This window comes from Paenibacillus sp. VMFN-D1 (assembly GCF_003386155.1).
Lineage (GTDB): Bacteria > Bacillota > Bacilli > Paenibacillales > Paenibacillaceae > Paenibacillus_AQ > Paenibacillus_AQ favisporus.
The window spans coordinates 970,980-1,086,322 of the sequence record NZ_QRDU01000002.1 but is presented as its reverse complement, the minus strand read 5'-3'; the positions used below and the strand labels follow the sequence as shown (position 1 = coordinate 1,086,322).

The 115,343-nt window shown below is 51.9% G+C and carries 94 protein-coding genes and 1 pseudogene (2 of these 95 cut by a window edge); 22 read left to right on the top strand and 73 right to left on the bottom strand.

The annotated features are described in order from the left end of the window. A protein-coding gene (locus C7820_RS20475; RefSeq protein ID WP_116232552.1) for a cache domain-containing sensor histidine kinase crosses the window boundary here: on the top strand, nucleotides 1–84 show its 3' end. The gene continues 1,725 nt to the left of window position 1, outside the view; 84 of the gene's 1,809 nt are visible here — the last part of the coding sequence; its start codon lies off the left edge, out of view; the stop codon is at nucleotides 82–84. A gap of 30 nt (nucleotides 85–114) precedes the next feature. Further along, nucleotides 115–1,608 carry a response regulator gene (locus tag C7820_RS20470; RefSeq protein WP_089546231.1) on the top strand — a complete coding sequence of 498 codons (1,494 nt, stop codon included), beginning with the start codon at nucleotides 115–117 and terminating at the stop codon, nucleotides 1,606–1,608. Nucleotides 1,609–1,674: 66 nt separating this feature from the next. Here the strand turns inward: C7820_RS20470 and C7820_RS20465 are convergent, their stop codons facing one another. After that, nucleotides 1,675–2,508 carry an SDR family oxidoreductase gene (locus C7820_RS20465; RefSeq protein ID WP_116232551.1) on the bottom strand — a complete coding sequence of 278 codons (834 nt, stop codon included), beginning with the start codon at nucleotides 2,506–2,508 and terminating at the stop codon, nucleotides 1,675–1,677. A 232-nt stretch (nucleotides 2,509–2,740) separates the two neighbouring features. Between C7820_RS20465 and C7820_RS20460 the strand changes: the two genes are divergently transcribed. Then, nucleotides 2,741–3,526: a glucose-1-dehydrogenase gene (locus tag C7820_RS20460; RefSeq protein ID WP_089546227.1), complete on the top strand. Its 786-nt coding sequence runs from the start codon at nucleotides 2,741–2,743 to the stop codon at nucleotides 3,524–3,526. Between the two features lie 44 nt (nucleotides 3,527–3,570). After that, nucleotides 3,571–5,256, top strand: a complete 1,686-nt coding sequence (locus C7820_RS20455; RefSeq protein ID WP_089546226.1) for a glycoside hydrolase family 13 protein — start codon at nucleotides 3,571–3,573, stop codon at nucleotides 5,254–5,256. Nucleotides 5,257–5,359: 103 nt separating this feature from the next. Here the strand turns inward: C7820_RS20455 and C7820_RS20450 are convergent, their stop codons facing one another. Continuing rightward, a complete protein-coding gene (locus C7820_RS20450; protein ID WP_089550092.1) occupies nucleotides 5,360–6,238 on the bottom strand; it encodes a sigma-70 family RNA polymerase sigma factor in 879 nt (292 codons plus the stop codon). Nucleotides 6,239–6,450: 212 nt separating this feature from the next. Here C7820_RS20450 and C7820_RS20445 point away from each other — a divergent pair, with 212 nt between their 5' ends. After that, nucleotides 6,451–6,876, top strand: coding sequence for a VOC family protein (locus C7820_RS20445; protein WP_089546225.1), 426 nt, complete (start codon nucleotides 6,451–6,453; stop codon nucleotides 6,874–6,876). Nucleotides 6,877–7,035: 159 nt separating this feature from the next. On the opposite strand, the gene C7820_RS20440 is transcribed toward C7820_RS20445, so the two are convergent. Further along, a complete protein-coding gene (locus C7820_RS20440) occupies nucleotides 7,036–7,677 on the bottom strand; it encodes a CBO0543 family protein (RefSeq protein WP_116232550.1) in 642 nt (213 codons plus the stop codon). A gap of 115 nt (nucleotides 7,678–7,792) precedes the next feature. On the opposite strand from C7820_RS20440, the gene C7820_RS20435 reads away from it, so the two are divergent. Then, nucleotides 7,793–8,578, top strand: a complete 786-nt coding sequence (locus C7820_RS20435; RefSeq protein ID WP_116232549.1) for a hypothetical protein — start codon at nucleotides 7,793–7,795, stop codon at nucleotides 8,576–8,578. After that, a complete protein-coding gene (locus C7820_RS20430; RefSeq protein ID WP_258875314.1) occupies nucleotides 8,578–9,075 on the top strand; it encodes a YqgE/AlgH family protein in 498 nt (165 codons plus the stop codon). Before C7820_RS20435 ends, C7820_RS20430 begins: the two co-directional genes overlap by 1 nt. On the opposite strand, the gene C7820_RS20425 is transcribed toward C7820_RS20430, so the two are convergent. The 3 genes from C7820_RS20425 to C7820_RS20415 form a co-directional block, all read right to left on the bottom strand. Continuing rightward, complete coding sequence (locus C7820_RS20425) at nucleotides 9,070–9,999, bottom strand: phosphotransferase family protein (protein ID WP_116232548.1); 930 nt, start codon at nucleotides 9,997–9,999, stop codon at nucleotides 9,070–9,072. The two genes, C7820_RS20430 and C7820_RS20425, sit on opposite strands and share 6 nt — an antisense overlap. Before the next feature lie 156 nt (nucleotides 10,000–10,155). Next, nucleotides 10,156–11,220: a right-handed parallel beta-helix repeat-containing protein gene (locus tag C7820_RS20420; protein ID WP_258875313.1), complete on the bottom strand. Its 1,065-nt coding sequence runs from the start codon at nucleotides 11,218–11,220 to the stop codon at nucleotides 10,156–10,158. A gap of 165 nt (nucleotides 11,221–11,385) precedes the next feature. Beyond that, a complete protein-coding gene (locus C7820_RS20415; RefSeq protein ID WP_181909128.1) occupies nucleotides 11,386–12,258 on the bottom strand; it encodes an AraC family transcriptional regulator in 873 nt (290 codons plus the stop codon). A gap of 278 nt (nucleotides 12,259–12,536) precedes the next feature. Between C7820_RS20415 and C7820_RS20410 the strand changes: the two genes are divergently transcribed. After that, nucleotides 12,537–14,084 carry an MFS transporter gene (locus C7820_RS20410; protein WP_116232546.1) on the top strand — a complete coding sequence of 516 codons (1,548 nt, stop codon included), beginning with the start codon at nucleotides 12,537–12,539 and terminating at the stop codon, nucleotides 14,082–14,084. A gap of 75 nt (nucleotides 14,085–14,159) precedes the next feature. Here C7820_RS20410 and C7820_RS20405 read toward each other — a convergent pair whose 3' ends face one another. Together C7820_RS20405 and C7820_RS20400 are read right to left on the bottom strand one after the other, a co-directional pair. Next, the gene (locus C7820_RS20405; RefSeq protein ID WP_116232545.1) at nucleotides 14,160–14,957 is read right to left on the bottom strand and encodes a TetR/AcrR family transcriptional regulator; all 798 of its coding nucleotides are present in this window, start codon (nucleotides 14,955–14,957) and stop codon (nucleotides 14,160–14,162) included. Nucleotides 14,958–15,093: 136 nt separating this feature from the next. After that, entirely contained in the window at nucleotides 15,094–15,900 is an 807-nt protein-coding gene (locus C7820_RS20400) for an AraC family transcriptional regulator (protein ID WP_181909127.1), read from the bottom strand. A 252-nt stretch (nucleotides 15,901–16,152) separates the two neighbouring features. Between C7820_RS20400 and C7820_RS20395 the strand changes: the two genes are divergently transcribed. Beyond that, nucleotides 16,153–18,729 (top strand): Ig-like domain-containing protein, encoded by a 2,577-nt coding sequence (locus C7820_RS20395; RefSeq protein ID WP_147306287.1) that lies wholly within the window; start codon nucleotides 16,153–16,155, stop codon nucleotides 18,727–18,729. A gap of 116 nt (nucleotides 18,730–18,845) precedes the next feature. On the opposite strand, the gene C7820_RS20390 is transcribed toward C7820_RS20395, so the two are convergent. The 4 genes from C7820_RS20390 to C7820_RS20375 all read right to left on the bottom strand — a co-directional run bounded on the left by C7820_RS20390 (nucleotide 18,846) and on the right by C7820_RS20375 (nucleotide 22,485). Further along, complete coding sequence (locus C7820_RS20390; protein WP_116232542.1) at nucleotides 18,846–19,406, bottom strand: sugar O-acetyltransferase; 561 nt, start codon at nucleotides 19,404–19,406, stop codon at nucleotides 18,846–18,848. 1 nt (nucleotide 19,407) lies between these two features. Further along, nucleotides 19,408–20,640, bottom strand: coding sequence for an MFS transporter (locus C7820_RS20385; RefSeq protein ID WP_116232541.1), 1,233 nt, complete (start codon nucleotides 20,638–20,640; stop codon nucleotides 19,408–19,410). A gap of 11 nt (nucleotides 20,641–20,651) precedes the next feature. After that, entirely contained in the window at nucleotides 20,652–21,683 is a 1,032-nt protein-coding gene (locus C7820_RS20380) for an ROK family protein (RefSeq protein ID WP_116232540.1), read from the bottom strand. Nucleotides 21,684–21,885: 202 nt separating this feature from the next. Continuing rightward, entirely contained in the window at nucleotides 21,886–22,485 is a 600-nt protein-coding gene (locus tag C7820_RS20375; protein WP_116232539.1) for a TetR/AcrR family transcriptional regulator, read from the bottom strand. Nucleotides 22,486–22,580: 95 nt separating this feature from the next. Between C7820_RS20375 and C7820_RS20370 the strand changes: the two genes are divergently transcribed. After that, nucleotides 22,581–23,306 (top strand): SDR family oxidoreductase, encoded by a 726-nt coding sequence (locus tag C7820_RS20370; RefSeq protein WP_116232538.1) that lies wholly within the window; start codon nucleotides 22,581–22,583, stop codon nucleotides 23,304–23,306. A 216-nt stretch (nucleotides 23,307–23,522) separates the two neighbouring features. Here the strand turns inward: C7820_RS20370 and C7820_RS20365 are convergent, their stop codons facing one another. From C7820_RS20365 to C7820_RS20355, 3 genes are all read right to left on the bottom strand, one after another. Beyond that, entirely contained in the window at nucleotides 23,523–24,515 is a 993-nt protein-coding gene (locus tag C7820_RS20365) for a phosphotransferase enzyme family protein (RefSeq protein ID WP_116232537.1), read from the bottom strand. 70 nt (nucleotides 24,516–24,585) lie between these two features. Further along, nucleotides 24,586–25,212: a hypothetical protein gene (locus tag C7820_RS20360; RefSeq protein WP_116232536.1), complete on the bottom strand. Its 627-nt coding sequence runs from the start codon at nucleotides 25,210–25,212 to the stop codon at nucleotides 24,586–24,588. A gap of 147 nt (nucleotides 25,213–25,359) precedes the next feature. Further along, nucleotides 25,360–25,878, bottom strand: a complete 519-nt coding sequence (locus C7820_RS20355; RefSeq protein WP_116232535.1) for a DinB family protein — start codon at nucleotides 25,876–25,878, stop codon at nucleotides 25,360–25,362. A gap of 127 nt (nucleotides 25,879–26,005) precedes the next feature. Between C7820_RS20355 and C7820_RS20350 the strand changes: the two genes are divergently transcribed. Next, a complete protein-coding gene (locus C7820_RS20350; protein WP_116232534.1) occupies nucleotides 26,006–26,968 on the top strand; it encodes a helix-turn-helix transcriptional regulator in 963 nt (320 codons plus the stop codon). 65 nt (nucleotides 26,969–27,033) lie between these two features. Here the strand turns inward: C7820_RS20350 and C7820_RS20345 are convergent, their stop codons facing one another. The 4 genes and pseudogenes from C7820_RS20345 to C7820_RS20330 form a co-directional block, all read right to left on the bottom strand. Continuing rightward, nucleotides 27,034–28,029, bottom strand: a complete 996-nt coding sequence (locus C7820_RS20345) for an anti-sigma factor (protein ID WP_181909126.1) — start codon at nucleotides 28,027–28,029, stop codon at nucleotides 27,034–27,036. Beyond that, on the bottom strand, nucleotides 28,019–28,516 hold the full coding sequence (locus C7820_RS20340) for an RNA polymerase sigma factor (RefSeq protein WP_116232532.1): 498 nt from the start codon (nucleotides 28,514–28,516) through the stop codon (nucleotides 28,019–28,021). Before C7820_RS20340 ends, C7820_RS20345 begins: the two co-directional genes overlap by 11 nt. Before the next feature lie 159 nt (nucleotides 28,517–28,675). After that, the gene (locus C7820_RS20335) at nucleotides 28,676–29,218 is read right to left on the bottom strand and encodes a GNAT family N-acetyltransferase (RefSeq protein ID WP_116232531.1); all 543 of its coding nucleotides are present in this window, start codon (nucleotides 29,216–29,218) and stop codon (nucleotides 28,676–28,678) included. A gap of 145 nt (nucleotides 29,219–29,363) precedes the next feature. Continuing rightward, nucleotides 29,364–29,629 (bottom strand): annotated as a pseudogene (locus tag C7820_RS20330) (CD3324 family protein). Between the two features lie 360 nt (nucleotides 29,630–29,989). On the opposite strand from C7820_RS20330, the gene C7820_RS20325 reads away from it, so the two are divergent. Further along, nucleotides 29,990–30,958 (top strand): stalk domain-containing protein, encoded by a 969-nt coding sequence (locus tag C7820_RS20325; protein WP_116232530.1) that lies wholly within the window; start codon nucleotides 29,990–29,992, stop codon nucleotides 30,956–30,958. A gap of 184 nt (nucleotides 30,959–31,142) precedes the next feature. Here C7820_RS20325 and C7820_RS20320 read toward each other — a convergent pair whose 3' ends face one another. The 7 genes from C7820_RS20320 to C7820_RS20290 form a co-directional block, all read right to left on the bottom strand. Beyond that, nucleotides 31,143–31,856, bottom strand: coding sequence for a glycerophosphodiester phosphodiesterase family protein (locus tag C7820_RS20320; protein ID WP_116232529.1), 714 nt, complete (start codon nucleotides 31,854–31,856; stop codon nucleotides 31,143–31,145). Nucleotides 31,857–31,894: 38 nt separating this feature from the next. Continuing rightward, complete coding sequence (locus tag C7820_RS20315) at nucleotides 31,895–32,761, bottom strand: carbohydrate ABC transporter permease (RefSeq protein ID WP_116232528.1); 867 nt, start codon at nucleotides 32,759–32,761, stop codon at nucleotides 31,895–31,897. Beyond that, complete coding sequence (locus C7820_RS20310) at nucleotides 32,762–33,658, bottom strand: ABC transporter permease (protein ID WP_116232527.1); 897 nt, start codon at nucleotides 33,656–33,658, stop codon at nucleotides 32,762–32,764. 86 nt (nucleotides 33,659–33,744) lie between these two features. Beyond that, complete coding sequence (locus C7820_RS20305; RefSeq protein WP_116232526.1) at nucleotides 33,745–34,500, bottom strand: type 2 periplasmic-binding domain-containing protein; 756 nt, start codon at nucleotides 34,498–34,500, stop codon at nucleotides 33,745–33,747. A gap of 27 nt (nucleotides 34,501–34,527) precedes the next feature. Continuing rightward, nucleotides 34,528–35,274 carry an extracellular solute-binding protein gene (locus tag C7820_RS20300; protein WP_258875332.1) on the bottom strand — a complete coding sequence of 249 codons (747 nt, stop codon included), beginning with the start codon at nucleotides 35,272–35,274 and terminating at the stop codon, nucleotides 34,528–34,530. 119 nt (nucleotides 35,275–35,393) lie between these two features. Then, nucleotides 35,394–37,232 (bottom strand): cache domain-containing sensor histidine kinase, encoded by a 1,839-nt coding sequence (locus C7820_RS20295; protein WP_116232524.1) that lies wholly within the window; start codon nucleotides 37,230–37,232, stop codon nucleotides 35,394–35,396. Beyond that, entirely contained in the window at nucleotides 37,229–38,245 is a 1,017-nt protein-coding gene (locus tag C7820_RS20290; protein WP_116232523.1) for a response regulator transcription factor, read from the bottom strand. The genes C7820_RS20295 and C7820_RS20290 overlap by 4 nt, the downstream gene beginning before the upstream one ends. A 186-nt stretch (nucleotides 38,246–38,431) precedes the next feature. Here C7820_RS20290 and C7820_RS20285 point away from each other — a divergent pair, with 186 nt between their 5' ends. Continuing rightward, complete coding sequence (locus C7820_RS20285) at nucleotides 38,432–39,436, top strand: aminoglycoside phosphotransferase family protein (protein ID WP_116232522.1); 1,005 nt, start codon at nucleotides 38,432–38,434, stop codon at nucleotides 39,434–39,436. Between the two features lie 125 nt (nucleotides 39,437–39,561). Here the strand turns inward: C7820_RS20285 and C7820_RS20280 are convergent, their stop codons facing one another. From C7820_RS20280 to C7820_RS20260, 5 genes are all read right to left on the bottom strand, one after another. After that, the gene (locus tag C7820_RS20280) at nucleotides 39,562–40,158 is read right to left on the bottom strand and encodes a TetR/AcrR family transcriptional regulator (protein WP_089546190.1); all 597 of its coding nucleotides are present in this window, start codon (nucleotides 40,156–40,158) and stop codon (nucleotides 39,562–39,564) included. A gap of 68 nt (nucleotides 40,159–40,226) precedes the next feature. Then, nucleotides 40,227–41,702: an FAD-dependent oxidoreductase gene (locus C7820_RS20275; RefSeq protein WP_258875312.1), complete on the bottom strand. Its 1,476-nt coding sequence runs from the start codon at nucleotides 41,700–41,702 to the stop codon at nucleotides 40,227–40,229. A gap of 255 nt (nucleotides 41,703–41,957) precedes the next feature. Beyond that, nucleotides 41,958–42,482 carry a P-loop nucleotide/nucleoside kinase family protein gene (locus tag C7820_RS20270; protein WP_116232520.1) on the bottom strand — a complete coding sequence of 175 codons (525 nt, stop codon included), beginning with the start codon at nucleotides 42,480–42,482 and terminating at the stop codon, nucleotides 41,958–41,960. A gap of 66 nt (nucleotides 42,483–42,548) precedes the next feature. Then, on the bottom strand, nucleotides 42,549–42,905 hold the full coding sequence (locus C7820_RS20265) for a VOC family protein (RefSeq protein WP_116232519.1): 357 nt from the start codon (nucleotides 42,903–42,905) through the stop codon (nucleotides 42,549–42,551). A gap of 150 nt (nucleotides 42,906–43,055) precedes the next feature. Beyond that, entirely contained in the window at nucleotides 43,056–44,552 is a 1,497-nt protein-coding gene (locus tag C7820_RS20260; protein WP_116232518.1) for an alpha-L-fucosidase, read from the bottom strand. A gap of 130 nt (nucleotides 44,553–44,682) precedes the next feature. Here C7820_RS20260 and C7820_RS20255 point away from each other — a divergent pair, with 130 nt between their 5' ends. Beyond that, entirely contained in the window at nucleotides 44,683–45,525 is an 843-nt protein-coding gene (locus C7820_RS20255; RefSeq protein WP_179231880.1) for an AraC family transcriptional regulator, read from the top strand. A gap of 82 nt (nucleotides 45,526–45,607) precedes the next feature. Here C7820_RS20255 and C7820_RS20250 read toward each other — a convergent pair whose 3' ends face one another. The 3 genes from C7820_RS20250 to C7820_RS20240 all read right to left on the bottom strand — a co-directional run bounded on the left by C7820_RS20250 (nucleotide 45,608) and on the right by C7820_RS20240 (nucleotide 50,201). Continuing rightward, nucleotides 45,608–46,606, bottom strand: a complete 999-nt coding sequence (locus tag C7820_RS20250) for an endo-1,4-beta-xylanase (protein ID WP_076169180.1) — start codon at nucleotides 46,604–46,606, stop codon at nucleotides 45,608–45,610. A gap of 227 nt (nucleotides 46,607–46,833) precedes the next feature. Next, on the bottom strand, nucleotides 46,834–48,369 hold the full coding sequence (locus tag C7820_RS20245) for a glycoside hydrolase family 43 protein (RefSeq protein ID WP_116232516.1): 1,536 nt from the start codon (nucleotides 48,367–48,369) through the stop codon (nucleotides 46,834–46,836). Between the two features lie 17 nt (nucleotides 48,370–48,386). Next, a complete protein-coding gene (locus tag C7820_RS20240; RefSeq protein WP_116232515.1) occupies nucleotides 48,387–50,201 on the bottom strand; it encodes a family 43 glycosylhydrolase in 1,815 nt (604 codons plus the stop codon). 179 nt (nucleotides 50,202–50,380) lie between these two features. Between C7820_RS20240 and C7820_RS20235 the strand changes: the two genes are divergently transcribed. Further along, entirely contained in the window at nucleotides 50,381–51,157 is a 777-nt protein-coding gene (locus C7820_RS20235; protein WP_116232514.1) for a helix-turn-helix transcriptional regulator, read from the top strand. A gap of 142 nt (nucleotides 51,158–51,299) precedes the next feature. Here C7820_RS20235 and C7820_RS20230 read toward each other — a convergent pair whose 3' ends face one another. From C7820_RS20230 to C7820_RS20190, 9 genes are all read right to left on the bottom strand, one after another. Continuing rightward, entirely contained in the window at nucleotides 51,300–52,247 is a 948-nt protein-coding gene (locus C7820_RS20230) for a carbohydrate ABC transporter permease (RefSeq protein WP_076169184.1), read from the bottom strand. 17 nt (nucleotides 52,248–52,264) lie between these two features. Continuing rightward, on the bottom strand, nucleotides 52,265–53,173 hold the full coding sequence (locus tag C7820_RS20225) for a carbohydrate ABC transporter permease (protein ID WP_116232513.1): 909 nt from the start codon (nucleotides 53,171–53,173) through the stop codon (nucleotides 52,265–52,267). After that, nucleotides 53,170–55,722 carry a DUF5696 domain-containing protein gene (locus C7820_RS20220; RefSeq protein ID WP_116232512.1) on the bottom strand — a complete coding sequence of 851 codons (2,553 nt, stop codon included), beginning with the start codon at nucleotides 55,720–55,722 and terminating at the stop codon, nucleotides 53,170–53,172. Before C7820_RS20220 ends, C7820_RS20225 begins: the two co-directional genes overlap by 4 nt. Nucleotides 55,723–55,739: 17 nt before the next feature. Continuing rightward, the gene (locus tag C7820_RS20215) at nucleotides 55,740–56,375 is read right to left on the bottom strand and encodes a Yip1 family protein (RefSeq protein ID WP_397334194.1); all 636 of its coding nucleotides are present in this window, start codon (nucleotides 56,373–56,375) and stop codon (nucleotides 55,740–55,742) included. Continuing rightward, a complete protein-coding gene (locus C7820_RS20210) occupies nucleotides 56,356–57,822 on the bottom strand; it encodes a hypothetical protein (RefSeq protein WP_116232510.1) in 1,467 nt (488 codons plus the stop codon). The genes C7820_RS20215 and C7820_RS20210 overlap by 20 nt, the downstream gene beginning before the upstream one ends. 16 nt (nucleotides 57,823–57,838) lie before the next feature. Beyond that, a complete protein-coding gene (locus C7820_RS20205) occupies nucleotides 57,839–58,702 on the bottom strand; it encodes a carbohydrate ABC transporter permease (protein ID WP_116232695.1) in 864 nt (287 codons plus the stop codon). A 13-nt stretch (nucleotides 58,703–58,715) separates the two neighbouring features. Beyond that, nucleotides 58,716–59,675 (bottom strand): carbohydrate ABC transporter permease, encoded by a 960-nt coding sequence (locus tag C7820_RS20200; protein WP_116232509.1) that lies wholly within the window; start codon nucleotides 59,673–59,675, stop codon nucleotides 58,716–58,718. Nucleotides 59,676–59,687: 12 nt separating this feature from the next. Next, on the bottom strand, nucleotides 59,688–62,570 hold the full coding sequence (locus C7820_RS20195) for an extracellular solute-binding protein (RefSeq protein ID WP_116232508.1): 2,883 nt from the start codon (nucleotides 62,568–62,570) through the stop codon (nucleotides 59,688–59,690). A gap of 94 nt (nucleotides 62,571–62,664) precedes the next feature. Then, nucleotides 62,665–64,059: an ABC transporter substrate-binding protein gene (locus C7820_RS20190; RefSeq protein ID WP_116232507.1), complete on the bottom strand. Its 1,395-nt coding sequence runs from the start codon at nucleotides 64,057–64,059 to the stop codon at nucleotides 62,665–62,667. Nucleotides 64,060–64,335: 276 nt separating this feature from the next. On the opposite strand from C7820_RS20190, the gene C7820_RS20185 reads away from it, so the two are divergent. After that, nucleotides 64,336–65,106 carry a helix-turn-helix domain-containing protein gene (locus C7820_RS20185; RefSeq protein WP_116232506.1) on the top strand — a complete coding sequence of 257 codons (771 nt, stop codon included), beginning with the start codon at nucleotides 64,336–64,338 and terminating at the stop codon, nucleotides 65,104–65,106. A gap of 127 nt (nucleotides 65,107–65,233) precedes the next feature. Here C7820_RS20185 and C7820_RS20180 read toward each other — a convergent pair whose 3' ends face one another. The 10 genes from C7820_RS20180 to C7820_RS20135 all read right to left on the bottom strand — a co-directional run bounded on the left by C7820_RS20180 (nucleotide 65,234) and on the right by C7820_RS20135 (nucleotide 81,559). Further along, on the bottom strand, nucleotides 65,234–67,969 hold the full coding sequence (locus C7820_RS20180; RefSeq protein ID WP_116232505.1) for an endo-1,4-beta-xylanase: 2,736 nt from the start codon (nucleotides 67,967–67,969) through the stop codon (nucleotides 65,234–65,236). A 105-nt stretch (nucleotides 67,970–68,074) separates the two neighbouring features. Continuing rightward, a complete protein-coding gene (locus tag C7820_RS20175; protein WP_076169193.1) occupies nucleotides 68,075–68,968 on the bottom strand; it encodes an ABC transporter ATP-binding protein in 894 nt (297 codons plus the stop codon). A gap of 3 nt (nucleotides 68,969–68,971) precedes the next feature. Next, nucleotides 68,972–71,854: an ABC transporter permease gene (locus C7820_RS20170; RefSeq protein ID WP_258875311.1), complete on the bottom strand. Its 2,883-nt coding sequence runs from the start codon at nucleotides 71,852–71,854 to the stop codon at nucleotides 68,972–68,974. 43 nt (nucleotides 71,855–71,897) lie between these two features. After that, a complete protein-coding gene (locus C7820_RS20165) occupies nucleotides 71,898–72,965 on the bottom strand; it encodes an efflux RND transporter periplasmic adaptor subunit (RefSeq protein ID WP_116232504.1) in 1,068 nt (355 codons plus the stop codon). Next, nucleotides 72,919–73,650, bottom strand: coding sequence for an ABC transporter ATP-binding protein (locus tag C7820_RS20160; RefSeq protein WP_258875309.1), 732 nt, complete (start codon nucleotides 73,648–73,650; stop codon nucleotides 72,919–72,921). Before C7820_RS20160 ends, C7820_RS20165 begins: the two co-directional genes overlap by 47 nt. 225 nt (nucleotides 73,651–73,875) lie before the next feature. After that, nucleotides 73,876–75,309 carry a glycoside hydrolase family 43 protein gene (locus C7820_RS20155; protein WP_258875308.1) on the bottom strand — a complete coding sequence of 478 codons (1,434 nt, stop codon included), beginning with the start codon at nucleotides 75,307–75,309 and terminating at the stop codon, nucleotides 73,876–73,878. A 132-nt stretch (nucleotides 75,310–75,441) separates the two neighbouring features. Next, the gene (locus tag C7820_RS20150; RefSeq protein WP_116232501.1) at nucleotides 75,442–77,073 is read right to left on the bottom strand and encodes a response regulator transcription factor; all 1,632 of its coding nucleotides are present in this window, start codon (nucleotides 77,071–77,073) and stop codon (nucleotides 75,442–75,444) included. Then, nucleotides 77,051–78,814: a sensor histidine kinase gene (locus tag C7820_RS20145; RefSeq protein ID WP_258875307.1), complete on the bottom strand. Its 1,764-nt coding sequence runs from the start codon at nucleotides 78,812–78,814 to the stop codon at nucleotides 77,051–77,053. The genes C7820_RS20150 and C7820_RS20145 overlap by 23 nt, the downstream gene beginning before the upstream one ends. A gap of 18 nt (nucleotides 78,815–78,832) precedes the next feature. Beyond that, entirely contained in the window at nucleotides 78,833–80,464 is a 1,632-nt protein-coding gene (locus tag C7820_RS20140) for an extracellular solute-binding protein (protein WP_181909142.1), read from the bottom strand. 270 nt (nucleotides 80,465–80,734) lie between these two features. After that, nucleotides 80,735–81,559, bottom strand: a complete 825-nt coding sequence (locus C7820_RS20135) for a sugar phosphate isomerase/epimerase family protein (RefSeq protein ID WP_116232500.1) — start codon at nucleotides 81,557–81,559, stop codon at nucleotides 80,735–80,737. 93 nt (nucleotides 81,560–81,652) lie between these two features. On the opposite strand from C7820_RS20135, the gene C7820_RS20130 reads away from it, so the two are divergent. Then, nucleotides 81,653–82,471 carry a helix-turn-helix transcriptional regulator gene (locus tag C7820_RS20130; protein ID WP_251673799.1) on the top strand — a complete coding sequence of 273 codons (819 nt, stop codon included), beginning with the start codon at nucleotides 81,653–81,655 and terminating at the stop codon, nucleotides 82,469–82,471. Between the two features lie 65 nt (nucleotides 82,472–82,536). Here C7820_RS20130 and C7820_RS20125 read toward each other — a convergent pair whose 3' ends face one another. The 9 genes from C7820_RS20125 to C7820_RS20085 all read right to left on the bottom strand — a co-directional run bounded on the left by C7820_RS20125 (nucleotide 82,537) and on the right by C7820_RS20085 (nucleotide 95,148). Continuing rightward, nucleotides 82,537–83,910 carry an ABC transporter substrate-binding protein gene (locus C7820_RS20125; RefSeq protein ID WP_116232499.1) on the bottom strand — a complete coding sequence of 458 codons (1,374 nt, stop codon included), beginning with the start codon at nucleotides 83,908–83,910 and terminating at the stop codon, nucleotides 82,537–82,539. 303 nt (nucleotides 83,911–84,213) lie between these two features. Then, a complete protein-coding gene (locus tag C7820_RS20120) occupies nucleotides 84,214–84,984 on the bottom strand; it encodes an alpha/beta hydrolase (protein ID WP_105443979.1) in 771 nt (256 codons plus the stop codon). Nucleotides 84,985–85,049: 65 nt separating this feature from the next. Continuing rightward, entirely contained in the window at nucleotides 85,050–86,348 is a 1,299-nt protein-coding gene (locus C7820_RS20115; RefSeq protein ID WP_309545768.1) for an SGNH/GDSL hydrolase family protein, read from the bottom strand. A 122-nt stretch (nucleotides 86,349–86,470) separates the two neighbouring features. Further along, complete coding sequence (locus C7820_RS20110) at nucleotides 86,471–88,009, bottom strand: response regulator (RefSeq protein WP_181909125.1); 1,539 nt, start codon at nucleotides 88,007–88,009, stop codon at nucleotides 86,471–86,473. Then, nucleotides 88,002–89,822 carry a sensor histidine kinase gene (locus C7820_RS20105; RefSeq protein ID WP_116232496.1) on the bottom strand — a complete coding sequence of 607 codons (1,821 nt, stop codon included), beginning with the start codon at nucleotides 89,820–89,822 and terminating at the stop codon, nucleotides 88,002–88,004. The genes C7820_RS20110 and C7820_RS20105 overlap by 8 nt, the downstream gene beginning before the upstream one ends. A gap of 24 nt (nucleotides 89,823–89,846) precedes the next feature. Then, nucleotides 89,847–91,385 carry a response regulator transcription factor gene (locus C7820_RS20100; protein ID WP_116232495.1) on the bottom strand — a complete coding sequence of 513 codons (1,539 nt, stop codon included), beginning with the start codon at nucleotides 91,383–91,385 and terminating at the stop codon, nucleotides 89,847–89,849. 120 nt (nucleotides 91,386–91,505) lie between these two features. Continuing rightward, nucleotides 91,506–92,417: a carbohydrate ABC transporter permease gene (locus C7820_RS20095; protein ID WP_076169204.1), complete on the bottom strand. Its 912-nt coding sequence runs from the start codon at nucleotides 92,415–92,417 to the stop codon at nucleotides 91,506–91,508. A 14-nt stretch (nucleotides 92,418–92,431) separates the two neighbouring features. Then, nucleotides 92,432–93,412, bottom strand: a complete 981-nt coding sequence (locus C7820_RS20090) for an ABC transporter permease (RefSeq protein WP_116232494.1) — start codon at nucleotides 93,410–93,412, stop codon at nucleotides 92,432–92,434. A gap of 80 nt (nucleotides 93,413–93,492) precedes the next feature. After that, entirely contained in the window at nucleotides 93,493–95,148 is a 1,656-nt protein-coding gene (locus C7820_RS20085) for an ABC transporter substrate-binding protein (protein ID WP_116232493.1), read from the bottom strand. A 314-nt stretch (nucleotides 95,149–95,462) separates the two neighbouring features. On the opposite strand from C7820_RS20085, the gene C7820_RS20080 reads away from it, so the two are divergent. Beyond that, nucleotides 95,463–96,227 (top strand): helix-turn-helix transcriptional regulator, encoded by a 765-nt coding sequence (locus C7820_RS20080; RefSeq protein WP_116232492.1) that lies wholly within the window; start codon nucleotides 95,463–95,465, stop codon nucleotides 96,225–96,227. 18 nt (nucleotides 96,228–96,245) lie between these two features. Here C7820_RS20080 and C7820_RS20075 read toward each other — a convergent pair whose 3' ends face one another. The 9 genes from C7820_RS20075 to C7820_RS20035 all read right to left on the bottom strand — a co-directional run bounded on the left by C7820_RS20075 (nucleotide 96,246) and on the right by C7820_RS20035 (nucleotide 106,664). Then, entirely contained in the window at nucleotides 96,246–97,790 is a 1,545-nt protein-coding gene (locus tag C7820_RS20075; protein ID WP_116232491.1) for a carboxylesterase/lipase family protein, read from the bottom strand. 53 nt (nucleotides 97,791–97,843) lie between these two features. Then, nucleotides 97,844–99,610: a type 2 periplasmic-binding domain-containing protein gene (locus tag C7820_RS20070; protein WP_116232490.1), complete on the bottom strand. Its 1,767-nt coding sequence runs from the start codon at nucleotides 99,608–99,610 to the stop codon at nucleotides 97,844–97,846. 39 nt (nucleotides 99,611–99,649) lie between these two features. After that, a complete protein-coding gene (locus C7820_RS20065) occupies nucleotides 99,650–100,558 on the bottom strand; it encodes a carbohydrate ABC transporter permease (protein ID WP_105443991.1) in 909 nt (302 codons plus the stop codon). Beyond that, nucleotides 100,555–101,475 (bottom strand): ABC transporter permease subunit, encoded by a 921-nt coding sequence (locus C7820_RS20060; protein ID WP_116232489.1) that lies wholly within the window; start codon nucleotides 101,473–101,475, stop codon nucleotides 100,555–100,557. The genes C7820_RS20065 and C7820_RS20060 overlap by 4 nt, the downstream gene beginning before the upstream one ends. Before the next feature lie 393 nt (nucleotides 101,476–101,868). After that, nucleotides 101,869–103,149 carry a glycoside hydrolase family 27 protein gene (locus C7820_RS20055; protein ID WP_116232488.1) on the bottom strand — a complete coding sequence of 427 codons (1,281 nt, stop codon included), beginning with the start codon at nucleotides 103,147–103,149 and terminating at the stop codon, nucleotides 101,869–101,871. A gap of 129 nt (nucleotides 103,150–103,278) precedes the next feature. After that, on the bottom strand, nucleotides 103,279–104,193 hold the full coding sequence (locus C7820_RS20050) for an AraC family transcriptional regulator (protein WP_116232487.1): 915 nt from the start codon (nucleotides 104,191–104,193) through the stop codon (nucleotides 103,279–103,281). 147 nt (nucleotides 104,194–104,340) lie between these two features. Continuing rightward, complete coding sequence (gene rplD, locus C7820_RS20045; RefSeq protein WP_116232486.1) at nucleotides 104,341–104,964, bottom strand: 50S ribosomal protein L4; 624 nt, start codon at nucleotides 104,962–104,964, stop codon at nucleotides 104,341–104,343. 355 nt (nucleotides 104,965–105,319) lie between these two features. Continuing rightward, entirely contained in the window at nucleotides 105,320–105,583 is a 264-nt protein-coding gene (locus tag C7820_RS20040) for a CD3324 family protein (RefSeq protein WP_116232485.1), read from the bottom strand. Between the two features lie 49 nt (nucleotides 105,584–105,632). Continuing rightward, nucleotides 105,633–106,664, bottom strand: a complete 1,032-nt coding sequence (locus C7820_RS20035) for a Cfr family 23S rRNA (adenine(2503)-C(8))-methyltransferase (protein WP_116232484.1) — start codon at nucleotides 106,662–106,664, stop codon at nucleotides 105,633–105,635. 484 nt (nucleotides 106,665–107,148) lie between these two features. Here C7820_RS20035 and C7820_RS20030 point away from each other — a divergent pair, with 484 nt between their 5' ends. Both C7820_RS20030 and C7820_RS20025 read left to right on the top strand, forming a co-directional pair. Continuing rightward, complete coding sequence (locus C7820_RS20030) at nucleotides 107,149–107,568, top strand: DUF1259 domain-containing protein (RefSeq protein ID WP_076169217.1); 420 nt, start codon at nucleotides 107,149–107,151, stop codon at nucleotides 107,566–107,568. 53 nt (nucleotides 107,569–107,621) lie between these two features. Next, the gene (locus C7820_RS20025; protein WP_116232483.1) at nucleotides 107,622–108,041 is read left to right on the top strand and encodes a DUF1259 domain-containing protein; all 420 of its coding nucleotides are present in this window, start codon (nucleotides 107,622–107,624) and stop codon (nucleotides 108,039–108,041) included. Between the two features lie 111 nt (nucleotides 108,042–108,152). On the opposite strand, the gene C7820_RS20020 is transcribed toward C7820_RS20025, so the two are convergent. Together C7820_RS20020 and C7820_RS20015 are read right to left on the bottom strand one after the other, a co-directional pair. Then, on the bottom strand, nucleotides 108,153–109,766 hold the full coding sequence (locus C7820_RS20020) for a GMC family oxidoreductase (RefSeq protein ID WP_116232482.1): 1,614 nt from the start codon (nucleotides 109,764–109,766) through the stop codon (nucleotides 108,153–108,155). A gap of 474 nt (nucleotides 109,767–110,240) precedes the next feature. After that, on the bottom strand, nucleotides 110,241–112,856 hold the full coding sequence (locus tag C7820_RS20015; RefSeq protein ID WP_116232481.1) for an adenosylcobalamin-dependent ribonucleoside-diphosphate reductase: 2,616 nt from the start codon (nucleotides 112,854–112,856) through the stop codon (nucleotides 110,241–110,243). Nucleotides 112,857–113,309: 453 nt separating this feature from the next. On the opposite strand from C7820_RS20015, the gene C7820_RS20010 reads away from it, so the two are divergent. Next, entirely contained in the window at nucleotides 113,310–115,055 is a 1,746-nt protein-coding gene (locus tag C7820_RS20010; protein ID WP_397334192.1) for a DEAD/DEAH box helicase, read from the top strand. Continuing rightward, nucleotides 115,055–115,343, top strand: partial view of a YqhG family protein gene (locus C7820_RS20005; protein ID WP_116232479.1) — the start only. Its footprint extends 653 nt past the window's final position; the window shows 289 of its 942 coding nt (coding positions 1–289); its start codon is at nucleotides 115,055–115,057; the stop codon falls past the right edge of the window. Before C7820_RS20010 ends, C7820_RS20005 begins: the two co-directional genes overlap by 1 nt.

The window sequence follows — 115,343 nt, the reverse complement described above, 5'->3', positions numbered from 1 at the left end:
CTTGAAGTGGAGAGCGAGCCCGGGCACGGAACCCGGGTCATTGTGCGCATTAAGGAAGAACTCCCCGACGAAGACCAAGAGTAAACATCATTACAGCAAAGGCGGGAGAGAAATATGCTTCGAATTGTGATTGTGGACGATGAAGTTCTGATTCGCGAAGGCCTGTCGCGCATGATCGAAAAGGAAAGCGGCCTCTTCCGTGTGGTCGGGCAGTTTCCGGACGGCAAGGATGTACTGGACAGCCTTCCCGGCCTGGAGGTCGATGTGGTTATTACCGATATCCGGATGCCGGTTGTGGACGGTCTAGATCTGATCAAGCAGCTGAAGGCTGCCCGCCCGCACGTCCGTTCCATCCTGATGAGCGGTTTCACTGAATTTAACTATGCCAGGGAAGCGATCCGCGCTTCCGCGGTCGACTATCTGCTCAAGCCGATCAACAAAGAACAGCTGTTTGAGCTGTTGTACCAATTGGACGAGGAGCATCAGTCTTCGCTCGAGAAAGAAGCCTTGAGCCGCAAGCGGCTGCTTCATTCCTGCTTTCTGAGCGAGTCTCCCCTCCCCTATCTATCCGAGGATACCGGGCTGCCCCTGTCCTGTTATGCCACGTTCGTTCAGAAAGGCGGGTCGCTGGAAGCCGCAGCCGGGCGGATCCAGCAGCACCCGGAGCTCGTCTGTGACTGGATCTCGGTCCAGGAGCGAATGCTCGCCTGGGTCTTTTATTTTCCGGAAGCTCCGGGGCAAGAACAATTGGACCGGATCGCCCGTCTGCTGGGCGGCGCGGAGGAACCAAGCGAAGAGGAAACGGCGGTTCATATCGGATTCAGCCGCATCCACAACGGCACTGCCGAACTCAGAGCCTCCTATGAAGAAGCCATGCGAGCCTGCGACCTGGGCTTATACTCAGATTCGGCCCTATATTATGCCGCCGGTTATGCCGGGGAAGCTTTCGGAGACATCGTCGAAGCGGAGGATGCCGTCCGCGGCATGAACCTTGCCGAGCAGCTGCAGCTCCTCCATATTCCAGCCGTGCTGGAATGCGTCCGTCAGGGCTTTGAGCGGCTGAAAGAGCAGCGTGCAGGTACCGGGACGATCGTCCGTGTCTGCAGTCTGCTGGAGGATATGGCATGCCGGGAAGTGCAGGAGTACCGGGAGATCCGGGGCAAAGAAGCCCGCGCCCGGCTGGAGACGCAGCTGCGAGCCTGCATGAGCTTCTCCGGCATGGAAGAATGCTTTGTGGAGGTGTTCAGGTCGGCGCTGGAGAAAGTGTACGGACTGCGCAGCGAGATGGGCGGTAAAGCCGTAGAGATCGTCAAGCGCTGGATCGCCGAGCATTACAGCGAGCATGCCGAGCTGAACACCCTGGCGGCCATGGTGTATCTGACACCGAGCTACCTCAGCAAGCTGTTCAAACAGGAAACCGGTCTGACGCTGACCGAGTACATCACCGACGTACGACTGAAAAACGCCAAACGCCTTCTGCGAACCGAGACGAACATGAAGGTGCACCAAATCGGAGCGGAGGTAGGATATGCGGATCCCGCTTACTTTAATAAGCTGTTTAAGAAAGTGGTCGGCGTCACGCCAAATGAATATAAAAAGTGGAAATAGCCGCCAATAAACAAGCGCCCTGAATGATCAGGACGCTTGTTTGTTTTTAATATGTTCATACGGAAATCAGTTGAAGTCGGTTGAAAAAGCGAGATCTTTTTGCTGTTCCAATTCCGCCAGCCGCTCGGTAAGAGCTTTGTGAATCGTTGAATATGCGTCGCTGCCCAGAACGATTCTTTTAGGTGCCGGATTCCGGTCTACACTGTTAATCATCGCAGCAGCCATTTTGGCAGGGTCCCCTAGCGAGGGTGCCTTGGCTTCTTCGATAATCCGCCGCGCATGGATGGCCGGGGAGGCCTCATAAGCATCTATCTTTGGTGCCAGGGTAGAGCTTTGATACCGGAAGTTCGTCCTTGCACTGCCCGGCTCCACAATAGTGACGCCTATATTAAAAGGGGCAACTTCAGCCATGACGGATTCGGCAAACCCCTCAATTCCCCATTTGCTCGCATGATACAAAGAACTTCCCGGGAAAGCGGCCTGGCCGCCTACGGTCGACAGCTGGAGGATCCGCCCATAGCCTTGTTTCCGCAAGTGTGGAAGAGCCGCACGCACCACCTGGATGGATCCGATCAGGTTCGTTTCAAGCTGATGGCGTATCTGCTCATCTGTCAACTCCTCTGCTGCGCCGAAAAGGCCGTATCCCGCGTTGTTGACCACAACGTCAATGCTGCCTAGATCATGAAAAGCGTTGTCCACAACCCGGTGTATGGCGAGTGTATCGGTGACATCCAGCTTGGAAACCCATAATAGGTCGCCGTATTTTGCTTGCAAATCATTCACAGCCTCCATATTGCGGACCGTTCCCGCAACCCGTTCCCCGCGTTTCAAAAGCTGCTCCGTCATTTGACGTCCAAAGCCGCTGCTAATGCCGGTGATCAGCCAAGTACGATCATTCATTTCGAATCCTCTCCCACTCTCTTAGTATACGCCATTAGCTTTAATAACTAACTGGTTAGTTATAAATTACACCTATCGAACGATATTGTCAAATGGAAATGACTCATAGACTGATCCCGATACTATAATGCCGTTTCTTCGACGGAAGTTATGACCCCGCCCTGTTGAACCATGCCCGTTCCGGTTAAATACTATTGTAGTCATTTTGATGGGACGACAGGAGGGAATGATTATGTACAAAGATCTTGAAGGCAACACAGCCATTATTACCGGAGCTTCTTCCGGCATCGGACGGGCAATGGCGCTGAGGTTCGGTCGGGAAAAGATGAATGTGGTCATTAACTATCGCAGCGGGGAGCAGGAAGTGAATTCGATCATCCAGGAGATTGAACAAAGCGGCGGTCAAGCGATAGGCGTGTACGGCGATGTCACTCGTGAAGAGGATGTCAAAAAGCTGGTAGCCGCCGCGCATGAGCATTTCGGCTCGCTGGACGTCATGGTCAACAACGCGGGCATCGAAAACGAAGTTCCCTCGGAGGATTTGACGCTGGAGGACTGGCGCAAGGTGCTGGACGTGAATTTGACCGGGGCTTTCCTCGGCTGCCGCGAGGCGATCGATTACATGCTGGAACACGGGATCAAGGGACGGATCATCAACGTTTCGAGCGTGCACGAGATGATTCCGTGGCCCCATTTCGTGCATTATGCCGCGAGCAAGGGCGGGATCAAGATGATGACGGAGACGCTGGCGCTGGAATTTGCGCCGAAGGGAATCCGCGTCAACAGCCTCGGTCCCGGTGCGATCGATACGCCGATCAATGCCGCCAAGTTTTCCGATCCCGCCGCCAAAGCAAGCGTTGAGGCGCTGATCCCGCTCGGGTATATCGGCAAGCCGGAGGAAATCGCGGCTGCAGCCGCCTGGCTGGCCTCCTCCGAATCCAGTTATGTTACGGGCATTACCCTGTTTGCGGATGGCGGGATGACCAAATACCCCGCTTTTCAAGGGGGACACGGTTAATTCCCGTACAACCCATTTCATGCACGGACAGGAGGAATGCGCACATGAACGAAACCTGGTGGAAAGAAGCCGCCGTGTACGAGATTTATCCCGTCAGCTTCATGGATACCAATGGAGATGGCAAAGGCGACCTTCGCGGAATCATTTCCAAGCTGGATTATTTAAAGGACCTCGGGATCGATGTCATTTGGATCTGCCCGATTTACGAGTCTCCCGGCAAGGACAACGGATATGACATCAGCGACTACTACGCGATCAATCCTGAATTCGGCACGATGGAGGATTTCGATGATTTGCTGCAAGAAGCCCATGCCAGAGGAATGAAAATCATGATGGACCTCGTGCTGAACCATACCTCCGACCAGCATCCCTGGTTTAAGGAATCGAAATCGTCGACCGACAACCCCAAGCGAAGCTTTTATATTTGGCGCAAAGGGGTCAACGGCCTGTACCCGAACAACTGGGAGTCCTATTTCAGCGGCTCGGTGTGGGAGATGGATCCGGAGACGGACGAATACTATATGCATCTGTATTCTAAGCATCAGCCGGATTTGAACTGGAGAAACGAAGAAATGGTACATGAATTGTACCAAATGATCCGGTGGTGGCTGGAAAAAGGCGTGGACGGCTTCCGCTTTGATGCCATCGCCCACATCGTAAAGGCGAAAGGACTGCCGGATGCCGACAATCCCCAGCATCTCCCTGTCGTGAGGGCGTACCAGCTATTTTCCAACCTGGAAAAAGTCCATTTTATGCTCAAAAAGCTGAACGAGGAAGTGCTGATGGACTACGATATCATGACCGTCGGCGAAACCTCGGGACTCGGCCCGGAGCAGGCTTTGGAGTATGTGGGAGACCAGCGCCATGAGCTGAACATGGTGTTTCAGTTCGAACATATGACGCTGGACTCCGCCTCAAACGGCACCGGTAAGTGGGAATCCCGAGCGTGGACGCTGCTGGAGCTCAAAAAAGTGATGAGCCGTTGGCAGACTACACTGCATAACCAGGGCTGGAATGCGAACTACCTCGGCAATCATGATCAGCCCAGAGCCGTCTCAAGGTTCGGCAATGACAAGCAGTACCGCGTCCAATCAGCAAAAATGCTGGCGACCTTCATGCTCACCCTGGAAGGGACGCCATACATTTACCAAGGCGAAGAAATCGGGATGACCAATGCAGCCTTTGACCAAATCGGCGACTACCGGGACGTGGAAACCTTGAATTACTATGAGCAGTCCCATCTTCAAGGCAAGCCGATCGACCAGACGATGCAGGCCATCCAGGCGAAGAGCCGGGATAACGCCCGCACCCCGATGCAGTGGGACGACGGACCTCAAGCCGGCTTTACGACCGGCGAACCTTGGATCAAGGTTAACCCCAATTATACGGATGTAAACGTGGCTTCGGCGATAAAGGACCCGGATTCCATTTATCATTACTACAAGCGGATGCTCTCCCTGCGTAAGACCCATAAAGCGTTGATCTACGGAGAGTACAAGCTGCTGCTTCCATTGGATCCGGATCTCTATGTTTACACCCGTACGCTGGAGCAAGATACCATCCTGGTCATCCTTAACTTTTTTGATGATACGCCGATCATGGAATGGCCGAAAACGCTGCGGGGCATGTCGCGAGACCTGCTGATCAGCAATTACGATCTGCCGCCTGACGCGGAAGGAGACCGCATTGAGCTGCGCCCCTATGAAGCCAGAGTATACCGGTTGTCCTGACCGGGGTTTGGGAACAAAAAAAGGCACCCGCTGCAAGCCTTACGGCTGCAAACGGTGCCATTTCCTTGCTTCAATGATCTTTTCTCCGTGTTCTTTATACCCGTTAATCGTTCAACAAGGCCAGGTCAAGCTGGCGCAGGCGCGCCGGATCGGCAATCATTTCGATTTCGGTGATTTTATCATTCTTTACCGTAAATACGAGTACGAACAGGATTTGATCAAGCGGACCTATCACGGCGCCTACGGAACCGTTCACGAGCGCAGGCTGGGCGCCTTGGGCACGGCCGGCGAATTGCTTGGCCGCAGCTTGCGAACCATGAACAACCGGCGCGTTTGCGGCCGGCGGAAATGCCGGATCGTTTCGTGTCACCACATCCGGATCCAGGATAGAGAGAAGTTTCTCAAAATCTCCGGCGCGCGATGCAGCAAGGAATGCATCTACCAGCTCCTGTTTGCGCCTGAGCTCTTCTGCTCTCGAAGCCGATTCATCCCCCTTCACCCGTTGACGTGCACGGCTGGCAAGCTTTCTGGCTGCCGCCTCGTTTCTCCCCAGGATGGAAGCGATATCCGCGAAAGACATGCCGAAAATATCGTGCAGCACGAACGCGATTCGTTCGGCGGGACTTAATGTTCCCAAGACCACAAGCATGGCATTCCCCACAGCGTCGGCCATCAGCGCTTCATACTCCGGGTCGCTTCCGTCACGGAAGTGGGTAACCGGCTCTGGTGCACGATCTATCGTCAGATCTTCATGCCGTGATTTACGGGCTCGGAGCATATCCAAACAGACCCGCGAGACGATCGTCGTCATCCATCCCCCGATATTTTCCACGCTGCTCATATCCGAACGGCTAAGACGTATCCATGACTCCTGTACGGCGTCATCCGCCTCATTCTGTGATCCCAGTATTCGGTAAGCCACAAACTGAAGGTGATTCCGATGCGATTCGAATTGTTCTGCAAGCCCGTTGTGATTGTTCACGCGCCCCAACCTTTCCTTTTCCTTATTACTCATATGTCGTAAGAAATCTATCGGATGTGACCGAAATCGTAAAATAAATCGCAAAAAAATATATTAACTTTAACGGTCACGTTTACCTGCCAGCGAACGACATGGGTAGTGAAGGGAATCCCGCTGCCAAATAAAAGGTCCGTCGGTATCCCGGTAAAAAACATGTACAGGAGATGAGTGTTGTGAGCACGAGTTTAATCCCTTTTATTGAAATGAACGGTCAAGCAAATGAGGCCATCGATTTTTACGTCAAAGCGCTGGAAGCCAAGATTGTCTATGCACAGCGGCTGGGCGATTTACCGGAAAATCCGGAATCCCCGCTGCCGCCGGAGAAAAAAGACTGGATATCCTTTGCGGTCTTGGTCATCGGCGAATCGCAGCTCCAACTGTCCGACCTTGTTACCGGCAGCAGCTACCAGAAGGGCTCGCCAGTGACCATCGTTGTGCAAACCGATGACAAAGATCAGGCCGCACGATACTTTGACGCCTTGAAACAGGGCGGTCAAGTGAACACGCCGCTTGAAGCCAGCTTCTTCAGTCCCGCTTACGGCAATGTGACGGATCCATTCGGCATTACATTCCGGATTCTTGCCAAAGGACAGCAGTAATCCATGGGCACAGCTCTCCCTTTTCACCAAGGTTAACCAGTTTCAGGAAGAGCGTACCGTATAACAAATCATAAAATAACGCATCGAATCCGCCTTCGATGCGTTATTCAGTCTATCAATATTGTATCCTGGAACTAAAAGCGGGCTCAATGCCCTCTTTTAGTTCGCAGGTTTTTGTTGTGATCGGTTTGCCCTGGATAGCATGAACTCCAGCGACCACTTAACAAAACAGGCTTTAGCTATATATAGCGGGAACGAATAAATAGATTTCCAATGGTCCATGTCATAAATATCAATCCAGACAAAGAAAGGCTCTGCAATGAAGGCAGCTCCTAGGGCCAGTATGACGTTGGCAACAAAGAATGACTTCCAACTTCTGAAATACTGATAGATCAACATATGAATGACAGGCAATACGGAGTAATCAATCGGGCTTAAGCGAGGAATCAGCCTGAAGACTTGATGAGGGTAAGACCATAATCCGAGCTCACTTCCAATATCATCCAGAAGAACAATAACGATGGTTATTGCAAAACCGTAAAGTAAAATATCCTTCAGTCTTGATTTATCAACCACTTTCCACCAAATGATCCACGGCACAATCAAAAGCACCAACAAAAACCACCATTGAATCGAGAACAGGTCATGGCGATAATAATACAGTCTTCTCATTTCAGTAAGTTTACGATCTACATCTTTGATTTCTTCAAAGGAAGGATATCGGTCTGACAAAAGTAATGCAGCTCCTTTTTTTGCACCATTCATCGTCCATGGATTGACCTTAAACTTCCCCAAAGTCATCCCGCTAATTCCATGTCTTCTTTAAGCCAATCGCGTTATATCTCCCAAAGAAGAATAATCTTTCGCCAATTGACAAAAAATTCGATTACACTGTATTCCATTGGAGCGTTGAAAAGTGGATAACTTTAGAGCCAAATATAGAAATCGTTATTATCATGCCTTTGTCACGACGTTCGGCACCATCCAGCTTCACCAGCGTAATCCCCTGGTCGTAGCGTTATGGTCCGTAGCTTTTCCTGGATTCGGCCACATCTTATTACACAAATTCATTTCCGGCTTTGCATTGTTTTTTTGGGAATTTTATATCAACCAAAAGACTCAGCTGAATACGGCCATTGTTTATTCTTTTAACGGAGATATCGCCCACGCAAAGGCTGTATTAAATGAAAAGTACATATATCTCTATATCCCCGTTTATTTATTTGCCATATGGGACAGTTACCGGACCACAGTCGATATCAATAAGATTCACCTGCTGGCGAAAAGGGAAAATGCCAAATACCCGAATTTTTCGATGAGCCCCTTCGAGGTCAATTATCTGGACAAGAAAAAGCCATGGATTGCGTTAGTCTGGGCAATGACAATTCCAAGTCTTGGACAACTATATATTCATCGAATCTTAGCTGCTGTTCTGACGCTTGTTATGACTATGATGATTGTCATTCAGTCCAATATGATCGAAGCGCTGCATTACGTTTTGCTGGGAGACTTCCCGAAATCTAGAGAAGTGATTGGAGTTCAGTGGTTCCTTTACTTCCCCTCGGTCTATTTCTTTACCATGTATGATTCTTACACGAATGCCGTAGAGCTGACAAAACTGTTTGATTGGGAACAAGCCAATTATTTGAAAGAAAACTATCAGCCGCAAAATTTTGTACTGCATAAGGGAGAAAAAGTCTAATGGGAATCCAATTTTTCTCTACATTTCAGCATTCACACTACGTTGAGCTGGCTATAAGCAAGCTTAAGGAAAACGATGTCGTCCAGATTTACGCTGTACCCCTGGATAATCGTTCGATGGATATGAAGTTGGTTGATACGATGCATGGTACGGACGGAACCTCGTTAATCGATATCGGGCTTATCCTAGCCATGATGGGCGGGACCATTGGGGTATCCAGAGGATTTGTTCTCCATTGGGGTCCGGTCTATTGGGGGCTAATTGGAGCGGCTGTGGGATTTGCTATTGGCTTTGTTTACGATTTGATCAAAAACCTTGTGAAACGAAAAAAGATCCGAACGGTCAAGACCACAGCCGGTGAAGTGATATTGATCGTCCAATGCAGAGCGGAGCAAGCCCCGTTTGTTGAGCAGACGCTGTGGGGGAACAGGGCACTCGGAGTTGCCAAAACACAAATGCAAACCGTTCCATCCGAGCCCGTAACAACAGACTTATGATTTGTCCAAGCCCAGAAGGAAGTTGCGTGTATATTCGTAAGCGTCGGTCCATCCCATTTTGGCATAGAAGCGAAGTCCGTCCAGTCCTTTGAAGTAATAAGCGCCCTTTAATCTCTCATTGAAATCGGGGATGACGATACCCGCTTGCGCTTGATGGTTCTGATAAGCCTGTACGACGTTGTGCCCGTCCATGTGCCGGTCCAGAATGGCCAGATCCACAAGAAAGTCGCCGTAAGCGCAGTTGCAATCCAGAATTCCCGTAATCCGGCTGCCGTCAGATAAGATGTTCCACTGGTGAAAATCCCCATGTATAAAATAGCGGTGCGGTTCGTTAAAGTGTGAATAAGCCGTTAACCGGCTGTAAATTTCATCGAATACCTCTTTCTCCAAACAGGAGGTATGGAATAAGGCGTACCAATTCTCCCAGAAGCTGCCCGTTTGGTCTTCCGCATAGACGGATTCCCAATAATCCTTCCAGGTTGGGAACGCACCGTCACCGCCCGCCCCGATCCAGCCGTATCCACGGGCTCCACCCAGGTCAATATGGTTCAAGCGCGTCAAAATCCGAATAAGCTCCGGGAGCCGGCGGCGCTGCTCCTCAGCCGAAAAATCCGCCAGATTGCGGCCTTCTATCTTTTCCAAAATGGAATAATCCAAATTCCCTGTCTTTCCATGTCCGATGCACCGGGGGAAAGGTATGCCCTGGCTGGACAGCAGATCCGATACGAAGATTTCCGATTGGTACGCCCCCTCCAGGTCGCTGAACTTGATCACGTACCCTTGACCTTCATGGTTAAAGGAAAAAACGCGGCTTAAGTTCCCCCCTTGCAGCGGCGTGATTTCTACCGCTCCAACACCCAGATGCTCACTGATCATCTCCTCGACCAAAGTGATGTCCACGATTGGTTTTTCGTATTCGGTCATGCCGTCCGCCTCCCTTTCACTTCCATATCGTTCGATCGGTTACCCGCGATTCCGGATTGAACCCATTATATCCCGGATTGTCTCATAGAAAAATGGGGTCGGGCAATAAAAAACAATCCTCAAGCCAAGGGCCTGAGGATTCATCACCATGCTGCCTTACATCACCGGATCTCCGCCTTCACCAGGCCATGTCATCTCTACAAATCCTGAAGGCGAGGCCGTCGTCGCGGTATTAGAGCCTGATGCATACAGTCCGCCGGCAACGCCTGTCATCGTATAATCGGTATAGAGCTTATTGGACGAATAGTTCGTATAGATCATGGCGCCCGATAGGTTGGAAGCGGTCACGTTCTTAAGTTCCAGGTTGCTGCCGTAGGAGACGCCGTCCGAAGCCGTCGTTTTGCTCGTCCGGAACGCCTGACCCGTCGAAGCATTGTTTTTTACCGTCGTATTAATGATCTGTACCCCGTTTGCTCTCATAAAGATTCCATTGTTGCCCACGCTCGATTCAGGGACCGTGTTCTGGAAGTCGACCGTGCCGCCGACCACTTTGATATGGTGGGTGCCTTCCTTGAAATCAAATCCGTCATTGACCGTCCGGATGGCACTGCAGTTCAAAAATGTAATATACCCGCTTTGGTCGGGATCAGGGCTGGTCGTCCAGTTTTGATCGGCATCCCCCACATAGAAGCCTTCGCCAAATTTTCCGCCCGTTCCCGTGCTCTGCGCCGTGCTGCTCGAAATCAGCCAGTATTGGCTGTTCTTGCGTATTTTAAAGCCTTCTCCCTTCGTGTTCTTGACCGTCACGTTTGTGACGTAACCATGAGAGGCCTCGATGAGCAGTCCTTTATTGGATTGGGAGTTGGAATTGATCGTGATGTTCTCCAGCTTATAATAGTTATGTTTAATATGGAAAGCAGCGTTGCCCGCCGAGGCCGTAAAATTAAAGGTCGCCCCGCCTCCCGCACCCCGGATCGTGATGTAGCCGCCCGCTAAGCCGCTTACCGTTGTCGCAATGGTTCCATCGGACACGTTATAGGTCCCCGTCACCTCGATAATGTCACCGGGACTTGCGCTGGACAAATAGCTGCGCAAGGTGGCGACATCCCCGGCGGGAACGGATTTGGTCGCTGCATGCACCATCCCGTTGGGGTAACAGGCCAAGACGAGAATGAAACCACATAAAAACACCAAACTGCGTTTGAGCGATAATCTCAACATGATTCAACCTCCCATTCATCTTACGTTAATACTGCCTTTCGTCCGTTATCCTATTTGTAACCCATGAATTCCTACCCTGCATCCCACCTCCGTTAACTAAAACCTCTGTTGTTAAAGCGCTTTAATTATAATTCGGCCAACGTAACAAAAAGGGGCCAAAAAATATCACTTTTCCATACTCATTCGGTACCTGCGGGGTGTTAACCCATATTTGGCCTTAAACAGGGAGATGAAGTAAGACGGATATTTGAAACCTGCCCTTCTGCTGACGTCTTCGACGGTAAGTGAGGGATCGGCCAGGAGCATTTTGGCCTGCTCCAGCCGTTGTTCATTGGCATAAGCGGTAATGCTGACCCCCATTTGCTCTTTAAACGTCTTGGACAAATAATTCGGAGAGAAATGCAGTTCGGCTGCCAGGTCACTCAGCGTAAACGACTGGTTCAGATGCCTGTCGATCCACTTCACGATCCGGCCGATGATCTCCGCCTGGCTGGCGTGCCCAAGCATCTGAGTTTCATGCGTTGAATCCGGAATGTAGATCCGGCTGACGAAGTATTCGAAAAATTGAAATGAAAACAACGTCACTGCATCCATCCGGAGATGAGGCGGAACGATCGCCAGCGTGTGGCTTAATTGTCTGAACTGTTCTTCCAGATATGAGGCGTCCGGAGGTGCCAGATAAAAAACCTGGCTGGGCTGACGATGCTCCAGAAACAGCGCAAAATCGGAGGCAAGCTGCGGCAGCACGGTCATGAACCGTTCCACGACGGAGCCTTTAATCTTCAGTAAAGTCCGCGTATAAGACGGTGGAACCTGCACCTTGATTTCGTGCATTTGAAATGGCTTGACAAGGATCAAGGTAGACGGCTTCAGCGGATACAACTGATTGTTGATCACGTACCGCCCCACTCCCTCATGGACGAACAGAATTTCCAAGCCTTCATGTGCATGAAAATATTCAATGGGAGCCGTATGTACGCTTCGAAAATGAAACAGATACAAATTATCCTGCCACGGTATCGCGTTGTGAATTTTCATGTTGTGGCACCTCCATTGCTCATTGATCATCTTTCAGGGTTCACGTTCCTTATTTATGTGGTTCCATAACAAGTCATGCCGCTGTCATGAACGAATACCTGGCCATCGGGCTGTCTTTCTCAACCAAATCTTAACCTGCTCCATTTTCAACTGCCTGTTTCATTCAGTTCGCCCAAACCAGAGCATTAAGTTTTTGTGTTGATCATATACTGTTTATATAATATACTGTTTTCAAAAGTTACTGTTTATATAATAAACAATAAGGAGAGGAATTTTAAATGAGCATTTCACCCCCCGCAGCGGCCAAATTGGCCGGCCGCAAAGAATGGATCGCGCTTTGCATCCTTTGTCTCCCGCTGATGGTCGTCTCGATGGACGTGTCCGTCCTGTTCTTCGCGGCACCGGCCATTGCCGCGGATCTACTGCCGACCGCCACCCAGCAATTATGGATTTTCGACGTTTACGGCTTCATCCTCGCCGGGCTGCTGCTGACGATGGGCGCCGTCGGCGACCGGATTGGACGGCGGCGCCTGCTGATGATCGGTTCCGTCGGATTCGCCCTAAGCTCTTTGTTCGCAGCGTACGCCCAGTCGGCCGAAACGCTGATCCTGGCCCGCGGGATTCTGGGAATCGCCGGTTCGACCCTCATGCCGTCGACGCTGGCGCTCGTCCGCACGATGTTCCAGGACCCGGCACAGCGGACGAAGGCGATGGCCATCTGGAGCGCCGTCATGGCGGGCGGCGTCACCGTCGGGCCGATTATCGGCGGCCTGCTTCTCGACTCTTTCTCCTGGGGATCCGTGTTCCTCATCAATATCCCTGCCATGGTCCTGCTGCTCATCATCGCGCCGTTTTTGCTGCCGGAGTCCCGCAGCACGGCAAAAGTCAAAGTCGATGTATTCAGCTCAACTCTCGCGCTCGCCGCGATCCTTCCCGTGACTTACGGCGTGAAGACGCTGGCGGAAGACGGCTGGGCCATCCTTCCCGCTGCACTGCTTGCCGCAGGCTTGCTCATCGGCATTCTGTTCGTACGGCGCCAGTTGACCATCTCTAATCCGCTGCTCGATATCCGTGCGCTGATGGAGCGGCGGACCGGCGGTTCGATCCTCGTAAACTTTATCGCTACGTTTACGCTCATGGCCAGCTCGCTCATCAATACCCAGTTCCTCCAGTCGGTTCTTGGATACTCCCCGTTCGTCGCTTCCCTCTGGAGCGTGGCGCCTTCCGTTGTGGTCGGCGCAGCGGCACCGATTGCCGGTAAACTGTCGCAAATCTACGGAAGACCGCGCGTCATGGCCGGCGGCTTTCTCCTGTCGGCAGTCGGATTCGGCGTACTGACCCAGGTCCGCCTGGAAGGCTTCTCGCCGCTGACCGTGCTGCTCGTCGGCGCCGCCTTGGTCGCCGCGGGCATCGTATCCGTCATGACCCTCGTCACCGATTATGTCGTGGGCGTCGCTCCGGCCGACCGTGCGGGAGCCGTCGGCGGCCTCATTGAAACGTCCAACGAGCTCGGAGGCGCATTCGGCATCGCGCTCCTCGGCTGCGTCCTTGCGGCCATCTACCGCCATGCGGTCACCCCGTTCCTGCCCTCAGGACTCGCGCCGGATGCGGCCCAGGCAGCAGGGCAGACCATTGCTGGCGCATCGGCCGCCGCCCTGCATTTACCGGCGGATGCTGCGGCGCAGGTCATGAAGGCTTCCCGTGAAGCGTTTATCACCGCCATGCACGCCACCTGCCTGATCTCCGCCGTCATCCTGCTCCTGGCCACCGTAGTCACGCTCGGAATGCTTCGCGAACAGAAGAAGGCCGTCCACACCGCTGCGTAAGATCAGCGCAAGTGAAATGAATAAAGGCTGCTTCCAAGGAATTATCCCTGGAAGCAGCCTTTTTTAGCGGCAGCTTTATTTGTGTATGCTGCCGCTAATTTTCCGGTTCAAATACTGTTCAATCCCGTCCAGCATCCGCTCCAGCCCGAATTCCAAATCATCGCCTACCGTATTTTCGGCCTCGTTCTCGCCCGAATAAACCCCGGACATGACGATCGGGTACAGGTTCGGATATTGTTCAGGCTTCACCAGCGTCTGAAGCGCCACCGAATAATTGATTCCGCTGAACTCCTCCTCGCTCGAACCCGCCTGAACGGCCCGGTCGATGTCGCGCTGGAGCATCCCGCAATGACGGGCATAGCCGCTCAGCAGAAGAACGATCGACATTTTCTCGAAATCGTCCAGAGGCATGTCCCGCAGCGGCCGGAGCGCCCAATCGACGATCCGTAAATTGTTAGGCGTGATCGGAATGCCGAGGATCGGAATATCCCCATACCATGGGTGTTTCCGAAAAATAGCGACCGTTCCGAGTACATACTCGCGCATACTCTCCCGCCATTCATGCGGGGGACGCTCAGGAGTCAGCGGAATATCGCATGCCGCATCCTGCATGAGGATGAGCAGGTCGTCTTTGCTTGGAATATAACGATAAAGCGACATCGCCGTAAAACCGAGCGCCGACGCGATCCGGTTCATCGAAACGGCGGCGAGGCCGTCCTGGTCCGCGATTTCAATCGCCTTCGACACGATCTGGTCGATGCTCATTTCCCGCTTGGGCCCCCGCTGCGGAGGCTTCACCAGTCCCCAGCTCAGCGCTGCGCCAGCAGGAAGCATCTTCGCCGCTTCTTCCGGTGTCACTTCTTCATTACTCATCAGATCTACCCCCTAGTCGTCCTAAGCCATGATGCCCAAAAAAATGTATATGCCATAAACAGTATATCACATTTGACTGCATTTTAAAAAGTCACGGGAGTCATTCCCCCATACTTCTGTCCCCCGCCTTTTTCACTCACCGGGCCGATTCGTTCTTAGGCATCCCCTCCAGGAGGCTTCGGCGAAATTCGTTCGGAGTCATGCCGTATTCCTTTTTGAAGACGCGGTAAAACGAACGCAAGCTGTTGAAGCCGGAGTCAAACGCAATCTCGGTGACCGGATTGGCGGTGGACAGCAGCAGCATGTGGGCGTAGGCCGCCCGCTGGCCGTTGATATAATCGCGGAACGAGACGTGAAGCTGCTCGGAGAAAATTCGCGAAATGAGGAACTTGCTGATCCCGAGTTCTTTGGAAAGCGTGTCCAAGTTGATCGCCTCCAGAAAATGAAGGTCGATATAAGCAAGGATCTTTTGGAAGAGATCCATATCTTTTGTGTAATCCACCCTTTTCAGGGACAGCAGCGGCAGCACATGCCCTAATAATACCGAAATGTATGCCTTGAGCAACCGGCTGTCGCCAGGTTCGCGATACAGCTTGTACAAGCTGGTCAGGGTGCCTGATACGACCGGATGTTTGTGGACGATCGGGTGGTCCGGAACATAATGAAGCAAATCTCCTGTGTAATCCCCCGGAAATGAAGCGTCAAAGAAGATCAGCAGGATTTGGCTGTGGTCAATCGTTTGATAGCCGTGCGGCTGATTAGGGAAAATGATCGCCATGTCCCCTTCGGAGAGGACGTACTCTTGTTGATCGATGTGGACACGGATGCCGCCGGACAGGACCATAGCAATTTCGACGTTTTTATGCAGATGCAGAGGATAGGTATTGTTGGTGGAAATGAATAAATGAAACTGCGGGTCCCTGTGCTGGTATTTGATTTTCATTGCGATCCCCCGTTTCGGTCTGATGTGAACCCTGGCAGCCAAGCTTGGTTTGTTATGAAAAAGATAATATGGATGTCTGTATCTGCACAAGCACCGGGCGCAACTTCTGGCACAAAAAAATTCGTTTTTGGCAGGTAAAAGCAGCCTAAAAGATTTAAAGTAAGAGCAGTAAGCGGCTCCATGGAGCGGAGGACACAGCATTCCGCCGGGCTTCCTGCTCCATATGCCGTTAAAGGGAGGAAGTGTGATCGAATGACAAATCGAACAGTAAGGGGTGCATTTATGTTACACGGCAAGCGGATGAAACAGAAGAACAAAGGAATGAAAAGCATGGCTGTTGTGCTGAGTATTATGGTAGCGTTTCCATTTGTGGGAATGCCGCATTCCGGTTCGGTTTCGGCCCAGTCGGCGGATGAGCAGAAGTTTGCGGGCGCATCGATTCCCGCTTTTCCGGGGGCGGAAGGCGGCGGGGCTTATACGAGCGGCGGCCGCGGGGGCGACGTTTATATCGTCACCACCTTGGAAGATTACGGCGCCAACGAAAAGGCGGTCCCGGGATCGCTTCGCTACGGGATTATGTCCACGCCGAAGGAAGGCCGCACGATTGTTTTTAACGTATCCGGTACGATCGAGCTGGAAAGCTCCCTGCTGTTCAAAAACATTAAAAACCTGACCATCGCCGGGCAAACCGCGCCAGGCAACGGCATTACCCTCGAAGGTTGGGACACCAACATCAGCAACTCGGAGAACATCATCCTCCGGTATCTCTCCTTCCGGCCGGGGGCAACCAACGTGTTCAACGGCAGCGATTCGATGGATGCGCTCTGGGGCAGGGACAACAACTATTTTATTATTGACCACTGCTCCTTCAGCTGGAATACCGATGAAACGCTGTCGCTGTACAGGGGCGAAAATGGCACCGTCCAATGGTCCCTCATTTCGGAGAGCCTCACCCTGTCCGGGCATTCCAAAGGCAGACACGGCTACGGCGGCATCGCCGGCGGAGACAAAACGACGTTCCATCACAATCTGTATGCCAGCCACACTTCCCGGAATCCAAGGCTCGGCGGCGGGTATGCCGGCGCGGCGGATGCCGATCACGTGGCGGTCGTGCAGCTCTCCAACAATGTGATCTATAACTGGGGCTTTAACGGCACCTACGGCGGAGGGTTCACCTTTACGAATTATATGAACAATATCGAAATCGCCGGTCCAGGCACACGGGATAATGTAACCGGCCGGGTCATCGATGCGGGCGAATCCAAAAAGCTTGGCGGCTTCTACATCGCCGGGAACCGGATCAACGGCAAGCTGACGGGATGGCTCGACGGATCGTCCCCATTGGTGAAAAGCTCCGGTGACACCAGCGGAGACCAGCCGACGTCTTTTGCGTCCAAACCGTATCTCTCTGCGGACAGCACGGGAGTCAATCACGGGGTGACCAATCCGGCGTTTGACGATTACGTGCAGCACGGCGTGGAAAAAGCGAACGAGCCGCTGCTGAAGGCCATTTTGCAGAAGGCTGGAGCCACCTCCCCGCGCCGCGACGCCATCGACGCAAGAATCGTCGCGGAAGTGGAGCATGGCCTTGGAAGATACATCAACACCGAAAATGAGGTTGGCGGGTATGTCACCCCATTCGGCGTGATCGAGGAGCAGCGCGGCGCCGATTTTGATACGAATCGGAACGGAATCGACGACCAATGGGAGAAGAAAAACAACATCTGGGGCATTCAAGATGCCTATAAGACGGTAACCGGCACGGGCTACACCTGGCTTGAGCTGTACCTCAACAGTCTGGCCGACATGGACCATGCAGCCGAAAATCCGGATGCCACGCTTGCGGCGCCGGCGAACAATGCGCAGTTTGCTCTGGGAGAGGACATTGAGGTCAACGTCAAAGCCTCCTCCAAATTCGGCAATAAAATCAACAATGTGGCCGTATACAACGGATCGCAGTACCTTGGAGAAGCGGTGAAAAAAGGCGGCGCCTATGTGTACACCATCAAGGGACTTCAGGATGCTTCCTACAATATTTCGGCCAGAGTGACAGACACGGACGGAAATGCGACCCAAACGACCGCAGCCACGATCCATGTCAACGCGGCTCCGCGCTCGCTGGCTGATGCAGGCTGGGCATCGGCCGATATCGGCCGCCCGGATATTAAAGGAACCGGAAGTCTGACGGACGGCGTAATCACTGTTAAAGGCAACGGCAAGCTGGGAACGAGCGAAGGAAGCACCGAGCAATCGCCGGAAAACGATGCTGCGAAAGACGATTTTCATTTTGTATATAAGGAAATGACCGGAGACATGGAGCTCACCGCGAAGCTGGAAGCCATCGGAGCCGTTGACAATCATGCCTTTACCGGACTGATGATCCGTGATGATTTGCAGGATAACAGCGCCACTGCAGCCCTTGGATTATCCTGGGTGAAGCTGTCCAAAGAAACAAGCTGGTCGGCTTATCTGACGGGTAGAGATCAGCAGGGCTCAGGCTTTGATCCGTTGACCGAAACATTGGACAGCGCATCCAGCGCGCAGGAAGCCGGTATTCAGCTGGTTCCCGACATTCCGTTCAAAATCGGCGGCGTCGAGCAGGGCTACTGGCTTAAGTTCGGCCGGAATGGCGACACCTTCTACGCCTACGGATCGACGGACGGCAAGGAATGGAAGCCGATCGGTCAGAGAACCATCGCGATGAAGGATTCGGTCTATGTCGGTTTTGCCGTGGACAGCAACGATGTGGCCAATGCGATCGAGCAATTAAACTTTGCCAAATTCTCGAATGTGAAACTCGAGGATCACTTTGCTCCCATTAGCAACTAAGCTTAAATCTGCGGGATGTGTGCATGTGGGCGTCCCTCTGAGATAACCCTTTTTCCGGAATGTAAAAATCGCCCGGCGGCCGTTTCCGCTCGGGCGATTCCTTTTTTTATCACAACTTAGGCTTCGATCGTTTTAATGACTTTCGCCGGGTTGCCTCCCACGATCATGTTGTCCGGAACATCCTTGGTCACGACCGCTCCGGAAGCGATGACGACGTTGTTGCCGATCGTTACGCCCGGGTTGATGACCGCCCTCCCGCCGACCCATACATTGTCACCGATCGTTACGGGTTTGCCGTATTCCGGTCCCTTGATCCTTTCATACGGATCCACCGGGTGAGTCGCGGTATAGACGTGAACCCCGGGACCAAACAAGCAGTTGTCCCCGATCCTCACTTCGCACACATCCAGGATGGTACAGTCAAAGTTGGCGTAGAAGTGTTCACCGACGTGAATATTGTAGCCGTAGTCAAAGCGGATGTTAGGCTCCATCGCCAAGAAGTTCCCGGTTGAGCCCAGCAGCTCCTTCAGGATTTTCAGCCGCAATGCTTCATCCGTTTCGGTCGTCTGGTTGTACATGCGGGTCATTTGCCGGGCATATGCCCGCTCCCGCGTCAATTCAGGGTCGGCAGCGACGTACAATTCGCCGTCCAGCATCTTTTGTTTTTCTGTTTTCATCTCAGGAGTGAAGCCCCCTCTCATCTTGATGTAATGTTTGGTTCAGCTGCACGGGCTTGGCTGCTCTAGACAGAGAACCTGCGATCCCAATGCCGATCAGCACTGCGATCAGTGCGTGCAATAACCCGAAATGCTCTCCAAGGAACCCCAGCGCAGGCGGGCCCACCAGAAAAGCGATGTAGCCTGTGGTCGCCACGGCTCCGACTCTTGCGGCAGCGCCTTGAGGATCGTCCCCCGCCGCCGATAGACCGACCGGAAAACCAAGGGAAGCTCCAAGTCCCCACAGGACAACGCCTATGGAGGCCACAACGTCATTCGGACCCCAGATCACCAGCGATAACCCCAAAATGGCCGCCACGGCGCATCCGGATAACACCGGCACCCGGCCATAACGGTCCAGAACCCATCCGCCCATAAACCGTCCCAGCGTCATCGCCGCAACGAACAATCCGTAAATAAATGAACCTGTCAGCGAGCTCACCCCGTAGCCATCCACCATGGTGAGCGGCAGCCAGTCATTGGCGGAACCCTCGGCAAACGCCATGCCCAAAACGATGATTCCAATCAGCAAGGTGCGCCTCTCCGTCCACATCTTTAACTGCTGCTGAATCGCCGATCCTTTAGGTGCTCCAGCACCCGCCGGCTCCTTCCCTGACTCCTCAGGCAGGTAACGCCAGCTATAGAGCACAGCTGCCGCCATAATTAAGGCAAGGATCGTGAAATGGACCATCACCTGAAGATGGATGGCGACCGCGGCGGCGCCGAGTGCTGCGCCCACAAGCGTCCCCACACTGAAAAAGCCGTGAAACGCCGGTAAGAGCGTCCGGTTCAACGCCTTTTCCGCTGCTGAACCCTCCACATTGAGCGCAACCTCCGCCGTACCATAGCCGCCGCCGAAAATAATCAGGCCGATAATAACTACGGGTACCGAAGCCAGCGACGTACCGATTCCCGCAACGACAAAGCCAATCACAATCAGCAAAGAGCTGATGAGGATGACAAATCGTGCGCCTTTCCGGGCTACGATCGAACCTGACGTAAGCAGACCGAACAAAGAACCGGCGGCAATCGCAAATATAATCATGCCCATCCCGGCGGTGGAGACTTGAAGCGTGTCCCGAACGTCAGGCGTGCGGGAGACCCATGACGCAAAGGATAGACCCGGCAGGGCAAACAGCAGAAACAGAATATTCCGGACCGTTCCCGGATGCGGTTTACTTTTCACAGATGTCATTGGGCTGTCCCTCACCTCCGCTTCTCTACCAATTGCAGGGAATAAGCCAGGCTTTCCAACGTCATGGTCGTCAGCCCGTACATGTAGTCCTCATCCGGATGCTCCAGCAGCGCCAGCTGCGGCATATGCATCTCCGGGATATACTTCAGGCATTCCTGGCGGATCAGATGGATATCATCTGCCTGTACCAGACTTCCCGTCAGGGCGATCGTCTCCGGGTTCATGACCGCTATCAGGCTGGACACCGCATGCGCAGCCAGGGAATGGAAGGTCTCCCGGTCGTGCAGCTGCCGCAGCTGCTCCGCCTGCGAAATACCATACGGTAAAAAGGCGATCTCTCCGGCAAAGCGGGTATTCCCCCGATGAATATGTCCATCGACGATTAGCCCGGCACCCGGCAAGCTCCCTTCGAGAAACGTCGCAACCGCAATCGACTTCTCGCTGTCATATTCCTGCTTCCGGTAAAAGCCGTACACGGTCGAATTCATGTCGTTCTCCAGAATGACCTCGATCCCGTGCTTGTCGCGAATGATCGCCTCCAGCGGGGCATGAATCAGTTCAGGTATATCGCTGACATTGATCACGCCCTGATAAACCGCACCCGGGACACCGATCCCAACCGCCCGGATTGGCGGGTATTGGGAGATGAGCCCGTCGATCAGTTTCTCAATCGCTGCTACATCGATCCGGCCCGCTTCCTGCTGCCCCTCCTCTACCGCTTCACCGGCCAGGTTAGCAACCCTGTACGTGAGGGAGTGCACCTTCACGCCGGCCCGGATGATCACGCAGGCGATATAAGCATAGTTCACATTATATTGATACAGTCTAGCCGGACGGCCGCCGCTCGATTCCTCTCGATCCAGCTCGAGCAGTTCACCGGTCTCCAGCATTTCGTTCAGAATGCTGCCGCAGGTCGCCACGCTTAATCCGGTCATTTGTGCCACCATCGACTTGGTACCCTGCTTCATCGATTTGAGCGCTTGCCGCACGAGCTCCTGATTCATCTTTTTGACTCGCATCGTATTGTGCGTCACGGGATTCATGGCCGCCACCCTCCCCTTCCGGACTTATTAAAATACTTTTAATAAGTAATAACATAAATGATTTTGCTGTATCTGTCTACCCATTGATCCTGATCGGGTGCTAAAGCTGGATGACCTTTTACCAAGATACGGGACGCTGCAAGTAATTAACGCCATGCAAAAAAAGCCGACCGATTTTTAAAATCAGCCGGCAAATTTATTTTTAGTTCTTCGGACGCGGGGAATCGAATAAGTACGATACGAGGTTATCCACAAAAGGATCTTCCAGGGTCGAATGCCGGTTCAGAAGCCGATACCACATCGGTCCATAACACAAGTCCGCGATAAGCTCCAAGTCTGTATCCCTGGGCAATTCGCCACGCTGCTGTCCCCGCTCCAACAACCGAATCAAGGCTGCTCTGCGCGAAAAGATAAAGTTGTCACGAAAGGCTGCGGCAAATTCAGGGTTAAATTGGGCTTCCGCCATCAAACTGCATACGATTTCATCCTTTCCTTCTATCAGGGAACGGAAGGTCCGCTTTAAATATTCAAGCACATCGCTCTTGAGATGGCCTGAATCCGGCAGGCCGATCTCCGTGTCCGCGTGCAGTTTCAGCGCCTCCATTACGATAAAAGGAACGCCAGGCCACCAACGGTATAACGTAGGCTTTCCTACACCAGCCTCTTTTGCGATTTTTTCCATCGTTAAGCTCGGGTACCTGCCCGATTTGAGAAGGTCAAGAGTCGCCTTCATCACGGCTTCATACGCTTTTTGGCTTCTTGGCCGACCTACAGCTGTTGTTTTGTCTTGCTCAGTATCCATGATAGCTCCCTCAAAATAATTTATTTACAGAACGTTACGTAATATATTATAATTCAAACCAGAACTTCAATCAAGCACAGTGAGGAGTCGATCCAATGGAACAATCTTTAAAAGGTCAACGTGTCATTATTATGGGTGGAACATCGGGAATGGGGCTGGCATCAGCCCGGTTGTTGGTCGAATTGGGTGCTGACGTCATCGTCACGGGGCGGGATCAGGCCAAGTTGGAGACCGCTCTTCAACTTCTGGGGTCTGGCGCTAAAGGAGAGCAGCTTAATGCAGCTTCTTACGAAGATCTGAAATCTTTTTATGAACGTCAAGGAAGCTTTGATCACCTGGTCATTGCGGTCTCGGGGGCTAAAGGTGGCGGAAACTTCCGTGAACTCTCGCTCGATGAATTGCGCAGCGGCTTCGATGCCAAGTTTTGGCCGCAAGTGACGTCTGCCCAGCTCAGCCTGAATACGTTGAGCGGCAGCGGCTCGATCACCTTCCTCACTGCGATTTCGGCCCGTTCCCATGCGCCAGGCAATGCTGGACTCGCTGCGATTAACGCCGCCCTGGAGTCTATGGTTCCCATATTGGCACAAGAGCTGGCACCTGTACGCGTTAACGCCATATCTCCTGGCGTCGTAGATACGCCTTGGTGGAATTGGCTGCCGGAAGATCAAAAAAACGCTGCGCATGATTTTTACAAGGAGAAATCCCCGGTTAACAGAATAGGCCAGCCGGAGGATATCGCCAAAGCGGTCCGTTACTTAATTGATAACACGTTTGTGACCGGAACCGTGCTGGAGGTGGACGGCGGGCTGCGACTTCGGTAGCACCGACGCATCCGACAACGTCCTCATCATGGAATCATGCAGATCTTTTTAACGCTGAACAGGCTGCCGTTAATGAACGGCAGCCTGAGTCATTTCGAAGCAAAAATATGATTCGCAATGAGTGTATTTTTTGCATTCCAAGGGTGGAGTAGCCGCTCCATTTCAATATCTACTCCTTAAACTGCGATTGGGGCTTCATAAATGATTTTTGAACGTTTAAAAGAACTCATCAATCAACGACATTCCCTTCGTGATCCGCATCTGACTATCCTGCAAAAAGTCTCGGGTCCAATCGTCCGGTTCACGTAAATCCCAGCTCCGGTGCATACCGACGAATACAATGATTTCACGCATTCTAAGGAAGAGCGGCAGAAGGTCTTTCCAGCCATCAGGCATAGTACGCCCATCCGCGGTATAGCCACGCACGAAATGTTTGATAAAAAGTTCATACTGCGCCTTCCGTTCGGATTTCGAATCTTCACCAAAAACATACAGCAAGTAATATAGCTGAACGGCGATGTCTTCGACATACCAGCTGTACTGGCATTCGTCGAAGTCGAAAAGTGTGATTCCTCCAGCTTCATCCACCATAAAATTCCCGACATTCATATCCCCGTGAATCAAACCAAATTGATCTTCAGCAACAGGCAGGACAGCCAGCTGTGCTTTAAGCTCATCCAGGGCCAGAAGAATCGGTTGATGCTCTGAGAGCAGCACATTTTGGGCCTGCAAGAGGTATTCATTAGACTTCCAAGTATGTCTTCTGAGCGTTGGGTTATAACGCTTCGACAGTTCGTGAAGATGTCCGGTAATGCGTCCGCATTGTTCATAAAGCAAGGCATTTCCTAAGCACTCCGGGTACCCAATTTTACGACCAATCGCGTGCCTGAATGACGTCACATAGAAATCAATGGCATTTCCTTGCACCTGTTCGATGTCTTTCCCGTCAATTGAAGATACCGGTTCTGAAACAGAAAGTCCATTCGCTGAAAGATAACGAATCCATTCAATCTCAGCCGCAAGTCCTTTCCATGTGCGAAGCGTACTTGGGGTGAAACGGAGGATATATTTTGAATCACCCTTCATGTAAGAATAAACAAAGTTCTGAAAACCGCCGATGAAAGACAGTTCCTTTGGGCTGACGCCAAATCGGGCGGCACCTTCTGCGGCATGCTCGTTCAAAAACATTAATTTTATTTGGGGGTCCATGAATTCTCCTTGGTAATATAAAGGTTCATAAGATATTAGGAAACACGTTAGAACTTTGCCTTAAAGGTTATTACTCCTCAAACTGTAGGGTGAATACGAGTGCCCACTCCGTTTGGCTTAACGATTCCGTTGAAAGATCCGATGTACGGATCGTATTGGAGCTTGTGGCTTGCATGCCAAACACATACACGGCCTGATCGGCCGTAAACGAACGGGGCTCCGCATCCTGAATCAATCCTCGGGCCGCCAGCTTCTTCTCCCAAGGGATATGAAAAGTGGTTAGGTCTGTTCCCGAGCGATTAACAATGCCTACCTTAATGATTGCGGACTCGTCCTTCTCCCCAATAGATACCATATCCGTGGATATGATCACTTCTATTTCGTTATTCTTCTGCTCATCCGGACTGTAAAACACATCCCCTATCCAGCCTATAGAATCTTCTCTCTGACCGTCCTTCCAAATGTCTATGTCCAAATTAGCGATCGGCTTGCTTCCTTCATATTTCAGCTTAAATGCACCGGACATCGCCCCGAGGAACGGCTGAAACTTGGCTGCCTCCCCCTTGAACAAATCAACAGGCACCAGCTCTATTTTGGCAGGGCTTACTTCCCCTTCCGGTGCGGTTGTCTCTTTACTCTCTGCAGTACATCCCGTTAAGACGAATAAGATGATCAATATGAATGCATTTAAGCGCATGTTACCTCCCCAAAGATGTTCTCATAATCCCAAATTGTACCATAAATTGCGTTATAAATGAGGTTATCCGCGCGGTTAGCGAAAAAAAGCAGCCGATCGTTGGGATCCGCTGCTTTGATTTGCTTCATAGTTTTGGTGGGGCACACTTCATAACGTCCACGATTTTGACGCCGGTCCGTACAGATCATACATCGAAACCGGGATGCCAAGCTGCTTCATATAGGTAAACATTTGGCCGCGGTGGTGATAGATATGCGTCGTAATCTCGATCAACCATTTGATCTGAACAGAAGGCTGGTGCTTGGCAAAAAAAGGGGCGGTCGATTTGTTCAGCAGATCTGCCTCATCCAAGTTGTTCATGTAGTCTTTTAACGCTGAGACTCCGCGATGCATAACCTCTGACAGGGCAGCTGCGTCTTTTACATGCATAACGGACATGACCAGACTTCTAACCTGCTCCATGGGTTGTTCCTGCAAAATAGCCAGTTCTTGCTCGGGGACCTGAACAAGATGGCGGGCAAGCTCGATTAAGCTCCGCATGTTCTCGCGAGGACGATACTCCCAGTGTTCCTCCTCAATCATGGAGAGCAGCGAGACGATTGTCGTGAGCGCCAGCTCCATCTCTTCAAACAGCAAATCCTTGATGCGGGATACTTCCGGATTCATGTCTCTCATCCTTTCTTCGGGGCAAAGAATCATTACGAGCATGAATATAACACCTAAATAAGTCAGAACTTGGCTTATTTTATGTGATAATATGGATGAAAAATATGTGGCGAGGGATGAGCGTGTATTGATCAAATCACAGCGCCTGATTCAATTAATGATGGTGATTAACGCCAAAAGGTCGTTTACGGTCAGAGAGCTTGCCGACGAGTTTGGCTTGTCTCCGCGGACGATTACCAGAGATTTACAGGAACTGAGCGAAGTAGGGTTTCCGATTTATTCCGTGCAGGGGCGCGGCGGCGGTTACCGGCTGCTCCAAGAAAGGATGCTTCCGCCGATTGCCTTTTCAGAGAACGAAGCGGTCGCCGTATTTTTTGCCTGCCAATCCCTGCAGTACTTTGGTTCCGTTCCCTTTGACGAGAGTGCAGCTTCGGCGATTCACAAGTTTTATCACTACTTGCCTGCCGATGCGAAAGAGCAGATCGACCGGCTGCGAAATCGGGTCGTCATCTGGAATCCTCATCGGACGATGTCCGCCGACTCCCTTCAGACCCTGCTGCAAGCGATCATGAACGACAGCGTCGTGACCATTGCGTATAAATCCGGCGATGGCGTCACGCAAAGAGATATTCAGCCCATCGGTCTCTATGCGAGCGAAGGATACTGGTATTGTCCGGCCTATTGCTTCCTCCGCCAGACCTACCGACTTTTCCGCGCAGACCGAATCAGCTTTGCGAGTCTGAATGGCGGCTTTCCTGACCGGAAGGATCTGGGTGGCCGATCCGTATTCGATTGGATCACACCGGATTTGACCCGCTTTGAGCAGCAGTGCGATTTGATCGTCGATCTAACAGAGGAAGGCGTACGTTCGCTTGAAACCAACGTCTGGTTCAGTTCTCACATAGAAATTCATGAAGATGGAAGAGGTACTTTACGCATGCGGATCCCCGTTCAGAAAATCGAATTTTTTACGGATTTGATTTGGCCCTTAGGGGGAGAAGCAAAGATCGTGGAGCCTATTGAGGCTGTAGCTTATATCCGGCGAAAAATAGAAACGATCACAAAATGCTATTTTGATCCCATGAGTTAAAAAAGAAGGTAGCCGTTCGCACTGACCGGATACCTTCTTTTCCTGATGAAGTCGGGACACTTCACTCATCTGTCGACGGTTGCACCCATGACGGCTGCTTTTACGTAGGGTTGGCCCTGCAATGCTTTCAGGCTTTCAGCCGTTCCCGTTACGACAACGCCAAACAGGCGCACGTCGCTTGTTTCCGGTTGTTCCTTATCCTTGCGTAAATAATCATAAATCCGCTTAAATTCCTGCTTATATTTTCGATTGTGATGCACTCCATATTCCAGGGCGTCAAGAAAGTTCTTTTCTGAAATATCATCACTATCTGGATGAATTCCAAAACCGTATACGCTGCTCGCCCAGTCAGGAAACGGATCAACAACGGATCCATCAGGCATTTTAGCGGCCGTATAGGGCTTCATATCCGAGTAAGTATCTACCCAATACCACACGGGATGGACACCTGGCGGAAGCATCGCCTTGATCTGCTCTACCGAATAATTTTTATCAAAAGAAATGCCCATTTCAACCCGCTTCCGTCCATCCATGTCCTTCAGCTGCGGAAGCTCGTTAAGATAGTTCGCGTATTTTACGCTCGGAAGATAGAACAGCATCTCTCTTTCTCCGTTATAACGGTTATAGGGGCGTGAATAATGAAATCCTTTGGCCTTCATTTCTGGGTCCATAAGCGACAGGTCAGAATAGTCGCCGGGAGGCAAAGAGAAACTTCCCCAGGAACTGAACTCGTAGTTTTCTTCCCCCCAGATGACCGGGACTCCATCCACAAGCTTATATGTCCGGTACCCGAGTGTACCGTGAAGAAAGCCGTAGTTAATTTGGGAACTGATTATATACTGATTGGGACCACTGATCGCTTTAAGCATCTCAATGTCACGTATTGCATGTTCTGCGCTTCTGTACTGAAGCTGTAAATTCGCAAACCACCCGCCCGCAAGGATAAATAGCGTAATTCCCAACGATATGATTGCGTTCCTCAGCATCGTTCTGCGGCGTGCCTTCCTGACGAGAGCCGACAGCTTCGCCCCATCATCAAAGCTGGATTCGTTATCGTTCATCGTACAGTCCTCCATATTTTTTCTGAAATAGTTTGCGTGCCCGATATAGGTACGTCTTCACCTTCTCCTCACGAATGGCTATGAGTTCAGAGATTTCTTTATAGCTAAAACCCCGTTCGTATTTTAAAATAAGCAGCTGTTTATAGATCGGAGCCAGCTCTTCCATCACCTTTTCGATCTCTTCTCTCCGTTCCTTTCGCAGCAGGATTTCCTCTGGAATTTCACTGCCTTCCACAGTCGCCTCTTCCATCGAAATCTCGATTCGTTTGCGTTTTCGGAGCAAATCGTAATATCGATTGAGTGCGACCCGGTACAGCCACGCCGAAAACTTATCAGGCCCGATGGAATCAATATACAGGAGACCTTTATATACCGCGTCCTGGACGATATCCTCGGCGTCAGCCCTGCTTGCCCCCAGGCGAATCAGGTACCGCTGAATCTGTTTCATTTTATCCTGCATCAGCCGCAGCAGCTGCTCGTTATCCACTTTCAACCTCCCTCCAAGCAGTACAACGTTTGGGTAGGTGCATATGTATACAAGCGCGGCAAAAAAAGATTTTTCCTCTCGTAGAATCGGACCCATCGGTGAGTCGCAACAGCCATGAATTAAACAAAAAACAGCCGATCTTATCGATCAGCCGCCCGGCTACTTATTTGTAAAATTGAACACCTTTGCCGCACCGATCTCAGCCCGCAGTTCCTTGTCCTCTTCCGTGAACCTGTTGTTCGTATAACGCGCGAGGGTTTTTCTCCAAAAATGAATGGTCCTTGAATTCCTCTCTGTCGGGGTCGTGTAGATCAGCCATTTTCCCTGGAACCGGTTGAAGATTTGGGTTATGGCCTCCTCGGCAACGCCCTGACCCCGGAAAGGCTGCAGTATAAAATATTCGTTCACCAAAAGGTTGCTGTCATCCTCCACATAAGGAGGTGTGGCAATCAATGCGAATCCTGCGGGCACTTCGTCGACCCGAATCAAGAAAGGAAAAAGGCACTCCTCTTTTTCCCACCAAATATCAAACTCGGGCATTTGCTGCTGAAGCGTTTGAATAGCATCGCTGTCTTCAAAGACGCCATACCGATTGGGAAGCACGTTACGGATCCCTGCTAAATCGTGAAGATACAGGGGGTAAAGGTTATAGATGATTGATTGTGTATCACGCCTGCTTAATTCAACCGTTATTTCCGCCATGTTGGATCCTCCTCAAAGAGCCTTTTATCTTTTACCGAAAAGTATATCGGCTGGCGCTTTGAAACAATAGGCAGAGAATACACATAACCATTCAGGGTACAAAAAAAGGGCTCGCGCTGGTTGGGTCACACGCAAGCCCCTGGCATTATTTTTTCTGGTATACGATCTTTCGGATCGTTTCTACCGCGAGGCAATAGGACTGGGAGAGCTGCTCCACATCAATTCCTTTACGGAACGATTGCCTGATCTCTAGATTGCGTTTCCGCAGATAGTCCCGCTGTCCCGAAAGCTGGCCCCATTTTTGCGGCCATCCTCGCGAGAAGGAATATAGATCGTCCTGCCTTGGACGTATTTTTGAATTTCCTGAAGCAGCTGTTCAGGTAAAATGTCGCTCGCAGATACATATTTCATTGGCTTCGCCCTTTCATCCAAGTGAGTTGCAGATGGTAAGGTAGCAAAGCCTTCATGACAAACATCCTGCTAATGAATTGAAAATGATGCGGTTAATAGATAAGGCTCCATGCAAAACAACCGCCGCTGTTTGTCATATAGACTCTGCATGGAGCAAAGATGTAAACTTTGCATCGGGTAAGCTTTTGGATTCAGTAGGTCCTGAACCGGCATCATCGCGATATTCCTCTCTTTCGGTTATTCATCTGCCTAGTAGTTTCCACATGATATCTGTGGATTCCTTTGACTCTAGCAAAAAAATGAGACAAATCACTGCAATTCAGGTATATTCAAGGAAAAGATTCAAATGGAGGAAGAATTTTGAAGAAAATTGTCATGATATTGCTGGCTTGTGTGCTGGGGATTTCGGTAATCACGAATGAACAAAAGGCGGAGGCTAGTGGAGAGACAGAATCAGAGCTGCCTACCATCGAATTGAAAGATAAAGGAGTTATCCTATCAGGTCAAACCATGCTTCCCATTGGCCAGCTATTTAAAGAATTGGGCCTGCAACTGCAGTTTGATCCCAAACAGGGAAACATCGGCTATACCATCGGGGATATCAAGGTCACCGCTAAGCTGAATGTTAAGTCCGTGTCGATTAATGGAGCAAAAAAGCTGTATACTGTCCCACCTCAGCTCATCGAGGGCAAGCTGATGCTTCCCCTCCGGATGATAACGGACACGCTGAATGCAAAGACAACAGTAGATTACACCAGGCCTATAAATGAAAAAACAAAGCCGATCAGCTACGTTATGCTCACCACATCAGCCAAGAAAGTTATCATTTTTATTAATAACGCCTATGAAACCTATAAAAAATATATAGGCAAGACTGTTTGGATTCACAGCTACCGGGTGCAGATGAAACTAACGGAACTTGACGGAACGCCAACTAAATCGGTTCACAATTTGTCGCAAGTTAAGATCATCAAGGTAGAAAGCGATGAACTAATTACCGGCTGGGTGGACGTATACTTTACTTATCAACACAAAACATATAAAATCAAGAGCCTTCACACCGAGGATTTCCAAAAGGTAATTTCGACCGTTAACCCTTATAAAACCTTTGACTTTCCAAGTTCATCTTGGAAGCTCATCGAAAATAGCCAGGTTCGTGTAGGGATGACCGGCAAGATGCTCGAATTATCCTGGGACAAGCCGGACCGGATCCTTAATTCGGGGAATCATACCGTAACCTGGATCTACGACATCGCACCACCAAAATTGTTTATCTACGTAACGCTGAAAAACGGCGCTGTAACCTCCTATTCTTTGGAGGAGAAATAAGGTTCTCTTCAATCTCATATTAGAGTTCGGAAAAATACGATCCAGAAAAGGGAAGCGCAAGAATTAGCGCTTCCCTTTTCTTATACTAAACACTCATCAGCTATAACAACTATCTCCAAATGTCACCATTAGTCATAGCAGTAATACCCGTGGACAAAACGCTACGGAAACCAAGACTCCACTTTCAATCCCACAAAATCGTATCCGTCGTAATATAGGCCGCGCCCGCCTCCTCAAACGGCCGCGAGATCTCCCGCTCGTTTACGGTCCAGATCGACACGTCAACTCCGGCCTTGCTGCAGTTTCGCACGTCATCCGGCGTCGCCGAACGATAGTCGTAATCCAGAAAAGCAGGCTGCAGCCGGCCGATGAGCTCAAGGTCTGCTTCGCTTGGCGGCTTCGCCGATAGAAAGCCGAGCGGCACCGCCGGATCGATGGCACGCACCTTCAACAGATCGTTGGCATTGAAGCAGATGAAGCTCATTTGTCCCATCATGCCGGAGCCGCGGACCAGCTCAACGAGCCTTTCCAGATCGCGATCCTGGTGATATTCCTCGATCTCGACGAATGCATGCATGCCGTATTTGACGCATACGGACAATACTTCCTCCAGTGCCGGGATTTGCAGGCCGGAATAATCGCTGATCCCGTTTCCGGAGGTGATGCTCAGCCCGCGGATCTCGGCAAACGAGAAATCTTTCGTCCTCCCCGATCCGTTCGTCATCCGGTCGACGGTACGGTCATGATGGACAATCCAGCGGCCGTCCGTCGTGCAGTACGTATCGCATTCGATGCCCCAGAATCCCAATCGGCCCGCCAGTTCAAAAGCCGCGACGGTATTCTCAGGCGCCTGCATACTAAGCCCCCGATGGGCTACATACTTCGGTTGCTGATTCACCTGTCTTCACCCCATGATCCGAATTTTTGTTGCTGTCCTCATCCTTTAATCGAACCGAGCATAACCCCTTTGTTAAAGTATTTTTGCAAAAAGGGGAATATGATCAGCAGCGGCAGCGCCGTTAACATGATGGCTGCCATTTTGGCTGCAGGCGTATATTTATACAATACAGTGGACGCGTTGGATATGGTAGGGTCATCCTCAACGAGCATTTGCCTCAGAAAGACCTGCAGCGGCATAAGCTTCGCATCGTTTAAATATATAATAGCGGAAAAATACGTATTCCAGTTGCTCACCAGATAAAACAACGTAAAGGTCGCAATGACCGGCATAGACAACGGCACGATGATTGATAGAAACAGGCGCCACTCTCCGCTCCCGTCGATCCGGGCCGACTCCTCCAGCTCAAGCGGCATGGACTGAAAAAAGCTCCTCATCACAATGACGTTGAACGCGGCAATCGCCGAGCTAAGCCAGATCGCCCAGAAGCTGTCCAATAGATGGAGCGATCGAACGACCAAATAGGTTGGAATCATGCCTCCTGAGAACAGCATCGTGAAAAATACAATAAAATTCATTGTACTGCGCAGCTTTAACCATCGCTTGGACAGCCCGTAGGCCATAAGGGAGGTCAGCACGATATTCAGCGCCGTCCCTCCCAAGCTGATGATCACTGCATTGCGGAATGCTAGGGTAAAGCCCGGATGGGCCAGCAAATACAAATAACCGTCCAAGGTAAACTGCTTCGGAATGACGAAGAATCCCCGCGTTAAATACTCGTACTCCGTCGAGAACGAAACCGCAAGCACGTAGAACAATGGAAAAATCGCAATCGCGGCCGCCAGGAAAAGGATGAAATAAACAAGACACGTGAAGAACAGATCGGGCCCTTTTGCCTGCCGCATTTAAAATACCCCCTCCTGGCCGAATCTCTTGGCGAGCCGGTTCACACCCCATACCAGCACCAAACCGACCACGGATTTAAATAAACCGACGGCCGTCGAGTAGCTGTAATCGCCTTCGATCAGACCCTTTTTGTATATAAAAGTCTCAAACACCTCGGACACCTCTTGGTTCATCGGGTTCTGCAGCAGGAAAATATGCTCGAAGCCGAGGTCCATCATGTGCCCGAACCGTAAAATAAACATGACGACAATGACGCCCCGCAAGCCGGGTAGCGTAATATGCCACACCTGGCGCCATCGGTTCGCGCCGTCCATCTTAGCCGCTTCGTACAGCGTAGGGTCGATGCCCGACAGGGCGGCCAGGAAAATAATCGCTCCCCACCCGGCCCCCTGCCAAATGTTCTGTAACAGCCACACCCACCGGAAGTAGCGGGGATCCGTCATCAGTTCAATTGGGCCCAGCCCCCAGTCCTCCAATAGCTGATTGATGCCTCCGGAGCCGGTGGCGAAGAGCACGATCGTAATACCGACGATCACGACCCACGATATAAAGTTGGGTGCATACAGAATGGTTTGGACCGCCGCCTTCATTCGTCTGGCTCTCAATTCATTCAACAGCAGAGCGACGAGGATCGGGGCTGGGAAAAAGAACAGCACATCCAGCAAATTGAGCAGCAGCGTGTTTTTGAGAAGCAGCAGGAAGTCGCCTTCAGCAAATAATCTGCGGAAATAATGAAGACCTACCCATTCGCTCCCCATTATTCCCTTGAAGGGACTATACTTCATAAAGGCGATCGAGATCCCGAACATCGGGATATATTTAAAAATGATAAAATAGAGCAGACCCGGCAGGATCATGAGATAAATGGGAAATGCCCTCTTCCAGTACGCTTTCATGTCTTCAACCTCCAACTCGCTGTATAGCCAGCCTGGAAATAAAAGGCCCCAGGCGGCCGCAGCCGCCCGGGACCTTCAGGCGAACGTTATGGATTCGCCGTGTATGCGGCATTCACTTCCTCGATAATCTGGTCTCCGCCGCTGCTCTTCCATTCTTTGATCGCTTCATCGATGCTCTCCACCGGCTTTTTGCCTGCGATAATTTCAATGACGGTTTTGTGGAAGCTTTCGTCGAGTGCCGTTCCTTTCTCCAAGTACGTATTGGACGAGAACAGATAGGCGTCGGACGCGTTCTTATATGGATACTTGCCAGCGTTATCAATGGATTGCTCCATCTCTTTAGCCCATGTGGTATCGCTCCACTTGTAGGTGTTGAATGTATTGGAATTGTTCCGCAATACCCAGTTCCACAAGAGACTTTGCCGCCCCTCGCCTTCGGCCTTCAACTCATCGGTCATTTCATAGGCTCCGCTGCTGTTTTTCTTGTAATGGATATTTTCAATCCCGTTCTTCAAGATGTCTTCCCCTTCCGGCGATACCCACCAATCAAACAACTGCAGGATGCGATCCCGCTTCTCGGCATCCACGTCCTTGCTCAGGACGACTTTGATCGTTCCGCTCGTTGGCGTCGATGTTCCCCGCATCCCGTCCTTGCCCATCGGCGGCGCCAGCTCCACAAATTTGGCTCCAGGAGCAATCGTCTGCAGCTGCTGATTGGTTTGCTGGCTGAACTGGTAATGCATGTCGGCAAAGCCCACTTTGCCCTGCGCGTATTTCTCGTTAAAATTCGTGTTCGTAACAAAGTCTTTGTCGAGCACGCCTTCTTTATATGCACGGCTCATAAAGGTCAGGAACGCCTTCCATTCGTCCTATTGGACCTGCATCGGAATCAGCTTACCGTTCTCCTCCTTCCAGCCATTCGCGAGCCCAAATGGCGCGAACAGCTCCGGCATGCCCAGCAGGCTTGCATTGCCCAGCGCCGAGAATCCAAACGTATCGTTCTTCCCGTTGCCGTCCGGATCCTGAGTCGTGAAAGCTTTGGCCATATCATAAAATTGGTCGATGGTGAATGTATCAGGAGTTGGTACGGGAATTCCCAGCTTATCCAGCCAGTCCTTGCGGACGTAAATGGTATTCTGGGCTGTGGCATAGATCGGAATGCCGAAAATTTGGTCCTTCGGGTTCAGCAGCGCCCATTCTTCCGGTTTTGCGATGCTTTGCAAATGAGGATATTGGGCTAACTGAGGCTTTAAGTCCTGAAATACGCCCTCCTCCACCCATTTCAAATACTGGCTTGGACTATCGATCCGCATCACGTCGGGCAGTTTGCCGGATGCCGCAATCACGTTCAGCTTTTCGTAAAAATTCGCATTCGGCACCCATTGAATTTGAAGGTCCACATTGAATTTGTCATCGATGTACTTGATGATCGGATGATTGTTGTCCGGCCAGCCCCCTCCTTTCCATGACGCAATCATCATGTCAATTTTGATTTTTTTGGGCTTGTCCTTGTCTCCGTTCGTTCCAGATGCGGTCCCCGTATCCTCCGATCCCGCGGATGAACATCCAACGGCCGCTAAAAATACGAGACTCATAACCAGGATGATTGAGAGCATTCGTTTCACTTCAGGTGACCTCCATTACCCATTTGATTTTGTCCTCTTCCATTTCAATATATCTTGCTGACAGGGGTCACTTTTTCACAAAATGATGATCTTTTTATCCAAATTTCCGATCATGGATTTATCTTTTTTGGGAATTTCAGCGTGACGACGCTTCCTTTACCCGGTATTGACTGTACGTGGACGCCGTAAGCTGAACCGTATTTCAGCACCATTCGGGCATGAACGTTAATGATTCCAACCGATTCCTCCTGAGCGAACGGCTCTGACTGCTGCTCTACCAGCTTCATTCGATGCATGATCCGCTCCAGGTCTTCCTCGGGGAATCCATTTCCGTTATCGGTGACGTCAATGACGAGGTCGCCCGCTCTCTCATAGGCTTCCACCGTAATTTGGGCATGGCCGTTTTTGGGTTCCACCGCGTACTTCACGCTGTTCTCCACGATCGGCTGCAGCGACAGCTTGATCATGCGGCAGTTCATGCAGGACTCCGGCACCAATATGCTGCTGTGAAAATGATCAAAGCGAATATGAATGATATCCAGATAATTGTGCAGATTCTGCAGTTCATCCCGCAGCAGCACTTCCGATCCGGGCATTTTCGAGGTATACCGGTAAACGCCCGCCAGGCGGGTCGCCATTTTTTCAATGGTCGGCACCTTCTCGATAAAAGCGATGCTCTTGATAATTTCCAGCGTATTGTACAGCAAATGGGGATTGATCTGGTTCTGAAGCGCCTGAATATGCGCATCCCTTTGCCGCAGCTGCAGCTTCATCTCATTGATCTCTAGACGATGGACGGTGTGGATGAGCTCATTCAGCCTGGACGTCATCTGATTAAAGCTCCCGTTCAGCTGCTGTATTTCGTCCCTGCCGGGAACCACGATCGCACTGACCTTGGTATCGCCGGTCTCCACGCGCTGCATCAGATTCCGCAGGTGAAGAATGGGCTGGACCACTTGGCCGACCATCCTGGGGATAAAGAACAGCGATAACACAATGATGCCCGTCATCACCCACAACGTAGCTTTGCGGGCGAAGTCCAGGCCGCTGGCCATCTCGTGCATAGGCACGGAGGCGACCATATTCCAGCCGGTCACTTCCGAGCGATTGCCGGACATCAGAATTTTTTCCCCGTTTCGTTCGATGACGGCATCCTGCTTACCAAGAGGAAGGACGCCCAGAGCTGTGTCCTTCACGTGCCGGCCCGCCAAACTCACGTCCGGGTGATACACGATTTCGCCGCTCGAATCGACGATAAAAAAATACCCTGTTTTCCCAAGCCTCGTCTGCCCAAGAATATCCTGGACTTCCGTAATCGATAGAGCAATATTCAGATTGCCGATGAGCTTAAGCGAATTCGGATCAAATACAGGGACGATGAGCGTAATATAAGGGTATGCGGGCACAACCGCATCTTCATGGCGGTAATAGGAGGGAACGATTTTTAATTGATCGGACAAGGGGCCCACCATCCAAGGCGAGGATTCAATCATCGGATGGCTCAGGGAGTGATCTTTCGAATAAATCAGCCGGCCGTCCAGCGAACGGAGAACGATGCCCAGGACGTTGGAGTAATTGATCGCGATATATTTCGACATGATGCCTTCGACCAGCGCTTCCTGTTCCCGGTTGAAATTCTCGCCGCTAATGAGCCATTTCTGAAGAAGACCGCTCTCCGGATTGTCGCCAAGCAGCGAATTCGAGGGCAATGGACCAGCAATCGAAGCGTAGGTCGATTGGGCCATTTGCGTAAAATACCGGTCCAGCTGATGATTGATTCTTGCGGTTGAGTCCTGGGCAATCGTGTAGAAATCATCCTTGGCTGATTCCGTGTAGTAGTAGGATGTGAAGCCCGCCATCAGTGCAATGGACACAAAACTCACCGACAGCACCAGCCCGAGGATCTTCGTCTTGAACGAAAATCGGTAATGCCAATGGCTCCATTTCATGATCCCATCCTCTTTCTGTATTCGAGGGGCGCCACCCCGGCAAGTGCCTTGAACACCCGCGTAAAATAGGGCGTAGACGAGTAGCCGACGATTTCCGCAATTTCGGATACGGCGTATGAGGTCGTTCGGAGCAGCTTTTTGGCCTCATCAACGCGCAAACGGTTGACGTAGCTGACAAGCGAGCTGCCCGTATGCTTTTTGAACAGTGCGCTGAAATGGGAGACGCTGAAATTCGTCAGGTTCGCCATGTCCGTGAGCGATAAGTTCGTTTTATAATTGGCGTCGATATACCGGCACGACTCGGCAATGGCCGCGGGTATGCTCGTTTTCGGTGTTTCCGGGTATCCAAGGTACCACTTTTCCAGCAGTGTCATGTAATATTTCAGGGTGGACGCATCATCGCCTGACTGATATTTCGGAACGTCCGTGAAGTCCAGGCCGAATTCATTCATCAGGTTCTTCAGCTTGTGCTCCATCATATTCAGCAGCCCGACCCGGGCATTTCTGTTCAGCAGATGCAGCCTTAAGATGGACTCGATGAATTGGCGCTGCTTTTGCATCACGACATCGACCGCCAAGCCCTGGCTGTTATCCAGTAAAGACTGAAACTTGACGATATAATCGTTCAAGTCCTTTAGCGACTCCAGCTTCTCCTTCGATCGGTTTAATGCCTCGGTCAGCGTTTCAAACTCTACCGGCTTCAGCAAATAGTCCGATACGCCATACGTCATCGCCTTCTGGGCATATTGAAAATTGTCGTATCCGCTAATAATGACCGATACGAGCGGAATGCGATGCTCAGCTATTCTTTTGATCAGAGATAACCCGTCCAGTTCAGGCATCATAATATCGGTGATCACGAGCATGGGCCATAGTTCTTGAATCATGCTCCACGCTTCTTCCCCGTTGCTGCATTCTCCGACGACCTCGAATTCCTCCCCGGCCGTCTTCACCATCTGGACGATTCCTTTTAATACCCACGGTTCATTTTCGGCGATCAGAACGGTGTACATATTGCGCTAAACCTCCATTGTTGGCAATTATCCAGGATGCTTGGGATGTCCTTTCTGACATCTTTAAAAAAACCATTCGTGAACGAATGGTTTTTTCCTGCTACATGACGGCCGGGTAATTACATCCGTTCCATGATAAAATATCCGGTATATCCTAAAAAAAAGGTAAGGAGGCAGGAAGCTGCAATGGATGTAAGGCTAGCAGAACGACTCATCGAAAAATGGGCAGTGGCGAACGCCGGTACGATCGGTCTAGAACCTAATCATATCCAGGCTTCATACATCTATAATCCGGGAGGCTTCGGCAATTTGTCCCTCCGCTTGTCGGACGGCCGCACGCGGCTTCATGTTAAGCTGGCTCCGCCCGATCGGAGCGAACGGCTGCAGCAGTGGGCGGGCGTCAGCGATTATCTTGCCGAACACTACGCCGCACCCAAGCTGGTCCACAGGATTGAAAGCGAGATCGTAGACGGGTATCCGTACGGCCTTGTGTTCGAATATATCGAGGATGCGGTCCCGCTGGCGGAAGCGCCGAATTCGGAGGCTATTCTGACGGGCGTCATCGAGACCGCCTCCAGGCTGCATCGCGACGGCATTCTCCGCGGAATGCTGCCTGACGCGGAAGGCCGCACTTATGCGGATGCCTTTGAAGACGAGTACATATCCAGGTTTACGGAAGACTTGGAAGGAATCCGCGGATCCCGGGAGCTGCTGCGGGACTTCGTATCGGATGAGACCATTTTGTGGTTTGGAGAAGAGATCGAAAGGCTGAGGGAAACCGTCCGGCAGACCCCGGCATTTGGACTCCCTGCGCGCGATGTGGTTCATAACGATCTGAACGGAAACAACGTGCTGACTTGCGGCAAGGACAGCTTTCGGATCATCGACTGGGACGATCTTTCCGCCCAGGGAGATGCGGCGATGGACTATTCGGTTATGTTATGGCCGCTAAGGCATGGCCCATCATGGCCGGTTTGGAGGGAAAAGGTGTTGGCCACGGCAGGAGATACAGTTGCCCAGCGGCTTGAGCTGTATTTTCGGGCAAAACTGCTGGACGACGTCATTGACGTACTAGCCGATTACGTCGAGTCGGAGGAGGTCCCGGAACATCGGGAAGAGGCCCAGCGCAAGGCCAAAGCGGTCCATCTCCGCTCTTATCCGCAGTATCTCGCCCAGTATGGAGCCGGATAAGCAGGCAACGTTAGAGGCTGGAAACGGATTGCTGTTCTTGAATAAGGAGAACACATCATAAAACTCTTTCCACCCGCCTTGATAGACGGGTAGGAAAGAGTTTTTTCACGATGTACAAACTGCGTTTATTTCCGGGCAACGAGCCGCATCAGCATGTCGGCCTTCGGAATTTGATACACCTTGCTTCCATTCGAATTGATGACCATCACGCCGGATAGGACGGATAAATAACAAACGATGAGCTCACGCGGATCTCCTTCCGCCAATTCCCCTGCCTGCTGACCCTCTTCGAATAACGGAAGCAGCATATCTACATACGTATCCATAGAATATTGCTGTTGGAGCTGCTTGACTTGTTCAGGCACCCCGTCGGACGTGGCTGCCTGGTGAATCAGCATGAAGTATGGAGTGCCGTCTTCATTGAGGATTTCCGCCGTTAACGCCCTAATTCTCTCGAGCGGCGTTCCCGGCATGTCATAGACACTGCGCAGCGCCGCTTCCGATTCGGCCATCGCCTCCTGAACGAGTGACGTGAACAATTCGTCTTTGGATTTAAAATAATGGTACAGCAGCCCGTTGCTGATGCCTGCCGTCTCCGCGATCATGCTCATCTTTGCGCTGAGGATGCCTTTGCGGGCAAACACCTGAAGCGCTGCCGCCTTGATTTGTTCTTTTCGTTCATCGCGAATTTGGTGCAATTGCTCTTCGTTTAATGGTGCCAATGTCAAGTACCCCTTTACCGGAAGCTACCGTTTTTTCTACCAGTATATCAAATCCATCTTGGCTATCGCTATGGTCTGACCAGCTCGAACGCCGATTCCGGGAACTGCGGAAGCATTTCTTCGAGAATCGTTTCAACGGGTTGGCTGTTGTCCGCTGTAAGACTGGAGAGCAGTTCCCTACCTTCTTCCGAATCGGTTAACACTTGGACTGCTGTTTCAGGGTTGAAAATGTTTCGGGGGGAAACCGCTAACGTATTGACCGCCCAATAGAGTCCATAGAACTTCCAATCGGGTTTGCTGACCGCATATCTCAGGAACAGCTCCATATATTCCCGGCTGAAGGCGTTCCTCTTGCTCGAATCCGTCCCATGGTATTCGACTCCCTCCCACCGGAGATCGGCCGTACAGTTCAGCCAGAACGCCGGCTCGATGGCCTCCTTGATGCGGCAGAGTACGCCATGCTCCCAATCCGACCGCTGCTCGGGGCGCTGTTCCCGCAAACAAGCCTCCAGGATTTCGACAGAGATGGCAGCCACGGTCATGCCCTGGCCGAAGATCGGGTCATAGATGCAGTAAGCATCTCCCAGGACCAGCAAGCCTTGCGGCCACTGCGGCATCTGTTCGTATCGATGGCAGTACAATTCCGGAACGCGGAAAGGTCTGGGTGACGCCATCGGTTCGAAATCGCGGACGAGTTCTGCGATCTTCGGGCTCGGAAGCTGCTCCAAGGCGCTCTCGAATTCGGCGGCATCCGTCGGAGGGTAATTCCCGCCCGGACGGGCGAGCAGCACTTCAGCCGTATCATTCTCGATAAAAGAGAAGACACTCGTATACGTACCGCTCGCCGGCTGCCCTTGAATGTTGATGACATCCCATTCATCGATCAAATGAGTCAGGTGCGGCGGTACTTTATAGCGGCGGGTGCTGTATCCGAGCGAAACTTTCAACAGATCCGGCTGGGGAACCTCGTAGCCCAGGTCCGTAAGCCAGCCCGACAGCTTTGAAGATCGCCCGCTTGTATCAATAACCAGGTCGGCCATCAGAGCTTTCTCCTGGCCGGACTGCTCGCGGTCTCTGGCTTGCACCCCCATTACCTCGGATCCGTCATGACTCGTTAACAACCCCGTCACCTGGTGTTTCGTCAGAAATTTCACGTTGGAAATGGCTGCCGTCCGCTGCCGGATGACCCACTCCAGAATCGCTCTGCTGAATTTAAGATCATCCCGGTCGTACTTCATTTCCAGGGTGCCGTACTGGTTCATGAAATACGCGTTTTTGTTCAGTGAAGATGGGCAGCCGTTCGCGATCATATCCTGCTCATAACCAGGAAAGAGGCGTTCGATGACCGCTTTCCCCCGCGCCGTAAAGCGATGCGGATGGAATGCCTGAGGCGTTCCAGGCCGGACGTCCGGCCCTGTCGGATAGGCATCATTTTCGACGATCAGTACCTCTTTGAAATGTTCCGAGAGCACGCGTGCGGTCATGAGTCCCGCCATACCTCCACCGATGACGATGGCCTTGCTTGTGTTCCCCTTGGTAACCATAAAATGATTCCTCCCTAGTTTAGATTGACTCATTCAGTCGATAATATTCCAAAAAAAATATGAAGTTCCGTAATTTAGATTGACTCAGTCAGTCAATGTCATTATGCGGTGATTAACAGTTATTGTCAACCCCTTTTTTCATGCATCAGCATTTGCCTGTTCAGACATTTTCGGGCACAACAAAACGGCGGCCGGCGAAGACTTGAAGAATCGCAGTCTATCCCTGCGGCAGCCGTTGTTTAACCATGCATTCCGTTACATTCCAATATGAACGTGAAACCTGTCATGTTGGATCACTCCTGCGGCAGTATCGGCCGGATCCTTTTGATTCGTATCCACAAGATAATCCGCATTGACTGCTGCAGACTTCAGTTTATTTAGCAAAAACAGCGAACGGTCCAGTAAATGTATATCCCCTCTCTTATGGAGACGCTCCTTGATCGTTTCTTCGTCTGCGTGCAGTACCGCATATTTGAGCTGTACGTTTAAATCGGCGATCTGCCTGCAGAACCACTCGAATTCATCTTCGACGACAAAGTCGATCACGACATGAAAACCGCTTTGGATAAAGTTTCTGGTGACGGAAAGGATATTCATCCAGGCCAAGCTCAGACGCTCCTCCCATGTCGGGGCAGGCTCCGTCATCTGCATGTGGAGTAAATCGTCGCCCTCGATCAGCACACAGCGTTCCACGAGCCGAGCGAGCTCTTTCGACGTTGTCGATTTTCCGACCCCGAGCGGACCGGAGATCAGATAGATTTGCTTCGTATCACCGTCCATATGTAATCTTCCTCCTCTCTATACAAAAGCCATCAGCTGCGTCTAACCTTTCCAACTCGGCCGGGTTCAGACTTCTGTAATATGCCAGAGAACGCCGGCGGGATCCAACAGATGGATGGCCCGTCTGCCGTAAGGCTGGATTTCAGGAGGCTTGGCTTTCACGCCGTATTTTCCGATGACACCGGAGTGTTGAAGGTGGCTCCACCACGCATCCAAATCCTGAACGCATAGTTCCAGCATATAGTTTATCTGCAATTCAGCGTTCTGATAGTTCTGTAGATGGAATTCCGTTTCGTCCATCCGGAATATCGTCAGCTCATCGCTGGTGAAGATTTTTTCAAATCCCAAATCCTCATAGAACTGCACAGCAAGCGGGTAATCCTCACCGGACGGAACAAAAGGCCTCAGCTTAAGCGCTTTCATCGTCATCATCTCCTTAACAAGAGTTATTAAAAACGCCCCACGGCATCATTATAACAGCCGCAGGGCGTAATCCAATGAGTATTATATTTTTATACTGATTATATGCCTAACTCAGCCAGCGATGCCGGTCCAAATGGATCATCGAGCGTGTCACCCGAGCTCAATAGCCAGGCAGTGGGCATGATTTGTCGGCCTATGCTCCGGAAGGGAAACAACCAGAGCTCCGTAAGGCTGTTCGAACGGTACATCGCCCACACCCAGCAGCCGCACGGACTTTACTTTGTCAGCCGGGGTCAACGTACGAATGACGGCCAGACGATCCTCCGGCCAGCGCATTTGGAAGGCGTAGAGCATATTCCCCTTCTGCGTAAATCGGTAATCTGCCGATGTCCATTCCACTTTGTTTTCGGTGAAATGGTCAATGACCACCTGTGAAGGGCCTTCGCCTGACACGCGGAACGGGCGGGTGCCAAATATTCCTTCGCCGCAGACTCGAATCCACTCAGCCATCTCTCTGAGGATATGCGTGCACTCGTCGTCGATTGTACCATCCGGCTTCTGCGGAATATTCAAGAGAAGATTACCGTTTTTAGAAACGATATCGACCAGGATTTCGATGACATGCCCCGGCTTTTTATACACAGACCTCACATTATAGAACCAGTCCCCTACGCATGTGTCGGTCTGCCACGGCTCAGGTTTAATGTCAGGCTCTTGGCTCCGCTCGATATCCAGCACGCCTATCGTGTATATTTCCTTGCGCCGATCCTTCTGGTTATAGACCGCACGGTTCACGCCGCCGTGAATCGCAGCGCTCGTATTATACAGGTGTGCGACAGCGCGCAGTCCAGCCTCGTAGGCGGGATCATCCAGGGAGAGCTCCGGCTTTTCCCAGTAGCCTGGTGTGAACGGCAGCCCGCCGTCCGAGTACAGCAGATCCGGCTGATACTTATCAATGATTTCCTTCATCACGGAAAACCAATGACGATGCCACCATGGATTGGATGTATACCAAGGCGCAATCGAATCAGCCTGTATCCTGCCTTGATGGTGTTCCTTATTGGGCAGGTACAAATCCTCATTCGCCGGATCGTTCCCATCGTAAGGAATGCCGGCATATGGCCCCTCCTTATCGCTGCCTTTATTCCAATGGAACCAGCTGAATGTGGCGCCGAGATGCTCCGTTAGGCCAAAAGGCAGCCCACGCCGTGCGGCCGCATCCTTCCACAGAGCGACAATATCTTTTTTGGGTCCCATATTGACCGAGTTCCAGCGATGGATGCTAGAATCATAATTGAAGAAGTTATCATGGTGCATCGCCTGCGCCACGAAATATTTGGCCCCGGCTGCCGTGTATAGGTCCATTAAGGCATCCGGGTCAAACGCCTCCGCTTTCCACAGCTGCACAAGATCTTTATAGCCAAATTTCGATGGGTGACCGTAGTGACGGATATGGTATCGGTATTGTTCCGAACCTTCGATGTAGATGTTCCGTGCATACCAGTCTCCGTACATCGGTACGGACTGGGCGCCCCAGTGCGACCAGATCCCGAACTTGGCGTCCCGGAACCACTCCGGACATTCGAATTGGCGGAGGGACTCAAAGGTAGGTTGGTAGGGGCCTGCGGCGATTTCGTTCCAGTTCATCGGTATTGCCTCCTTTGCTCGAATCAGGAATTGATTTTATCCTAGCAATCCTCATGCCATGAATGAATACAGAATCCTAACCTTCTGTTGGATAAAATTATCTACTCTATTTAGAACGGGGAATATATATATGGGCAACCAATCACTAGCAAGGCTGTATATGGAAAATCTGGACGTACGGGTCACATCGATGGGTTATAACCAGGTATGGACGGATTGGCGGGAGCTCGACTACACGCCGGACTTTAACAAGTTTTATTTGATCTGTGACGGGGAGGGATGGCTGAAAATCGGCGATTCGGAATTCAGACCCAAACCCGGACAATGGTTTCTTATGCCTCATGGGGTTAAGCAGTCCTATTCTTACACTTCGGGCCCCAGATACACGAAATATTGGTGCCATTTTACGGCTCGGATTGGAGACCGCAATCTCTTTGACCTGATTCAAACCCCACTGTATGTGGACACAAAAAATGACAGCGAAGCGATCCGGCTGTTCCGCGAATTGCTCGACAGCGATGCTGCGGCTTCCATTAGCGGTCCGCTGCTTGTGAAATCAGCCATGCTAAGATTGGTTTCTTATTATATTGAGCATGCCGTTTCCTCCGAGGTCAGCCTCCATCGTTCGACGGAGCCCGAACCTCTCGAACAGGTGATTTCGTATATTCAGAGCAGCTACCGTCACAACCTGACTATTACGGATTTGGCCGAAAAGGCTCATTTGCATCCCAACTATTTCATCCGTGTATTTAAACGCCAGTTCGGGATTTCCCCGATCCAATACATCAAGAAAAGAAGGCTGGAGGAAGCAAAACTGCTGCTTGTGACGACGAACCTCCCTTTATCTGAAATCGGCGACCGGATCGGAATATCCGATATCTCCTACTTATCCAGAATTTTCAAGGAATCGACCGGCTTCTCGCCGACCGCATACCGGATGACCTTCAACTCCCATCAAACGGTATCGCCTTAATGAAAAGCTGGTGCAGCTGCCGTTAACACGAAAAAAAAATGGTGCTTGTACAAGCACCATTCCAATGAAAAACATGCCTTGCCTAAAGAGTCAAGCCCACGGTCTTCAGCACTTCCGAATAAGACGGTTTGGGCTGATGCTTCGCATCAAATAAGAACGGCCAATTCTTTCGGCCCCGCACAGGGAAATGGTCCAGCCAGGTATAATCATCGGCAGCGCCCCAAAAAGTGACGGAAGTGATATATTCGCTGTATTCCTGGAACAGCCGGAAAAATTGACCGTAACGTTCCGCTTGAAGAGCCAGCATCTCTTCTGTCGGAGCCGTGAGGTCGGTCCGCCGGTCATCGAACGCAAACATCGAAACGTCCAGCTCCGTAATATGCAGCTTCACGCCCAAACTGGCGTATTTCTCGATCGCCACGCGGATATTATCCAGCGACGGGTGATACAGGCTCCAGTGCGCCTGAAGCCCGATGCCATGGATCGGAACCCCCTGCTCGAGCAGCGATTTGACGAGCGTGTAGATTTTCTCGCTTTTCACCGGATCGGCCTCGTTGTAATCGTTGTAGAACAGCAGCGCCTCCGGATCGGCTTCATGGGCGTACTCAAACGCCTTGGCGATGAAATCCTCGCCGATAATATCGAGCCACTTCGAAGGCCGCAGCAGCTCGCTGCCGCTGTCGGATACCGCTTCGTTCACCACGTCCCAAGCATAGAGTTCTCCCCTGTAACGGGATACGACCGTGTTGATATGAGATTTCATGCGGGCCAGCAGCGTCACCCGATCCGTTTGGCTGCCGTCTTCATTTTCAAACACCCATGTCGGCGTCTGATTGTGCCACACCAGCGTATGGCCCCTTACTCCCATACCGTTGGCTTTAGCCAGGGCCACCATACGGTCTGCCGCCTCAAACGTATACCGGTCCTCCGTGGGATGCAATCTTTCGAATTTCATTTCATTTTCGGCAGTCACGCTGTTGAAATGCTCAATAAGCAAATCACGCTGCGAGTCCAACGTCACCGGATTGACGGCGGCCCCGATCAAAAACTGTTCTTTAAACGCTTCGCGCAACCTCATCATACCTATCCCCTCCTAGAGAAGTTCTAAACGCCAATGCTTTATGAAAGACACCTTCATCCCAAAGTGTAAGCCTCCTCATGATCACGCAACAACCTGCCGTTGACCGTGTCCTCACCCGGCAAAGTATGGTTGTCTTTGACCACACCTTGCGACTTTCAAACAGCCAGCGCAAACGAGGACATTCCCGGAGGAACATCCCCTTTGCATAAAGAGCGAACGAAGTCGGATTACTTCAGCACCTGGTATTGAAAATCGGAAAAACCCGCCGTCCCTCCGACCTCTCGGGTGGAAAACAAAAACAGACCGATGCGGCATCCCATAAAATGGTCCAGCTTGTATACCATCTTGTGCGTAATCCCGAGCTGCCTCCAGTCCGCGCCATCCCGGTAATAAAACATGCACTCATCCGCATTGTTCACGAAATTTCCAATCGTCTTGAGTGTGACGACGTTTCCGGAAACGGGAATTCTGGCGAGTTCGGTCCCGGGCTCTTCGTCGACCAGTTTGCCGAATATGGAGCGGTCTTTGGCCTCTCTGGCCAGCATCACCAGGTAGGATCGGCCGGCCTCCTTGGTCAGGGCAATCAAGCCGTACGTACCGATCAAAAAGCATAAGCCTGCATAATCGCCATCTTTCAGCCCGCTGCCGTCCAGCGTGACTGTCACCTCGCATGCCGGTCCCATGGCGCGCTGCGTCAGCGTATTGACCGCGAACGTCAAATTGGGGCTGATCTTGCCGGATGTGACCCGGTAGACTCCCGGTTTGTCCGTTACAGACCACAATGCATCGTCAGGCGTATGATTCCACTGCCAAACATCCTTCAGGCGTACTTTGCCGTCTTCGTCCGGCGTGTAATCAAAGTCGTCGCTTCCAACCAAAGGCTGGTAGGTATACCCAGGTCTTGTGCTTGGCAGCTCGATCATTGGGGGTGCTGCTTTGGCGAATACCGGAAAACCGTTCTCAAAGCGCAGCGGAACAAGCACCGGAATCCGGCCGACGGCGCCGTGGTCCTGAAACAGCACAGCCACCCATTTCCCGTCCGGCGTATCCACGATGCCGCCCTGCGCTACGCCTGAATAGAAATACCCCATATCGTCATTAAAGACCTCTCCGCCCGTAAATTCGCCCTCCAGGGAATCCGCTGCAAAGCAGGCCTGCGTTCGGCGCCCTGAAGCCTTCGAAATATGGATAAAGAAAGCATAATACCTGCCGTCGATCTTATAAAAGTGGGCACCCTCGTACCCGAGATGATACGGCTCCCGTTCTTTCACGATAACGCGGTTCAGCCCGCCGGGTTTGGGACCGGAAAGATCCTCCTTCAATTCGAGCAGGTGAATCTCGGCATTCCCGTAAATCAGATACGTCCGGCCATCATCGTCAAACAGCAGGGAGCAGTCGTGATAAAAACCCTCGATGTATTGCTTCGTCCATGGACCGGTTACGCTATCTGCCGTGTACAGGTAAGTCCGGCGGGTATCGTTCGCCACGAAGATGACGTAGAATTTACCCTTGTGGTAACGAAAAGATGGCGCCCACATGCCCTGGCCGTAAATATGTTGGCCGTCTTCGAGCCGCTGTGCGGGCGTATTGTCCAGTACGTCGTATACATGTGAAGCCACCTCCCACTGAATCAGGTCGTATGATCGCAGAATGACGCAGCCCGGCATCATGTGCATCGTCGTGCTCACCATATAGTAGGTATCCTCTACCCGGATCACGTCAAGGTCCGGATAATCGGCCCATATAATCGGATTTGGAAACATGTTCTCTCTGCCCCTTCCTAATCGCGTTGTACAATGATTTCGATCGACACCTCGGCCAAAGCCGGGTTCAAATCCCTTTCTTCCGTTAAATCAAGCACCGGATATCCGTCCATGCCGAAATGAACGCGGCGGATTCCGGAGCCTCTTGGCCCCTCTACTCCAGGTCGGGCATGATATACGTTCCAAGTGACGCCATCGTCATCGGTAATATAAGAATTATGGCCCGGACCGTATTCGCCCGGGACGCTTCTCGACGTCAGCAGCGGATAATTGCCCTTCGTCCAGCTGCCGGGATCCAGCAGGTCCGCATTCGCATCGGCGGTCAGCAGGCCTACACAATAAGTAGCGTCTACCGCCGCGCTCGAGAAGGTTAGAAAAATCCTGCCGCCCCGGATCAAAGCAAACGGCCCTTCATCGACAAAGGTATGGTTATTGGCCCAGCCAAAGTCCGGCTTGGTCAGCAGCACCGGGTCGCTCGCCAGCCTCCACGGCTCCTTCGGATCCAATTTCGCGATATAAACCCAGGCGCCAAGATCTGCAGGCAAGAACTGCCGCTCCGACCAAGCCGCGTAACAATCCCCGTTCACCTGGATGACGGTCATATCCAGTGAGATCACCTTGCCCGCCTCGCATAACTCGGTACCGTCTTTCCTGACGACGCGCCGGGGCATCGACCAATCGGCGGCACAAGTGGGGTCCCCGCCCTCGCGCAGCTTCATCACGTGGCACTCTTCATAGAAAAATTCGCCTGTCGTTGCCGCATGAAAAATGTACAGCCCGTCCTCGATAATATGGAACTCGGGCGCCCATAACAGCCCTTTAATGTGATCATAGGTTTGTGTATCCAAAATTAAAGACTCGCCGGCCTGAACCAGACCGGATATCGTCTCTGCTTCCCGGATATACAAGGTTCGGTTGCCGTCGGCGTCGTTGGTCGCAATGAAATAATACTTGCCTTTCCATTTCGCGATGCAGGGGTCCGCCCGGTTCGGCGCGATCGGAAACGCATAATGCTCCTGACGAACCCTTCCCTTAACCCGATAGGTTCCCGCCTGATCCCAGCGAACCGCTGCCGCATCCCAGTCCACGGCTTTGGGGGCCGTGGTGCCGTCACTGTATACCGCGGTCGCTTTGAGCGCTTTCAAATCCTCGGCCGATGCCGCCTTGATGCCATCCGGAACTTCAATGGCGACATTCTCGGGAACCGTAAGCCGGCATACGAGCCGTTGTGCCGTTACCCGCGGAACGCGGATCACATTACGGGGCTGGACGCCTTCAATGTCTGCCGATACGGCTTCGAGCGTAAACGCCTCCGCTTTTTCCGGAGTCCCGGCGCCAGCCAAACCATAAAGGTCCTGAATCTTATTTTGGTAGCTGCCGCCCTTCCCGTCGCTCCACCGGATGACGTATGCCTGGCTTGATTCATCGTACTCGCAAGCGACATCATGGGCGTAAACATCGCTTTTCAAATCGACAAGCCCGATTTCTTGATACTGCAGCAAATCGTCGGAAGTAAAGAACAGCACCGCCCCTCGGCTCTCTTCATCCTGCTGTCCATCCGCCTCCGTCCGTACGGCAACGACACCGAATTTTCCGTCGGCCATGCGGAAGAGGTACGGATTTTTCAGGCTTTTGGCCCGGAGCGTCCCGTTTTCATGATTCGTTGCCTTGGCGAACAGGACGCCTGAATTATGGTTCAAGGCTTGGAAGTCCCTGCCGTCCTCGCTATAGGCAAGATGCATGCTGTACGCCAGTCTAGGTGCATAGATGATGTCCTCCTGCGGAGTGCGGGTATAGCATAGTACTTTGATAAATTCGCTTTTCAATATCATGGCATGGTCCTCACCTTTATTGATCATTTCAAATACGGATTTGCTGACGGAGTAACGCCATTTCTGATTGTTCTATTGACTTTATATTGGGTTTACTATGAAATTATAAATTAGGACATCTTAGCAATGAATGATCTATGCTGACAGAAACTTGATCTATTCTAAGATTGGAGATCGTGATGACGACATCCATTTACTATGTCGGATATGATGCCGCCCATCCCGGAGACTTTATTTATGACATTCCGGATGGACATGATTTTTGGCTGCTGATTCTTACGCAAACGCCGGCTGAGTTCTGGGTTCAAGGAGAAATCCGGGAGTACCCGGCAAACTGTGCCGTTCTCTTTCCCCCTCGGCAAAAGATTATGTACCGCGCCTGCTCAGGCCAATTTGTGAATGACTGGGTCCGTTTCGAGACGGACGAATCCTACGTTCTGGAGACGACACTTCCGCAGGGCGTTCCGATTCCGGTCCCGGATCCCGGATACTGCCGCCAGCTGTTCCAGCTTCTGGCCACCGAAAATTTTTTCAGCTGCGATTACCGGGAGCTCTCGATCGACTACCTGTTTCGGATTTTGTTCAACAAGCTGCTCGAAGCTTTTCAATCCAAGGAAAATTCGCCGCATTACCAGAAACTGTTGAATCTGCGCAAGGCGATCCATAACTGTCCCGGTGCTGAATGGAGCGTCCCTTCCATGGCCGATGACATACACTTGAGCCCCGGGTACCTGCAAACGCTGTATAAGGCGACTTTCGGGATTTCCTGCATGGACGACGTTATCCAGTGCAGAATCCGCCTCGCCAAGGAAAGGCTGATCCACGGATCGCTTCGAATCGCTGATATCAGCGAGCTGTGCGGATACAAAAATGTCGAGCATTTCTCCAGACAATTCCGGCGTATCGTGGGCTGCACGCCTCGTGAGTACCGGCAGTCGGGTGATTTACGGCTTTGAGATTAAATCAAGCAGCTTTCTATCCGTTTCCAATAGAAACCTTCTCCTTATAGATAACTAAAATAGAGCAGCAGCATGCGGGACCGCATGCTGCTTTTTCGTGTAGTTTTATCGCGAAATAGAATTAATACTAAATCGGACCTTACCCGACAATGCCGGTCCGTTCGATGCTTTCCACAAAGTAACGCTGCACGAACAAATAAATAATGATCAGCGGCAGGATCGCCAGCAAGATGCCGGTATCCTGGACCATGCTCATATAGAAAGGATCCTTGTTGGTCGCCACCCCGCCCTCGAGCATGATGGAAAGGTTGTGCGGCAGCGACGCCAGTTGGGTGGACATCACTTTGCCCGACGTTAAATACGTTGTCGTAAAGAAGCTGTCATTCCACTGCCATACGAATGAAAACAACAGCACGGTAACGATGGCCGGAACGGCATTCGGGAGCATGATGCGCATAAAAGTTTTGCTTACGCCCGCCCCATCGATATAAGCCGCCTCCTCCACTTCTTTCGGGATCCCCCGGAAAAACTGCCTGAAAATAAAAATGTAGAGACCCGCCTTCAGCGAGTTAGCGGTGACCGAGGTTAGAAAGAAAGGCCAGTACGAGTCCAGCAGGTTCACCGACTTCCCGGTCAGCAGCGGGATCAGCCCCATGAGACTGAAATCCTTCAAATTCATGTAGATCGGTATCAGAATGGTCGTTGGCGGCACCAGAATGGTCAGGATGACACCTCCAAAGAGCAAATTACTGCCTTTGAATTTAAGCCGCGCGAAGGCGTAGCCTGCAAACGCGCAGGACACGGCCGTCAGGATCGTCGTCATGGCCGATAACGTAAACGTATTGAACAGCGTGTGCCAATAGTCCATGATCGAGATGGCTTTTTTGAAATTGTCCAGCGAATAATGCTCCGGGATAAAGACGACGATCGGCGAATACAGATCGCTCTTGTCCTTGATGGCCGTTGAAATCTTTTGAAGAATGGGGTACAGAATGACAAACGACAGTCCTGCCATCAGGACCAGCCGCACGACGGTCCATAGCCAGCGCTTCCAGCTTTCGAGCGACAACAAACGGGCGATGATCAACGCTGCTCACGCTCCTTCTACTCTTGATAGAAAATTCTTTTGGAAATGAAAAACGTAATGATTAGCAAAATAACCATGATCGCCAGGAAGTAAATCCAGGCCATCGCCGAGCTGAGACCGAAATTAAAATTCGTAAATCCCGTTTCCCTGATCAGCGTCGTCATTTCGCTCCGGGAGAACGAGTCGATCACCGTATAAATCACGTTGACCAGGATAAGCGGGCTGACCATGGGCAGCGTGATTTTCCAAAACGCTTCGTAACCGGTCGCTCCCTCGATCTTGGATGCCTCATACAGCTGGGGGGATACCGACTGGATCCCTGCCAGGAAGATCAGAATTTGCACGCCCGACTGGCTGACGATCTGGTAGATGCGATCCACGGCGCTGGTCAGGTACGTGACGATGTTATCGCTGACACCGGAATTGACCATGATCCGCGTCAGCTCGCTGGTCCCCAGGCCGCTCACGGCACCGCCGGCGTTCTGCTCATTGATAGCCTGAACGAGGCTGGACGTCTCCAAATTTGCAATGACTCCGGACGCCAGGATGACCGGAAGGAAAAAGATCGATCTGGCAATGGCTCTGCCGACAAACCTTTGGTTCAGCAGTACAGCCAAAAACAGGCTGAAAATCACAATGAGCGGTACGTTGATGACCATGTTTACGATCGAGGTCGTCAGCGTACGGTTAAAGCTCGTATTGACCGTAAGGGCTTCCACGTAATTGGAGATGCCGATAAAGCTGATGTTCATGCCGTTAGCATTGGCTTCGATGGAGCTGAAGCTGTACCTTAATGAGGAAATTAACGGTATCAGGAAAAAGAGAAGGAATCCGAGCAGCCACGGCAAAACGTAGATAAAGCCCCAAAGCGCCTTCTGTTCGGCGTACGTCCGCCGCTTCGCGCCGATTTTCATGATCGACTTCAAGATTGCACACCACCCGTCAAATAGCTCTCGGCTTTCACCGTTTGGCCGTCCACCGTCACATCCGTACGGTTATAGTTCACAATGACGTATATGCCGTTCCCGTACACCGTCTTGAACACGCCTTCGCCAAGCTTCTCATGGCCCGTAATCGGCTCGTTCCGGACGTTCTTCAGCACATCGTTCACCTCGCGGTACATTTCGGCGGCCTGGTCGATCCACTGCTTGTAATGGACGGCATACAAGTCGTTATAATCCGTATCCTTCACTTTGTCATTCGGTTCATGGATCCATTCGAAGTACACGCCCGCTCCGTATTCGAGGCATTTCAGGATATACTGCCGTTCATCCGTATAGGTTGACAGGTTAAACGGGCTTCCCGTGTAGTCGATGGACCCCCGAATGACCATTTGATAGAATGGGATCTCTTCGTCCTCGATCTTGAATCGGCTGCCGGACATCGGCGCGTTCGTAATATCCGTCAAGAAAGGAAGCGCATAAGCGTTGCCGCCGTCCGCCATGACCTTCAAATTTTGCTGCGAGATGCTGCCCAGCGCCTGAACCGAAAGGTTCTCGGACTGCGTGCGATCCAGTTGATTGTGCTTGCGGTAATCGCTGTTGAGCTGATCGGCGAGATCCCGGAGTGAAATGCCGCCCGTTTGATACCCTTTCAAGCCCTTCAGCACCGACTCGGTATAGGAAACGGTAAGGCGGGGGGATACAACATAAGACGGCGGCTTATCCCGGTCCCTCCGATTGAGCGCCTGATCCAGCGGATAGAGAGCGGCAGGAACGCCTCTCAGCGTTCTCGCAGCATTCGCGTTCTCGTTGAATCCCTTTCCCGTATTCGCGGTCAAAACGGCTACATCCGGAAAGAAAGAAACCCCTTGATCCTGCGTGAACGATAAGAAGCCCCGCAATCCATTGCTGCCGCCGACCGCCTTGTCGACCGAAATATGATCCGGAACCTCATGATCCAATCCGCCATTAAACCAGCCCGAATATTTCAATTTGATATTGGAGATGTCGCGGCTCTTCATCTGGTTGATGATATCCTCCGACTGTTCGAACGTCGTGAGAGGCTCGATCGTCCGGTAAGGAATGCCGGCGACATGCTTCTGTTTGGCGATGCCGCCGACCAGCTGCAGGTAGAACGGCGTATCTGTCGTACCTGCGGCCGTCTCCGGTTTGGGGAGACCGCCATGCTGCTCCAAATAACGCTGGTAGTAGCGGGCCAAGCCTTGGTAAGAGGCCTCCTCTTTGTTCAGGAACGCGTACCGGACCGTAAAGTCCGTTTTCATCGCCTGTTCCTGGAACCTGGGCAGCGTACGCTCCTGGCCGTTCGCTTGCAGCGTCACTTCTCCTTTGTTCATGACATTGAAGCTGGGATATACATAGTTATAGCTGTTCAGCTTTCCGCTGATATCGGCATGGATGGCCGCAGCCGCTGCACCTTCCTCGATGATGCCGAGGATCGCACCGCTTTCCCGGATGATGCCGAACACCGGCAGCCGAACCGCCTGCTCGGTTTTGGCATCCTCCGTCGTCTTCATCGTCAGGTCTTCCCCGTACACCGGCTGCTGGTAAGCGGGATACTGCTTTTTCCCGTTGTTGAAATGGATGAGCGCGCCGGAGCCGTCCGGCACGAAGATCGCCCCCTTCTCCTTGGAGCTGCCGGCGCCAAAAAAGCTGAGAAAGGAAATATTCCCGATCGGATATGCGCTCGGATATTGGATACCGGATGCAGGGATTTTGGCGACTAGGCTGCCGCCGTCCAGGGCATATTCGATCGATGCGAGGAATATCCGCGGTTCCGGCTTCTCCTGTGTAAAATGCAGCTCCTCCATGTCCTTCATCAGGTCCTCTTCGGTATATCCGGCATCGTCGAATGCCTTGAAGGCGCGATCGAGCTGCAGTCCATTTAAGGCGCTGTCGTTACGGACATACGCCTTTTTATCCGGATCTTCCTTATAGGCGATTTTCAGAGCCCGCTGCCCCGTTTTGTCCAGCTTGCCCAGCATCGCCTCGATCCGCTCGCTGCTGAGCATCATCGGCAAATCGGCCGCCGACTTCACGGCGGTTCCGAACTGGTATGTGACCCTTACCCCGCTTGGGATCGGTTCGAATTTGATCTGCTTATGCGAGACGCTGTCCGTGAACGTATTGATGGAATTCACCTGGCCGAAATTGTTGTAATAATCGATCTTGAGCTGGGAAGAAAGGTTGGCTTTGTTCACTCCCGAGGCGAGCGGGTCCTTGCCCTGCTCCGGCGGGTTGCTGTACCACGTCTCTCCGGTTTCCTTATTTAACACAGCGATAGCGCCCGTACTCTCATCCACGAACAGCCGCAGCCGTTCATTTTCGGCTACGCCTTTCATGCCGGCTGCGCGGGCGTCGGTGAAAGCCGCCTTCAAAGGCTGACCCTTGGTGAATTGGGCTGCAGCCGGTGCTTCATTGGCCCCAGAGCGGGCCACGTTCGAATCGGCACAGCCGGCCAGCGCGATCCCCGCGATCAGTACCGGGAGCCACAGGGCGATTCTGGCTTTGCGCATGGTTTCTCCTCCTTTCTTTAGTTTCTCAGCATGATTTCCTGATAAATGACGTGAACGAACGAAATCATCTGCTGAATCAGTCCGAAAAACAGCAGGCAGATAAAAGCCATAAATCCCATCGCCACGATCGTCAGCAGGATCGTCCCGATGGTCTTCGACGGCGAGTATTGATGTACGGTCATGTTGCCGACGAACAAAAGATACGCCGACCAGAGGAAGGCCGCGGTGCTGCAGAAGTTATAAAACGCCGTCTCCTGCAGCGATATGACATTGCTGAGCCAGATCCACGGGAAGTTGATGATCATCATCGGAACGAGGGCAAAGCACGTCGATGTAAAAATGTCAACGAACTTCCCTTCGCCGTCCATGAGCGTCGTCAGCGACCAGTTGGCCACGCACCAGAACAAGACCGGGACAACGATGTACACTACTTCCATCAGGCTGTTCATATCATCCGGATTGGTGATTTTGACCAGGAAGCCGCTGTACTGGTTGCTAAGGACGTTGGTGATGATCATCAAAAACAAAATGATCAAGGAAGCGATCAGCGTGTGCCGCTTGTTTCGTTCGTATTTCAGGTCCCAATAGGCGTTAAACGGATGCACGATGAGATAAAACGGGTATTTTACGAGCTCACGATTCAATCGTAACACCTCCTTGTCTCCTCATCCGCTTCCGGAGCTTTTTGAAGAGCAGGAGAGCTGCGGCAAGCACAATCAATCCGGTCATGACTGCCGGGAAGTATTCTCTCATCACCTCTTTGCGGTAAAGCAGGTACGCCTTTGAATAATTGGCTTGATCATAGCTTTCCTTGAAGTACTGCATCGCCCCTTTGTAGTCCCCTTTCCGAAGGAGGGCTTTGCCCACGCCGGAATAAGCAAATTCCAGGTTCGCATTCATATTGATCGCCTGTTGATAGAGATCAAACGCCTTTTCCTCATCGCCCCTGTAGTAGCTCCGGACCGCTTCGTTCAACATCCGGCCGTACGCTGTTGTCTGAAACACCGTTATCTCGCCGAATGCCTTATCCAGCACAAGAAAATCGTCCCCGACCCGTTCAATCGCCGCGGGAGTGTTGAATTGGCCCATTTGATTGCCCAAGCCGCCGAATATGTACATCAGATGTCCATCCCCGCTGTAAGTGAAGATTCTGCCCCGCTTGGAGTCGAGGACCGAATACATTTCGCTGTCGGTGACATCGATATCGATGAGCCGTGAAGGGCCGACATCTTTTGAATACCGGATATCCCCCACCAGGCTGAGATATCCCGTCCGCCGGAGAATATCGTTGCCCTGAGCGTTCAGTTTTTTGATCGGGTTATTCGAGTAGTCCCCGCTTGTTGCGTAAATGAAGCCTTCGTCATCCATATCCAGATTCGTGAATTCAGTAGGCGTGAACATCACCATTTGGCTCCGCTGCGCCTGCGTAGACATCCTTTTCCAGAACAGCTCCACCGGATCAACCGTCACCCGGTTGGCGCCGATGAACGAGGTGAACGCCCCATCCGGATTGAATTCCATAAAACCGTCAAATACGCCGGTCGACATGACGTAAATCCGCTGCGCCGTGTCAACAACCACCCGAACCGGCTGAAAATCGAAATTGGCCTGCAGCAAATCGGACTTCGGCGCTTCAAGCAATCCCGCCACCCTTAAGTTTGAATCCAGATGGACCACCCGTTTATTGCCCGTATCGGCGATAAAGAGCTCCTTCCGGTCGGTCACGAAGATCCCTTGCGGGTTATTGAACGTATCTTTTTTTCCCTTGTGGTCAAAGGAATCTACCACCTTAACCGGCTTAAAATGCTCGTTGAGGACGACGATGCGGTTGTTGCCGGAATCGAGCACGTAAATCTCTTTGTCGGCCGTTACGTGGATGTCACTTGGGTTTTTGAAGGGGCCTACGCCAAGCTGCGCACCGTTCAGCAAGGACGTGGCCTCATAGGCGGCAGGAGCCGGCGTCGTGTCATTCCAGAAGGAATAGTTGTAGGAGGCGCTGCCTTCGGCGTGAGCCGCATTTACGCCTATATTCGACCCCAGCAGGCAGCAGAGGGCAACCACCAGGAGGTACTTTTTCACTTTCGGTATGCTCATTCGCATCGTGCTAGTCTCCCCTCTATTCTTTCATTCCGGAAGTCGCCATCGTCTGAAGGACGTTGCTCTGCGAAATGATAAAGAGTGTAATCGGCACGACCATCAGAATCAGCGCGACGGCAGCTCCCACGCCGGCCCGGGCAATCCCGCCCGCGGTGATTTGGCCTAAGGCATAGTGAAGCGTCTTGAGGTTCTCACTGTAAATGAAATTGCCCCCGTCCGAGCCCCACAGCATCGGAAACTGCAAAATCATCAGCGTTAGCCAAGCAGGCTTCACGTTGGGCATGACGATCGTCCAATAAATCCGGTATTCGTTCGCCCCGTCGATTTTGGCCGCTTCCAGCAGGGCATCCGGAATCTGCTCCATGAACTGCTTCATCAGGAATAAGCCTAGCGGGAACGCAAGCGACGGGACGATAATCGATGCGTGCGTATTGATCCAGCCGAGCCACGACATCACCATATAGTTGGGAATCGCCGTAACATGCCCGGAAAACATCAAGGACATGACGACGATCGAGAACAGGATCCTGGACCCGGGAAAACGGTATTTTGCCAGCGGATAGGCCGCGGCAGAAGACAGAAGGATATGGCCGACGGTCCCTACAATCGTAATAAAGAACGTGTTCACGATATACCGGGACAGCGGAACCCAGGAATTTCCCATTAACGCCACCAGATCGTAAAAGTTGTCCATCGTCGGATTGTTCACGAAGAAGCGCGGCGGAAACAGGAACAGTTCGTTCAGCGGTTTAAAAGCATTATTAACGGCGTAGATCAGCGGCAGCGCCATGAATGCGCCGAATACGGCCAGGAACGCGAACAGCATAAAGCTGACGGTAAAAGAGCGGTTCAGCCTTCTCGGCATGCGAAAGGCGGCCATCATTCTCGTCACCAAATCACTCCCCTACCTTTCTGAGCAATCGCTGCGTCAATTTGTTGGCACCGAGCATCATGGCGAACAGCACCGTCGCAATCGCGGACGCATACCCCATTTCAAAGCGGATCGTTCCGTAATCCATCAAGTGCGTGACGATCGTATGCCCCGCGTAGTTGACGCTGGGAAAACCGGCGAGCGCCACCGAGATATCGGCCACCGCAAACGAGCTGGTGATCTGCATAACCGCGCCGAACATCAACTGCGGCCTCATGGACGGCAGCGTAATGAACCACAGTTCCTGCCAGCGGTTGCGGACGCCGTCGATCGCTCCGGCTTCAATCAGGGATTTGTCGATCGTCTGCAGGCCCGCAATAAAAGCCAGGAAGCTGGTACCCAGGCTGAGCCACAGCTGGACGATCATGATGATCGGCAAAATGTACTTCTCGTTCGTCAGCCATTGAATCGGTTCCAGCATAAAGCCGAATTTAATTAAAAAGCCGTTCAAATAGCCGTATCTGTCGCCTGAAAAAATAATGAGCCAAATAAAGAAAACGTTGCCGGAAATCGACGGCGCATAGAACACAAGCGTCATCAACGCGCGGACCTTCGGGGACAGCTCATTGATTATCCATGCAAACAGAAAGCAGGCAAGGTAGCTGATCGGTCCGCAAATGACCGCAAACAGCAGCGTATTTTTCAAAGCGATCATAAAGACGTCATCATTCAAAAACAATCTGGAGTAGTTCTGCCACCCGACAAACCGGGGGAATTCCAGCATATTGAAATAAAAGAAGCTGAGAACGATCGAGAAAACGACCGGAACCACCGTAAAGGCAAAAAAGATCAGCATGTACGGACTCATGAGGATGTAATAATGCTTGTTTTTCTTCAGCTCTCTCCAGACGTTGGCCAGCCGCGACTGCTTTTTCGGCTGCACGAGGCTCGATACGGCGGACGGGCTGGTTGTTTCGGCTTGCATCCGATTCCCCCCTTACTGTTCAGGTAAATTGAATTCCTTCCGCTTGACCGCAATTTCGTCATTGATGTACAAGAGGTAATCCGACAAAGCCTCACGGGGATTCTCGCTGGCGTTGACGACTTTGCGGAATGCGTTGTCCAGATGCCGGCCGGTAAAATAGCCGCCCGGAACCTGCGGGATTCCCCGGACCCATTTCCACTGATTCTCCAGATTGCGATAGTCTTTGACCGGCCAAGGCAGCTCCTCGAGCGCCTCGACGTTAGCTGTCGGATAACGGGCAGCTTCGCCCATCAGCCCTTCCATCTCGCGGCCGTATGCGATTTGGGTATCCTTATCCGTCCACCATTTCATGAACTCCCAAGCCGCCTCTTGATCCCGCGCGCCCTCGAGCATCATCACGCCGGTCGTGTGGCTCGCCACTTCATGATGGATCGTGCCGTTCCTCTCCGTGCCGGGCACCATGGTAAATTCCCAGAGCCCCTTGATCTCCGGCGCCAGGACGGTCAGCATGTTGTATGTCGTATAATCCGCGATGCCGATCGGCATTTCGCCGGTCCGGAACCGGTTCGGAAAGTCGGCCAGCAGCGGGAACTTGTAGCTCGTATAGAACTGCGTCCATTTCTTGAAGGCATCCATGGAGATTTCGGAATCCAGCGCGCTCTTTCTGCCGCCGTCCCGGTAGAATTCGCCGCCGTTCTGGTACAGCAGCATGGAGAACGTCGGGTTCGGCACCAGGCTCGCGTTGGCAGCCTCGATCGGCAGATAAAATTCCATGTTGTGTTTCTGCAGAACCGAAATCATGTTGTAAATATCCTGCCATGTTTGGGGCGGCTCCAGGTTAAGCTCCTTCAGGATATCCTTGCGGTAAAAGAGCATCGGGAACGACTGCTGCTCCGGCAGCGCATAGACGCCCCCGTCATATTCGTAAGGCACCAATCCGCTGTCGCGGAAGCGTGATGCGACTTCGTTATAATCGGCAAATTTCGACAAATCGGCAGCCGCCCCCCGCATGGCATAGTTCACGGGCACGTCTTCGCCGATCTGCATGGCCACGTCCGGCCCTTCCCCGGCGAGCGTCGCGGGCAGAAGGATGTTGGCGGGTACGAGCTTCAGATTGACCGAAATGTCCGATTTCGGGGTAAACGAATCATCGATCAGGTTTTTCAACACCTGGGCCTGATCCCGCCCCGTCGTAATCCAAACGGTCGTCGACCGCTTCTGCTTGCCGGTATTGCCGATGCTGTCGTAATCCTCGGTATAAGAAGCGGTGAGCGCCCCGGCTTCATGCTTCACCACTTGCAGAAACGACGCATCCGCTTTCGGCAGCTTGTGATCCGGTGAGGAAACGACCAAATAATCCAGCGTAAGCGGCTGTTCCCGGACGGTCAGAATCCACGTACCCAGGCCGCCGACGTTGGTCTTGAAGGCCTCCAAACGGTTCGCAACCGTATCCGGCCGCTTGGCCATCTCTTGAAGCTGCTTGACCATTGTGTGCAAAATGGCCACCTTGTCGCTCTGTTCGCCTGTCGCTTGTTCCAGGTAATCGGCCACGCTTTGGATCGTTTCGGCTTGTTTGCGGAATACCTCCGCCATTTCTGGGATCCGCTTCTCCAATTGGTAGTCCCGGTACGGATCGGGCGAATTGGACGTGATCATCAAAATTTTGCGGTACATTTCGTTCAGCTGCAGCACGCTCGACTCGATCGTCTGGATCAGCGGGGCCAGCTCGCCAAGGGAAACCGTCATGCGAATCCGGTGCTTGCCTTGGGTCAAGTGGAACAAATACGGCTCATCCTCTCCCAAGACGTACATGCTCCAGTCCCTGCTGAATTCAAAAGGGATCCGCTTCATCTCCTTGAACGGAACTTTTCCGTCAATCGTCAGGCTTCGCGTGGCGAAGACGCCGCGCAGCTGATCCTGCTTCTCTTTTAAAGCGATCTGGTACAAGCCGTCCTCCGGCGCTTCGAATTCCCACTCGATCCATTGTCCGGGCAGCTTCCAGTTCAGCCCTCCGATCGTGTTGATCCGAATTTTGGACACATCGTATGGAATAACCGTCGGGCTCGATCTGTCAGAAACCGGGTACAAGGTCGGAGAGGACTTATACACCGCATCCTCTGCCTGAATCAGGGTGTATTGGTCTTTGACCGGCTGCAGCCCTTCGGTTGAATAATCGCTCTTGATTTCTGCGTATGTCTTTAATGCTTCTTCCTGGTACAGCTCGATATAATCGATGGCCATAGGCTCACGCAATGCCGTCAAGGTCACGCTTTGATTGCCTTTGTCAAAATAGAACAAATAGGGTTCGTCATAATAACCGCTGCGGTCGGTGACGGATTCGACCTGCCAGATCGGCTTCTCTACCTGACTCGGACGCAGATCGTTCCCTCTGTCATCGCGACCGATCTTGTCGTCCCGGTTGCCCCAGACCCGGTCAAACGTAACCAGGTCGGCGCCCTTAAAGGGCAGCTGTTGATTGATCGTCAACCCGCGTTCGATCGCGGAACTTTTACCTTCTACCGGCAAATACCGGATTCGGATGTTGTACAGGCCCGCTTGTTCGATGGGCACGTTCCAGCTGATGGAACCCGACTCCGGCGTGAGGACGGCGGTTTCCCCTGACGGATGGACAACCTCGAATCCCGGCCCGTCGGTTTGGGTAAAGCTCTCGCCCTCGATCCGGATAACCTGATCCGGGCGCTTAGCAGCCGAATGGGCTTTCACATATGCATCGTAGCCGCCGTCATCGCCGCCCGATCCCGTAACAGCCGCAAAATCGGCCATGGCTTGAACGCTCCGCACTTCGGATGAACCGGAAGGGTAGAATGCCCAAATGGACACTAATATGGCAAGGACGAGCAGGACAGCGACGTAGCTCTTCTTTCGGTTGTTCACGCTTCTCCCTCCTGAGGCAAGAGACATGTCATGTCAATAACAGTCCCCGTTAGAAATAAATTTCTAATAGGGACTGCTGCTTCAACATGTGAAATTATTTCGATCCGTAGACCTCATCAATGGCTGCCTGGAACGGCGCTTTGTACTTTTCCACCACCGTAGACACCGAGGTTCCGCTGGTGATTTCTCCGAGGAAATCATAGAACTTCAGGTTAGGGAATGTGAAGTGGTCGAGAACAATCAAATTGGCGGCGACTTCCTTCGCATTGTTAATGTCGTTTTCGTCCGTGAACGAGGTTTCATAGGAAGCCTGGTCCGGATAGTCATACATCGAATCGATGTCGTTGATTTTCTCCCAAATATAGAGCAGCTTATCCGGATCCTTTACAGCCTTAGGAATGAACAAGGATTGATAGAGACCTTCGTAAGAGTGGTACGAGCTTGCACTAGGCCCTTTAGGGAATGGCACAAATCCGATATCCGCGTCAGGCATATCCTTCTTGAAACCGCTAAGTTCGTAGAGCGCTCCCGTGTACATCAACGTGTTGCCTTGGCGGAAAAATTGGCCCGGCTCCGTCCAGTCGCCGCCTTCCGTTGGTCTGGCCACTTTTTCGGTCGCAATCTTGGATATAAAATTAAGCGCTTCGGTCGTTTTCGGATCTTCCAGGTTTTGCTTGTTATCCTTCGTCAAGCTCGTTTCGTTGGAAGCCAACGCAAATTCGAGCGGCGCCGGGTTAGCGAGCCCCCAGGAATCAAGCTTGCCGTCATTGTTCGTATCCTTGTTGGCTTCTTTGGCCACTTGTAAAAACGTATCCCAATTCCAGCTGTCTTCATTGACATAATCTTGAAGTGACTTCAAGCCAAGCTTGCTCATGAGCGTCCGGTTGTAGAAAATACCCATGACATTGTTGCCCTGTCCTTCCGAGAATCCGTAACCCCTTCCGTTATATTGCATGTATTGATTGGTCACACTTTGGTTAAAGGCTACCGGATTTTTCGTATACTCATCGACGGGCCACAACAAGTCCTGTTTCACAAGTGCCGGAATCGTGTAGGTTTTGCCCAATCTGACGATGTCGCCAAGCGGTTCGCCGGCCAACAGGGAAGCCGTCACTTTTTGCTGGTATTCGCCGTAATCGATCGCGACGTATTCCATTTTGAAGTTATGCTTCTTCTCCAGCTCCTCCAGATTTTTTTTGCGCTGGATGTTATCCGGGTTATCCTCCGGAATCGTCATATCCCACCACGATACGACCTTGATCGTTCTTCCGCCCATGTCGAAATCCATGTCAGGCGTCTTGTACGTTTGCTCTGCATCCTTCTCTTCCGCACCTTTATTGTCGGTGTTGGTTGCTGCCGTCTCGGTATTCGTCTCCGTACTCGTCTCCGCCGTACCGGCGCTTGACCCGCTTTTGGAGCCGCCGCTGCTGCACGCCGAAAGCACAAGTAACAGTGTGCAGAGCAGCAGCATCATTTTTCCCATACGCATTCCTCTAATCCCCCCCGTTAAAGTGATTTGCATCCCAATTACATTCAAAGTGTAGCGCTTACATTGAAAGGGCAACAACCTGTGGTAAGTTAGATATTCTACCCGTCAAAATATAGATTGCTTGTAACCCCTTACATTACAAATGGCCAATAAGTAAACAACGGATAGCAATATAAAGAAAAGCACATTGTTTGGGTACCGGGTTCTTTTTCATAATGAGAGATAAGCAGCTTCACCGGAGCCAATGATTACGAAAAAGAAACAGGGGGGAATATCGTGTATAAGGTGCTGCTTGTTGATCCCGATCATCATGCGAAGGAATGGATAAAGCGTATGCTGGACAGACACCAAGCGGAATTTGAATTGGAGTGCCATGCCGCTGCAGCTGGCGAGGCGATGTCGATGCTATCCGCCCAGGATCATCAGCTGGTGCTGATCAGCATGAGAGCCTCGGAGGAAGAAGGACTTCAGCTCTGCGGCCGCATCCGGGAGAAAAGCCGTGTCCCGATCGTTCTGATCGGCGGGCGCAATGAGTTTCAGCTTGCCCGGAAGGCTTTGTATTATCAGGTGAACGACTACCTGCCCGACCCCGTATCGCCGGAGGAATTCGCGGCTAGCCTGATGACCGTGAAGCGGGAAATGGATGAAGCGCCGTATTCCGCACATCAACCGGTCCCATGGGCAGGAACCGTTCAGGAAACTGCCTCCGCCATCTCTTCGGCCGGTATCATCGACAAGGTGAAGGCGTATGTGGAAGAGGCCCTGCATCAGAACATCACGCTGAAGGAAATCTCCCATGTATTTCACTTCAACTATTCTTACCTCGGCCAGAAATTCAAAGTTGAAGAGAAGATGACCTTCAAGGAATATCTGCTTCAGCAGCGCATGGAGAAGGCAAAGTTCCTGCTGGAAAATACCGACATGAAGGTGTATGAAATCGCTAATGAAGTCGGTTATACCGAGATGGACTGGTTCTATAAGAAGTTCAAAACGTATACCGGTGTAAGCGCTAACAAATATAGAAAGACCCTGATCATAACGGCTTGATTTAAGCATACTTTGTCGTACATGGCGTACATTCGATGAAGCCTGACCACCTGATCCCTTAAACCAAAGGCCGCTTCCCGGTTGTTTATCCGGGAGCGGCCTTTATTCGTTCCCCCACTCGCTGGGGTTATTCCAATGTTAACAGTCCGATGTTAGACAGGTTTTGCCACGTTCTGTCCGACGTATCATTCCAGATCGCCACGCTGTCGCGAACCCCGTCGTCATTCCCATCATTATTGACCTGTACGTCAAACCCGATGAGGCTGCCTGTCTCAGGAGGTGTTCCGACCCAATCGACAGCGGCCTCAATAATGTAGCCGGTAGGGGTCCGCTTTGCGGCGGATGTCAAATTGGCGATGAGCGATCCGGGGCTAACCGACGGCTCGTTATCGAAGTTCACACGATACTGCCCGTCGTCGCTGTCATAAGAAGCGGCTCGTGCGTTGTTCTGATCGATGAAGATTTCGACCGAATCCTGCTCCCACGCATTGGCGCTCCGCTTGGTCACCAGAGAGTCGGTCACCTCGGCCAGCACGTACAGACGGTGATCGTCCCAGAGCGTCCGGACTTTGGCCGTTGAGCCCGAAGATCCGCTGACCCAGCGGTCGGTTACGATCTGCTCGGCCTTGTTCCAAATGTCATCGATGTCTCCGTCGATGACCGCCGTTCCTTTAACAGCCTTGGCGGTTCGCGGACCTTCCACCATCGTCAATACGCCAAACCCGGACGTATCCGTATCCTGCCTGTGATGAATATCGTTCCAGGACGCCAACTCTTCCGCTGAACCGGACCGGTCGCGAATGCGGACGTCAAAGCCGATTTCCTTTCCGGTTTGCGCACCGTCAACCGGGATCGAGGCTTCGATCCGGTATCCCTTCTCCGTTTTCACCACGTTATACTCGGCCGGTTTATGCGGATTCGCGCCGCTGCGCCGAAACGTATACTTTTTGTCGTCCGCTTCATAAGCATTCGTTTTGCCGTTATTGCCGTCAATGTACACTTCGACGGAATCATTGCCGTTGACTGTGGCATCATCGACATCGACCCATAGGTACAGATGTCCTGCGTCCCATAATGTCTTATATGTGGCTGCCGCTTTGCCGCCTGTCTGGATCGGTACCGCCTGCGCCACATTCCATACCGCTTCCGCCTGGCCGTCAATCTTCACGCTGGCCTCCAGGGCTTTCGTGCGCTTCGTTTCAACCGGAACCTTCGCCGGATCGACGAGCGCCCAGTATGCGTATTTGGCTTGCAGCCGTTCATCGAACAGCAGCGGCCAATTGTTGCGAACGACCGGGAACGTGCGCAGCCAGGTGTTCAGGTCATCCTTGCCCCAGAATATGACGGCGCTGAGCTGATCCGAATGCTTCCTGAAAACGTCGAAGATCTCCCTGTAGCGGTTGGCCTGCTTGATTTGCAGCTCGGTTGGGAACGTCTCATAGGCCTCCGTGTCATTCGTATAGATGCTCATGTCCATTTCGGTGATTTGCTGATCGATGTCAAGATCCCGGAACGCCTGTATCATATCATCTAATTCCTGCACCCGGGGATATTCGATCCCGATATGCGTCTGGTGGCCGACACCGTCAACCGGAATCCCCTTGGCCTTCAAACGCTTAATCAGATCATGCAGAAACTGCCGTTTCACGGGATCATTCGTGTTGTAGTCGTTAATGAACAGCTTGGCGTCCGGATCGGCCTCATGTGCATAAATGAACGCCTTTTCAATGAACTCCTCGCCTGCAATTTGATACCATAAGCTGTTGCGGAGGCCCCCCGGCTTCTGATCACCGGGCTCAATGACCTCGTTTACAACGTCCCAAGCGTAAATTTTTCCCTTGTACCGGCCAACGACGGTATCGATATGCTTTTTCATCCGCGCATATAGCAGCTCCTTGCTGGCGAGGTTGCCGTTGCTGTCGTAAAACACCCATTTCGGTGTTTGGGAATGCCAGATGAGCGTGTGGCCCCGCATGGCGATCCCGTTATCCACAGCAAAGCTTACGATTTTATCGGCTGCTGTAAAATTGAATTGACCCTCCGCGGGCTCGGTGGCGTCCCATTTCAGCTCGTTGCCGGCCGTCAGGCTGTTGAAATGCTTCCGGACCAGCTCCGCATCAGGGCTGTTCGGATTCTGGATTTCATTGACCAGCACAGCCGTCCCCAGCTTGAATTGGCCGGCAAACACGTCCTTCAGGCTCGGAATGTCCTTCTGAATCTCGATCGGAACCGGATCCGGAGCGCGCTCAATCACGACATCGTCCACGTAAAAATCAAGCGTCGGAACATCAAAGGATTCGATATAGACGGCCAGGCTTTCAATCGGGTGCTGCAAGGTATATTCTCCGCTGAGCTTGACCCATCCGCTGTCGCTCGCCTGGACCGATTTGACGAGTTCATAGGCATTGGCGCCGTCCGTCGTGCGTTGGACCACAATCGATACCGGCGAGCTTGCCGTTCCGGCAGGCAGCTTGATCCAAGCCGATAAATGGTACGTCTTTCCCGTTTCCATGATTGGCGTCACGTCGAGCTGCGGGCCGTTCCAGCCCTGGGTTCTACCGGTGACCTGCAACCCGTAAGATCCCGTATGGGCTGCATTCGGGGAAACCGTCAGGACTTCGCTGCCGCCCCGCCCGTACCAGCCTTGAAGCGTCCCGTCCTCAAAATCTTTTGAGATGCTTACCGGAACGCTTGATGCCGCATCGCTCGTTCCGGCTGTTCCCATGCGGCCTTCAGATAGCAGGCCGGCCGGCTCCTGCTCAGCACGGGCCAGACCCGGGCGTGTGCCGAGCGATAAAGGGGTCAGTACGAGAACAAGCGCGAGCATCAGCAGGATAGAACGTTTGATTCGATGCTTTTTCATGAATCCACCTCTCCTCATGTCATCTATTCCATTAAACCGCCGCTTAACGGCGTTCCATGGCCATGTTATGGATCACTTTATTCCATAAATAAAACCAGGTTAAGTTCAGACCGTCTGCCTTTCGTTTGCCGGGTACAGAACGATGCGCCCGTCTTCAAGTTCGACGCGCACCTTGTTGCTGTCCTTGAAGCTCCCCGTGTCGAGATACCCGGCAGGAATTTGCAGCCGGCCAGCCTTGTCGAGCACCGCATACTCGATATGGCTCTCGGCTTCCCGCCGGGCGGTGTCGGCGTCCATTTGCGTCAGCACATCGGAATAAGAGATCCTGCGGATCATCTCGGCCGACGTCTTGCCGTCGCGGATCTGAACAACCCGGTCGACCTTGCGTGCCAACTCCGGATCATGAGTCACGATCACAATCGTAATGCCGATCGACCGATTCAACGTCCGGAACAAATCGAGAACCTGATTCGATGTGCCCGTATCGAGCGATCCGGTTGGCTCATCGGCCAGCAGCAGCCGCGGTTCGTTCGCCAGCGCGATGGCGATAGCCACCCGCTGCTGCTCACCGCCGGACAATTCGCTGAGCTTGTTCTTCACCCTGTGGCTCAGGCCGACCGCTTCCAGGAGCTCGAGCGCACGGGCCCGGCGTCTTCGGCCCCGCAGGAGGATCGGCAGTTCGACATTTTCGATCGCGGTCAAATAGGGAATCAGGTTGCGCGCGTTATTTTGCCAGACGAACCCGACCGACTCCCGTTTATATTGCACCAGGTCGCGCTCGCTGAACGCGAGCAGGTCCTTGCCGTCTACGAACAGCTTGCCGGCCGAAGGTTTGTCGAGGCCGCCCAGCATGTTGAGCAGCGTCGATTTGCCGCTGCCGGAATTGCCGATGATCGCCATGAATTCACCGTTCTCCACCTGAAGGTCCAGGCCCTGAAGGGCGACGACTTCCAAATCCGCCGTTTTATAGATTTTGACGAGCCCTTCGCATTGAATCATGCTCTATTCCTCCCCGAGCTTCAGCGCCTGTGCGATGCGGATTCGTGTCAGCCGGTACCCCAGAATGAGCAGCCCGGCCGCCAGCGTGAATCCGATAATGCCGTACAGCTGCAAATAATCGCTAAGCTGATATGTAATCGTGAATGGAGGGACCTGTTCTTTGGACGCATACGACATTTCGAACAGGGGCACGAATTTCATGCTCGTGACGTTGCCGATGAACACGCCGATGAGGACCGCGGCCCCCGACGTGAGCAGCTGTTCGCTGACGAGCATGCCGATCATTTGTGGGAAAGAGATGCCCATGGCCCGCAGAACCCCGTATTGAAGCGTCCGGCCGGACAAGGTCAGCACCCAGAACAGCAGGAAACCGATGAAGCTGACCAGCATCGAAATGGAAAAACCGAGCGTCATTACGCCGTTCATCGCCAAACGGAACGGATCGTTCCTGGACTGGACCAGCTCCTGCGTCGCGTCCCGCAGGCTCGTCACCTGCAGCTTCTTCTCCTGCAGCTCCCTGTAGATTTGTTCGCTGTTCGTGCCGTCCGCCAGCTTCAGCCATACTTCATACGGCTCGACGGCCAGCCTGTTCTGAATCGTGCCCAGATGTCCGACAACGAGATGGGGCTGCTCGGGTTTTCCGCTTCCCTGATCGGACGGCAGCGGGCTCCAGCTGGGCCAATAATCGATGATGCCGTACACCGTGAACGTCGCCCCGTCCAGGCTGTCCCAGTAAACCCGGATCGGATCGCCGGGCTTCAGTTTGGCATCCTCCGCGAGCGACCGCGAAATGAGCACGGCCTCCGGATTCGGGGCGATCAGATTCAGGTAGCTGTTGATCGGATACTGCAGCAGCCCCTCCTTCATCCAAGCGGTACTGCCGAAATCCTTCGTGTCGATGCCAAAGAGAGCCGTTTTGCCGGACTTTTCATTACCGACGGCACTGAATCTGGCCTCCTGCTTCTTGAACACCTTTGCTGTCGCTTGCACGCCGTCCAGCTCCTCAAAGGGCTCGAAGGGCGGCTCCGTATACTGAACCCGTTTCTGCACCGTTGTCGTTGCCTGCTCAGACTGAGGCTGCCCTCCCGCCCCGGGGGATACAGGTGGAGGCGCATCGCTTTCCCACTTTGTCGTCAGCGCAATGTCCGTGCCGACGGCATACCGAACCTTGCTGTCCATGTTGTCGTTGATCGTCCTGGCCGCGTTTGCACTGAACAGGCCCGTCGCCACCGTCATGATCAGGAACACCTGAATGGTCAAATACTGCCCGGACGAGCGGCTGATCTGAACGAGCGTATGATACAGCGCAGGCGGCCATCCGTTTCGGCCCAGCCAATAAACGAGCCGGACGAACCAGGGGTATACCCGCAGCACCAGCAGGCCGCCTCCAAGCGCGAAAAGAGCCGGGGTCAGGAACAGGAGCGGATCGACCTGCAGGTCGGCAGATCCCAGCGCAAGCCTCCGCAGATCCTCCTGGCGCTGGTTGAAATTGTACAGCAGGTAAGCTGCCAGGCAGATAAGAACAAGATCCAAACCTGTCCTGTGCCAGATCGACAGCCGGGTGAGGCGCGCCGTCTGCTGCTTGTGGCTTACGATGCTGACCCGCGTTGCGAGGAAGGCCGGAATGAGGATCAGGATGATCGCTCCCGCCACAGCGGCTGCAGCCACTTGATAGGCGCTGCTCGTCATGCTGACCTTCAGCGCGGAGCGCTGCACGAACTCCAGAAACCCATTGGAGGCGCCAAGCAGTTTGGTAAACCATACGCCGAGAAACGGCCCGGCCGCCAGCGCGCTCAGCCCGAGCAGCAGGCTCTCCAGCAGGTAGGCAGCCATGATCTGCAGCCGGCTTGCTCCCCGGCTGCGGAGCACGGAAATTTCCGTTTTTTGCCGGTCAATGATCAGATTGGCGGTCATATATAAATAAAATGCCAGCATCAGCATGACAGGGGTATACAGCGAAAGCGTCACCGTATCGAGCTTCTCCTGTTTGCCCTGGTACGATGCGATGGTCGGGCTCGCCGGAATTTTGATTTCGGCTACCCCAAGCTTGCCTTTGAAATAACGCCGGACCTCCCGGTCCGCCTGGGTGAACGCATCGACCTTGCCCAGCGACAGCTGTTCGTAATTGAGCGCGAGCCGCCATTCCATGTTGGAGACCCTGGCTTTGCCGCCTTGCGTAAATTCTCGCTCGAACTGCTGGAAGGGGATCAGGAATCCGTCCTCGTTCTCCGTGGTCAGAAACGGCAAATACCGGTCCGCCTCCGGATTCGTCTCTACGATGCCGACCGGGATGACCCGAAAGCGGGTACTTCCGCCATCCTGCGGCTCTACGGTCAGTTCTTCACCAAGCTTCCGCTTGGTCGCCAGCTGAAACTTCTGCGTGACCAGCGCCTCGATGATCCCGTCCGAACGATCCGCAGGCATCCGCCCCTCGATCAGCCGGACCCGCTTCTCCAGATCAGACAGCGACATAAAGCTTCCTAACGTCTTTTGCGATTGCTTCTCTTGAGCCGAAGCATCGGCGCCGTATACCTTCATCTTCGGCGTGAACCGCTGCTGATAGAACGACAGAGCATCCAGCCCCATGCGCTCCGGAATCGTCTTCACGAATCGGTCGGCGCTTCCGATGGCTTCCTTCGTCTTTGCGTCCATGGATGATGCGGAGACCGTCGTACTTATTCGGAGAAAGCCCGGATACACGCCGTTCCCGGTCTGCACGGACTGCAGCTCCTTCAGTAATGTCCGCTGCAAAATGGCCTGCGAGTAGAGCGGCATGGAGCTGAACAGGGCCACGCATACGGTAAGGCCGATCCACAAATTCAGCTGCAGCCACTTGTTGTTGGCCATCTTGCGCAGGATCATCGTCCACAAAGCCAATACATACACCCCATCCCTAAATGCCCGGTCGGCCCGGGCCATAGCTCTTCGGTTAATTGTTCAGAATGACCTTCTGGCCTTCCTCAAGTCCTTTGACAATCTCGACTTCCGTCGGCGTCGTCAATCCGATCTCGATGTCAACCTCCTTGCGGCGTTCTCCTTCGGCGATTTGAACATAGGAACGCCCCATATAGGAGCGGATTGCCGAGCGGGGTACAATGATGGCGTTATCCCGCTTCTGAAGCTCGATCGTCAGCTCGGCGCTGTCGCCGACCTTGACGTCTCCCGGAGCGTTGTCCATGCTCATGAAGATCGTTACCCCGTTCTTCTCGGCCTTCGAACTGTCGGCGGCTGCCGGCAAATCCGAAGGGGCTTGAAGGACCTTTCCCTTATAGTCCTTGCCTTTATACTTGAGACTCACAGGCATGCCGGCTTTGACCGGGTTCAGATCCTTGCTGTCTGCTGCAACATAAGTCAGCTGCACTTTGGACGGGTCGGAGACCGTGACGATCGCTTGATAAGCGTTCACGTTGTCTCCCGCATTGAGCTTCTCGACAAACGTCACCGTTCCCGAGACGGGAGCGTACAAGCGTGATTGGCCAAGCTTGGCCTTCATCTCCTGCAGCGACATCCGCTCGCGCTCCAGGTCGATTTCCTTGAGCCGCAGGTCGACGGCGCCTGCGTCGGCATCGCGTGCCTGTTTGTACAGCAGCTGTGCGCGCTCTACATTCAGCTGCTGCAGACGCACCTGAAAATCGAGGTCGCCCGTCTCCAGCTCGGCCAGCAAATCGCCCGCCTTCACTTCCTGGCCCACCGTCACCGGAATCGATTTGAGCCTTCCGCCCATCTCCTTGAAGGACAGCGCTTCGGATTGGGCCGACACAAAATAAGCCGTCCCCTTCAGGAAGGTCTGAATCTTCCCGCGGCTGGCCTGCACGAGGTTAAACTGTTCTTTGGCCGGCTCGACCAAGGGCGGCTGCAGCGTTTCCGGTTCGACCGGAAGGAGCGAACAGCCCGAGAGCAGCATCAGCGCCGTCAGAAGCGCGGCTATTCGCCGCAGACGCCGGTCTATTTTAGATAAGGGGAGATTCGTTCGTTGTCTGCGATACAATATTTCCATCCTCCAATGCGATAACGTGATCGACAAGCTCCATCATCCCGGGGTCATGCGTCGTGAGAACGACCGTCATCCCCGATTCTTTTACCAGCTCGCGAAAAATGCGGACGACCTGCAGCCCCATCCGGCTGTCCAGTTCGGCGGTCGGCTCATCCGCAATCAACAGCTCAGGCTGGTGCACGATGGCACGGGCAATGGCTACGCGCTGCTGCTCGCCGCCCGACAGTTCGGACGGCCGATGCTTCATCCGCTCCCGCATGCCGACGCGGTCAAGCGCATGCTCCACCACCTCCCGGTTACCCTTCAGTCCCGCGATACGCAGCCCGAATTCAACATTTTCGTAAGCCGACATCAGCGGAATCAAGCCATACGACTGGAATACGAGGCCAATCTCCTTGCGCCGGATCTGGCTGCGTTCGGAGCCGGATAAACCGGTGATTTCCCTCCCTTTGAAATACACCTGTCCCTCCGTCGGATCGTCTAATGCGCTGAGAATGTTCAATAGCGTGGTCTTTCCGGAACCCGAGCGCCCTCTCAGAGCCACGATCGTTCCAGGCGGAATGTTCAGATGGATATTTTCCAAAGCGGTAACGGCGGTATTCCCCCTGCCAAAAATCCGTGTGATCCCGCTTGCCTGCAGAATCGGTCCGCCGCCCGTATCCTTCGTCTCCGTTTCCTTACCGTTCACTGTTACTCGCCCCTTTGTTCTGACCCGAATCGCCTTCACCAACCTCATTGTAGCGCTTCCATTCAGGGGGAAGTACCCGCCGTTTCCCGTTCGTTTACCTGAGAAAATGTAGATATGTGCAGGCTGCAAGCTCTGCGGCTGCATGTTTGCAAAAAAATGCCGCCCGATGAAACGGACGGCATTTCTTACAACGACCTTACCTCTCACATATTCATTACCGGCACATTATCGAAATTGCCAATAGTCGATCTGGAACAGCTCGATATCCGGCTTCCCTTTGAAGATCAGGAACAAATCATGCACGCCCTCCGCACCGCTGACAGGCGTCGCCATTTCGCTCCACAATCCGCCGGTCGAAGACACTTGAAGCGTACCGATCGATTTGCCTTCAGGACTGTCCAGGCGGAGCTCGATGACTCCCCCATCATTCGCGCACGATACAGACGCTGAAAACGCTGAGGCCCCGGCGCCGAAATCAACGCCGGACACGGCGGTCCAGTCCCCATGATGAATGTCTGTTAAAACCATGAGGTCTTCGGCCTGTTCCAGTCCATCCGTCTGAAGCTTACGTACATTCACGCCTGCGCACCAAGCGATCGTCTCCGCTCCAATGCGGTCATATGGATTCAGCGGCTTGATCTGCTTAACGCCGGCCATGTCCGCTTCAATGGATTGAATCGCACCATCTTCGTCCAAGATCACCCGGTTAAGGTGGGTCGACCGATACCCCTTCACCACGCCCATGGCCTTCGACAAGGTCTGGGCGTGATAAGCGATATACCAATCACCATGAAACTGGAACATGGCATGGTGGTTGTTGCCGCTGACACCGAAAAAATGGCCGGGATTTTTAAGGATCGATCCCTGGTACCTCCACGGCCCCATGGGGCCGTTGCTGGTCATATAAGCAATCTCCCCTGCCGGAGGACTTCCCTCCGGCCGAACGCCATTGTAGAAGTTGGAGCAATACGTATAGTAATATTGGCCGCCTTCCTTATGAATGCCGGCATCCTCGAACATGAACGGAGCCGGGATCGGCTCGGCTTCGCCGATCACGCTGATCATATCGTCACCCAGCCGCATCATCCGAGCGGTCCCGGGATTCTCATCCTGGCCTTCCGGCACGCCCCCGCCAAAGTAAATATAGCCTTTGCCGTCATCGTCCACCAGCACGGCCGGATCGAAGAGCCATACGACGCCTTGAACGCCAGGCGTGTCCCTTGCGATAAGCGGCCTGCCGATCGGATCGATCCATGGGCCGGTCGGACTGTCGCTCGTCAGCACACCGATGCCGCTGGCGTTGTTGGCAAAGTACAGGAAGAAGCGGTCTTTGCCGTCTATTCTTTTGTGAGCCGCCGCAGGGGCCCAGGATTGCGTCGCCCATTTGGCTGCTCCATCCGGACCTGCCACTTGAATGGCGCCATGGTCCGTCCAGTTCGCCAGATCATCCGATGAAATTACCGATATGCGGTTGATGGTGCTATAGCTGTTGTCCTTGACCGCTCCTTGCTCGTCATACTCTAATACATCATCTGTATTGTAGAGGTATACGCGCCCGTCGAACACCAGTACATAAGGGTCTGCTCCAAATTTATGGGCGACAAGCGGATTTCCGTTTCGCGGCAGCTTGCCGATCGGTGCATGAACGAGTTCATTCATTTTTGTGTCAACTCCCGTATTCAGCATTTTTTGGTATAACCAAACTCTCTTAAAAAGAGTAAGGCTTGCGTTCAGCGGGAACAACCTGTCTGATCCGTCCGGATCACCCGCCAAACTCTAGTTTCCAGAGGTTCAATTCAAAGAAAGTGTATCCCGGTATTCCTGCGGCGTGAGCCCCGCTGCTTTTTTGAAAAAACGGGTGAACGAATGGGCCGCCTCGTAACCGACGGATAATCCCACCTCGCGCACTTTCAAATCGTTGTCCCGCAGCATTTCCTTGGCTTTCTTCACCCGGCACTTGTCGATAAAATCGGATAAGTTGATTCCTTTCTCCTGCTTGAAGAACCGCGACAAATACGAGGGATTGAAATAATGGATTTCCGCCAGGCGCACCAGGGACAAATCCTCACTCAAGTGCTCTTCGATGTACTGGCAGATCCGGTCGACAATCAGCGAGGCCCTGTCCCTCTCTTGCGTTTGTTTGCTTAGGAAAATGGATTCCGCGACGCGTTTCAAATAACCGAAGGCCTCCTCCATTGAGGGATGATCGTTCAGCCGCATCAATTTTCCGGTATCGCCGATATGCCCGTGCATTCCCATACGGCCTATGCAGGAATGCAGCATCAGCGCAATCGTATAATACGTCTCGATCGTTAACTGAACCTTACAGCTCATCTTCAGTGCACTGGCCGTTACCTCCTTAAGCGCTTGGATAAATTCATCGTGTCTCCCCGACTCCAGAAAAGCCCTCAGCACCTCCGCTGTCTGACTGTCCGCAAAGCTCGCTTTGCAGTCCAATCCATCGAGCGGCTCGAAGCCGTCGCGTACAATGATGGCTCCCCCGCTGCCGCTCCTTAACTGCTGCAGCTCCCGCAGCCTTTCGTATTGGCGCGTCAAGCTTTCCCACCTGCATGCTTCGCTGCTCAGCGCCAATCCGATGCTCAATCCAAGAGAACCGATGCAGGATTCCTGAACCAGCTCCAAGGTCCCCTCCACGAACCGGATGAAATGGCTGTCGGTCCCGCCCTCGGCCGGTTCAGACGGCTGCAGAAACCAAAAGGCGTCGCCATGCTTGTCGGTGATCCCCATACTCCGGGCACGGCCCGAAAAGTAGTTATCCCATATCCTTCTGACGGACGACAGGATTTCGCATCTTTCCGTATACGTCCTGCCCTCCGGATACGAGATGCGGCCAAGGACGAGCACGACGGGCTGGGCGGGATCGAGGCCGATGCCAAGCTTGCTGAACTCGCGAGCCAATATGTCTGTATCCTCGCTCAATACACGGCTGTTCTGAAGAAGGTGCCTCATATAATCGCCCTGCGCCATGAATTGGAACGCCAGCAGCTGCTCGCGGGACTGTTCCAGCAGCAGACTGTCGTGATGCGCGCGTTCTATATCGTCCAAGACATCCTGCACGGTGTCGGTCACCTTGGCGTACCCTTCCGTCTTCAGCACATAACGGGCATTTGTCATTTGGATCGCGCGGTACGCATATTCGAATTCACTGTGGCCGGTCAAGAACACGACTCTGCATCTGGGCCAGTACTTCCGGATTTCCTCGGATAATTCCAGCCCGCTCATGCCGGGCATGGCTATATCGGTCAAGACGATGTCGATTCTCGTGCGCGACATCCAATCCAGCGCTTCCTTGGCGGAATAGGCTTTGCACACATCGAGCCGCTCCGGTTGATAGCGGTTGAACACTTCATACAGTCCGTCCGTAATGATATCTTCATCGTCAACGATTAGCAGTCTGTACATCCCCGTTCTCCTCCCTGATCTTGATACGAATGGCGGCCTGAAGCCCGCCCAGGCTGCTTCTGGACAAGAACAGTCCGCTGCCCTCGCCGTAAGTAAGCAGGATCCGCCGATGGATGTTGATTATCCCGGTCATTTCGTGGGATTCGGCAGGACCTGTTACCCGATGCTGGAGGGCTTCGAGCCCGGCATCGTCGATGCTGTTCCCGTTATCCTCCACCTTGATGACGCATTCGGAGCCGGTTCGCTCAAACGTAACGCGGAGAAACCCTTCATTCGGCATGCTCTCCAGACTGTGCTCATAGGCGTTCTCGATCAACGGTTGGACGATCAACCTCGGCACCTTGATGCGCTGCATGTCCACTGGCAATTCGTCGAACTGGACACGAATGCGCCGGGAGAAGCGGAGCTGCTGGATTTCCGTGTACATTCTCGCATGCTTGATTTCTTCCGACAGCGTGGCATGGTCCTCGCCGTTGCGGGCGATGAACCGGTAATACTCGCCGAGCATGATCGTAAACAGCTCGATCCGGTCCGTATCGCCCGTCTTGGCCAGCGAGTTCAGGATAAAGAAGCTGTTATACAGAAAATGCGGTTTGATTTGCGACTGCAGCTGCTTCAGTTCCGCCTTCTGCATCATGAGTTTTTGTTTGAAATCTTGATCGATCAAGGTCTGCAGCTTGACGAGCATCTGATTAAACCGGTCATACAAATAGCCGAACTCATCCTTCTGCTCATGTTGGATCGGAATATCAAGGGTCCCGCCTTCCATCCTGCGAAAGCTTTGGACGAGCGAGAGCAGCGGACGATGAACGTAACGGTACGTGGAATAGGCATATACGATAATGGCAAAAACCGAAGTTACCGCAAACACCCATGCCCACAGGTTGAATTTGATCAGCGGTCTCTTGACCGTTCCCTCCGGTAAGTACGAAACGAGCGAGAGGGCCAGCTTGTCAGAATTGGCGATATTGAAATGGTACTCCCTTCTCCCGATATCGAGCAGCATCGTACTGTCGTCCACACCCTTGGACGCCTTTATAAAATCCTCCAGCAGTTCTGGCGGCGTGCCGGTGCTGGACAATGTGAATCCAGCTTCCCTCGCGATCAGAATCGAGCCGCTTCCGGGATACACGCCGAGCGGTTTCAATGAGTCCTTCAGCTTGTCGTTATCCAATTCGATTTGAACGAGATACAGCGGATCCTTCACATTGTTCCCGCCAAACTTCGAGGCGGTAAGCTGAAGCGAATCCCCCTGCCGCATCAGCCGGGCGCCGCTTCGTTCTCCGATGGAGCGTATTTCATCATATCTTTGCTGGTCCAGCGTACGGACGGCATTGCTGGCCGAAATCGTTTTACCGATCGAATGAATATGGACATAAATATCTTTGATGTACGGGCTGCTGTTTTTTATGGAAGTCAGACGGTGGAGCAAGTAATTTACGCTGGACCTTTTCTCGGCGCTGTCCATCATCCCCCAGGTGACGGCAATTTTATGGAGCTCGCTTTCCTGCAAAATGTCGAACTGCTGAATTTCAAGCCATTCGATTTCCCGGTTCAGCCCCTCGAGATAGGACGATAGCTGTGCCAGTGAATTTCTTGATATTTCTTCGCTTGCGTTGGTATAGCTCCAATTGTACAGGTATACGCCGAGCAGAATAATCGGGAGGATCACCACCAGATACATCAGAACGAGCCTGGCCAGGATGGTATGACGCAATGAATTCACAGGAATCCTAATCAAAACAACGCCTCCGATGCACTAATCTTTCTGTTTGTTCGAGTACCATTCATTGACTTCGGCTGTCATTTTATCACCGCCCAGACGATGCCATTCCTCGACGAAACGGTCAAATTCATCGATGGGATGCCCGAGGATAATGTTGGTGAACGTATCCATCGTCAGAGAGTCGAGAATCGATTGTTTTTCGATCATCGTATCGGTTGGCGCACCTACAAAGCTCTCATACAATAACTGGTTGTTCCTTTTATACCGGTCAAGGATGGAAAACGCTCCCGACGGGCCATAGGTTCGTTCCCAGCCCCAGCCGGACGGATTGCCACGGGTCAGATAAGCCTCGATGTTCTTTTGAATCGACCTTGCCTCATCCTTAAGCACATTAGGGTTTCCGGTTCGGCGTGCCTCTTCAATTTGGTAGTAGGCGTCCAGATTCTTCAGTGCAGGATACGGAGTAACCGGAGAAAGCTGCCAAGCCGGATATGGGGTGCTGTAATAGATTTCGTACTCGGCCGTCGCTCCCCAGTTCTTTTCCAGATGCAAATTGAACAGCTTTACGATGGCCTCGGGATGCTGGACTCCCTTACGGACGGCAAGAAATTGATGGGTAGCGAAGCGGAGCGGCACTTTCGCCGGTTTCCCTGTGGCCGAAACAATGGGAAAAGCCTGCCATCTGGCTTCCGGATCCTGCTCATGATTGCCCTGTACGACAAACGATCCCCACTGTTCGCCGTACATCATCCCGTATTTACCTGCGATAAGCTCTGCTTTGGCCTTGATGCCGTCTTTAAACATAAATTCCTCGTCAATTTCTCCGTTCCGATACATGTCCTGAAGGACTTTCAGCGCAGTCTTGACTTCAGGTTGAACGGCTCCGTATACGAGCTTGCCGGATGGATCGCGAATCCATATATTAGGGAAGGCGTCGTAACCGGCCATAAATGCCGACAAGCCCATCACGGGATCCCACAAATATTGGGTCACCGGGAGCCCCAAAGTATCATTTTTTCCGTTTCGGTCGGGGTCATTTTCTGTAAACGCTTTCGAAATGTTCAGGACGTCATTCATCGTTTGTGGCGGCTGTAATCCGAGACGGTCCAGCCAATCCGTCCGGATCCAAATATACTGTGCTCCCTCGATCGATGAGCTTGTCTCGGGAATTCCCATCAATTTACCGTCTACCGTGGCCGCTTCAAACGGCCCGGTCCCCTCCTGGCCCAAAATTTCCTTCGTGAACGGCGCCGCATATTTCTCATAGGCTTCGGTCAAATCCTGAATCAGGCCTGCATTGCTCAGCTGACGCAGCTGATCTGCATCGACTCTCACGACATCAGGCAGGTTTCCCGAGGCAAGCGCAACGCCCAGCTTCTGGTTATAGAGGGTGCCTTTGGCTGTCCAATCATACTTGATCCGGATGCCCAGAACTTGCTCATACAGCCGGGTCCACCGGTTATCTTCCAGCGTTTCTCCCGGAAACGTTTTGATCAGGTTGTCCAAATCATCGCTCGTCTCCCGCACGAAAGTGAGCTCAATCGGGGGATCATACTTCTCCAGGCCGGGTTCCGAGTAGATGTACTGACCATCGGTCTTCCCTGTTACCTCCTCACCGTCAGACACCCCGACCCGGTCGCACGACGCCAGCATGGACAAGGGCATCGTGACCGTCAGGACTAGACCAACTACACTCCATTTGGGAATACGCAATGCGCCAACCCCATTTCGATTAGATTCATTAAAGCGTATCAAGACTATTATCTTGATGGCGTACGCACACACACAACCCGCATCTTTTTACTTGCTCACCTGTTTTTTACTTTTTTAATGTAAGCGCAAACATTTTCTCTATTTATTTTAAATCAGTTTTTATGATCCCTCCTATTCATAAACTAAAGAAATACCCCCAATAAATGCAGGACTTTGCGTCACTCAATTCCACTTCATTTCCTGCTCGGCCAGCAGTTTCTTAATGGCTTTCGCGGCTACTACGAAAAGTTCAGGTTGGCTGAGCCCCGCAAGCTTTCCGGTTGCTTGCAGGTGCGGTTCCAAAGACATAAATCCGGAATATCCCGTCTGTTTCAATTGCTGGAGAAGCAGACGCAGCTGCCCGTCCCCCTCGCCGGCAGGAACCACTGAACCATTGTCCATCCGTGCGTCCTTCACATGAATATAAGAAATGTAGCCGGCGAGCAGCGGGTATGCCTCAGACATGGGGTGTACCCTGCATTGCACGAAATTTGCGGGATCAAAAGCCGCTCTCATGCCGGGCGACGAGACGGCCTCCAAAATGTCCTTGCAGCGTTCTCCGGTATCGCCGTAAATGTGGCTTTCATTCTCATGCAGCAGTACGATTCCGGCATCATTCGCCAGCTGAACGAGCCGCTTCATTCGACGGAATACTTCCTCTCGAAATCTTTCATGTTCTCCCTCCGGAATATAAAAGGAAAAGATGCGGACAAACTTGGCTTCAAAAAACGCTGCCAATCGTATGGCGTGCTCAGCCTTCGTAAAATGCGGATCAAAGTCATCGGTGATCTTGATTTTTCCCAGTGGAGAGCCGATCGCGGAGACGCCGAATCCCCGCCGGATCAGCCGTTCTTTAATCTTCACCGTTTCCTCTTCGGTTAAATTCAATACATTTTTCCCCCAGACTCCCCGCAGCTCCAGATAACGAATATTTTCCGATTCGAGGACATCCAGCTGTTCTTCCAAATCCGATGAAATCTCATCTGCGAATCCCGTTAATGTTATCATAATAAATCCCCCTTCATTTGCTGAACTGAAATACTTCATCATGGTTGAGTCATACAATCTCGATTTTCTCTTGAAATTTCTGGAGCGAAATCTATGATTAGCTTAAAGGAGGCGGTGTACTTGGAAATTGAGCATCATCCTCATCTTGTTCCGAATATCTTTCTGTTCATCGACCGTAGATGCTTTCCCGAGTGGACGATCCAAAAAGCGAAAATCGGCTTCCACGATCTAACGTTTGTGGTTGAAGGCATGGCGAATTACTATATTAATGGAGAGAAATTCACAGTAGAAGCAGGTGACATGATCTACGTCCCCGGGGGAAGCATCAGGGAAGCCCATACGTTCAAGGAGTCCCTCATGCATTCGTATCCGTTCAACTTTTTTTGGGCCGAACCGTATAATCATATCCATCTCCCGTTTAAAGGCGTCACCAAGAAAGTGATCACCAAGGAGATTCTGGGGTATATTCGTGAATTCAACCATGTTTGGATGAGCAAGCAGCCGTTTTACCACATCCAGGCACGCGCTTTGTTCGAGCTTATCCTCCACCGCCTGCTCACCAACTATTACCGGAAAGCGCCCATGCCGATCGATCCGCGGATCAAGAAATTAACCGAATACATTTCAGAGCATTACTCGGAAAATCTCTCGATCGCCGAATTAGCGGAATGGCTGCATCTGAGCCCCGTCTATTTGGGAAGGTTATTTAAGCAGAATACCGGTACGACACTCAAGGAGTACATCAAACGCATTCGCATCAACAATGCCGAAATGATGCTGTCATCCGGTGACTTTACCGTGAAGAACGCGGCGGAAATGTGCGGGATTGACGATATTTACTATTTCAGCAAGCTGTTCAAGGAGATGAAGGGCTATCCTCCATCTGCTGCAAGGAAGCAAGCAGGGCAGTAGCACCTCCTTGAATAAGGAGTCCCCACTTCGGATATTTTTCTTCGTGGGGACGGTACATATCACCGCTACTTTTTCCAAACCTCATCAATCGAAGCCTGGAACGGCTCTTTGTATTTTCCAATGACCGTGGAAACGGAATTTCCGTCAATAATGTCTCCGACCAGCTCGTAGTAAGGCATGGAAGGATACCCGTCTTTGCCGTCGACGACATTGATGCTTTCCCCTGCCATTTTTGCATTGTTGATGTCGTCTTCGTTCTTGAATAACGTTTCGAGCGAAGCTTGTTTCGGGTAGTCGTAGATGGACTCGATATCGTTGATTTTTTCATAAATGTAAACCAATTGCTCGGGATGTTCGACCGCCTTCGGGATCGTCAAGTAATTCGGAATCGTAAGATGGGAGTGGTACTCTGTAGCGCTGGGCCCTTTAGGGAAGGGCAGGAAGCCTATATCCAAATCAGGCATATCCTTTTTGAATCCATCCATTTCATAATCGCTCCCGGCATACATCAGTGTGTTCCCTTGACGGAAAAATTGGCCGGGTTCGGTCCAATCACCGCCTTCGGTCGGTCTGGCGATGTTTTCCGTTGCGAGCTGGGATATGAAGTTTAAGGTTTCTTTCGTTTTCGGGTCCTCCAGATTTTGCTTATCTCCCGACACGATATTTGCGTCGTTGGCCGCCAGAGCCTGAACTAAAATGGAAGCGGAAGCGAGCCCCCAGGTGTCCAGCTTACCGTCATTATTCGTATCTTTGTTCGCCTCTTTGGCTGCTTGGATGAAGGTCTCCCAATTCCAGTTGTCTTCGTTGACGTATTCCTGCAGCGGCTTGACGCCCAGCTTCTCCATCAAGGTTCGATTATAGAAAATACCTGATGAAGCACCATTGATGCCTGCCCTGAACCCGTAGCCCCTGCCCTCAAACTGCGAATAATCGTTCGTGTACTGCTGAATAAATACGTTCTGATTTTTTGTGAATTCGTCAACCGGGGAGAATAAATCCTGCTTCACGAGCGTTGGAATCATCCAAGGTCTGGCCATGCGGATGATGTCGCCGAGCGGCTCTCCCGCGAGCAGCGATGACGTCACTTTATTCACGTACTCGCCATAGTCGATCGTGACGTATTCCATTTTAAAGTTATGCTTCTTCATGAGTTCGTCCAGGTTCTGCTTCTTTTTAATATTGTCCGGATTATCTTCCTTGATCGATTCGTCGTACCAAGATACCCATTTGATCGTCCGGCCACCCATGTCGAAATTCATTTCCGAAGTACCGCTTTCTTCTTTTTCGTCCGGCTTCGCGGGTGTATTCGTGCTTTCTTCAGCGGCATTTCCGCCGCTTGAATCCGTGTTGGATACGCCTCCTCCGGAACCGCTGCTGCAAGAGGCCATCAGGATCAGAATCAAACACCAAACCAGCACCATTGACTTACGCTTCCTCATAAAATACCCCCCTTTGGATTTCGCTGTCTCCATAGGACAGCGCTTTCAAAACATGAGCTTGCACGCGTATGCCTCCATGATGACCGAAAGAATCGGTTCCGATGCCGGTGGTTCCTGATGAACTGCAAGCACACGGATCATGTTAAATGGATTTCCGGCAAACCACCATAGATAATCTAAATGGCATTTGTAAGTTTTAAACATCATTTCGGAAACGGAATATGCGCTGAAATTTTAAATTCTATAATCTTCAAAAAAAAGAAACCTATCCGTAAAGGAAAGGTTTCTTCCTGATCCATGATGCTAAACTCGAAACAGCAGCTGCGAGAAATGGTACAGATCGTTTTTCCAAACCGGCCAATCGTGACCGCCGCTTTCCTCGTACCAGACATGAGGAACGCCGTGCTCTGACAAATACGAGTGCGTCCGGTCACTGATATGCTTCAGGTCATCCTGGTCTCCGCAGGATAGCCAGAGCAGTCTAAGCAGATTGGCTGCCTCTTCAGGATTCGGTACGAGCAGCTCGGGGACCTTGGTATTCGGGGCCGGAGAAAAAGCTCCTACCCAGGCAAAGCGGTCGAGATGATTCAATCCGATATTCAGCGCCTGCCCTCCGCCCATGGACAAGCCGGCGATACTATAATTCTCTCTGCCTGTGAATACCGGGTATTTCGATTCAATAAAAGGAATCAGATCGTGAAGCAAATCGAACTCGAAGGTCTCGAAGGCCTTCACCTTGTCGGGATCGAATATGTCTCCTTCCGCCCTGTCGTTCGGCATCGCACGGCCATTAGGGAGTACGACGATCATGGGCTCGAGCTTGCCGTCGGCGTAAAGATTATCGAGCACGACCTGTATATTGCCGTGATTCTTCCATTCGGCTTCATCCCCGCCTATTCCGTGCAGGAGAAAGAGCACATTATACTTGTGTTGTTCTGAGTACCCGGGTGGGGTGTATATGAACGTTTTGCGGTCACAGCCGACAGTTTCTGAATCATATTCCACAAGTTCGATTTGTCCGCGGCTGATATGTTCCCTATATTGGTCAAAGCCCGTTGGCGCTGTTTCTATCAATTTCGTTTCCTCCCCTGTTATGGACTCACATGATTAAATAGAACTGTACCAAGTACAAACAAGCTTTACAGCACGTAACCAAACCCAAGAATAGTAAACCGTTTATGTTCGCTGTCCGCCGCCATACGGATCTCGACGGTATGCTGCCCTGATTCCGGCTCATCGTACAAAATAACCGCGCTGCAGTGCGTCCAGTTCACTTCATGCGGATCAGCGGTCAGCTTGTGCTTTCCGTCCACCCAAATCTCCGCGGATCCGAAATCGCTGCTTCCCGAGTCTTTAAATACGAGAATGAGACGCTTGCTCCTGATGGTCATTGTAAAATGGCCCTCTCCCGATCCGGCTGTATGCATCCAGTTATGAGGAAACTGGGGCGTGCCATAATCGTGATCGTCCATTTCCGCGAGCTGCAGATCGGTATCGGTCTCCTGAAAACCACCGGTATCGATCTGAGCGATACGGTCACCGTTCTGGCGATCCAGCAGCCGGGTCTGGACGTAATCGTTGCCGATCAACGGCGGTTTATCGGTCAGGACATCCTCCTCGTCAGGAGCAGACTGGTCCGTGACTTCGAACAGCCAGTCCAGGCAATCCGCCATGATCTGATGGCCGCTATTCGTCGGATGATAGATATCGTAGAAAAACTGCCTTTTGGAGATCACGCCTCCTTGGTCCCTGGCCAAACTGAACTGCTCGACGACGGCATCCTTTATGCTGACCATGGGAAGGTCGTAGTGCCACCCGACCGGAGCCAGCCGATCCTGAAGATTCCAGTCGTTCAGGAACACGCTGAACAGCAAGATCACCGCAGGCCGGCTATCGCCGCCAAGCGCCTTGAGCACCAAGCTTTCGTAGCAATTGCCCCGCGTCTCGTCGCCGGCGTCATTGACGGCAAACTCCACGACCACGATATCCGGATTCTCCGTACCGTCCCGGAGCACATCCCGATCATAACGTACGATCCCCAGCTCTGACGGCGTCCCGCCTACTCCCGCTTTGATCAGACGGATCGGACTGCCTTCGGAGGAGGCGAACCGCTTCCTAAAAAGATCGTACGACCTATAGGCGTAACAATTTGCAGGAAGCGGGATAGCTCCAGCTCCATGGGTGATGGAGCCGCCGATGTAGGCGATGGTGACCGGCTCCCCTCTCTTCGCTTTTTCGATGGCCGCTTTCAATCTCTTGTTGTTGCCTCGATTCAAAAGAGATTTGGCGATCATGTCACGGTAGGACTGCCCTTCAAAGTCAACCGGAGGATCGATCATGCCTTCGGCAGCTTGATCATCTTCACGCCGGTTCTCCGGGTCCCGCGGGGCCGCAGGGCCGCGAGCTTCGTCCGTGGATGCAGCTGGATGGTCTGTCATGGGAAATCCCCTTTTCATTGTGATTAGGAATTTGCGTTTCGATTTATCAAATTTCATTATCCCTGCAGCGGACGGATAAACTCAATCCGCATCTCTTTACATACCCACCCGATGTTTACTGCTTACGGGGCAGAAATACCTAACCGATCTCCCGGTTGATGCCGCTTTCTGTAAGCTACAGGTTTGAGAGCCGTCCGCTTCTCGAATTCTCTTAAAAAATGGTGATAGTGGACATAACCGAGATCCTCTGCGATCACCCGCACCGTTTCTTCGGTGTCACACAATCTTCTTTTGGCTTCGGCAATCCGCAGATCGTGGATGTATTCCAGAATGCCGACACCGTTCTTTTTGATAAACGCCTGCCCCAAATATACCGGATTGATAAAAAATCGTTCCGCGATCTTCTTGATCGTCAGATTCTGATGGAAATTCTCTTGCAAATAACGCTCGATTTGCACCAAGGGATGCTCGGAATTCATTTCTTTGTAGTGCTTGACGGTACCCATGCATAATTCTAAAAACGTGTGCAGCGACTGCTTTAACGCAGCAACGGAACCCGGCTTCGTTTTTAAAAAATGGAACACATCCCGCCATAAATCCGTGGTCCCGCCGAATTCCCTGAGCAGCTCGATACTTTTCATGACGATCTGAATGCTTGCCATGTACGCCACTTCAGGGGCAGTCTTGTTATCCTTAAATGTGTCGAACAACTGATGGAGCATATCGCAAACTTTCTGCTCCTGTGATCTCTCGACAGCGATGAGCAATTCATCCAGGACAAGGGACGGAGGAAGAACGTAACTCATTTCATGCGAGGAATCGGGGTCACCGTCAATCACCCCTCCCTCCTCCGAACGAAAGAAGTGCTGAAGGGAAGCCTTGGCTGCCCTCATATAAGACTCAGGCAAGTCATGAAGGGTTTGAACCGGAGGACCAACGGACACGGAGCAGTCAAGGCCATGCTTCAGCAGTTCTTCATGCACGCGCCGCGCAAGCTCTAATGGTTCACGGGCACTATCTACGATAAGACCGGCTTGATTGCAGTACATATCTACATATAACGCATGCCCGGACTGGGACAGCGACCGGCAAATTTCCGTTCCCTCGCATGTCAGCCCTTCAATGTGGATATACCGCCAGCCGGTGGCTTGCTGATTCATCTGATCCATTAAATGCGCAATATCCCCGTCAATTTCGGTCAGTTCTCCGCGGAGCATTCGGGAAAGGGCGATGGCCAAAACTTGTTTGGAGGTGGCCTTTTCTTGCTCCCTGGTGCGTGATTTGGCGTCAAGTTCACTAACAATCGTCGCAATCATCGCATCCCACTCAGGCTCAATGACCGGTTTAAGCATATAAAATCTCACCCCGTACCGAAGAGCCGTGCGGGCATATTCAAAGTCGCTGTACCCGCTGAGAACGACAAAGATCGGATCATAATGTTCTACGGAACGGACTCGGCGTATCAATTCCAATCCGTCGATCCCCGGCATGCGAATATCGGTGACCACCAAATCCGGCAGCGTGTCCATAATCAGAGACAGGGCATCTTCGCCGTCGTCGCATGCTCCGCAGATTTGAAAACCAAGCCCTTCCCAATCGCTCAACATCTTCAGCCCCTCGAGGGCAATCGCTTCGTCATCCACAAGAAGCACGCTATACATGAATTTCACCTCCCGCTTGTGCATGAACCTGGTTCAACGGGATTTGGATTACGATCGCCGTACGTACATAGGGATCGCTTTCAATGACAAGCTTGGCCTGACCGTCGTAGTACACTTTCAGACGCTTGTACACGTTGCGCAGTCCGATATTTTTTCCGGTGTCATCGTCCGAATGAAGATTGCGGTTGATCCAATCCAGCTTGTCCTTGTTCATGCCGATCCCGTTGTCTTCAACGGTAATGATAAGGTCCTCATAGGACCGACGGATCCCGATCCGGATCAACCGCGCTCCTTTGACCGATTGGAGTCCATGCTTGCAGGAGTTTTCTACGAGCGCTTGGATGCTCATTTTAGGGATCCGGTACTTCATCAGGCCGGGATCAACGTCCAGCTCATAGGCAAACCGGTCCTGGAACCGGAACTTTTCGATCTGGAGGTACATTTCAATGAACATGACCTCCTCTTCAATCGTCACCAGGTCATCTTTCCAGCTTAACAATCTGCGCAGGATCTGGGCCAGATTGCGAATAATATCGGTCACCTGCTCGTACTTGTATTTTTTGCAGATGACCAGCACCGCATTTAATGTATTAAATAAGAAGTGGGGGTCCACCTGGCTTTGCAAATAGTTCAATTCCGCCCTGACCCGTTCCAGCTCCAGATCCTTCTTCTGGATCTCCAGCTTGTAGACGTCGTTAATCAAATTGCGGATTTTTTCGGTCATCATGTTAAAGCTCCGCAGGAGCCCGCCGATTTCGTCTTTTCCTTCGTACATATGAATCGTTTCGAAACGTTCGTAGTTCACAAGTTTCATATGCTTGTACAGCTGCTTTACTCTTAGATTGTAGGAACGCAGAATGACTACAAACAAGATGGCCGGGATCAGCGTGGTGATCAGAGCCAAAATCAGAATAAAACGAAGGATATGACGGAGCTCGCCGCTGATATCTTTCCTTTCGGGCGTTCCGACCAGATTCCAGCCCTGTGTATAATTTGCCGGTCCTAATGGCCTGATAATATCCTTTATCGCTCCATCTCCGGAAGCTCCGCTCTCAACAGAGAGGCTCAACAGTTGACTGTCATCCGCCGCATCATGCGGCTGATCGGATGCCAAAACGATTCTGTTTTTGTCATCGATCAGCTTTAATGTCATATAATCCCGTTCCTTGGCGAACAATTCCTTCAGACTGTCCAATCTCAAATCGATCCGCAAATACTTTGTATGCTTTAATAGTCCGGGGTAATTGTCCATTTTCCGAATGATGCTGATGTATACCTTCTTTTGATTCGGGTACATCGGGTTCGTATCCAAATACGAAGTGAGCAGCACTTTTTCTTTGCTCCCGGCGATTTTTTGATACCACTCGCTGTTCTTATCGCTGTCCTGCAAGACAAAATAGCTGTTGCCGCTTTGAATGGTTGGATTCGTCGTATACACGCCAAGCCATAAAATATAGGAATGCAGGTTACTGTACTGGCGCAGCCGATCTCTTAATACATTGTCGTAATTTTCATAGTACTCATCATAATCCGCATAGTTATAATCCAGCATTTCATTCAACGTCCGGTCCGCAGCTACCGTGTTGCCGATGGCAACGCATTCATTAACCATTTGCATAAAATCGTAGCCCGCCCGCTCTACCGAAATTTGCAGATTTTCCTGTTCACGGGTTTCGGCATTTTTGCTGGTTTGCAAATAGAACAGCGTATTGATGCTGATGATCGGAATAAGCACACCGAGCAGGATGATTAAAAACTTGTATCTTAAAGGGATATCGTCCATGAGAGCTGAGGTCTTCCACTTCACGTTCATGCACCTGTCTCCTGCATCATATTTTCAGCCCTTCTTATAAACCGAAGGGGATATGCCGTTGATGGCTTTAAATTTGGCCGTAAACTGATCGGTATCGGCATAACCGACACGAGCCGCAATCTCGCAGATGTTCAAGTCGGTTCGCCTAAGAAGCTTCATAGCTTCTTCAATCCGCACGGCATGATAATATTCGTTAAAGGAAATGCCGAGTTTCTTCTTGAAGCGCTGTCCCAGATAGGCCGCATTGACATGCAGAACCTCGGCGATATCCTGCAGCTTCAGTTTCTCGGGATAATGATCACGAATGAATTCTACCGCTTTCGATATGTTCTGATCGGTCTGAACCCCATCATCTTCAGCAAACCACTCGGCCGCTTCGCAAAGCTCGGCCAGGGTTTGTTTTTCAAGGTCGCTTTGCATCGTCAACGCCGGTGAGCCGGTAAACCATTTCCTCTCCCAGTCCGCTGTGCTGCCTCCCCTTCCGCCGATTTCATGGAGGAGTTCAACCTTGATATTGGCTGCATAAGCGCTGATCCACGGTTTTGAAGCGTGGTCTCCCGAAATGACGGCGAAAAACTCGCGCACACGACCGGGCAGCTCATCCACCCTGCCTTCCACAACCGCCTTTGTGAGCGATTTCATAAACGCAGAGGGAAGAAGGAGCTGCTGTTCCAGATTCTCCTCCTCATAATAATAAACCTCTTGATGACGGTTATCGAGACGGGAAACCCCAGCGGCAACGGCTTCTTGGAAAACGGTGTTGAGGGAATACGGTCCTCTATGCTCATCGCTCACCGAGAAGGTGACATTCTCCTCATAATCGTTTCTAATGCATCGGATGAACCGGGTAACCAGAAGGGGAGTCAATTCCGGTCCGTCGGGGCCGGATATCAATACGTAGCCGTGCTTGTCCTGCCCGATCACGAAAGGAAGCACGGTAATATGCTCTATTTGCTGTTCGGCCAGACGGCTCAGCCGATCCAGCAGCTGACAGCCGCGAACATTTCCGTGCTCCAAAGCAGCTCCATACACGAGCATGCAGCGGATCCGCGAATCATCGCCGATGGGGAGCTGCCTAACCGCCTGCTCCAGCTCTTGCGGAGCGTATTCTCTTGTAAGAAGCTGCGAGAGCAGTTCTGTTTGGACATAGGCAGTCTCAGCTCTGCGGTACGCATCCGATTTCCGCTCGGACCGGATCTCCGAAGCTATGTTTTTCACGGCCGATTCCAACTCGCCCTCATCCAGGGGCTTGGTCAGGTAGTTGCAAACGCCATATTGAATGGCTGTCTTGGCATATTGAAAATCAGCATATCCGCTTATAATAATAAATTTCGGTTGGAGAGCCCCGCCCTGCACCTGCTTAATCAGCTCTAATCCATCAATGACGGGCATACGAACATCTGTAATGACCAAATCGGGATTGAGACTTTGGATTAGCTGCAAGGCGTCATCCCCATCCATAGCCGTACCACAAATCTCAAAGCCTAGCTCGGTCCAGTCGACCAAAAAACACAGACCTTCCAGCATTAAGGGTTCGTCGTCGGCAAGTAAGACTTTAAGCATTTGGCATCACCGCTCCACCGATTGAATTTGCTTCATCATACACCCATGGAATAGGAGAAACCGTTCCGGCAGGCTGCCGGAACGGTACTGTTCTCGTCTGAAACGATCACACGAAATTTTCTATTCTTTGACACTTCCCAAGTTCAAGCCTACCACAAAGTACCTTTGCAAAAAAGGATAAACGAATAATATCGGCATCGCGGTCACGATCGTAATTGCAGCCTGAATGGACGCCGGCGTTACCATGGCCTGGGTTTGGTTGGTATTTGCCCCTGCCATCATGGACGGATCATTATTTGTGCTCATGGTCGACCCAAGCAGCTTCATCATTTCATACTGGAGCGAACTGAGGTTCTGTTCGGAAGAAGCGTACAGGAACGTGTCGAACCAGGAATTCCAGGAGCCTACGGCGATGAACAAGGCAATGGTCGCAAGGACGGGCGTACACAGCGGAAATACGATCCGCCAGAAAATCCGGAAATCACCGGCTCCGTCAATTTTGGCGGATTCAACCAGGCTTCCCGGGAGCGACCTGATGTACGTTCGGATCACGATCAGGTTAAATGCGCTGACCAAACCCGGCAGAATATAAACCCAGAAGCTGTTCCGCAAACCCAGGTCTTTGATCAAAAAATAGTTGGGAATCAAGCCTGCGTTGAAGTACATCGTCAATATAAACAGCATGCTTATTTTTTTGCGGAAAATATAGTGAGGCTGGGCCAATGTATAAGCCAGCATGGTCGTCAGAAATACGCCGAGCACGGTCGAAATGACGGTACGGGACACAGAAATGAACGCGGCGTGATAGATCGTGCCCGATACGAATACCGCTTTATAATTTTGCAAGGTCCAGGTGTGCGGCCAAACGTACACGCCCCCCTTCAGCGAATCGCTTCCGTCATTAAATGAAATCGCCATCGTATGAAGAAAAGGGTACAGCGTGACAATGACGACAATCAGCATAAACAGCGTATTCAGCGTATGGAAAACGACGGGTTCCAGGCGAAACTGACTCTTGACTTCTGTTTTCATTTCCCCGTCCTCCTCTATACCAATCGTTCTTCGCCAAAACGCTTTGCGATGGAATTCGCAATGAATACGAGTATGACGCTCACGATCGTTTTAAATATGCCTGCAGCCGTGGCAAGGGAATAATTCCCCATCGATATCCCGTACTTCAGCACGAAAATATCAATCGTTTGCGACCAGTCCACGACGAGGCCGTTTCCCAGCAAATACTGAACCTCAAAACCTGCATCCAGGATATGCCCGATATTCATAATGAGCAGGATGATAAAGGTGGACTTGATCCCAGGGAGCGTTACATATCTCATTTTATGAAACCTGCCTGCACCGTCGATGGAAGCGGCTTCGTAAAGGGACGGATCGATCGAGGTAATGGCAGCCAAATAGATGATCGTATTCCAGCCAACCTCTTTCCAAACGTTCGACAGCCCGACGATTCCCCAAAAATAGTGTCCTTTACTCAGCCACATTACGGGCTGATCAATCAGATGCAGCTTCATGAGTACGGTGTTGACGATGCCGTCATCCACAGATAAGGAAGTGGCAACTATGCCTGCCGCGATGACCCATGACAGAAAATGCGGCAGATAGGATATGGTTTGTACCGTCCTTTTAAAGAACCGCACCTTGATTTCGTTCAGCAGCAGTGCCAAGGCAATCGCCGTTACAAAACCCAAAACCAGGTTGATGAAACTCATGGCAATCGTATTTCGCAGCACCCCAAGGAAGGCATCGTCCTGAAACAGAAAACGGAACTGCTGCAGTCCAACCCAATCCTGTTTCCAGAAGGACAAAGCCGGACGATAGTTTTGAAAAGCCATCAGCCATCCCCAGACGGGGACATATGAAAATATGATTAAGTAAATGGCAATTGGAACCGACATGAATATCAGCTGCTTTTGGGCTTTCAGGGTTTTCCAGCTCAGGCTGACGCCAATTTCCGGGTCCACTCTCTTCTTCTTCTTGCTCTTGACCTCCCCGGTCAGCACGATTTCAGACATCTCGTTGTTCCCCTCCCTTATGACATTTCCAATACGGGGCGGGGAATAAATTCCCCGCCCCGTTTGGATTTCTACAGCTCTTACTTGCTGCTCCAGTTCTTAATCCGCCATTGAATTTGTTCATTCATGCGGTCTTCGTAAGCCTTAATATCCAGCTTGTGGATCTGATTCACATAATCCTGCCATACACTATCAAATTCCGAAGGGGAAGCCATAATCGCTTTCGGCAAATATTTTACCGACAGGTCGTTTAATTTGGTGCTGGCCAGTTGAGCGGCCGAGCCGTCCTCCAGAATGATGGTATAAGCCGGGAAATATACCGGGTTCGGGCCGGGCTCCTTGAAAAATTCCGCCCAGGTTTTATGATTGTATGCTTTCAAGATCTCTTGATCATAAGGCTTCAAGCTATCGTAAAATTCCTGCGGCTGGGTTCCGGGATCCGTCGCGTTGCCATCACTGTAAGATCCCTGCATTTTAGGCATGTATCCAAAGAACGAATCTGCCTTGTTCGCTAATTTCCAGGTATTGTTGTCCGCATTTTTCCGCTGCTCCGGAGTCCGGTAGAACGTGCCGTCCTCTTTTACCTCGTAATCTTCTCCCTTGATTCCCCATTGCAGCGTCTTCTGCCAATCCTCTGTCATCAATGCATCCATAAACTTGATAATCCGGACCGGATCTTTGGCTTTTACGGAAATACCGAACCCGCGATTGAGATTCAGCCCCCCGCGATCACGATAGTATTCCTTTGCACCGGGATACATGAGCGGAAAGCCGACGTAAGTGCTTCCAATTTTCCCTTGGGAAATCAGAGAGTTCTCCGCATCCTGAAAGTTCCAATGCTGATCGAACATGCCGATCACTCGTCCGCTGGCGATTTTGGCCAGGTACTGGTCATAGTTCTGCACGAAAGCTTCTTTATCCAGCAAGCCCTGCGCGTTCACTTCATTCAGCTTCTTATAGTAGGTTTTCGCGATATCCTTGTCCGCAAAAATTTGCGCCTTGTTGTTGTCCACGATCACGCCGCCGTCATTAGGATGACCGGATAAATGCTCCGGCGCGTTCTGGAGCGGAAATACCCTCCAGTCAAAGTTCAAGGTTTCAAATCCGATCATATCCGGATGTTTGGCCTTATATTTCGCGATAATATCAAAGTACTCTTCCAGCGTTTTCGGCGTAGGATAGCCCATTTCTTTTAAAACATCCTTTTGCAAATAGAACCCCGGTCCCTGATAGGTCGTATCGTGAACCGAACCGGTGTACACGCCGTAGCTTGGGAGTACATAAATATGTCCGTCCTTCGGATCCTTCATTTGATTCCATACTTCCGCATAATGCTTCTTCAAATTGGGCGCATACTTCTCAATTAAATCTTCCAGCGGAATATAAGCTCCCGCATTGATCAGTTTGTCGTTGCCCGAGATGAGATCCGGGTAGTCGCCGCCTGCGATCATAACGCCCAGCTTCTGTTGCAGATCCCCGACCAAAAATTCCATATTCAGACTGACGCCGGTTTTTTCTTTAATCAATTTATAAATTTTGTTGTCGGCCGTAGGCTGCTGGCCCGGGGCGTCCATAAACACAGACAGGGTAATGGGTTTCGTATCGTCCCCGCTTGATTCAGCCGCCGATCCCCCGCCGCTCGTTTTTCCTGATCCGCTGCAGCCGGATAGCAGCAGTGCCGTAGAAATCATGCCGATACACAAAACGATGAGTGAACGTTTTACCTTTTTGCGCATTTCTTTGTGCCCTCCCCTTTTTCATCTATTGTTACACATTCTCACCCGGTGATAACTAAATTATATCTTGCTAGAAATCGCTTACAATTCACAAACTCAAGATGTTCCCCCTAAAAATATAGTCGCCCAAGGCTTGACACAAACAAGCGCCCCGCGGCGAATTGACGGCAGCCGCGAGGCGCTTGCATACGGTGGATCATCTCATGATCCGTTCACTGAATATATTGACTGATACAAAGGTAGAACTCATAGGGTTTCGTTCATATTTTCCTTGTTATAGTATAGTAGAAACATCATTCCAAGGAGGGATAAGGATGGCCCATATTCATTTTGTTGAGTATAACACGACGCACCCAAGCAACTTTGTGATCGATGTTCCCGTGGGTCATCACTGGCTTCTTGTCATCACCAAGACTCCCGCGCAATTCTGGGTCAATGGTGCGCTGAAGGAATATCCTACACACAGCGTTATCCTCTACCGCCCGCAGCAGAAAGTATATTATCGGGCCTGCGCCGATCAATTCATCAATGACTGGATCCGCTTTGAATCCAATGAACCCTATATTACGGAATCGCCGCTGCCGCTCGGAGTCCCCTTTTCCCTGGATGATCCGGATTACTGCCGCAAGCTGTTTGAACTGTTGACCATCGAACACAACTTTCATCGGGATTACAAGGCTTCGTCCATCGACTGTTTGCTGCGGACGCTGTTCAACAAGCTGCTGGAATCTTATTTTCATGAACCGATTACGCCTCAGTATTATAAGTTGTTGAAGCTTCGAACCGCGATACAGAACGATCCGGGCGATTACTGGACGATTGCGAAAATGGCCGAATATCTCGGAATCAGTCCAGGCTACCTGCAGAGCATCTACAAAAAAACCTTTAAGGTCACCTGCATGGAAGACGTCATCAACAGCCGAATCCGGTTGGCCAAAGAATATTTAATTCACAGCACCCAAAGCATTGCTGAAGTCGCCTCCCGATGCGGGTATCAAAATGTGGAGCACTTCTGCAGACAGTTCAAACAGTTGACAGGCTATTCGCCAAGAAAATTCCAGGCGCATAAACAAGCTTGATTTCCATATCACATCATACTAAACCTCTGGTTGCAAGACGGGTCTGTTCTTCTTGAAATATTGGTGCACCAGAAATTTCATGATCTCGCTCGGCTGCTCCTGGGAAAATTCGGCCTGATCAGCAAAGAGCATTCCATACGGCGCTTCCGGGGTATAAGGCTCCCATCGCGGCAGTTCCTCTCCCGTTGCATCGAGCCCGTTCGGATCACCGTTACGGATGAAGTTCGCCCAGTAATTGCACATCTGGCGGGCCAAATCGTAATGCTTGCCGACAAACGGCCGCCAGCATTTAGCCAGCGTTTCGAAGAAAAACCAGAGATCTACCGAGTGGAAGGTGCCCGGATCATCCCAGCCGGGGATCTCGGCATCAAAATTGTAATAGTACAATGGGGTACCGGAGCCGGTCTCGGCATTGGCCTGTGCGGCGATGCGGATCGCATATTCGATGCTGCTCACCGAGGCCTTCTGCCGGCTCTCCTCCACGTTGGCCGATGGTGCGCCACACAGCTTCAGGAACGCCTCTGCGTCGTCTCCGAACATGTCTTCGGCCAGCTGCTTGAATTCTTCAGGTGTATGGACATCCGGAACGCTGAAAAATTCGGAGGACGTGTGGCCAAACATGACCGGCACGTTCCAGCGCTTGTTCTCAAGGAACAATTCAAACGGGCTGCCTACGCTGAACACCTGATCGGCGACGGTGCCCCAGAATCCCTTGTATTGCACAGCCTTGTCGCGGAGAGTGACGGCATCCAGCTGCCGGGCTTCCGCAAGTGAAGATACGCCAAGGTATTCAAAAAATTTTACGCCATCCTGTTCGGCCTCAGCCAATTGATTTCGAAGCGGGGGCACGCGAGTCCCCGGATACAGCTTCGTATAGATTCCGCTTTGAATGATCGCTTTCTGAAAAAGCCCCTCATTCTGAGGCGAAGTCAGCTGGGTCATCACGCTGCCGCCGCCGGCGGACTGACCGCCGATCGTGATGTTGTCCGGGTCGCCGCCGAAAGCCGCGATATTACGCTTGACCCATCTGGTGGCCGCCTGCTGATCGAGATTGCCGAAGTTAGCCGGTGCTTCGGGCGCTTCCGCCGTAATTTCCGGATGGCATAAAAAACCGAACACATTGAGGCGATAATTGATCGTGACGACCACGATCCCTCTTCTGGCAATGCGTTCACCATCGAACTCCATTTCAGCCGTATGGCCGACCTGAAGACCTCCGCCAAAATACCATACATAGACCGGCAGCTTCTCATCGGTACGTTTGGCCGGTGTCCATACGTTCAGGTAGAGACAGTCCTCGTCCATGGCGATGTCCGGTTCCACGGCCCATTCCCGGGTATAGATATTGTTTTCGTCGATCTCCTGCCTTACCTGCATCGAGATCGGCGCGAATTCGTACGCCTTAAGCACGCCATCCCAGTCCTGGGCGGGCTGTGGGGCACGCCACCGGTTGTCGCCTACGGGCGGAGCGGCAAATGGGATTCCTTTAAAACTGGTGATTCGGGGGTCGGCTGCCGGCAGTCCCTGCACCAACCCGTTTTCAACTTGTACGATTCGAAGCATGTGTAACGTCTCCCTTCATTGTTGGAATTCACCGGCCTTCACAGCGGCTGCTCTCATTTGCCGGCCGAAGCCTCGGCACGCATTTGAACGATTTTTTGCGCTTTTGCCGTATCCGCAGCAAGTACGTCATTCCAGCCGAGACCGGCCACATCCGTTTTCATCTTTGCCCACAGCTGGTCAAACTCCGCCTGATCCTTCGCAAACACCATCTTCCAGGATGCATTTTTTACATAGTCCGAAATCTGGCTGCGTTTATTTTTAATATCCGACGAGTCGACGCCGAAGCTTGTATTGATATTCGGTACGATGTCGATCATCTTATTTTTCTGATAGTAGTCTGTTGCGTTCTTGGCGTTGTAGGTGTTCTGCCAGTCCGTGGTCAGGGCGGTCTTGTTCGCTTCTATAGTAGAACTCCAGTAATTGTTGTTATAGAATTCGCCGGTGTCCGGGTCCTTGACAAAATCGCTCATGATCATGCTGTTGATCTTGCTCTGTCCGTCCTGGTATCCGCCGCCTCCATATTGATCCGGTACGGGGGTGTTCTTCTGGAAAGCGGTTTGCCCTGTTTCGGTCAGCTTGAACTTGCCGTCATCCGTCTTTTCATAATTGAACCCTTCAAAGCCGTTCGTGTAGTAGCGCAAGCCCTCGGGAGAAACCGACCAATCCAGGAATTCCATGATCCTTTCGGGATTTTTGGCCTTTGAACCGATGGCAAAAACCCTGCCGTTGCCGTAATAGGCATCACTGGTCTGAATGATCCGGGAATCCGCGATCGGGACTGAAACATAGCCGTCGCCGTTTTTGCCCCTTTCAATGGAATTGTAGAACCCTCTTTGCCAGGAATACCATAAGAGGAGCACCTGTTTGTTGGTCAGTTTTTCGGAGACCTTGTTCCAATCCTGCGACGCGGAATCCGGATCGATCAGCCCCATCTGATTGGCCGTGAAATAAAATTGCAAAATCTTTTTGTACATACTGTTATCATCAATGAGCGGAACGATATCGCCTTTCGCATTTAGCTGTAAGGTTGAAGTTCCGTCAGGCTGCTCATAGCCGTACCAGTTGCTCAGCCAGCGTACATTCTCCATCCCTCCGCCATCCCAATCCTTCCACAGGGTGATCGGGACGATCGGTTTTCCGTCCGGAGTCTTGGGATACTTCTCCTGCATTTTTTTCAGTACATTCAGGAGGTCGGTCAAATTGTTCAGCTTGGGTGCCCCTACCCCCTTGTAGTAATCCCAAGGCAAAATAGGGCTTGAATAAGGTTGGTCTTCCGAGAAAGTCGTTGGCGAAGTATCGGCTGTAAACGTCGGTAGCGCATAAATTTTACCGTCCGGATTCACTTTGTCGAAAGCCTCGTTAAAGGGTTTGAAGTGATTATCCACATACTGGGACAAGTACTTGGTGTTCTTGACTCTATCCGTCAAGTCCATAATCAGACCTGCCGGAATGAGCTCTTCCAGCTGACTGTTATCGATGATCAGGAGATCCCCCAAATTTCCCGCTGCCGACCTCGTCTTGTATAACTGGTCGCCGGCAACCTGCGGGGCAAGAATGTTCAGCGTCAGATTAAACTTGTCTTTAAGCAGCTTGCCATACCATCCGGTCTGCTCGCCCTGGTAATTCGCCGCGTTATCGAACACCGTAATCGTCAGCGGCTTGCTGTGATCGATGGCTGTGTTATTCTCGGAAGTCTTTGCATCGGTACCCGACTCCTCATTGGATGCGCCTCCACAGCCGGCCAGCCCGACCGAGGCGATGAAGAGGCAAGCGAACAATAGCATGACCGATTTTTTTGCTGCTTTCCTGCTTTTACTCATTGGCCATCCTCCTAAATCCATTTTAATATCAAGTGAAAATCAACCTTTGACCGCCCCGATCATAATTCCCTTGACGAAAAACCTCTGGAAGATCGGGTAGATGAGCAATATGGGGGCAACGACAATAATGGTAACGGTCATGCGAATGGAAGTCGTGGTTTGCTCTGTGGCTAGACTGGCTATGGCCGTCGAACCGGCATTTTGCAGATTAACCATGGTCGATAATGAGCTCGCCTGATTGATATAGTTATAGAGAATAAATTGCAGCGTGTATAATTTGCTATCCGTAACGAGCAGCAGCGTATCCTGAAAAGAGTTCCACTGATCCACTGCAGTGAATATCGCGACCGTCGCCAATATGGGCTTGCTTATCGGCAATATGATCCTGAAGAAGATCATCATCGTTCCCGCTCCGTCGATGCTTGCCGCCTGCTGCAATTCCTTCGGCGTCGATTCCACGAAGGTCTTGACCAGAATGATGAAGAACGGGGCTACGATCGTCGGCAGAATGTATGCCAAAAAATTGTTGGTCAAATGCAGAGAGCGCATGGTGAGATACCACGGAATAATGCCGGCGTTAAAGAACATGGTGATCACGGTGAACCGGTACCAGAATCTTCTCCCCCACATATCCTCTTGGGAGAACATGAATCCCAAAAAGGCGGAGGCCCCTACCGTCAGCAGAGTTCCGATCACGGTTCTGCCCAGGGAGATCAAAGCCGCATTCCCCAGTCCCGGTATTTTAAAAACGTCCAAATAATTCTGGAAATGGATGTTCCGCGGATAAAAGACGACGTCCCCCCGGGCACTGATATCGTTTGCGCTTATCGTATTAATGATGATGGAGTAAAACGGATAGACGCACACGCAAGCAAACAGGGAAAAAAGGACATAGATCAATACAGTGATCATTTTGTCGGTCGGGCTTACCTGAACTGCTTTTCTCATACGATACTCTCTCCTCTTAACAATTTGGAGAATCCGTTTACCGAAAAGAGAAGGACAACACTAATCAAACTCTTCAGCATGCTGATCGCGACTGATACGGAGTAGCTGCCGCCCCCCATCGCCAGGTTATAAACATACAGGTCCAGAACTTGTATATTTTCTTTGTTGAATGCATTTTGGAATACGAAATATTGCTCCAAGCCATTATTCAGAAAGCCGGCGATCTGCAGCATCAGCAGAACAAAATACGTCGGGAGCATGCTCGGCAGGATGACGTTCCAAATCACCTGCATTCTCGTTGCCCCGTCGACATGGGCCGCCTCATAAAGGGAATCATCAATTCCCGTAATCGCCGCTATGTACAAGATCGCGGACCAGCCTAACGTTTTCCAGATCGTCCACAACCACATGGTGATCCAGACATGATCGGAGTTCTGAAGGAATAAAATCGGGGAATCGATCAGTCCCAGCTGCTTCAACAGACCGTTGACGATGCCTTCGCTGGAAAACATGGAAAACGCCAAAGAATATACCAGTACCCAGCTGATAAAATTCGGCAGGGTCGTTACCGTCTGCACAAACTTCCGAAACCGCACGGCCTTCATTTCGTTCAGGAATATGGCAAAAATCATGGGGAGCCAGGAGAACAGCAGCCCCAATCCGCTCATCCCGAACGTGTTCTTGATGACCTGGAGCAGCTGGTCGATCTTGACCTGGTTTTCGATCAAGGAACGAAACCACTGTAAGCCGACAAACGGAGATTTGGACAAAGGAATCGGCGGCGAGTAGTCGAAGAATGCATAGACCCATCCGTATAGCGGATAGTAGGCAAAGACAGCAAGCAAAAGCATGAACGGAAGTATGTAGAGGAATTTCCTGAAAGATATGCCTTTCGTGCTGTACTCTCGTATGCGCATCGTGTCACCTTCCCTAAAAATTCGTAGATTTGACGGGGGACTACAATATCCACTCCCAGCCAATTATTCGAAAACGCTTTCAATAATAAGCAAGAAACGCTCTGACCCCATCCATTTCTCCGATCACAAAGGCCTCATCTGTTTTTTCGGAACACCTCCATACATCTCTCGAGATATCATTGTATTTCTATATGACTTGCACTAAATTTAAAAAAATTGTAAATGACTCCCCTGATTTAAACAATGATCTATACCAACATCTAATTGATATATCATCACATCGGGCAGCCAGGCCGCACAGAGCTTTATAATTTCAATCATCTTAACAAAAAGGAAGCCTATCTATAAAAAGATAGACTTCCTCTCATCATGTCTGCATCAACAAAAGGGTTGTTATTCCGCTATAAGCCGGAACAAAGCGGCTCCATGCGGCGGAACGGCAGAAACCAATGCGCCGCCCAGTTCCCTGCGTTCCTCTCCGGTCCACAGATTTCGCGCATCCGCCGAGCCGGAAATGCCCAGCTCAGCCAGCGATACGGAAACTTCGGCAGCCTCCTCGCCGGTATTGAACAGCGCGGCGTAACGCTCGCCCTGAGGACCCTCAGCAGCCCATATCACTCGGCCTTCGCTCCGGCTCACCTGGCGGGCGCCGAAGCTGTGCTGATGCATGTCCAGGACGTCCCGGTTCGTCAGCAGCGATAACGTCCACTCGTCGTTGTCACGCATCTCCCCGCCGAACATGAGGGGCGAGCGGAAAATCGTCCACAGCGTCATCATCGTCAGCTGCTCATCACGCGTAAAGTTCGTCATCCGGTCGGGATGGCTGCACCGGACACCGATGCGGCCCAGCGGGAGCATGTCGCAATCCGGCCAGCAGCCGGGCTTCGGCCGTCCCTGCCAGGTCTCGCAGCGGTCGAACATATCAAGCAGCAGCGGCCAGCGGTCCCAGAAATCGTCGGTCATCCGCCACATGTTGGCATGTGCTTCAAGGAAATCGGCATGCTTCACAGGTGCGGGCCCGGGCGAAAGGCTCAGCACCATCGGCCGGCCGGCATGGTCGATCGCCTTGCGGATCAGCTCAATTTCCGCCAAATGCGGCCCTCCGTGCAGCCAAGAATCCGCAATGTCATCCACCTTGACGTAATCGACGCCCCATTCGGCGTACAGCTCAAACAAGGAATTATAGTATTCCTGAGCCCCTTTTTTGCCCGCGTCGACGCCGTACATGTCCGTGTTCCACCCGCAGAACGAGCAGGTATGAGCGATATCCCGGGCCGTAACGTTCATGCCCTTGATCGGCGTATTATCATGTACGGCCTGCCGTGGAATGCCGCGCATGATATGGATGCCGAATTTTAGTCCAAGGCTATGTACGTAATCCGCCAGCGGCTTGAAGCCCTGGCCTCCCTCCGCAGACGGAAAGCGGTTCACTGCTGGAATGAGGCGTGAGTAACCGTCGGTTTCCAGCCGGACGAAGGGCCTGTATAGGTCTGAGACCGCTCCCGGCTCGTACCACTGAATATCGACGACAACGTATTCCCAGCCGTAATCCTTTAAATGACGCGCCATATATTCGGCATTGCCCCGAACTTCCGCTTCCGTAACGGTTGCGCCGTAACAATCCCAACTGTTCCATCCCATAGGGGGTGTTGGTGCAAACGAATGATGCTGCATGACGTTCCTCCCGAATTGATTTCGTATAATAAAATTGCTTTTACGCCTCCTATATTACGTCCGGGAAGAACAACGTTTCCATAGTAATCTTTCTTCTATTACAGCAAAATATTGCGGTTTAATAGCCGGCTAATCAGAAAAACGTCTGTCGACGTTATAATCTTCAAAAAACATCCGGCTGAACGTCAGCTGCCCCTCTTCGGAGCGGAAGCCTCCAGGCGTCAGCCCGGTCATTTTGCGGAACACCTTAATCAGGTAACTGCCGCCGGAATATCCGACCTGCTCCGCGATCTGTTCAACGCTCATATCCGTCTGCCGGAGCAGCCGCATCGCTTGTTCAATGCGGACCCGGTTTAAATATTCGCTCGGCGTCTGGCCGACCGCAGCTGCAAACGTGCGCAGCAAATGGTATTTGGACCACCCGAGCCGGTCCGACAGCTGATCCAGGCTGATCATCGAGCGGTAATTCGCATCCATATACTCGGCGGCCTGGCGCACTTTCTCCGGCCAGTTCCGGCGCTCGTCATGCGGCGCTACCGCATACCGGCACAGCTCAGAAATGAAAGAGTATACACAGGAAGAGGCCGTGTACCGGTCGGTAATCCGACCGTGGCCCGCCTGATCCCAAATCTCCAGCAGCGCGCGGACAGGCCGGCTTGTGGGCGGCAAATAGGGAGCCTCTCCCAATCGCAGCTTTGCTTCCTCCCAATTCGGCAGGATGAGCGATGGGCGTATCAGAATAAACACGAAGGACCAGTGCGACCCGCCCGCCGGAAAATAGTAGCGGTGATCACCCGGGATCTCGGTCATAATCGCCCGTCCCTGATCGATCCGGTACGTCTCCGTCCCCGAATCAAACATACCCTCACCCTCCAGCGTATACTGGAACAGCAGCAGCGGACCATCCTTCCGCTCCTCCCCGTCCCATCGGTACGACGGATGCCTGATCTCGTCCCGCCCGACCGCAAACAATTCGCACAGCGCCAGGTGCGAAGGCGCCGTGAAACGAAAGCCGTATGTGCCTGTCTCCGTACCGGATGCCATGCGTTTCCCTCCTATTCAAGCATGATCTTTTATATGATAAGGCTTCATTATAACTATAATCCTTCACCGTTCATGCGCAAACTAAAAAGCCCGATCCTTTTCGGATTCAGGCTAAGTCTAATGCGTATGATGATCAATGATTCCTTCCTAAACAAATATCTCTGTAACCAGTCTTACAGCATCTTTAGTGATTATGAATGTATCGCAATTCAGAATATCATATACATTCAGCGAATCGGCTTCTGTGGTTTGCACACCCGGAATGTTATTTGCGCTTTTATAGATCATATGATCTTTTTCAGGTAGGACAATGAGCACTTTTCGATCGGCACCCAGAGCGTTCAGCATGGCAACGATGGTCTTTGTCCTGTAACTCGCTAAATGAATGCGGTCGACGACGATGAGCTCGTTATTTTGTACTTTAGCCGACAATGCCGATTTGATCGCCAGACGCTTGACCTTTTTATTCAGGCGGTAACCATAGTCGCGGGGTTTGGGGCCAAACGCAATCCCTCCATGCCGCCAGTGCGGCATACGAATCGAACCCGCTCTGGATCGGTCGATTTTATTTTGTTTATAAGGCTTTCGGCCTCCGCCCCTAACTTCGCCGCGGGTTAAGGTGGAGTGCGTCCCGCTGCGCTTATTCGCGAGATAATTGACCACCGCCTCATGTAAAACGGATTCGTTCGGGACAATGCCAAAGATGGATTGTTCGAGTTCCATTTCACCGGTTACTCTACCATCCATATCATATACAGAAATCTTCAACAACCTAACTACCTCCTGATGATCCTCTAGACGTATCGTGCATTATATGCGTAGGTACGATCAGCCTTAAGCAAGCATAAATAGCGATAATTAGTTGTTACCCGTTTGATTTATCATCTTACTTTTATGCTCACTTAAACTACAACCGAAATATTTACGATGGCATTCATGACTTTGACCCCCTCTTCCCTGCCTACATTTATACGTTAACAGATTGGATTTTCCTGATCTATATACCGAATGATGCTGTAGCATTTCGTAGCAACAACGTAAAAACCCCCCTGCAATTCACATCATGCTTTCCTTTAGCACGATTTGCTTGAGGGGGGGGAATCCACTTCTACTTCTAGTTCTACTTCTACTTCTGATAAATTATTTTTCTGATCGCATAGGTCGATAAATGGAACGATTCCGAAAGCTCCTCGACGGATGCTCCCAGTACATATGCCTTCAGTATTTCATGGTTTCTTTTATTGATCTCTTGTCGGGCGCCGGATAACTCTCCCCAGCTTCGATGTTGATTTTTTATAGCCGGTATATAGAGGTATTCCCCTTGTACAAATTCCTGTAATTTTTCAACCAATTCCTCCGGCAGGACAGCAGAGGCGTTAATGTATCTCACAGAGACTCACTCCTTGAAAAAATGGTTCAGGCAGCAAAATTTCAAAATCTCACTGTGATCCGTACAGCTGACCGCATGCTGCGTTGATATCGGAACCGAACTGGGTTCTGACGGTAACATGGACTCCTTTGGTCTTTAAGATTTTAAGGAACATGCTGATTCCGCTGTGATCCGATTCTTTATAACTTTGCGGGGTGGCCGTGGTGGCATTATAAGGGATGAGATTGACGTGATATAAATGTTCCCATGGTCCTCTTCCCCGCAGTAAATCAGCAACCGCTTCAGCGTGTTTGGCCGAGTCGTTGATTCCCCTCAAAAGGATATAAGCAATGTATACCTTTCGTTTCGTCGTTTGAATATGCTCATCAAGCACCTTCATCACTTCTTCCAGCGGAAAATGATGATTGATGGGCATGAGCTCGCTTCTCTGATCCGGAAATGGGGAGTGAAGAGAAAACGTTAGATTCATCTGCGGAAAATCCTTCATCAATTTCTTTACTCCAGGCAGTATGCCTATCGTAGACACCGTAATCCTCCGATGCCCCAGGCCGAAAAGCTCAGGATCCGTCAGCACATGCAAGGCATCAAACACATACGGATTTGCAAGGGCTTCGCCCATCCCCATAAAGGACACGCTGTCCAATGGGTAGCCGTTCAAGTGGAAATAAAGAAGCTGGTCCGTGATTTCATCCGCTGTGAGATTTCTCTTCAGCCCCAGCGTTCCCGTAGCGCAAAAGGAACAGCCAAATCCGCAGCCGCACTGGGATGAGATGCAATAGGATTCCCACCCGTTTTTATAACTTAACTTTACGGATTCGATATGCTCGTCGCCAGGGATGGCAAAAAGAATTTTGCTAACTTGCTTGGACTGCTGCACGATTTTGGGCGTAATGCTCAGCACAGGGTTGCCAATCTCCTTGATGAATTCGTTTCTTACGGCTTTTGGCAAGCTCGTCATTTCTTCGAAATGTCCGATTTTCTGCTTGAAAATAGCCTCTGTTATTTGCCTGTATCTATAATCCGGTTGTTTCAGGATGGATAGGATCTGGCGGATTTTTTCATATTTCGTGATGTGCTTCAACGTTAACGATCTCCTTTTACACGGAGACAACGCAAAAAAAGCACCAGCTTACCGGTGCTTTCTTGCGATACATTAACCAAGCTATACACAAACAAGCGACTATTTTAAAAACAAGTCACCTGCAATATTTATGCATAGAAGGATAAAGCTCCGGTATCCGATTTGTGATTTGGTGAACCTTGCCCAGCATTGCTCTCGAAGACAGGTTCACCTGATCATCTACAATCTCAGAAATCGTCATCGCTTTATCCCTCCCTGTTCATTTGATATGGATGAAACTATCATAAAATGCCACTCCACGTCAAGTGTTTGTCTGTCTTGCTGCCTTTGAAGAAAAGCGACGCGGGTTCAGGTAACGGACAAGCCCTGCTCATGATGCAGCATCGCTCGTTCGTTATTTATGCTAGTACCCTACGCTATCAGTCCATACCTCTTCCTTCCTTGATCATAGGATACATAGAACTTGATTAAAGGAGGACTTATGATGGCGGAACAAGTAAAGGTTAGCCCGCAGTTCAAAAGACTTTGTACCCAATTCGGAAAAATATTGGGAGGCGAATCGGAAATTGAAGCAGGTCCGGTTTGCTTTGTTACGCGGATGACGAATTTAAGAGAAACCATTCTGGGAAAAAGAACGCGTTCCCCTTTGGTTCAAATGCAAATGTTTTCCTTCGAATCTCTCGATAAGTCGGGCCGCGCGCTTTGTTTGGGTGAAACGGCCGTTCATCAAAATCAGGTGAATCGGTTGATGTCGAACCTCCGTAAACGCGGGATTAAAGTAACCGCAGTCCATAACCACTGGCTGAAAGAGCAGCCTCGCTTAATGTATATGCACTGGGAGTCTATTGACAATCCGGTTGCGTTCGCCAGAAAAACAAAAGAATCCATTAAATTCCTGGGCTAACACGGTTAAACGGGCAGGCTGTATTATATCATTTCATGGGAGGATGATTTCGGATGGCGCAAGTTAAAGTAAGTCCTCGCTTTAAAAAACTTTGTAACGAATTTTCAGCTATTTTAGGTGGAACCGAGCACGAAATTACGAAAGGTCCGGTTTGTTTTGTCTCCAGAAATCGGGTCATTAGAGCCTCGATTTTAGGAAGACGTACCACTTCTCCTTTGGTCCGCTATCAACTTTTCTCCTTCGAATCCCTGAACAGTTCAGGCAAGGCACTCTGTTTAGGCGAAACCGCTCTCTTCCAAAATCAAGTCAACCGCTTGCTGAGCAATCTCCGCAAAAACGGGATTAAAGTAACGGCCGTCCACAATCACTGGTTATTCGAGAATCCGCGCTTGATGTACGTTCACTGGGAGTCGATCGATGATCCCATTGCATTTGCCAGAAAAACCAAAGAATCCATTAAGTTTTTGGGCTGAGGAACAACAAGGAGCAAAGCGCTTCATGCACCGGCTGCACCGCATGTAGAAAAAGTCCCCGGGTTTTCGAGCTCGGGGACTTAGGCGTTACTTATGAATACGTTGGGGCCATTACTCTTCGTCGCCCTCGGACGGCTGTCTTCTGCCTTTTTTATCCGGGGAGACCAATTGCCTGGCAATCGTATAACCAATAAGGAAAGTAGCGGCGGATGTATTACCGTCCACCGTAAATGGAATGATGGAAGCATCGGCAACGATCAGATCCTCTACCCCATGCACATGGCCCGTTCGATCCACGACCCCTCCCTTTTTTAACGGAGCCATACGAAGGGAGCTTTGCTGGTGATGATTATGGCCGAAATTTTGTTTAATATACTCCTCCAATTGGGCGTCGTCCTCAATCATATCCAGTGTCGGTGAAACAAGCTGGTACGACGGATCGATGGATGCGAGTTCTGCGGCTATATTTTTTACATAGGTTCTAAAAATATTTTTAACGGCTTCCATGTCATCCGGATTGGCGAGAAATCCTTCATCCGCAAGCACGATTTTAAGCGGATCCTTGTTCTGGATCTTAATCGAGCCGCGGCTCTTGGGGCGCAAGTAAAGAACCGCTAAAGTTAACGTGCTGTCAGAACCAATGCCAATCAGTTGAACCGCCCGGCGATTGCTGTTTACACCCGTCGGATCAGGCAAAAAGGCTCCCCCTGTATAAAGTGCATCCGGGTCATTCGCAGGCAGGGCAGAATCGTTCGGATTCGTGGTGAACACCGCAGTGTTAAGCGTGTGATTTCTCAATCTCTTCCCTACGTTCGGGTTATTGAAAACCACTGGGATCCCAGCTTCTTTAAGTAGAGCAGCCGGGCCTATTCCGGACAGCATTAATAGCTGAGCGCTATTGATGCCCGCAGATATAATGACCTTTTTTTGGGCGTAAGCACGAAGGCGTCTTCCTTCTTTCAGGAATTCGACCCCTGTGGCGCGTTTCTTGTCAAAAAGCACGCGCAGAGCCGTTGAATTAAAGAGCACTTTTAGTTTCCTGCCGTCTACACCGCGGCCGGAAGGCGTCATGATGTCGGGTGAGAGAAATGCTCTGGAGGAACTTACTCTTCGGCCTTTGGGATTTTGATACAGCTGCCAGCGGGTAAATGGGCCCAGGGGAGTTTTAGGATCGTTATAATCAAGGATCTCGGGATAGCCTGTAGCCCTCTCAATAGCCGTCGTGAGCTTTTCCGCCATAGACGTAGGGTTTACCGGGGCCTGCCTGATATCGATCCGTCCATTGAATCCACGGGCGTTCAGATCATCGGTTTCTCCGTTATACTTCTCTAATTTCTTGAATCGGCGAATGGCCCGTCTAGGTGACCACAGCGGACCTAAGAGCTTTTCCCATTCCCTGAAAACGGCTGATGTAGGACGTACATACTGCTCACCGTTAATCGATGACCCTCCGCCTAAAAGGCGTCCCGTTGTCCATTCAAATGCCCGCTCATCCAGCTCCTCTTGCGGAACCCCTTCCCCCTGCCAAAAATATTGAGGAAAGAACTGTTCTTCCAATTCCAGTGCCAATGTAGAGTCCCTAATGGGGGTGTCTTTATCGTTGTTCCCACCGGCCTCCAGGACAAGAACCGATACTTCTTTATGATCACTTAATGTTTTGGCGATGACGGCGCCAGCAGGACCCGTTCCTACGATAATATAATCAAAGGTTAATTTCCGGCTCATCTAAGCTCTCCTTGTTATATGGTCTAATGTAAGGATATTACATTGACCTGTACCATGTTCCTGAGCGGAGTTATAGGAAAGCTCGAACCTCTATTTACTAAAAAAGACATCCGAACATATATATCTAAGTTTATCGAAATCAACATCTGGACTGGTATCTGGATCCCACTCTGAAGTTGTTGTGATGCTTCTTACTGAATACATACTATCAATATCAGCTTGATTCGCTAATGACTCTTCTTCCGAAGGGCATGATATTGGACTCGACGTGGGAATGCCGCTACTAGGAGCTGTTAGTAAATGTGCAGTTAGGACTACTCCGGTCTGAAAAAAAGAGTTCCATCTGGCGATTAGCCTTGTTCATCTAAAATAAAAACGAAGCGTTAAATACCGCTTCGTTTTTTTGTAAAACTTTTTCAATTAATGAAAAATAATGTAATAATCTTTTTCAATCTTTATGATTTTGAATAAAGCTTACGAGCACTTACTATACCCGCAGTTGCCGCAAGTTTTGCAGCCCTCGATATTGATCAGCGCCGCAGCCCCGCAGGACGGGCACAGGTCCACCGACGCCTTCGGCGCATCATGGCTGTGCGAGTGTGTGCCGCCATGGTCTGCCGTCTCCGGTGCCAGCGTAGCTGCCACGGGAGCAGGCTCTGGGTGTTCTTCGTCGATGCCGCTCTGCACATGCGCTTCCAGCGCCTTGGCGACCGCGTCGGCGATCGATTCCACGCGGTTGACGCCAAAGCCGATCGCGCCGGAACCGCCGATGCCCTTCAGGTGCTTGATCAGCAGCTCCACTTTGTGTCCATGGTCGCCGTAGCGGAGGAACAAGGAGCAGACGCGTCCCAGCGCTTCCGCCATGGCGAACACATCGGAGCCTGCCTTGCCCACGTTCAGGAAGATCTCGCTCGGAATGCCGTCGAGGTCGTTGATCGTAATGTATGCCATGCCGAACGGCGTATTGATCTTATAGGTTGCGCCGCGCAGCACCTGCGGCCGGCGCTTGTACTGCTTATCCACTACGGAGCTCTGGCTGCTAGCCACAGCAGCGGCAACCTGGGCACCCGCCTGCTCTGCGGCAGCCGGTACGGCAGCCTCGGCGGAGGCAGCTGTTTCCGCAACTGGAGCAGCCTTCGCTTCGCTCTTGTCTTCCTTCTTCTCCGTTTGCAGCACCTGCACGTCGCGGCTGCCGTCACGGTAGATTGTCACGCCTTTGCAGCCAAGGTCAAACGCCAGCTCATACAGCCGCTTCGTTTCTTCGACCGTGAAGTCGGCCGGGCAGTTCGCAGTCTTCGAGATGGAACTGTCCACCCAGCGCTGAATGGCCGCCTGGGCGCGGATATGGTCTTCCGCCGTCAGATCCATCGCCGTCACAAAGTAATCCGGCAGTTCTTCGCCCGGATGGGCGTCCAGCCAGTCCTGGGCAATCGGCACAAATTGTTCGTCGAAGCCGAGTCGGCTCTGACGGAAGTATTTAAACGCGAAGTATGGCTCGATGCCGGTCGACGTGCCGACCATCGTCCCCGTGCTGCCGGTCGGCGCCTGGGTAATGACGGTCACGTTGCGCATACCCTTCTCACGGATGGCCGTGCCGACTTCCGGGAACGCTTCGGTCATATTTTTCATAAATCCGCTCTGCAAATACGGATCCGCGTCAAACGCCAGGAACGAGCCTTTCTCTGCCGCAATGTCGGCCGATGCCAGGTACGCTTCGCGGGCGATAAACCCGTACAGCTTGTCGAGGAACTCAAGCGATTCCGGACTGCCGTACCGGATGTTCAGCTTGATCATCAGCTCCGCCAGACCCATAGAACCGAGGCCGATCCGGCGCTCCTTCTTCTGGTTTTTCTCGTTTTCTTCAAAGTGGTACGGCGTCGTGTCGATGACGTTATCCAGGAAACGCACGGAGTAACGCGTCACCGTCGCCAGTTCGTCCCAATCCACATCATGCTTCTCTTCATCATAGAATTTGGAGAGATTCATCGCTGACAGGTTGCAGACGCCCCATGCCGGAAGCCCCTGCTCGCCGCACGGATTCGTGCAGATGATCGGGTTGAAGTACCAGCTGTTGGACATCTGGTTGTAGTATTCCATAAAGACGACGCCCGGCTCGGCCGATTTCCACGCCGATTCGATAATCGTATGCCAGATTTCGCTCGCCTTCACCGTCCGGTACGGAATGACGGCATGGCCGCCCTGCTTCCATTTCTCAAGGTCGCCGTCCCACAGCTCGTCGTAATCCGGATCCGTCGTATCCGGGAATACCAGCTCCCAGTCCAGATCCTCCTTGACCGCCTTCATGAAATCATTGCTGACACAGACGGAAAGGTTGGCGTTCGTCACTTGTCCCATCGTCTGCTTGACCGTAATAAAGTCGAGAACGTCCGGGTGCCAGTCGTTGATCATGAGCATCAGCGCGCCGCGCCGGCTGCCGCCCTGTTCAATCAGGCCGGTCGTGTAGCTGAACAGTCCGCCCCAGGATACCGCACCGCTCGAGGATCCGTTCACGCCCTTGACCACGGCTCTGCGCGGACGGAGCGAGGACAGATTGATGCCGACACCGCCGCCCCGCGCCATAATTTCGGTCATCTCGGACAGCGTCGCCATGATACCGCCGCGGCTGTCCTTCGGCGAAGGAATGACGTAACAGTTAAACAGCGTCAGCTCGTCACTGGCACCCGCTCCGGCGGCGATCCGCCCGCCCGGAACGAGCTTCCAGTCTTCCAGAATGTAGCGGAACTTCTCTTTCCACTCGGCCTGCAGCTCCGGCGTCGGCTCCGCCGATGCCATGGCTCCGGCCAGCCGGTCCCACATTTCCTCCGGCGTCTTCTCGATATTCAGCGTCAGCTTCTCAACGTCCGTCTCCACCAGCTCGCCGCGGCGTGTTTTTACCGTCGCCCGTTTCCCCTCGCGCGATACGATCTCGCCGACTTCCTTTGTCGGAAACTTCGGATCATCCTTGGTCAGTACAAGTACAACGTCCCCTACTTTGGCGTGATTCGGGTCCGGGTCCTTCCAAGCATACCGGTCCAAAAAGATTTTTTCGCTTAACCCCTCAAGCTTCTGTTTGCTCTGAACTTGATTCACTGTTACATTCTCCTCCCATGACTGTTCTGCCGAACGTATCGGCTCCGGTTCCGATCAGCGGATGGTGTCGGTCTGCCGACTGCGCTAAAAGTGCCGGTTCACTTCCAGGAAAAAGGCCTGTATGTAGCCGGGTTCCTTCCATTCAATAAACGAAATAACCCCATTTAAAACGCAAATCCGCTCGTCATGTACCATATATTGTGTTCATTGATGATTATACTATACCACATATTGTTACTCCACGCTTTAATCCTGAAATTTAGACCATGAAAGCTCTTCACTCTGGGACAACCTTTGCTTTTCTCCGCCAATCTCACTTTTTTGCTTCGGTTCCTTTGAAAAAAATTGTGAAAATCAGCGGATGCCTTCATCCATACGGAGGTTATGAACTCTCCGGTTTACGTGCATACTACTGTTACGCGAGATTACGAACCTATGAAGGAGGTACAAGGCTTGAAAACTTCTCATCTCGGTAGCGGGGCGCAGGCCGGGGACCTTCCCGTTCCCCTGAATATTGACCGCAGCTGGCTGGATAACCTGGAATCCCGCCTGGATAAAGGCGGCCCCTGGGGTGACTTCCGGCTGTTTCAGCTGGCCGTTCAGGGCGAAGAGGCGCGGCTTGTGACGAGCTTTGACGAGCTGCAGTGTGTGAAGCATTTGCAGGACCTGTCCCCCCTTCCCCATCAGATCGACACGGCGCGGAGGGTGCTGTTTGAGATGTCCGGCAGAGCTATTCTGGCCGATGAGGTTGGACTGGGCAAGACGATCGAAGCAGGACTCATTTTAAAAGAATACATGGTCCGCGGGCTGGTATCCAAAGTGCTAATTCTGGTGCCCGCCTCCCTGGTGCTTCAGTGGGTACGCGAGCTGAACAGCAAATTCGGCATCCCGGCAGTCGCGCAGAAAAAGGCTTATTCCTGGCATTCCGACGTCGTCGTCGCCTCCATGGACACCGCCAAGCGCGAGCCCCACAAGGACATGCTGATGGAGCAGGAATACGACATGCTCATTATCGACGAGGCGCACAAGCTGAAGAACAAGAAAACGACGAACTATCAATTTATCCAGAAGCTGCGGAAAAAGTACTGCCTGCTGCTGACCGCGACGCCCGTTCAAAACGATATGAGCGAGCTCTTCAACCTCATTACGCTGCTGAAGCCCGGCCAGCTCGGGCGGCAGGGGGATTTTGCGGCCAACTTCGTCGTCGGCAAACGGCAGGCCAAGAACGAGGACCAGCTCCGGGACGAGCTGGCGAAAGTGATGATCCGCAACCGGCGCGGCGAAGGCCCTGTGCAGTTCACCAAGCGGACGGTACGCAACGTCAGCCTGCAGCTCTCTCCTGAGGAGCAGGCGCTGTACGACGGTGTGACTTCTTTCGTCAAGAACCAGTACAAAGCGTCCGGGGGCAACCTCAGCAGCATGCTGTCCCTGGTCACGCTGCAGCGCGAGGTGTGCAGCAGCCGGGACGCGGTGTTCCTGACCCTCGTGAACCTGTCCAAGAAGATTCCGGACGACTCCCCGCTCACCGCCGAGGTGTGGGAGCTGGTGAACGCAATCCGGAACATCAAAGCGAACACGAAGGCCGAGAAGACGATCGAGCTGATCAAGGACATGAACGAAAAGGTCATCGTGTTTACGGAATACCGGGCGACGCAGGAATACCTGCTGCAGTATTTCCAAAAACACGGCTTGTCCTGTGTACCGTACCGCGGCGGAATGAACCGGGGCAAAAAGGACTGGATGATGGACCTGTTCCGCGGCCGGGCCCAGGTCATGATCGCCACCGAAGCTGGCGGCGAGGGCATCAACCTGCAGTTCTGCCACCATATGATCAATTTTGACCTGCCGTGGAACCCGATGCGGGTAGAGCAGCGGATCGGCCGCGTCCACCGGCTCGGGCAGCAGAACGACGTGAAAATCTACAACCTGTCCACCACCGGAACGATCGAGGAGCATATCCTGAACCTGCTGCACGAAAAAATCAACATGTTCGAGACGGTCATCGGCGGCCTGGATGTCATTCTGGAGCGTTTCGAGAAAAAGGAATCGTTCGAGAAAAGCCTGTACAAGCTGTTCCTCGAGTCGGAGTCGGATGAGGAAATCCGCAACAAGGTCAGCTCGCTCGGGCAGTCGCTTGACCAGATCAAGCGCGAGATCGAATACGAAGATGCGGAAACCGTCATTGAGGAGGAAGCTTGATGAGCCTGTCCCCGCAGGAAGTTCAGAAGCAAGTGCTAACCTATTTGGAAACGACCGAATGCAGCATTATCGAGAAGTCTCCTTATCACGTGACCGTCAAGCTGTCACCGCAGGCGGACAAACAGCTGACCAACCGCCCCTACTACTGGGGCTTTATTGAGCGGACGGGGGCGGAGCCGGAGACTCTCTCCTACACCTTCGTCTTTGACCCGGAACAATATAACGAACAGGCAGCCAAAACCCCGCCGCCTTCGGCGCAGCCTCAGCCGCAGGACAGCATTCTGTCCA

Coding starts and splice junctions, on each gene's coding strand:
- C7820_RS20470 (WP_089546231.1), top strand. CDS start 115: ATGCTTCGAATTGTGATTGTGGACGATGAAGTTCTGATTCGCGAAGGC.
- C7820_RS20465 (WP_116232551.1), bottom strand. CDS start 2,508: ATGAATGATCGTACTTGGCTGATCACCGGCATTAGCAGCGGCTTTGGA.
- C7820_RS20460 (WP_089546227.1), top strand. CDS start 2,741: ATGTACAAAGATCTTGAAGGCAACACAGCCATTATTACCGGAGCTTCT.
- C7820_RS20455 (WP_089546226.1), top strand. CDS start 3,571: ATGAACGAAACCTGGTGGAAAGAAGCCGCCGTGTACGAGATTTATCCC.
- C7820_RS20440 (WP_116232550.1), bottom strand. CDS start 7,677: ATGACTTTGGGGAAGTTTAAGGTCAATCCATGGACGATGAATGGTGCA.
- C7820_RS20430 (WP_258875314.1), top strand. CDS start 8,578: ATGGGAATCCAATTTTTCTCTACATTTCAGCATTCACACTACGTTGAG.
- C7820_RS20425 (WP_116232548.1), bottom strand. CDS start 9,999: ATGACCGAATACGAAAAACCAATCGTGGACATCACTTTGGTCGAGGAG.
- C7820_RS20420 (WP_258875313.1), bottom strand. CDS start 11,220: ATGTTGAGATTATCGCTCAAACGCAGTTTGGTGTTTTTATGTGGTTTC.
- C7820_RS20415 (WP_181909128.1), bottom strand. CDS start 12,258: ATGAAAATTCACAACGCGATACCGTGGCAGGATAATTTGTATCTGTTT.
- C7820_RS20410 (WP_116232546.1), top strand. CDS start 12,537: ATGAGCATTTCACCCCCCGCAGCGGCCAAATTGGCCGGCCGCAAAGAA.
- C7820_RS20405 (WP_116232545.1), bottom strand. CDS start 14,957: ATGAGTAATGAAGAAGTGACACCGGAAGAAGCGGCGAAGATGCTTCCT.
- C7820_RS20400 (WP_181909127.1), bottom strand. CDS start 15,900: ATGAAAATCAAATACCAGCACAGGGACCCGCAGTTTCATTTATTCATT.
- C7820_RS20395 (WP_147306287.1), top strand. CDS start 16,153: ATGACAAATCGAACAGTAAGGGGTGCATTTATGTTACACGGCAAGCGG.
- C7820_RS20390 (WP_116232542.1), bottom strand. CDS start 19,406: ATGAAAACAGAAAAACAAAAGATGCTGGACGGCGAATTGTACGTCGCT.
- C7820_RS20385 (WP_116232541.1), bottom strand. CDS start 20,640: ATGACATCTGTGAAAAGTAAACCGCATCCGGGAACGGTCCGGAATATT.
- C7820_RS20380 (WP_116232540.1), bottom strand. CDS start 21,683: ATGAATCCCGTGACGCACAATACGATGCGAGTCAAAAAGATGAATCAG.
- C7820_RS20375 (WP_116232539.1), bottom strand. CDS start 22,485: ATGGATACTGAGCAAGACAAAACAACAGCTGTAGGTCGGCCAAGAAGC.
- C7820_RS20370 (WP_116232538.1), top strand. CDS start 22,581: ATGGAACAATCTTTAAAAGGTCAACGTGTCATTATTATGGGTGGAACA.
- C7820_RS20365 (WP_116232537.1), bottom strand. CDS start 24,515: ATGGACCCCCAAATAAAATTAATGTTTTTGAACGAGCATGCCGCAGAA.
- C7820_RS20360 (WP_116232536.1), bottom strand. CDS start 25,212: ATGCGCTTAAATGCATTCATATTGATCATCTTATTCGTCTTAACGGGA.
- C7820_RS20355 (WP_116232535.1), bottom strand. CDS start 25,878: ATGAATCCGGAAGTATCCCGCATCAAGGATTTGCTGTTTGAAGAGATG.
- C7820_RS20345 (WP_181909126.1), bottom strand. CDS start 28,029: ATGAACGATAACGAATCCAGCTTTGATGATGGGGCGAAGCTGTCGGCT.
- C7820_RS20335 (WP_116232531.1), bottom strand. CDS start 29,218: ATGGCGGAAATAACGGTTGAATTAAGCAGGCGTGATACACAATCAATC.
- C7820_RS20315 (WP_116232528.1), bottom strand. CDS start 32,761: ATGCGGCAGGCAAAAGGGCCCGATCTGTTCTTCACGTGTCTTGTTTAT.
- C7820_RS20310 (WP_116232527.1), bottom strand. CDS start 33,658: ATGAAAGCGTACTGGAAGAGGGCATTTCCCATTTATCTCATGATCCTG.
- C7820_RS20305 (WP_116232526.1), bottom strand. CDS start 34,500: ATGAGCCGTGCATATAAAGAAGGCGTGCTCGACAAAGACTTTGTTACG.
- C7820_RS20300 (WP_258875332.1), bottom strand. CDS start 35,274: ATGCTCTCAATCATCCTGGTTATGAGTCTCGTATTTTTAGCGGCCGTT.
- C7820_RS20295 (WP_116232524.1), bottom strand. CDS start 37,232: ATGAAATGGAGCCATTGGCATTACCGATTTTCGTTCAAGACGAAGATC.
- C7820_RS20290 (WP_116232523.1), bottom strand. CDS start 38,245: ATGTACACCGTTCTGATCGCCGAAAATGAACCGTGGGTATTAAAAGGA.
- C7820_RS20285 (WP_116232522.1), top strand. CDS start 38,432: ATGGATGTAAGGCTAGCAGAACGACTCATCGAAAAATGGGCAGTGGCG.
- C7820_RS20275 (WP_258875312.1), bottom strand. CDS start 41,702: ATGGTTACCAAGGGGAACACAAGCAAGGCCATCGTCATCGGTGGAGGT.
- C7820_RS20270 (WP_116232520.1), bottom strand. CDS start 42,482: ATGGACGGTGATACGAAGCAAATCTATCTGATCTCCGGTCCGCTCGGG.
- C7820_RS20265 (WP_116232519.1), bottom strand. CDS start 42,905: ATGAAAGCGCTTAAGCTGAGGCCTTTTGTTCCGTCCGGTGAGGATTAC.
- C7820_RS20260 (WP_116232518.1), bottom strand. CDS start 44,552: ATGAACTGGAACGAAATCGCCGCAGGCCCCTACCAACCTACCTTTGAG.
- C7820_RS20255 (WP_179231880.1), top strand. CDS start 44,683: ATGGGCAACCAATCACTAGCAAGGCTGTATATGGAAAATCTGGACGTA.
- C7820_RS20250 (WP_076169180.1), bottom strand. CDS start 46,606: ATGATGAGGTTGCGCGAAGCGTTTAAAGAACAGTTTTTGATCGGGGCC.
- C7820_RS20245 (WP_116232516.1), bottom strand. CDS start 48,369: ATGTTTCCAAATCCGATTATATGGGCCGATTATCCGGACCTTGACGTG.
- C7820_RS20240 (WP_116232515.1), bottom strand. CDS start 50,201: ATGATATTGAAAAGCGAATTTATCAAAGTACTATGCTATACCCGCACT.
- C7820_RS20235 (WP_116232514.1), top strand. CDS start 50,381: ATGACGACATCCATTTACTATGTCGGATATGATGCCGCCCATCCCGGA.
- C7820_RS20220 (WP_116232512.1), bottom strand. CDS start 55,722: ATGCGCAAAGCCAGAATCGCCCTGTGGCTCCCGGTACTGATCGCGGGG.
- C7820_RS20210 (WP_116232510.1), bottom strand. CDS start 57,822: ATGCGAATGAGCATACCGAAAGTGAAAAAGTACCTCCTGGTGGTTGCC.
- C7820_RS20205 (WP_116232695.1), bottom strand. CDS start 58,702: ATGATGGCCGCCTTTCGCATGCCGAGAAGGCTGAACCGCTCTTTTACC.
- C7820_RS20200 (WP_116232509.1), bottom strand. CDS start 59,675: ATGCAAGCCGAAACAACCAGCCCGTCCGCCGTATCGAGCCTCGTGCAG.
- C7820_RS20190 (WP_116232507.1), bottom strand. CDS start 64,059: ATGCGTATGGGAAAAATGATGCTGCTGCTCTGCACACTGTTACTTGTG.
- C7820_RS20180 (WP_116232505.1), bottom strand. CDS start 67,969: ATGAAAAAGCATCGAATCAAACGTTCTATCCTGCTGATGCTCGCGCTT.
- C7820_RS20175 (WP_076169193.1), bottom strand. CDS start 68,968: ATGATTCAATGCGAAGGGCTCGTCAAAATCTATAAAACGGCGGATTTG.
- C7820_RS20165 (WP_116232504.1), bottom strand. CDS start 72,965: ATGGAAATATTGTATCGCAGACAACGAACGAATCTCCCCTTATCTAAA.
- C7820_RS20155 (WP_258875308.1), bottom strand. CDS start 75,309: ATGAATGAACTCGTTCATGCACCGATCGGCAAGCTGCCGCGAAACGGA.
- C7820_RS20150 (WP_116232501.1), bottom strand. CDS start 77,073: ATGTACAGACTGCTAATCGTTGACGATGAAGATATCATTACGGACGGA.
- C7820_RS20140 (WP_181909142.1), bottom strand. CDS start 80,464: ATGCCCTTGTCCATGCTGGCGTCGTGCGACCGGGTCGGGGTGTCTGAC.
- C7820_RS20135 (WP_116232500.1), bottom strand. CDS start 81,559: ATGATAACATTAACGGGATTCGCAGATGAGATTTCATCGGATTTGGAA.
- C7820_RS20130 (WP_251673799.1), top strand. CDS start 81,653: ATGATTAGCTTAAAGGAGGCGGTGTACTTGGAAATTGAGCATCATCCT.
- C7820_RS20125 (WP_116232499.1), bottom strand. CDS start 83,910: ATGAGGAAGCGTAAGTCAATGGTGCTGGTTTGGTGTTTGATTCTGATC.
- C7820_RS20115 (WP_309545768.1), bottom strand. CDS start 86,348: ATGACAGACCATCCAGCTGCATCCACGGACGAAGCTCGCGGCCCTGCG.
- C7820_RS20110 (WP_181909125.1), bottom strand. CDS start 88,009: ATGTATAGCGTGCTTCTTGTGGATGACGAAGCGATTGCCCTCGAGGGG.
- C7820_RS20105 (WP_116232496.1), bottom strand. CDS start 89,822: ATGAACGTGAAGTGGAAGACCTCAGCTCTCATGGACGATATCCCTTTA.
- C7820_RS20100 (WP_116232495.1), bottom strand. CDS start 91,385: ATGCTTAAAGTCTTACTTGCCGACGACGAACCCTTAATGCTGGAAGGT.
- C7820_RS20095 (WP_076169204.1), bottom strand. CDS start 92,417: ATGAAAACAGAAGTCAAGAGTCAGTTTCGCCTGGAACCCGTCGTTTTC.
- C7820_RS20090 (WP_116232494.1), bottom strand. CDS start 93,412: ATGTCTGAAATCGTGCTGACCGGGGAGGTCAAGAGCAAGAAGAAGAAG.
- C7820_RS20085 (WP_116232493.1), bottom strand. CDS start 95,148: ATGCGCAAAAAGGTAAAACGTTCACTCATCGTTTTGTGTATCGGCATG.
- C7820_RS20080 (WP_116232492.1), top strand. CDS start 95,463: ATGGCCCATATTCATTTTGTTGAGTATAACACGACGCACCCAAGCAAC.
- C7820_RS20075 (WP_116232491.1), bottom strand. CDS start 97,790: ATGCTTCGAATCGTACAAGTTGAAAACGGGTTGGTGCAGGGACTGCCG.
- C7820_RS20070 (WP_116232490.1), bottom strand. CDS start 99,610: ATGAGTAAAAGCAGGAAAGCAGCAAAAAAATCGGTCATGCTATTGTTC.
- C7820_RS20065 (WP_105443991.1), bottom strand. CDS start 100,558: ATGAGAAAAGCAGTTCAGGTAAGCCCGACCGACAAAATGATCACTGTA.
- C7820_RS20060 (WP_116232489.1), bottom strand. CDS start 101,475: ATGCGCATACGAGAGTACAGCACGAAAGGCATATCTTTCAGGAAATTC.
- C7820_RS20055 (WP_116232488.1), bottom strand. CDS start 103,149: ATGCAGCATCATTCGTTTGCACCAACACCCCCTATGGGATGGAACAGT.
- C7820_RS20050 (WP_116232487.1), bottom strand. CDS start 104,193: ATGGCATCCGGTACGGAGACAGGCACATACGGCTTTCGTTTCACGGCG.
- C7820_RS20030 (WP_076169217.1), top strand. CDS start 107,149: ATGGCGGAACAAGTAAAGGTTAGCCCGCAGTTCAAAAGACTTTGTACC.
- C7820_RS20025 (WP_116232483.1), top strand. CDS start 107,622: ATGGCGCAAGTTAAAGTAAGTCCTCGCTTTAAAAAACTTTGTAACGAA.
- C7820_RS20020 (WP_116232482.1), bottom strand. CDS start 109,766: ATGAGCCGGAAATTAACCTTTGATTATATTATCGTAGGAACGGGTCCT.